At 72.7% G+C, this 111,535-nt stretch carries 104 protein-coding genes and 1 pseudogene (1 of these 105 cut by a window edge); 38 read left to right on the forward strand and 67 right to left on the reverse strand.

Annotated features, from left to right (window positions below; all coding sequences use genetic code 11):
• The 8 genes and pseudogenes from Asi02nite_RS05375 to Asi02nite_RS05410 all read left to right on the forward strand — a co-directional run.
• Positions 1–348: pseudogene (locus Asi02nite_RS05375) on the forward strand (XRE family transcriptional regulator); the annotation flags it as partial.
• A 111-nt stretch (positions 349–459) separates the two neighbouring features.
• Entirely contained in the window at positions 460–1,119 is a 660-nt protein-coding gene (locus Asi02nite_RS05380) for an LPXTG cell wall anchor domain-containing protein (RefSeq protein ID WP_203711021.1), read from the forward strand.
• A complete protein-coding gene (locus Asi02nite_RS05385; RefSeq protein WP_203711022.1) occupies positions 1,116–1,823 on the forward strand; it encodes a cobalt transporter in 708 nt (235 codons plus the stop codon). Before Asi02nite_RS05380 ends, Asi02nite_RS05385 begins: the two co-directional genes overlap by 4 nt.
• Entirely contained in the window at positions 1,820–6,754 is a 4,935-nt protein-coding gene (locus Asi02nite_RS05390; RefSeq protein WP_203711023.1) for a carbohydrate-binding protein, read from the forward strand. Before Asi02nite_RS05385 ends, Asi02nite_RS05390 begins: the two co-directional genes overlap by 4 nt.
• Before the next feature lie 68 nt (positions 6,755–6,822).
• Positions 6,823–7,203 (forward strand): PPOX class F420-dependent oxidoreductase, encoded by a 381-nt coding sequence (locus Asi02nite_RS05395; protein WP_203711024.1) that lies wholly within the window; start codon positions 6,823–6,825, stop codon positions 7,201–7,203.
• Between the two features lie 98 nt (positions 7,204–7,301).
• Positions 7,302–8,192, forward strand: coding sequence for a hypothetical protein (locus Asi02nite_RS05400; protein WP_203711025.1), 891 nt, complete (start codon positions 7,302–7,304; stop codon positions 8,190–8,192).
• Between the two features lie 10 nt (positions 8,193–8,202).
• Positions 8,203–9,693 carry a serine/threonine-protein kinase gene (locus tag Asi02nite_RS05405; protein ID WP_203711026.1) on the forward strand — a complete coding sequence of 497 codons (1,491 nt, stop codon included), beginning with the start codon at positions 8,203–8,205 and terminating at the stop codon, positions 9,691–9,693.
• Complete coding sequence (locus Asi02nite_RS05410) at positions 9,690–10,301, forward strand: FHA domain-containing protein (protein ID WP_203711027.1); 612 nt, start codon at positions 9,690–9,692, stop codon at positions 10,299–10,301. Before Asi02nite_RS05405 ends, Asi02nite_RS05410 begins: the two co-directional genes overlap by 4 nt.
• On the opposite strand, the gene Asi02nite_RS05415 is transcribed toward Asi02nite_RS05410, so the two are convergent.
• Positions 10,255–10,665: a YkvA family protein gene (locus Asi02nite_RS05415; RefSeq protein ID WP_203711028.1), complete on the reverse strand. Its 411-nt coding sequence runs from the start codon at positions 10,663–10,665 to the stop codon at positions 10,255–10,257. The genes Asi02nite_RS05410 and Asi02nite_RS05415 overlap by 47 nt on opposite strands.
• A gap of 113 nt (positions 10,666–10,778) precedes the next feature.
• Here Asi02nite_RS05415 and Asi02nite_RS05420 point away from each other — a divergent pair, with 113 nt between their 5' ends.
• The gene (locus Asi02nite_RS05420) at positions 10,779–11,498 is read left to right on the forward strand and encodes a carbonic anhydrase (protein ID WP_239126498.1); all 720 of its coding nucleotides are present in this window, start codon (positions 10,779–10,781) and stop codon (positions 11,496–11,498) included.
• Between the two features lie 53 nt (positions 11,499–11,551).
• Here the strand turns inward: Asi02nite_RS05420 and Asi02nite_RS05425 are convergent, their stop codons facing one another.
• Positions 11,552–12,796 carry an endonuclease/exonuclease/phosphatase family protein gene (locus Asi02nite_RS05425; protein ID WP_239126499.1) on the reverse strand — a complete coding sequence of 415 codons (1,245 nt, stop codon included), beginning with the start codon at positions 12,794–12,796 and terminating at the stop codon, positions 11,552–11,554.
• A 255-nt stretch (positions 12,797–13,051) separates the two neighbouring features.
• On the opposite strand from Asi02nite_RS05425, the gene Asi02nite_RS05430 reads away from it, so the two are divergent.
• Positions 13,052–13,387, forward strand: a complete 336-nt coding sequence (locus Asi02nite_RS05430) for a hypothetical protein (RefSeq protein WP_203711030.1) — start codon at positions 13,052–13,054, stop codon at positions 13,385–13,387.
• Here Asi02nite_RS05430 and Asi02nite_RS05435 read toward each other — a convergent pair.
• Genes Asi02nite_RS05435 through Asi02nite_RS05455 form a run of 5 tightly spaced genes read right to left on the reverse strand, consistent with a single transcriptional unit; the run spans position 13,377 to position 18,168 of the window.
• Complete coding sequence (locus tag Asi02nite_RS05435; RefSeq protein ID WP_203711031.1) at positions 13,377–13,850, reverse strand: nitroreductase/quinone reductase family protein; 474 nt, start codon at positions 13,848–13,850, stop codon at positions 13,377–13,379. The genes Asi02nite_RS05430 and Asi02nite_RS05435 overlap by 11 nt on opposite strands.
• A 35-nt stretch (positions 13,851–13,885) precedes the next feature.
• A complete protein-coding gene (locus tag Asi02nite_RS05440; RefSeq protein WP_203711032.1) occupies positions 13,886–15,022 on the reverse strand; it encodes a hypothetical protein in 1,137 nt (378 codons plus the stop codon).
• A 9-nt stretch (positions 15,023–15,031) separates the two neighbouring features.
• Positions 15,032–15,250: a hypothetical protein gene (locus tag Asi02nite_RS05445; RefSeq protein ID WP_203711033.1), complete on the reverse strand. Its 219-nt coding sequence runs from the start codon at positions 15,248–15,250 to the stop codon at positions 15,032–15,034.
• Positions 15,208–15,873, reverse strand: a complete 666-nt coding sequence (locus Asi02nite_RS05450; protein WP_203711034.1) for a hypothetical protein — start codon at positions 15,871–15,873, stop codon at positions 15,208–15,210. The genes Asi02nite_RS05445 and Asi02nite_RS05450 overlap by 43 nt, the downstream gene beginning before the upstream one ends.
• 12 nt (positions 15,874–15,885) lie before the next feature.
• Positions 15,886–18,168, reverse strand: a complete 2,283-nt coding sequence (locus Asi02nite_RS05455) for a glycosyl hydrolase family 95 catalytic domain-containing protein (RefSeq protein WP_203711035.1) — start codon at positions 18,166–18,168, stop codon at positions 15,886–15,888.
• 54 nt (positions 18,169–18,222) lie between these two features.
• On the opposite strand from Asi02nite_RS05455, the gene Asi02nite_RS05460 reads away from it, so the two are divergent.
• Positions 18,223–19,899 carry a right-handed parallel beta-helix repeat-containing protein gene (locus tag Asi02nite_RS05460; protein ID WP_203711036.1) on the forward strand — a complete coding sequence of 559 codons (1,677 nt, stop codon included), beginning with the start codon at positions 18,223–18,225 and terminating at the stop codon, positions 19,897–19,899.
• Between the two features lie 48 nt (positions 19,900–19,947).
• On the opposite strand, the gene Asi02nite_RS05465 is transcribed toward Asi02nite_RS05460, so the two are convergent.
• From Asi02nite_RS05465 to Asi02nite_RS05520, 12 genes are all read right to left on the reverse strand, one after another.
• A complete protein-coding gene (locus Asi02nite_RS05465; protein ID WP_203711037.1) occupies positions 19,948–21,291 on the reverse strand; it encodes an ABC transporter substrate-binding protein in 1,344 nt (447 codons plus the stop codon).
• 39 nt (positions 21,292–21,330) lie between these two features.
• Complete coding sequence (locus Asi02nite_RS05470) at positions 21,331–22,227, reverse strand: carbohydrate ABC transporter permease (protein WP_203711038.1); 897 nt, start codon at positions 22,225–22,227, stop codon at positions 21,331–21,333.
• 11 nt (positions 22,228–22,238) lie between these two features.
• On the reverse strand, positions 22,239–23,129 hold the full coding sequence (locus tag Asi02nite_RS05475) for a carbohydrate ABC transporter permease (RefSeq protein ID WP_203711039.1): 891 nt from the start codon (positions 23,127–23,129) through the stop codon (positions 22,239–22,241).
• Positions 23,126–25,804, reverse strand: a complete 2,679-nt coding sequence (locus Asi02nite_RS05480; RefSeq protein WP_203711040.1) for a glycoside hydrolase family 38 N-terminal domain-containing protein — start codon at positions 25,802–25,804, stop codon at positions 23,126–23,128. The genes Asi02nite_RS05475 and Asi02nite_RS05480 overlap by 4 nt, the downstream gene beginning before the upstream one ends.
• A 115-nt stretch (positions 25,805–25,919) precedes the next feature.
• Positions 25,920–27,182, reverse strand: coding sequence for an ROK family transcriptional regulator (locus Asi02nite_RS05485; RefSeq protein WP_203711041.1), 1,263 nt, complete (start codon positions 27,180–27,182; stop codon positions 25,920–25,922).
• 18 nt (positions 27,183–27,200) lie between these two features.
• Positions 27,201–28,691: a CoA-acylating methylmalonate-semialdehyde dehydrogenase gene (locus Asi02nite_RS05490; protein WP_203711042.1), complete on the reverse strand. Its 1,491-nt coding sequence runs from the start codon at positions 28,689–28,691 to the stop codon at positions 27,201–27,203.
• Positions 28,688–30,601 carry a 3D-(3,5/4)-trihydroxycyclohexane-1,2-dione acylhydrolase (decyclizing) gene (gene iolD / locus Asi02nite_RS05495; RefSeq protein WP_239126500.1) on the reverse strand — a complete coding sequence of 638 codons (1,914 nt, stop codon included), beginning with the start codon at positions 30,599–30,601 and terminating at the stop codon, positions 28,688–28,690. The genes Asi02nite_RS05490 and iolD overlap by 4 nt, the downstream gene beginning before the upstream one ends.
• Positions 30,601–31,485 carry a 5-deoxy-glucuronate isomerase gene (gene iolB, locus Asi02nite_RS05500; RefSeq protein WP_203711043.1) on the reverse strand — a complete coding sequence of 295 codons (885 nt, stop codon included), beginning with the start codon at positions 31,483–31,485 and terminating at the stop codon, positions 30,601–30,603. The genes iolD and iolB overlap by 1 nt, the downstream gene beginning before the upstream one ends.
• Positions 31,482–32,354 (reverse strand): Cgl0159 family (beta/alpha)8-fold protein, encoded by an 873-nt coding sequence (locus Asi02nite_RS05505; RefSeq protein ID WP_203711044.1) that lies wholly within the window; start codon positions 32,352–32,354, stop codon positions 31,482–31,484. The genes iolB and Asi02nite_RS05505 overlap by 4 nt, the downstream gene beginning before the upstream one ends.
• On the reverse strand, positions 32,351–33,301 hold the full coding sequence (gene iolC / locus Asi02nite_RS05510) for a 5-dehydro-2-deoxygluconokinase (RefSeq protein ID WP_203711045.1): 951 nt from the start codon (positions 33,299–33,301) through the stop codon (positions 32,351–32,353). The genes Asi02nite_RS05505 and iolC overlap by 4 nt, the downstream gene beginning before the upstream one ends.
• A complete protein-coding gene (locus Asi02nite_RS05515) occupies positions 33,298–34,176 on the reverse strand; it encodes a TIM barrel protein (RefSeq protein ID WP_203711046.1) in 879 nt (292 codons plus the stop codon). Before Asi02nite_RS05515 ends, iolC begins: the two co-directional genes overlap by 4 nt.
• Positions 34,177–35,208: a Gfo/Idh/MocA family protein gene (locus tag Asi02nite_RS05520; RefSeq protein WP_239126501.1), complete on the reverse strand. Its 1,032-nt coding sequence runs from the start codon at positions 35,206–35,208 to the stop codon at positions 34,177–34,179.
• Between the two features lie 223 nt (positions 35,209–35,431).
• On the opposite strand from Asi02nite_RS05520, the gene Asi02nite_RS05525 reads away from it, so the two are divergent.
• Positions 35,432–36,436 carry a hypothetical protein gene (locus Asi02nite_RS05525; protein ID WP_203711047.1) on the forward strand — a complete coding sequence of 335 codons (1,005 nt, stop codon included), beginning with the start codon at positions 35,432–35,434 and terminating at the stop codon, positions 36,434–36,436.
• A 41-nt stretch (positions 36,437–36,477) separates the two neighbouring features.
• Entirely contained in the window at positions 36,478–37,329 is an 852-nt protein-coding gene (locus Asi02nite_RS05530) for a hypothetical protein (RefSeq protein WP_203711048.1), read from the forward strand.
• On the opposite strand, the gene egtD is transcribed toward Asi02nite_RS05530, so the two are convergent.
• Positions 37,326–38,261, reverse strand: coding sequence for an L-histidine N(alpha)-methyltransferase (egtD, locus tag Asi02nite_RS05535; RefSeq protein WP_203711049.1), 936 nt, complete (start codon positions 38,259–38,261; stop codon positions 37,326–37,328). The genes Asi02nite_RS05530 and egtD overlap by 4 nt on opposite strands.
• Complete coding sequence (gene egtB / locus Asi02nite_RS05540; protein WP_203711050.1) at positions 38,258–39,499, reverse strand: ergothioneine biosynthesis protein EgtB; 1,242 nt, start codon at positions 39,497–39,499, stop codon at positions 38,258–38,260. Before egtB ends, egtD begins: the two co-directional genes overlap by 4 nt.
• Before the next feature lie 143 nt (positions 39,500–39,642).
• Here egtB and Asi02nite_RS05545 point away from each other — a divergent pair, with 143 nt between their 5' ends.
• Positions 39,643–41,085 carry an MFS transporter gene (locus tag Asi02nite_RS05545; RefSeq protein ID WP_203711051.1) on the forward strand — a complete coding sequence of 481 codons (1,443 nt, stop codon included), beginning with the start codon at positions 39,643–39,645 and terminating at the stop codon, positions 41,083–41,085.
• A 29-nt stretch (positions 41,086–41,114) separates the two neighbouring features.
• Here the strand turns inward: Asi02nite_RS05545 and Asi02nite_RS05550 are convergent, their stop codons facing one another.
• From Asi02nite_RS05550 to Asi02nite_RS05580, 7 genes are all read right to left on the reverse strand, one after another.
• Positions 41,115–41,306: a BBE domain-containing protein gene (locus Asi02nite_RS05550; RefSeq protein WP_203711052.1), complete on the reverse strand. Its 192-nt coding sequence runs from the start codon at positions 41,304–41,306 to the stop codon at positions 41,115–41,117.
• 82 nt (positions 41,307–41,388) lie between these two features.
• The gene (locus Asi02nite_RS05555) at positions 41,389–41,997 is read right to left on the reverse strand and encodes a DUF3159 domain-containing protein (RefSeq protein ID WP_203711053.1); all 609 of its coding nucleotides are present in this window, start codon (positions 41,995–41,997) and stop codon (positions 41,389–41,391) included.
• A gap of 236 nt (positions 41,998–42,233) precedes the next feature.
• Positions 42,234–43,055 (reverse strand): siderophore-interacting protein, encoded by an 822-nt coding sequence (locus tag Asi02nite_RS05560; protein WP_203711054.1) that lies wholly within the window; start codon positions 43,053–43,055, stop codon positions 42,234–42,236.
• A gap of 3 nt (positions 43,056–43,058) precedes the next feature.
• Positions 43,059–43,607, reverse strand: coding sequence for an ECF transporter S component (locus Asi02nite_RS05565; RefSeq protein WP_203711055.1), 549 nt, complete (start codon positions 43,605–43,607; stop codon positions 43,059–43,061).
• A gap of 5 nt (positions 43,608–43,612) precedes the next feature.
• Positions 43,613–44,380 carry an energy-coupling factor transporter transmembrane component T family protein gene (locus tag Asi02nite_RS05570; RefSeq protein ID WP_203711056.1) on the reverse strand — a complete coding sequence of 256 codons (768 nt, stop codon included), beginning with the start codon at positions 44,378–44,380 and terminating at the stop codon, positions 43,613–43,615.
• The gene (locus tag Asi02nite_RS05575; RefSeq protein WP_239126502.1) at positions 44,377–46,119 is read right to left on the reverse strand and encodes an ABC transporter ATP-binding protein; all 1,743 of its coding nucleotides are present in this window, start codon (positions 46,117–46,119) and stop codon (positions 44,377–44,379) included. Before Asi02nite_RS05575 ends, Asi02nite_RS05570 begins: the two co-directional genes overlap by 4 nt.
• Complete coding sequence (locus Asi02nite_RS05580) at positions 46,116–47,129, reverse strand: iron-siderophore ABC transporter substrate-binding protein (RefSeq protein WP_239126503.1); 1,014 nt, start codon at positions 47,127–47,129, stop codon at positions 46,116–46,118. The genes Asi02nite_RS05575 and Asi02nite_RS05580 overlap by 4 nt, the downstream gene beginning before the upstream one ends.
• Positions 47,130–47,238: 109 nt before the next feature.
• On the opposite strand from Asi02nite_RS05580, the gene Asi02nite_RS05585 reads away from it, so the two are divergent.
• From Asi02nite_RS05585 to Asi02nite_RS05595, 3 genes are read left to right on the forward strand one after another with little or no spacing between them, the layout of a single operon-like run.
• Positions 47,239–48,288 (forward strand): FecCD family ABC transporter permease, encoded by a 1,050-nt coding sequence (locus tag Asi02nite_RS05585; protein WP_239126504.1) that lies wholly within the window; start codon positions 47,239–47,241, stop codon positions 48,286–48,288.
• The gene (locus Asi02nite_RS05590; RefSeq protein ID WP_203711058.1) at positions 48,285–49,325 is read left to right on the forward strand and encodes a FecCD family ABC transporter permease; all 1,041 of its coding nucleotides are present in this window, start codon (positions 48,285–48,287) and stop codon (positions 49,323–49,325) included. The genes Asi02nite_RS05585 and Asi02nite_RS05590 overlap by 4 nt, the downstream gene beginning before the upstream one ends.
• Positions 49,322–50,149 carry an ABC transporter ATP-binding protein gene (locus Asi02nite_RS05595; RefSeq protein WP_203711059.1) on the forward strand — a complete coding sequence of 276 codons (828 nt, stop codon included), beginning with the start codon at positions 49,322–49,324 and terminating at the stop codon, positions 50,147–50,149. The genes Asi02nite_RS05590 and Asi02nite_RS05595 overlap by 4 nt, the downstream gene beginning before the upstream one ends.
• 53 nt (positions 50,150–50,202) lie before the next feature.
• Here the strand turns inward: Asi02nite_RS05595 and Asi02nite_RS05600 are convergent, their stop codons facing one another.
• The 8 genes from Asi02nite_RS05600 to Asi02nite_RS05635 form a co-directional block, all read right to left on the reverse strand.
• Entirely contained in the window at positions 50,203–51,147 is a 945-nt protein-coding gene (locus tag Asi02nite_RS05600) for an arginase family protein (RefSeq protein ID WP_239126505.1), read from the reverse strand.
• 69 nt (positions 51,148–51,216) lie between these two features.
• Positions 51,217–53,289, reverse strand: a complete 2,073-nt coding sequence (locus Asi02nite_RS05605; protein ID WP_203711061.1) for a PQQ-dependent sugar dehydrogenase — start codon at positions 53,287–53,289, stop codon at positions 51,217–51,219.
• A gap of 38 nt (positions 53,290–53,327) precedes the next feature.
• Positions 53,328–54,281 carry a LamG-like jellyroll fold domain-containing protein gene (locus Asi02nite_RS05610; protein WP_239126506.1) on the reverse strand — a complete coding sequence of 318 codons (954 nt, stop codon included), beginning with the start codon at positions 54,279–54,281 and terminating at the stop codon, positions 53,328–53,330.
• Positions 54,282–54,292: 11 nt separating this feature from the next.
• Positions 54,293–55,030 carry an ABC transporter ATP-binding protein gene (locus Asi02nite_RS05615; protein ID WP_203711062.1) on the reverse strand — a complete coding sequence of 246 codons (738 nt, stop codon included), beginning with the start codon at positions 55,028–55,030 and terminating at the stop codon, positions 54,293–54,295.
• Positions 55,020–55,748 (reverse strand): ABC transporter ATP-binding protein, encoded by a 729-nt coding sequence (locus Asi02nite_RS05620; RefSeq protein WP_203711063.1) that lies wholly within the window; start codon positions 55,746–55,748, stop codon positions 55,020–55,022. The genes Asi02nite_RS05615 and Asi02nite_RS05620 overlap by 11 nt, the downstream gene beginning before the upstream one ends.
• Positions 55,726–56,796 (reverse strand): branched-chain amino acid ABC transporter permease, encoded by a 1,071-nt coding sequence (locus Asi02nite_RS05625; RefSeq protein ID WP_239126507.1) that lies wholly within the window; start codon positions 56,794–56,796, stop codon positions 55,726–55,728. The genes Asi02nite_RS05620 and Asi02nite_RS05625 overlap by 23 nt, the downstream gene beginning before the upstream one ends.
• Complete coding sequence (locus Asi02nite_RS05630; RefSeq protein ID WP_203711064.1) at positions 56,780–57,667, reverse strand: branched-chain amino acid ABC transporter permease; 888 nt, start codon at positions 57,665–57,667, stop codon at positions 56,780–56,782. The genes Asi02nite_RS05625 and Asi02nite_RS05630 overlap by 17 nt, the downstream gene beginning before the upstream one ends.
• A 5-nt stretch (positions 57,668–57,672) precedes the next feature.
• Positions 57,673–58,896, reverse strand: coding sequence for an amino acid ABC transporter substrate-binding protein (locus Asi02nite_RS05635; RefSeq protein WP_203711065.1), 1,224 nt, complete (start codon positions 58,894–58,896; stop codon positions 57,673–57,675).
• A 127-nt stretch (positions 58,897–59,023) separates the two neighbouring features.
• Here Asi02nite_RS05635 and Asi02nite_RS05640 point away from each other — a divergent pair, with 127 nt between their 5' ends.
• Positions 59,024–60,055: a LacI family DNA-binding transcriptional regulator gene (locus tag Asi02nite_RS05640; RefSeq protein WP_203711066.1), complete on the forward strand. Its 1,032-nt coding sequence runs from the start codon at positions 59,024–59,026 to the stop codon at positions 60,053–60,055.
• On the opposite strand, the gene Asi02nite_RS05645 is transcribed toward Asi02nite_RS05640, so the two are convergent.
• Positions 60,052–61,791, reverse strand: coding sequence for an Hsp70 family protein (locus tag Asi02nite_RS05645; protein WP_203711067.1), 1,740 nt, complete (start codon positions 61,789–61,791; stop codon positions 60,052–60,054). The genes Asi02nite_RS05640 and Asi02nite_RS05645 overlap by 4 nt on opposite strands.
• Positions 61,792–61,813: 22 nt before the next feature.
• Positions 61,814–62,860: an L-glyceraldehyde 3-phosphate reductase gene (gene mgrA / locus Asi02nite_RS05650; RefSeq protein WP_203711068.1), complete on the reverse strand. Its 1,047-nt coding sequence runs from the start codon at positions 62,858–62,860 to the stop codon at positions 61,814–61,816.
• A gap of 150 nt (positions 62,861–63,010) precedes the next feature.
• Here mgrA and Asi02nite_RS05655 point away from each other — a divergent pair, with 150 nt between their 5' ends.
• A complete protein-coding gene (locus tag Asi02nite_RS05655; RefSeq protein WP_239126518.1) occupies positions 63,011–64,819 on the forward strand; it encodes a sensor domain-containing diguanylate cyclase in 1,809 nt (602 codons plus the stop codon).
• On the opposite strand, the gene Asi02nite_RS05660 is transcribed toward Asi02nite_RS05655, so the two are convergent.
• On the reverse strand, positions 64,816–65,784 hold the full coding sequence (locus Asi02nite_RS05660; protein ID WP_203711070.1) for an LCP family protein: 969 nt from the start codon (positions 65,782–65,784) through the stop codon (positions 64,816–64,818). The two genes, Asi02nite_RS05655 and Asi02nite_RS05660, sit on opposite strands and share 4 nt — an antisense overlap.
• Positions 65,785–65,870: 86 nt before the next feature.
• The gene (locus tag Asi02nite_RS05665) at positions 65,871–66,167 is read right to left on the reverse strand and encodes a zinc-binding dehydrogenase (RefSeq protein ID WP_203711071.1); all 297 of its coding nucleotides are present in this window, start codon (positions 66,165–66,167) and stop codon (positions 65,871–65,873) included.
• Between Asi02nite_RS05665 and Asi02nite_RS05670 the strand changes: the two genes are divergently transcribed.
• The gene (locus Asi02nite_RS05670; protein ID WP_203711072.1) at positions 66,166–66,651 is read left to right on the forward strand and encodes a hypothetical protein; all 486 of its coding nucleotides are present in this window, start codon (positions 66,166–66,168) and stop codon (positions 66,649–66,651) included. The genes Asi02nite_RS05665 and Asi02nite_RS05670 overlap by 2 nt on opposite strands.
• A gap of 6 nt (positions 66,652–66,657) precedes the next feature.
• Here Asi02nite_RS05670 and Asi02nite_RS05675 read toward each other — a convergent pair whose 3' ends face one another.
• On the reverse strand, positions 66,658–67,350 hold the full coding sequence (locus Asi02nite_RS05675) for a DUF4386 domain-containing protein (RefSeq protein WP_203711073.1): 693 nt from the start codon (positions 67,348–67,350) through the stop codon (positions 66,658–66,660).
• Positions 67,351–67,423: 73 nt separating this feature from the next.
• Between Asi02nite_RS05675 and Asi02nite_RS05680 the strand changes: the two genes are divergently transcribed.
• Positions 67,424–68,107, forward strand: a complete 684-nt coding sequence (locus Asi02nite_RS05680; protein WP_203711074.1) for a TetR/AcrR family transcriptional regulator — start codon at positions 67,424–67,426, stop codon at positions 68,105–68,107.
• Between the two features lies 1 nt (position 68,108).
• Here the strand turns inward: Asi02nite_RS05680 and Asi02nite_RS05685 are convergent, their stop codons facing one another.
• The 3 genes from Asi02nite_RS05685 to Asi02nite_RS05695 form a co-directional block, all read right to left on the reverse strand.
• The gene (locus Asi02nite_RS05685) at positions 68,109–69,233 is read right to left on the reverse strand and encodes a hypothetical protein (protein WP_203711075.1); all 1,125 of its coding nucleotides are present in this window, start codon (positions 69,231–69,233) and stop codon (positions 68,109–68,111) included.
• Positions 69,169–69,759 carry a SigE family RNA polymerase sigma factor gene (locus Asi02nite_RS05690; protein ID WP_203711076.1) on the reverse strand — a complete coding sequence of 197 codons (591 nt, stop codon included), beginning with the start codon at positions 69,757–69,759 and terminating at the stop codon, positions 69,169–69,171. The genes Asi02nite_RS05685 and Asi02nite_RS05690 overlap by 65 nt, the downstream gene beginning before the upstream one ends.
• A gap of 81 nt (positions 69,760–69,840) precedes the next feature.
• Complete coding sequence (locus tag Asi02nite_RS05695) at positions 69,841–70,752, reverse strand: AraC family transcriptional regulator (RefSeq protein ID WP_203711077.1); 912 nt, start codon at positions 70,750–70,752, stop codon at positions 69,841–69,843.
• 74 nt (positions 70,753–70,826) lie between these two features.
• Here Asi02nite_RS05695 and Asi02nite_RS05700 point away from each other — a divergent pair, with 74 nt between their 5' ends.
• On the forward strand, positions 70,827–71,753 hold the full coding sequence (locus tag Asi02nite_RS05700) for an SDR family NAD(P)-dependent oxidoreductase (RefSeq protein WP_203711078.1): 927 nt from the start codon (positions 70,827–70,829) through the stop codon (positions 71,751–71,753).
• Between the two features lie 45 nt (positions 71,754–71,798).
• Here Asi02nite_RS05700 and Asi02nite_RS05705 read toward each other — a convergent pair whose 3' ends face one another.
• Positions 71,799–72,818 (reverse strand): LacI family DNA-binding transcriptional regulator, encoded by a 1,020-nt coding sequence (locus Asi02nite_RS05705; RefSeq protein WP_203711079.1) that lies wholly within the window; start codon positions 72,816–72,818, stop codon positions 71,799–71,801.
• A gap of 141 nt (positions 72,819–72,959) precedes the next feature.
• Here Asi02nite_RS05705 and Asi02nite_RS05710 point away from each other — a divergent pair, with 141 nt between their 5' ends.
• The 3 genes from Asi02nite_RS05710 to Asi02nite_RS05720 are packed head-to-tail and all read left to right on the forward strand — an operon-like array spanning position 72,960 to position 76,086.
• Complete coding sequence (locus tag Asi02nite_RS05710) at positions 72,960–74,267, forward strand: ABC transporter substrate-binding protein (RefSeq protein WP_203711080.1); 1,308 nt, start codon at positions 72,960–72,962, stop codon at positions 74,265–74,267.
• Complete coding sequence (locus tag Asi02nite_RS05715) at positions 74,264–75,253, forward strand: carbohydrate ABC transporter permease (protein ID WP_203711081.1); 990 nt, start codon at positions 74,264–74,266, stop codon at positions 75,251–75,253. The genes Asi02nite_RS05710 and Asi02nite_RS05715 overlap by 4 nt, the downstream gene beginning before the upstream one ends.
• Positions 75,253–76,086: a carbohydrate ABC transporter permease gene (locus Asi02nite_RS05720; RefSeq protein ID WP_203711082.1), complete on the forward strand. Its 834-nt coding sequence runs from the start codon at positions 75,253–75,255 to the stop codon at positions 76,084–76,086. Before Asi02nite_RS05715 ends, Asi02nite_RS05720 begins: the two co-directional genes overlap by 1 nt.
• A 13-nt stretch (positions 76,087–76,099) precedes the next feature.
• Here Asi02nite_RS05720 and Asi02nite_RS05725 read toward each other — a convergent pair whose 3' ends face one another.
• Positions 76,100–77,503 (reverse strand): MFS transporter, encoded by a 1,404-nt coding sequence (locus Asi02nite_RS05725; protein ID WP_203711083.1) that lies wholly within the window; start codon positions 77,501–77,503, stop codon positions 76,100–76,102.
• Positions 77,504–77,609: 106 nt separating this feature from the next.
• On the opposite strand from Asi02nite_RS05725, the gene Asi02nite_RS05730 reads away from it, so the two are divergent.
• Complete coding sequence (locus Asi02nite_RS05730) at positions 77,610–78,236, forward strand: TetR/AcrR family transcriptional regulator (protein WP_203711084.1); 627 nt, start codon at positions 77,610–77,612, stop codon at positions 78,234–78,236.
• On the opposite strand, the gene Asi02nite_RS05735 is transcribed toward Asi02nite_RS05730, so the two are convergent.
• Entirely contained in the window at positions 78,217–78,759 is a 543-nt protein-coding gene (locus Asi02nite_RS05735) for a TetR/AcrR family transcriptional regulator (RefSeq protein ID WP_203711085.1), read from the reverse strand. The genes Asi02nite_RS05730 and Asi02nite_RS05735 overlap by 20 nt on opposite strands.
• Before the next feature lie 131 nt (positions 78,760–78,890).
• Here Asi02nite_RS05735 and Asi02nite_RS05740 point away from each other — a divergent pair, with 131 nt between their 5' ends.
• Positions 78,891–79,730 carry an SDR family NAD(P)-dependent oxidoreductase gene (locus Asi02nite_RS05740; protein WP_203711086.1) on the forward strand — a complete coding sequence of 280 codons (840 nt, stop codon included), beginning with the start codon at positions 78,891–78,893 and terminating at the stop codon, positions 79,728–79,730.
• Positions 79,727–81,178 (forward strand): aldehyde dehydrogenase, encoded by a 1,452-nt coding sequence (locus Asi02nite_RS05745; RefSeq protein WP_203711087.1) that lies wholly within the window; start codon positions 79,727–79,729, stop codon positions 81,176–81,178. Before Asi02nite_RS05740 ends, Asi02nite_RS05745 begins: the two co-directional genes overlap by 4 nt.
• Here the strand turns inward: Asi02nite_RS05745 and Asi02nite_RS05750 are convergent.
• From Asi02nite_RS05750 to Asi02nite_RS05760, 3 genes are all read right to left on the reverse strand, one after another.
• Positions 81,159–81,794 (reverse strand): class I SAM-dependent methyltransferase, encoded by a 636-nt coding sequence (locus Asi02nite_RS05750; protein ID WP_203711088.1) that lies wholly within the window; start codon positions 81,792–81,794, stop codon positions 81,159–81,161. The two genes, Asi02nite_RS05745 and Asi02nite_RS05750, sit on opposite strands and share 20 nt — an antisense overlap.
• A gap of 72 nt (positions 81,795–81,866) precedes the next feature.
• Positions 81,867–82,070 (reverse strand): cold-shock protein, encoded by a 204-nt coding sequence (locus Asi02nite_RS05755; RefSeq protein ID WP_203711089.1) that lies wholly within the window; start codon positions 82,068–82,070, stop codon positions 81,867–81,869.
• Positions 82,071–82,261: 191 nt separating this feature from the next.
• Positions 82,262–82,870: a TetR family transcriptional regulator C-terminal domain-containing protein gene (locus tag Asi02nite_RS05760; RefSeq protein WP_203711090.1), complete on the reverse strand. Its 609-nt coding sequence runs from the start codon at positions 82,868–82,870 to the stop codon at positions 82,262–82,264.
• A 78-nt stretch (positions 82,871–82,948) separates the two neighbouring features.
• On the opposite strand from Asi02nite_RS05760, the gene Asi02nite_RS05765 reads away from it, so the two are divergent.
• The 3 genes from Asi02nite_RS05765 to Asi02nite_RS05775 all read left to right on the forward strand — a co-directional run bounded on the left by Asi02nite_RS05765 (position 82,949) and on the right by Asi02nite_RS05775 (position 86,580).
• On the forward strand, positions 82,949–83,659 hold the full coding sequence (locus Asi02nite_RS05765) for an SDR family NAD(P)-dependent oxidoreductase (RefSeq protein WP_203711091.1): 711 nt from the start codon (positions 82,949–82,951) through the stop codon (positions 83,657–83,659).
• Between the two features lie 15 nt (positions 83,660–83,674).
• Positions 83,675–83,905 carry a tautomerase family protein gene (locus Asi02nite_RS05770; protein WP_203711092.1) on the forward strand — a complete coding sequence of 77 codons (231 nt, stop codon included), beginning with the start codon at positions 83,675–83,677 and terminating at the stop codon, positions 83,903–83,905.
• A 110-nt stretch (positions 83,906–84,015) separates the two neighbouring features.
• Positions 84,016–86,580 (forward strand): DUF4062 domain-containing protein, encoded by a 2,565-nt coding sequence (locus tag Asi02nite_RS05775; RefSeq protein WP_203711093.1) that lies wholly within the window; start codon positions 84,016–84,018, stop codon positions 86,578–86,580.
• Here the strand turns inward: Asi02nite_RS05775 and Asi02nite_RS05780 are convergent.
• The gene (locus tag Asi02nite_RS05780) at positions 86,570–87,964 is read right to left on the reverse strand and encodes an aminotransferase-like domain-containing protein (protein WP_203711094.1); all 1,395 of its coding nucleotides are present in this window, start codon (positions 87,962–87,964) and stop codon (positions 86,570–86,572) included. The genes Asi02nite_RS05775 and Asi02nite_RS05780 overlap by 11 nt on opposite strands.
• Between Asi02nite_RS05780 and Asi02nite_RS05785 the strand changes: the two genes are divergently transcribed.
• Complete coding sequence (locus Asi02nite_RS05785) at positions 87,963–88,886, forward strand: DMT family transporter (protein ID WP_203711095.1); 924 nt, start codon at positions 87,963–87,965, stop codon at positions 88,884–88,886. The genes Asi02nite_RS05780 and Asi02nite_RS05785 overlap by 2 nt on opposite strands.
• Here the strand turns inward: Asi02nite_RS05785 and Asi02nite_RS05790 are convergent, their stop codons facing one another.
• Both Asi02nite_RS05790 and Asi02nite_RS05795 read right to left on the reverse strand, forming a co-directional pair.
• Positions 88,887–89,360, reverse strand: coding sequence for a VTT domain-containing protein (locus Asi02nite_RS05790; protein ID WP_203711096.1), 474 nt, complete (start codon positions 89,358–89,360; stop codon positions 88,887–88,889).
• A complete protein-coding gene (locus tag Asi02nite_RS05795) occupies positions 89,357–89,950 on the reverse strand; it encodes a CDP-alcohol phosphatidyltransferase family protein (RefSeq protein ID WP_203711097.1) in 594 nt (197 codons plus the stop codon). The genes Asi02nite_RS05790 and Asi02nite_RS05795 overlap by 4 nt, the downstream gene beginning before the upstream one ends.
• Here Asi02nite_RS05795 and Asi02nite_RS05800 point away from each other — a divergent pair.
• Positions 89,949–91,187 carry a sensor histidine kinase gene (locus Asi02nite_RS05800; RefSeq protein WP_203711098.1) on the forward strand — a complete coding sequence of 413 codons (1,239 nt, stop codon included), beginning with the start codon at positions 89,949–89,951 and terminating at the stop codon, positions 91,185–91,187. The genes Asi02nite_RS05795 and Asi02nite_RS05800 overlap by 2 nt on opposite strands.
• Positions 91,184–91,831: a response regulator transcription factor gene (locus Asi02nite_RS05805; RefSeq protein ID WP_203711099.1), complete on the forward strand. Its 648-nt coding sequence runs from the start codon at positions 91,184–91,186 to the stop codon at positions 91,829–91,831. The genes Asi02nite_RS05800 and Asi02nite_RS05805 overlap by 4 nt, the downstream gene beginning before the upstream one ends.
• Positions 91,832–91,853: 22 nt before the next feature.
• On the opposite strand, the gene Asi02nite_RS05810 is transcribed toward Asi02nite_RS05805, so the two are convergent.
• Positions 91,854–92,393 carry an NAD(P)-dependent oxidoreductase gene (locus Asi02nite_RS05810; RefSeq protein WP_239126508.1) on the reverse strand — a complete coding sequence of 180 codons (540 nt, stop codon included), beginning with the start codon at positions 92,391–92,393 and terminating at the stop codon, positions 91,854–91,856.
• Positions 92,394–92,450: 57 nt separating this feature from the next.
• Between Asi02nite_RS05810 and Asi02nite_RS05815 the strand changes: the two genes are divergently transcribed.
• Positions 92,451–92,672: a winged helix-turn-helix transcriptional regulator gene (locus tag Asi02nite_RS05815; RefSeq protein ID WP_239126519.1), complete on the forward strand. Its 222-nt coding sequence runs from the start codon at positions 92,451–92,453 to the stop codon at positions 92,670–92,672.
• On the opposite strand, the gene Asi02nite_RS05820 is transcribed toward Asi02nite_RS05815, so the two are convergent.
• The 10 genes from Asi02nite_RS05820 to Asi02nite_RS05865 all read right to left on the reverse strand — a co-directional run bounded on the left by Asi02nite_RS05820 (position 92,620) and on the right by Asi02nite_RS05865 (position 103,908).
• Positions 92,620–93,567 (reverse strand): ABC transporter substrate-binding protein, encoded by a 948-nt coding sequence (locus tag Asi02nite_RS05820; protein ID WP_203711102.1) that lies wholly within the window; start codon positions 93,565–93,567, stop codon positions 92,620–92,622. The genes Asi02nite_RS05815 and Asi02nite_RS05820 overlap by 53 nt on opposite strands.
• An 11-nt stretch (positions 93,568–93,578) precedes the next feature.
• The gene (locus Asi02nite_RS05825; RefSeq protein WP_203711103.1) at positions 93,579–94,346 is read right to left on the reverse strand and encodes an ABC transporter ATP-binding protein; all 768 of its coding nucleotides are present in this window, start codon (positions 94,344–94,346) and stop codon (positions 93,579–93,581) included.
• On the reverse strand, positions 94,343–95,359 hold the full coding sequence (locus Asi02nite_RS05830) for a FecCD family ABC transporter permease (RefSeq protein WP_203711104.1): 1,017 nt from the start codon (positions 95,357–95,359) through the stop codon (positions 94,343–94,345). Before Asi02nite_RS05830 ends, Asi02nite_RS05825 begins: the two co-directional genes overlap by 4 nt.
• Positions 95,356–96,345, reverse strand: coding sequence for a FecCD family ABC transporter permease (locus Asi02nite_RS05835; RefSeq protein WP_239126509.1), 990 nt, complete (start codon positions 96,343–96,345; stop codon positions 95,356–95,358). The genes Asi02nite_RS05830 and Asi02nite_RS05835 overlap by 4 nt, the downstream gene beginning before the upstream one ends.
• Positions 96,346–96,422: 77 nt before the next feature.
• Positions 96,423–98,657, reverse strand: coding sequence for a glycoside hydrolase family 31 protein (locus Asi02nite_RS05840; RefSeq protein ID WP_203711105.1), 2,235 nt, complete (start codon positions 98,655–98,657; stop codon positions 96,423–96,425).
• On the reverse strand, positions 98,654–99,733 hold the full coding sequence (locus tag Asi02nite_RS05845; protein ID WP_203711106.1) for a glycoside hydrolase family 15 protein: 1,080 nt from the start codon (positions 99,731–99,733) through the stop codon (positions 98,654–98,656). Before Asi02nite_RS05845 ends, Asi02nite_RS05840 begins: the two co-directional genes overlap by 4 nt.
• 9 nt (positions 99,734–99,742) lie before the next feature.
• The gene (locus tag Asi02nite_RS05850; RefSeq protein ID WP_203711107.1) at positions 99,743–100,999 is read right to left on the reverse strand and encodes an ABC transporter substrate-binding protein; all 1,257 of its coding nucleotides are present in this window, start codon (positions 100,997–100,999) and stop codon (positions 99,743–99,745) included.
• A 26-nt stretch (positions 101,000–101,025) separates the two neighbouring features.
• The gene (locus Asi02nite_RS05855) at positions 101,026–101,832 is read right to left on the reverse strand and encodes a carbohydrate ABC transporter permease (protein ID WP_203711108.1); all 807 of its coding nucleotides are present in this window, start codon (positions 101,830–101,832) and stop codon (positions 101,026–101,028) included.
• Positions 101,825–102,703, reverse strand: a complete 879-nt coding sequence (locus Asi02nite_RS05860; protein WP_203711109.1) for a carbohydrate ABC transporter permease — start codon at positions 102,701–102,703, stop codon at positions 101,825–101,827. Before Asi02nite_RS05860 ends, Asi02nite_RS05855 begins: the two co-directional genes overlap by 8 nt.
• Positions 102,700–103,908 carry an ROK family transcriptional regulator gene (locus tag Asi02nite_RS05865; RefSeq protein WP_203711110.1) on the reverse strand — a complete coding sequence of 403 codons (1,209 nt, stop codon included), beginning with the start codon at positions 103,906–103,908 and terminating at the stop codon, positions 102,700–102,702. The genes Asi02nite_RS05860 and Asi02nite_RS05865 overlap by 4 nt, the downstream gene beginning before the upstream one ends.
• A gap of 192 nt (positions 103,909–104,100) precedes the next feature.
• Here Asi02nite_RS05865 and Asi02nite_RS05870 point away from each other — a divergent pair, with 192 nt between their 5' ends.
• The 3 genes from Asi02nite_RS05870 (at position 104,101) to Asi02nite_RS05880 (ending at position 108,798) form a co-directional block, all read left to right on the forward strand.
• Positions 104,101–105,327, forward strand: coding sequence for a cytochrome P450 family protein (locus tag Asi02nite_RS05870; protein ID WP_203711111.1), 1,227 nt, complete (start codon positions 104,101–104,103; stop codon positions 105,325–105,327).
• A 33-nt stretch (positions 105,328–105,360) separates the two neighbouring features.
• A complete protein-coding gene (locus Asi02nite_RS05875; protein WP_203711112.1) occupies positions 105,361–106,032 on the forward strand; it encodes a TcmI family type II polyketide cyclase in 672 nt (223 codons plus the stop codon).
• 162 nt (positions 106,033–106,194) lie between these two features.
• Entirely contained in the window at positions 106,195–108,798 is a 2,604-nt protein-coding gene (locus Asi02nite_RS05880; protein ID WP_203711113.1) for a DUF4062 domain-containing protein, read from the forward strand.
• On the opposite strand, the gene Asi02nite_RS05885 is transcribed toward Asi02nite_RS05880, so the two are convergent.
• The 3 genes from Asi02nite_RS05885 to Asi02nite_RS05895 all read right to left on the reverse strand — a co-directional run.
• Positions 108,799–109,185, reverse strand: a complete 387-nt coding sequence (locus Asi02nite_RS05885; RefSeq protein WP_203711114.1) for a VOC family protein — start codon at positions 109,183–109,185, stop codon at positions 108,799–108,801.
• Positions 109,186–109,341: 156 nt separating this feature from the next.
• Positions 109,342–109,662: a TcmI family type II polyketide cyclase gene (locus Asi02nite_RS05890; RefSeq protein WP_203711115.1), complete on the reverse strand. Its 321-nt coding sequence runs from the start codon at positions 109,660–109,662 to the stop codon at positions 109,342–109,344.
• Positions 109,659–111,535, reverse strand: partial view of an FAD-dependent oxidoreductase gene (locus Asi02nite_RS05895; RefSeq protein WP_275410273.1) — the 3' portion only. 496 nt of this gene lie beyond the right edge of the window; 1,877 of the gene's 2,373 nt are visible here — the last part of the coding sequence; its start codon lies beyond the right edge, outside the window — the gene reads right to left on this strand; it ends in the stop codon at positions 109,659–109,661. The genes Asi02nite_RS05890 and Asi02nite_RS05895 overlap by 4 nt, the downstream gene beginning before the upstream one ends.

The following is a 111,535-nucleotide window of genomic DNA, read 5'->3' on the forward strand; positions in this document are numbered from 1 at the left end:
AGTTTGGACATGATGGAGCGGCTGTTGAAAGCCTGCGGGTTTCGGATTGTTGTCGTTGATGAGCGTCAGCGGCGGCTTCTGCCGCTTGTTGATAGTGAGAACACGCTTGATGGGGCTTCGCGGCGGTTTCCTGCGCATCTTGATGTCATTCTCGATCCGCAGGTCGGGGAGTGGTGGGGCGATATCTACGGGCTTGCTCGGCCGCCGGAGACCTTTTATCGCGATCGGGAGCGGCGGGATCGGCAGCGGCGGCGGAGTCAGTGGGAGGTTCGGGTCGCGCGGTTTCGGGATGTTCCCCCGCCGTATAGCGAGCCCGCGTTCTATGGGCTGAGGAGTGCTCCGCCATAGAGGTCAACGCACTGTTCATTTTGGCATCACCGGTGTGGGTGCGGGTGTTTCATCGAGGTGGTTGAGATTCGGGCGTTGCCTTGAGATCTGTCCCATCTGGAGTGCTGTCCCGTGCGTTTTCGCGGTCTCGCGTGTGTGGTCGCGTGTGCCGTCGCTGTGTTCTGCGCGCCCGGGGCGGCTCGGGCGCATCCGTTCGGTGATCCGCAGACCGTCGCGATCGAGGGTGATCCCGCGCGGCCCGAGGTCGTGCGGGTGCGGTGGAAGGTGGGCGGGCTCGACGATCTGACCACGCTCGGGGTCGCGCTCGGGGTGCTGCCCGAGGACCGGGTGCTGCTCGACGGTGCGGTGTTCTACCAGGACTCCGACGCCGCCGCGGTGGGGTCTTCGCCGCGGTTCGCCGACTATCTGCTGGAGCAGATCACGGTCCGCAGTGACGGCGATGAGTGTGCCGGCACCGTCGCGAACCCGCGCGACCTGGCGCGGGCCGGGGCCGCCATCGACTATGACTGCCGCGCGCCGGCGAACCAGGTCACCGTCGCCGTGCGGACGCTGACCGACCTGAACCCCGCCTACAAGACGCTCGCGACCGGGCCCGGTGGCGCCCGCGCCGTCTACACGTCGGACGCGCCGTCGCACGACTGGTCGCTCGACGGGCCCGCGCCAAAAACCGGCAGCTCCGCCGCAGGGCAGATCGGCGCCGTGGTCGGTGGTGTCCTGCTCGTCGCGGGGACCGTCACTCTTGTGCTGCGGCGCAGGCGGAAGACGGCATGAGCGCGCTCGCCGAGCAGCTCCAGAGCGCCATCCAGTCGCCCGGGGTGACACCCCTCGCGTTCGGGCTCGCGTTCGCCGCCGGGGCCGGACACGCCGTCGCACCTGGGCATGGCAAGAGCCTCGCCGCCGCGTACCTCGTCGGGTCCCGTGGCCGGGTCCGGGACGCGGCGTTCCTCGGCGGGTCGGTCGCCGTGATGCACACGCTCTCCGTACTCGTGATCGGTCTGGCCTGGACGTTCCTGTCTCTCTCCGACGTGATCGGGATGGCCGACCTCACCCGGTGGCTGCAACTCGCCGCCGGGCTGCTCGTCGTCGGCACCGGGGTCTGGCTGCTCCGCCGACGACGCAACAGCCATCACCACGACCACCATCATCATCACGAGCGCCCCGGCCTGCTGCTGCTCGGTGCCTCCGGCGGGCTCACGCCCTCACCCGCCGCGTTTCTCGTGCTGGTCACCGGGCTCTTCCTCGGCCGCGCCGGCTTCGCGCTGCTGCTGGTGCTGGCCTTCGGCGTCGGGATGGCCGTCGTGCTGTTCGGCGTCGGTCTGCTCGCGGTCGGCGGCAGCACCGTCGTGACCCGCGGCGCCCGCGCGTACGCCTCCGTCCGTCTCGCCGCCCGCGTCGCGCCCGTCGTGGCCGCGGTCGGCATCACCCTGTTCGGCGCCGGACTCACGACCGTCGCCGCGATCCAACTCACCGCATGAGGGAGACACCGTTCATGAAGCGCCGAGTACGCGCGCTCGCCATAGCGCTGGTCACCGTCGCCGCCACCGCGGTCGTCGTGCCGGCCAGTGCCGCGGAGGCCCCGCCGGGCATCGGTGGCGCGCCCACGCTCAATGTCCGCGACGGTCAGGCGCTGGACGGCACCGTCACCGTCAAGGCCGAACCGACCGCCGAGAACGACTCGGTCGCGCGGATCACGGTCGACGGCGAGGCGGTGGACGCGGACCGTACGGCCGGCACCGCGCACTTCGCCTTCGACATGGGCGGCAACGGCACCGAGGCCCGCTACCACAACTACATCACCGTCAACGACCGGACGGTCGACGCCGACCGCGTCTACTTCCCGGACATCCCGGGCGGCAACTCCGGCGTGCTCGACTTCCCCGGTGAGTGGCTGCGCCCGGGCGTCAACACCGTCACCGTGCAGGCCGGCGCCAACTGGGTCGACTCGACCAACACCAACGCCATCGGGTACGAGGTGCTGCCCAACGGCGAGGGCGGGCGCTGCCCGAACTTCGACGACTTTCCGCTGAGCAGCATCAGCCTCAGCCTGCTCGGCGTGGTCGTCGACGGTGAGCAGAACCTGTTCAGTTACAGCTTCGGCGACGGCACCTGTGGCAGTTCCACGCCGCGGCTCAAGCAGCCGCTGACCTTCGTGGTCTCCGGCGAGCCGGGCAGCACCGCCGGCCTGAGCCACGCGCTGGACACCCGGAAGCTGTCCAACGGCGACCACACCATCGAGGCGATCACCGAGTCCGGTGCGAAGACGAGCGTGTCGGTCACGGTGAACAACCCGCCGGCCGGCTCGGCCAAGGTGACGCCCGCCGAGGGCGCGCTGGTGCGCGGCACCCAGCCCATCATCGCGGCCACGCCGAAGGACGGCGACGGTGTCGACGCGATCTCGCTCGACGGCAGGCCGGCCCAGAACGCCGATACGCTGGCCACCGGCACCTCGACGTTCACCTTCACGGTGGCGGCCGGCAACTCGATCGAGGCGCGCTACCACAACTACCTGACGGTCAACGGCAACCGGGTCGACCTCGGCGGCGACTTCGGTGCGACGGCGGCCGAGGCGGTCACCGTCAAGCTGCCCAACCGGTTCCTGCGCCCCGGCGACAACGCCATCCAGGTCGTCACCGGCGACTACAACTCGGGCAGCGGCGCCACCCTGTGCGCGAACCACGACGACTTCCGGATCGACCGCGGTACGGTCGGCCTCGCGCCGAGCACCGGCACGGCCACGCCGGCCGGCGTCTCGTACGTGACCGCCGGTGTCCGCACCCCGACCGCCGACGCGCTGCTCGCCCTCGGCGACGGCACCTGCGGCGCCAACAAGGACGCCGAGTTCGTTTTCACCATCGCCGGCGCCGAGACGACCCGCACGACGGCCACGCTCGCCAGCGGTGAGGACGCCCGGCTGCGGCTGTTCATCGGCGGCAACGGCACCGACGGCGGCTACCAGAACCAGGTGCTGGTCAACGGCATCCCGCTAGACCTGGGCATATGGGAGAAGGAGACCGCGGTCCTCGCGTTCCCGAACGAGTGGCTGGTGCCGGGCATCAACGTGCTCGACTTCGTGGCCGGTATCAACCCGACCACGGTCGCGGCCGATTGCCCGACGGGCAACTTCGACGACTTCACGATGCGCGACTTCGAGCTCCTGCCGGCCGGTGGCACCGCGACCCGGCTGACGAAGATGGTCGCGCAGACCAACGTGACGATCGGCTCGTCGACGTATCCCACGGGTTCACAGGTCACCACGTTCGTCGGTGACGGCACCTGCGGCAGCACCTACAACAACGCGCTGCGCAAGGAGATTCTTTTCGAGGTCGACCTGCCGGCGAAGGGCCTGCGGGCCGATGTGGACACGAAAACGCTCGACGACGGCCGGCACACCGTGACCGCGAAGAGCGGTGACCGGACGGCCACCCGCGGCTTCACCGTGGACAACGCCGCGCCGGTGGTCGAGAGCAGTGTGCCGGCCGAGGGCCAGCGGCTGACGGCGACGGTCGCGCTGGACGTGCGGGTCAAGGACGCCACGGGCGTCGCGGGTACGCCGACCATCATGCTCGACGGCAAGGCGGTCAAGGTCGGTGACCAGATCGGCCACGGCCTGCCGGCCGGCGCGCACACGCTCGCGGTGACCGCCACCGACAAGCTCGGCAACACCGCCACCCGCGAGGTGAGGTTCACCAGCGCCAGCATCCCCGACGTGCCGACGGAGCTGTCGTCGGTGGTCGAGGGCACCAACGGCCCGTCGGCCACGCTCTCGGCCAAGGTGCCGGGCGAGGACGGGATGGCGCTCACCGCCACGTTCACGAAGGCCGACCTGGTCGCGCCGACCGCGGGCTACCAGGGCGTGGCGGCCGCCGTTCCGACCACATTGGACGCCGCGCACGAGGGTGGGGTCGACGTGGCGTCGCTGCACCCGCTGGACGGCCGCAGCATCGACACGTCGTCGAGCCGGGACGTGGTGTTCCAGCGCTACGATCTCGCGCTCGCCGCCGACCAGAAGGCGCCGACGCTGCGCTGGGAGGGCACCATCGACCCGGCCCGCGTCGTCGCGCTGCGGGTCTGGGACCCGGCCGCGAAGAAGTGGGTCGTGCTGACCAGCTCCCGTGGCCAGGCCGGCAAGAGCACCGTGCTCACGGCGCCACTGACCGACGGCCTCCGGGATGGCGCGACTGTGCGCGTCATGGTCACCGGCGAGGACCCGTTCGCCGACGACCTGTCGCCGCGGGACTCCTCGGCGCAGAACGACAAGGACCGGTTCGAGGATCCCGACGCGTACGACTTCGCGCTCGCCCACTTCACCGACACCCAGTACGTGACCGAGGGCGCGGCCGGCGGCACCTACGACGACTTCGACGGCCGGGCCGAGCCCTCCGACGTGCAGGTCGCCGAGGAGCAGGCCGTCTTCGCGGCGGCGTACCGTGAGACGACACAGTGGATCGCCGACAACGCGGCCGGGCGGAAGATCGCCTACACCGCGCACACCGGCGACATCATCGAGAACGACTACTACGACCCGCTGGCCAAGAACCCGGACGGCTCGCTGCTCCGGCCGGGCCTCGACGACCAGGTCAGGCGCGAGTTCGAGCGCGCGTCGGAGTTCCAGCAGGTGCTCGACGACTGGGGCGTGGTCAACCAGGTCATCGCCGGCAACCACGACAACCAGCTCGGCGCCGAGACCGGCCCGGAGTCGCGGTTCAGCCGGACGTTCGGGGCGGATCGCTACTACGGCGTGGCGGACGCCTGGCCGGCCGGCACCGAGTACCACGCGTGGGACGAGGTGACCAACGCCGACGGCACGGTCACGAAGGGCAGGGACAACCAGAACAACTACGTCCTGTTCTCGGCCGGTGGGCTCGACTTCGTCGCGGTGGGCCTGTCGTACGGCGTGACGCCGGAGGAGGCCCGCTGGGCCGACTCGGTCTTCAAGCGCTACAAGGACCGCAACGGCATCCTGCTCTCGCACGACTACCTGCGCCCGTCGTCCAACCCAGACGGTCGGGGTGCGACGTTCTCCGCGCCGGACGGCTCGCCGCTCTACAAGATGGTGGTGGAGACCAACCCCAACGTGTTCCTGGTGCTCGCCGGTCACGAGCACGGCGTCGGCACCAACGTGAAGTCGAAGGTCGGCGTCACGGTCTCGCACGACGTGGTCGAGCTGCTGGCGGACTACCAGTTCTACACGGTGTCCGCGGGCGAGCTGTGGCCCGAGCGGGTCGACCCGGCCGGCAACATCGACCTCAACGGTGACGGCACCGTCGACCACAAGGCCACCGACCGGCTCCAGTTCGGCGCGAGCTTCCTGCGCCTGCTGCAGTTCGACGTGGACCGTTCCGAGATGTCCATCGACACCTACTCGCCGCTGCTCGACAACTTCGGTGCCACCGAATACGACATCCGGGCGGACGGCAGCCAGCCGAGGCCGCGCTACAACGGTGCCGAGGACAACCTGAAGCTGCCGGTCGACCTGAGCACGCGCAAGACGTCGTTCAGCACGGACTCGCTGGCCGCGTACGTCCCGGCCGGCGTGCTCGGCACCGACGAGGTCGCCGCGAACGGCACCGCGAAGGTGAGCTGGCCGAACCTGCTGCCGGGCACCTCGTACGCCTGGGTGGTGGAGGCGAGGAGCACCGACGGCGGTATGGCCGTCGCCCAGCCCGCGGTCTTCCGCACGGCCATGGGCAAACCGACGGTGACCGCCACGACCGCCCCGGTCGCCTGGGGTACGGCGGCGAAGGTGACCGTCAAGGTCGACGCGGCGCCGGCGCCGCTGACGGGGACGGTGACGCTGCGCGAGGGCAGCACGGTGCGGGGCTCGGCCGCGGTGGCGAACGGCGACGTGTCGTTCACGCTGCCGCCGGGCCTGTCCGGTGGCACGCACGAGATGACCGTCGCGTACTCCGGCAGCGCGCACCTCGAGGCGGTCGAGGTGCCGGTCAGGGTCACCGTGAACCTGCCGGCGGAGTGGAACCAGGGCCAGACCTACGACACCGGCGAGCGGGTCACCTACCAGGGCAAGGTCTTCGTGGCCTCCTGGTACGCGAAGGGCAACAAGCCCGGCGACCCGACCGGCCCGTGGCAGGAGCTCGCCATCACCGAGGCGGGTGCCGCGATCTGGACGCCGTCGCGGATCTTCAACGGCGGCGAGCTCGTCGAGCACGCCGGCAAGCGTTGGCGGGCCAGTTACTGGACCCGCAACCAGGAGCCGGGCAACCCGACCGGCCCGTGGGAGGAGATCGCGCCGCCGCCCGCGGACGGCAGCCCGGCCGCGTGGACCCCGAGCCGGATCTACAACGCCGGTGACCGGGTGACCTACCAGGGCAAGCGCTACGAAGCCAGGTGGTACACCCGGAACCAGGCACCCGGTGACCGCAACGGCCCGTGGAAGCAGATCGGCTAGACGGCCGCGAACCCGGGCCCGGTGAGCATCGCTCGCCGGGCCTGTTTCGTCGGCGCTAGGCTTCGCCGATGAGCGTGATCGACGAGATCGGCCGCAGCAAGCACGTCAGCCTCGTCTCCTACCGCAAGGACGGCACCCCCGTCGCGACCCCGGTGTGGCACGTCACCGAGGGCAACGAGCTGCTCGTCGTCACCGAGGCCCGGTCGTGGAAGGTGCGCCGGATCCGCCGTAACCCGACGGTCGAGGTCACGGTCTGCGACCTGCGCGGCCGGATCAAGACCGGCGCACCGACCGCCACGGGCACCGCACGGGTGCTGGACGAGGCGGGCACCGCGGCGGCACGGCAGAAGCTCGCCAAGAAGTACGTCTCGTCGCGGATCGGCAACTGGTTCGCCCGGCTCGTGCGCCTGCGCCGCCCGCCACTGGTCGCCATCGCCGTGACCCTCTGACGCCTTACCTTCCGGTAAGACCGACCTGCCTGATCAGCGGCGGAAGCGTCACCGCGCGGCCATGTCGCCGGCCATCGACCGGACGCCATATTGGTCGCATGAGGAAGCCGTGGCTACTGGCGATGTCGGCCCTGCTGGCCCTGACAGGTTGCACGCCCCGATCCGGTGGTGGCACCGGGCCGGGCGACGCTCCCGCGGGCACGGCGCCGGCCGCCACCACCGAGATCCAGATCAACAAGTCGTACTGGCACGCCGGTTTCAAGGTCACCCTCGGCGCGGCCCGGGTCGTGGACGCGTCGGCCGGTGGCGGCAAGGCCGTGACGATCGAGGGCGTCTTCCAGAACCTGAGCCCCGAGCACGCCGAGTCGCCGACGGAGTCCGCGCTGCTGGTCGTCGGCGGCCGCACCTACGCCGAGATCGACAACCCGCTGCTGGACCTGCCCGAGGTGCCGGCGCAGCGCAGCCAGCCCGGCGTCTACGCGTTCGTCGTCGACGAGCACTTCGTGCTCCCCGAGGCGGAGATGGTGATCGGCAAGGCGGCGGACCGGCAGGCGACGGTGCCGTTCACCGGGCCGGACGGGTTGGTCGCCCTGGAGCCCCGGCCGGTGCCGGTCACCGGCAAGGTGCTGCGCAACGCGAGCGGCGCGGTCTTCATGACCGTCTCGGCGACGGAGGTGCGCGCCGACGAACCGTTGCTGCACGGTCAGGCCCCGAGCGGCCAGGAGTTCCTGCGGTTGACGTTCTCGGCCACCAACAACACGGACGCCGGGTTCGCCTGGGTGTTCGACCGGGACCTGCACCTGCGACTGCCCGACGGTACGGCGGTCGGGACGGCGGACAACTGCAGCCGGGCGCAGATCTACCCGCCGCCGCACGCGACGGCCCAGGGCGGGCTGGCCTGCTTCCTCGTGCCGGCCCCGGCGAACGGCACCTACCTGCTGAGTTGGGACCGCTACGCGAAGGGCGCGCTGCGCGTACCGGTTTCGTAGAATGCGCGCGATGACGCTGGACGCCGGTGACGAGGCGCGGCGGACCGGCGCACCGGCGCCGGTCCTGCATCCGGGCGACCCGCGTCGGGTCGGCGGGATCCGGCTCCTCGGCCGGCTCGGCGAGGGCGGCATGGGCGTCGCGTTCCTCGGCGCGCGCGACGACGGGCGCCGGGTGTGCGTCAAGGTCATCAGGGCCGAGTACGCCCGGGACGCCCGGTTCCGGGCCCGGTTCGCCGCCGAGGCCGCGGCGGCCCGCCGGGTCGCCCGGTTCTGCACGGCCCAGGTCCTCGACGCGGGCACCGACGGTGACCTCGCCTACCTGGTCACCGACTACATCGAGGGGCCGACGCTGTCGGCGGCGGTCGGCCGCGACGGCCCGATGACCGGGTCCACCCTGGACAGTTTGGCGATCGGCATCGCGGCCGCGCTCAACGGCATCCACGCCGCGGGCGTCGTCCACCGCGACCTCAAGCCGAGCAACGTGCTGCTGTCGCGGGTGGGTCCGAAGGTCATCGACTTCGGCATCGCCCGCGCCCTGGACGCGCTGGAGAGCCTCACCGAGTCGGGCCACGTGGTCGGCACACCCGCCTACATGGCGCCGGAGCAGTTCCGCGGCCGCACCGAGACGGCGACCGACGTGTTCAGCTGGGGCGCGGTGGTCACGTTCGCGGCCACGGGCCGCCCACCGTTCGGCACGGGCGCGCCGTACGCCCTGATGCACCGCGTGTTGTCGGACGAGCCCGACCTCGGCGCACTGGAGGAGCCGCTGCGCGACCTCGTCGCCCGCGCACTCGACAAGGATCCCGGCCGCCGCCCGGCGGCCCGCGCGCTGCTGCTCGCCCTGGTCGGCGACGAGGCGGACCCGGTCGACGCGAGCTCCCGGATCCTGTCGACACAGTGGACACCTCCGCCGGTGGCTCCAGGGACGCCGCCGACGGTGCCGGACGACGACGGCGTAGCCGGGCCGTTGCTCGACCGGCCGCTGGTGGAGCGGGCGCCGGCCGGTGCCCGGCGTCGGTGGACGCTGGTGGCGGCGGCCGTCGTGCTGGTCACCGCCGTCGCGGTCGCGCTGGCGACGCGGGAGAGCTGGCGGGCGGGCGACGGCGGCGCCGGGCGCGCCACCACCAGCCCGACCGCCGCCGGCCCGTCAGCCGCCGGCCCGGCCCGCACGTCCACTCCGGACGGTGTGGACGACACCACCGCGCAGGGCATCGCGATCGGCGCCCGGGAGCCCCCGGACGGTGTCCGGACGCTGGGGGTGGGGGAGCGCCGCCACTACCGCCTGCGGCTCGACGCCGACCGCGCCGTGTACGTGACCGGCTACGTCTGTGCCGATCTCGTGCCGTGGCAGCTCTTCCGCGCCGGCGGTGGCCTGATCGCCGGCAACACGCTCGGCTGTCGCCAGCACGGCCCCTACGCCCTCGCGGCCGGCGACTACGACCTCGTCGTCGGCGGCGACGGCGTCGAGGGCAAGTACGCCGTGCGGATCGCCGACCGATGACCGGCTACCTGGAGATGTGGGGCCCGGCCGGCCCGTCGATGATCCGGCTGGACGCCGACCGGCTCAGCCTCGGCAGCGCCGACTCCAACGACCTCGCCGTGCCCGCCGACCGGCTGCTGTCGCGGCTGCACGCGGTCTTCGAGCGCTACCCGGCCGGCTGGTGCGTGCGCGACCTCGGCTCCCGCAACGGCACCTTCGTCAACGGCCGGCGCATCTGGCAGGAGCGCGCCCTCGCCGACGGCGACGAGATCCGCGCGGGCGCCTCCCGTTTCGTGCTGCGCGCGGGCCGCGTACCGGCGGGCCAGGTCACCGAGGCGGGCGCCCCACCGCCGGACCTGACCGCCCGCGAACGCGACGTGCTGATCCAGCTCTGCCGCCCGCTGCTGGCCGGCGAGACCTTCACCGAGCCCGCCTCCAGCCGCGAGATCGCGGCGGCGCTCGTGGTCACGGAGGCGGCGGTGAAGCAGCACCTGCTGCGGCTCTACGCGAAGTTCGGCATCACCGGCGAGGGCGAGCGCCGCCGGGTGCGGCTGGCCAACGAGGCCGTCTCCCGCAACGCGATCACCCGGGCCGACCTCCGCGAGCCGGGTCGCCGAGGAGACGGTTGATCAGGCGCGGCTCGCCGGGCCAGGCCTCCAGCAGGACCTCGCGGGGAACCTGACGGCCCGCGTAGCGCAGGCAGAGGGCCACCACGACGATGTCGTCGAGGGGGCCGATGATCGGGATGAACTCGGGGATCAGGTCGATCGGGCTGGCCACCCAGAGGCCGGCGAACACCACCGCGATCTTCGCCCGGCGCGGGACCCGCGGGTCCTTGCGCAGGCGGCGGGCGGCGGTGACGCAGTCGGGGATGAAGGCCGCGAGGTCGCGCAGGATGCCCGGCGGCAGGCGGCGGGCGAGCACGAAGAGCAGCGCCCACGAGGCCAGCAGGACGCCGAAGGCGATCGCCAGGCGGACGAGCCACTCACGCATCGCCGGCCCCCTGTCCAGTGGGCGTCAATGTAACGCCCGCTACATCGACCTGCCACCCCGGACTGGCAGATGCGCGACACTTTCACGTCACCGTCCGGGGTTACGGTCGAGCCGTGACCAACACATCCACGCATGCACATTCCCTGAGCCGTCGCGGCGTGCTGACCGGCCTCGGTGCCGCCGGTGTCGCCGCCGGCCTGGGCGCCGTCGCCGCACAGGTGCCGGCGGCCGCCTACACCGGCACGCCGGACACCCCGGCCGCCGCGCTGGCCCACGTCCTGGCCGGCAACGCCCGCTTCCGCGCCGGCCGCTCGCGGCACCCGCACCAGACGCTGGCCGACGTACGCCGGCTGGCCGCCGGCCAGGACCCGTTCGTGGTCGTTCTTGGCTGCGCCGACTCCCGCGTCGCCCCCGAGGTGCTCTTCGACCAGGGTCTCGGCGACGTCTTCGACAACCGGGTCGCCGGCAACGTCGTCGACGCGGCGGTCACCGGCAGCATCGAGTACGCGGTGGCCGAGTTCGCCTCGCCGCTGATCGTGGTGCTGGGCCACGAGCGGTGCGGGGCGGTCGTCGCGACCGTCGAGTCGATCGAGCACGGCACGACGCCGCCCGGGTCCATCGGCGCCCTCGTCGACGCCATCCGTCCGGCCGTGGAGCCGGTGCTGCACCACCCGGGCGACACGATCGAGAACGCGGTGCGGGCCAACGTCCGCTACCAGGTCGGGCGGCTGGTCGCGGGCAGCGCGATCATCCGGGACGCGGTCGCGGCCCGCGCGCTGCGGGTGGTGGGCGCCCGGTACGACCTCGAGACGGCCGCGGTCACCGTGTTGTGATGCCGACGCAGGAGGGGCCGTTGCCGACCGGCAACGGCCCCTCCTGCGTGTGTTCAGCGCACGTCGAGCCAGACCAGGCGGTGGTCGGAGCTCGGGAACGGGAACACGCCGGTGAGCCGCGACAGCGGGTCGGCCTGGACCGGCCAGAACACGCCGCCACCGCGGACCTTCAGGCCCGCCTTGGAGGGCAGCACGTAGTCGGCGCGCAGGTTGCCGGGCGCGGTGTCGGCGAAGTCCGCCGTGTCGAACCGGGGGTCGCTGCGGTGCGTCGCGTTGGCGCCGCCCTGCAGCGTCGCAGCCTCGGCCGCGCCCGCGCTCGACGGCGCGAACGCGTCGTCGATCCACCGGTTGTCGAGGAGCTGCTGGGCCGCGCCCGGGATGCTGTCGCCGTCGAGCGGGTCGGAGTTCTGGTCACCCGCGATGACGAACGACGAGCCCGGCCGCAGGCCGCCGCGGTGCCCCTTGTCGTCGTACACGTAGCGGCCCTTGCCCGGCGTCACGTAGTCGGACCAGAAGCCGATCTCGTCGAAGTTGCGCCGCCCGTTGCGGTCCTCGGCGCCGTCGAAGACCGGCGGCGTCGGGTGGGAGACGAGGAAGTGGACGGTGCGCCGGCCGATCTCGATCGGCACGTCCCAGTGGCTCTTCGAGGAGAGCGGCAGCACCCGCAGCTCCTGCTGCGAGTAGAAGTCCGCCGGTGCCGGCGTGGCCGGGTCGTCGGGCAGCAGCGCGCCCGGCATGTCCTTCCACTTGAAGTGCTGGAACGTCCGCACGTCGCGCCGGTCGATCGGGTAGCGCGAGTAGACGACCATGCCGAACTGGCCCGGGAAGGCGCCGAAGCCGAGCGCGTCGTCGCCGTACCCCGGCGCGCCAGGCGTGGTGACGACGGTGCCGTCGTTGTTGAGATCGAGCCCGGACGCGACGCCGGTGTTGCTCGGCGCGATGAAGTGGTACGGGTAGTGCACGGGCCGGGCGCCGTTCTGCCCCACGGCCAGGTAGTTGTCGCGGAACAAGGTGGCCGCCACCGGGTCGTAGTCGAACTCGTTGATCAGCAGGACGTCCGGCCGGGCGCGCTGCACGATCTCCGCGATGACGCGGGCCTGCGCGTTGTCCGGAGTGGACAGGTCGGCGCGCAGCTGCCCGGCGACACCGCGGTTGAGCGACGCGTTGAACGTCGCGAACCGCACGTCGTCACCGGAGCCGTGCTGCCCACCGGCCGCGGCCGCGCCGGCGCTGCTGAGCAGGACGACCGCGGCGATCGCACCACCGGCCGCCACACGCGACAGACGCGAGAAGGTCAACGACACATTTCCTCCCATCGTGATGGTCAAGTGCTGGTCGGCATGCTGACTGTCGTACGGATCAACCGCGGGCACAACCGTTGGCCGGCCGGAAACCGTGAGCCCAACATCTGGGGAGCCATCCACCCGGCCGGCGGTGCCGAATGGTGGGTAGGCGCGACACGACCCGGGGGAGACGGCCATGATCCGACACTTGACGCACTACCTGGCGGCGTTCGCGGTCGCCGCGGGCGTGGCGCTCAGATCGGCCTGCTCGTGCGGTCCCGGTCGACGCGGGGGTCGCGGAGCGACACGTACCCCTTCCAGGACCCGACCGGCCCGGAGGGCCGCGCCTGGCTGTGCGCGCCGACCACCCGCGGGTGCCGCCACTTCTTCACGGCGGTCGCGGCGACGTTCCAGGATCGGCTGGTCGTGGGTGGCGACTTCAATCTCGGCGACCTGTCGACGTGCCTGCCGGCCGGCTACGCGGACGATTCCGACGGCGGCTTGCAGCACGTGGCGGTCACCGGGCCGGGCGGCCGCCTACGGCTCGTCGACATGGCGGGCACGACGGACCATCCGGCGTTGGCGGTGACGTTCGTCAGTCGGTGAGCAGGGTGAAGACGACCACGGCGGTCTCGCGGGAGCGGCGGGCCGCGTACGCGTCGAGGCCCTTGTCGATCGTGCGCCAGCGGTCCCAGAGGCGGGCGCGCTCGTCGCCCGTCGCGGCGTGGGCGCGGACCTGGCGCGCCTGGCCGCCGGGCAGTTCGATGCGGGCGTCCGGGTTGGCGCGCAGGTTGAGCCACCAGGCCGGCTCCGGGTCGCCCCAGCCGTTCATCGCCATCGTGACCAGGTTCGGGCCGTCCTCGAAGTAGCCGAGCATCACGCTGCGGGGCCGGCCGCTGCGGCGGCCCGTCGCGGTCAGGCGCATCAGGCCGTAGTCGTCGCCGCGCGGCGGCTTCAGGCCCAGGCGGCCGCCGGTCGCTCGGAAGAGCCCACGGTGGACCGACCAGAAGCTGCGGATGACCCAGCGGGGTGGCAGCTTGGCTTCCTCGCGTCGCGTGCTGTCCGGCATCGCGTCACCTCCGCGATCCAGCGTGGCGGACCGCGTCAAGCCTCGGCGTCGTCGAAGACGCCCAGCGCTCCGCGGACCAGCACGTGGCCCGCCTTGACCCGGTCGCTGACGCCGGGCGCCTCCAACCAGCCCGGGTTGTGGCGCTCGCCCCACGCGACGATGTCGGCCGCGAGGGCCAGGGCCGCGCCGTCCCGCCCGTGGGCGAGGGCGCGGGCCAGGTCCAGGTAGGAGCCGGGCTGCGTGCCGTCGAGCGGGCCGTCGACCTCGTCGGGGCACGGCCGGTGGAAGAGCGCGGCCAGGCAGGTGAGGGCGAACCGGTTCGCGGCGGGCTCCCTGTCCCAACAGGACAGCAGCGCGGGAAGCCGCGCGCCGACGGTGTGCCGCACCTCGCGGGCCCGGAAGCCCGCGGCGGGCGGCCGCTGCCGGACCACGGCGCGGGCGGCATCGGCGAGCAGGTCGGCGGCCGGCCGGTCGGCGGCGACGAGCAGCCACGCGTAGAGGTCGAGCCGCCGCGCGGCGGGCAGCGCCCCGGACACGACCAGGTCGGTCAGGAACGCCACGGCGGGTGCGGTCGCGGAGAAGCAGGTTCCCTGATGGATCAGGAAGTCTCCGCACAGGTCGTCGAGGGCGTCCGGCCAGTCGCCGTCAGCCGCGAGCGCGCGCAACAGGTCGGGGACGTCGTCGGCCGGGCCGTGGGCGTGTTCCAGGTCGGCCCAGGCGATCCGGTCCACTCCGGACAGGTCGATCGGCCCGTCCGTGACGTGGTCGGGCGTCAGGCGCAGGGTCGCGCGCGGTGGAGCCAGGGCGACGACCACGGTGGGTACGGGCGGCCGGCCGCCCGGGTTCGTGGAGACCACGGGCGTGTCGGCGGGCCGGACCAGCGCGAGCATCGCGTGGTCCGCGCGGCTGCCACCGCTCGGACAGCCGGCGTGCCGGCGAGCCACCAGTGCGGCCCGGCGACCGACCGCGTCGATGGTGCGGTGCCCCGCGAGGTCGGCCGGATAGGGCCCTTCGTCGAGCGCGGTGACGATCCACTCGCCGGCGCGACGCGCGGGTCTGGCGGTGACCAGCGGGAACCCGTACGCGGCCAGCGCCTCCGCCAGAGAACGCGCGTGCGCCTCGCTCGGCACCGTGAAGTCGTGGGTGCCGCACACCGCGGACCAACCGGCCATCGCGCCAGCCTAGGCGGGCAGCACCCCGAGCGCTCCTTCCGCCAGGACATGGCCGGCCTTGACCGTGTCGCCGACACCGGGCGCGTCCAGCCGGCCCGGGTCGTGGTCGTCTTCCCACGCCACGATGTCGGCCGCGACGGCCAGGGCCTGCCCCTCCCGGGCGAGCAGGAGGGCGTGCGCCAGCTTCAGGTACGCCCCGGGTCGCGTACCGTCGAGGTCCTCGAGCATGGCGGCCGCGTGCGCGCCGGCCCCGCCCGCCAGAGCGGGATAGAGCGCCGCGAGACAGACGAGCACGTACCGGATCGCGGGTGGTTCCCGGTCCCAGCGCTCCAGCAGCAGGGGCACCTGCGCACCGACGACGCGGTGGACCCCCGGGCGTCGTCGTCGGCGGCGGGGGACCGGTGCGCGACCGCGGCCCGGTCGGCGTCCGTGAGCAGGTCGTCCGCCTGCCGGCCGGCGGCGGTCAGCAACCACCCGTAGAGGTCGAGCCGCTGTGCCGCCGGCAACGCGCCTGAGACGATCATGCGGGTCAGGAACGGCAGGGCGGGCGCGGTTGCCGGATAGCAGGTCCCCTGGTGCAGCAGGTTGTCGCCGAACAGCTCGTCGAGCGTCTCGTCCCAGTCGCCGTACGGGTCGGTCAGCGCCCGGATCAGGTCCGGCACGTCGTCGGCCGGGCCGTGGGCGTGTTCCAGGTCGGCCCACGGGATCTCGTCCAGACCGGACAGGTCGATCGGGACGTCCGCGGCGTCGTCGGGCGTCAGCGCCAGGGTCGCGGGCGGCGACGCCGTGCCGACGACCCGTCCGGGACGGGCGGGCGCGCGCCGGGGTTGGTGACCGCGACCGCGGACCAACCGGCCATCTCGTCAGACCCTTTCGACCGTGAGTCGTCCCTCGGAGGCGGGGACGATCCGCACGCTACCCGCGGCGAGATCCACGCGCTGGGTCGCGTCCCGCCACCGGACCGCGACCCGGGTGACGGGCCCGGCGGCGGACAGCCGGGCCGCCACCAGGGCTCCCTGGCTGTCCCACTCGACGTCGACGACCACGCCGGGGCGGGCGACCAGGCCGGTGAGGCGGCCGGCCGGCCAGTCCGAAGGGATGGCCGGCAGCAGGTCGACCACGCCCGCGTGGCTCTGCACCGCGAACTCCGCCACCGCGGCCGTGAAACCCAGGTTGCCGTCGATCTGGAACGGCGGATGGGCCGAGAAGCGGTTGGGGTAGAGGCCGCCGTGCTCGCCCGTCGCGTCCGGCGGCACCGGGCGCAGCGCCAGAGCCAGCAACGCGGGGAGGCGGTCTGCCTGCCGCAGCCGGGCGCGCAGCGCCAGCTTCCAGGCGAGCGACCAACCCGTCGAGTCGTCCCCGCGGGCGTCCAGCGAGCGGCTCGCCGCCTCCGCCAGGGCCGGCGACGTGTCCGCGCCCGGGAAGACCGCGTAGAGATGCGACAGGTGCCGGTGGTGCGGCTCCGGCAACGGACGATCGGTCAGCCACTCCTGGACCAGGCCGTCGGCGCCGATCGGCACCCGAGGAAGCCGAGCGAGGGCCGCCGCCGCGCGCCGGGCCAGCGGCGACGCGGAAAGACCGAGCGGGGCGGCCAACTCCGCGACCGAGGCCAGCAGCTCCCGGGTGATGCTCAAGTCCACCGTGGACGTCAGGTCGACCGCGTAGGAGCCGCCGTCAGGCCCCGTGAAGTGGTTCTCCGGCGACGTCGACGGCGACAGCCCCAGAGAGCCGTCCGGCTGCTCGACGAGCCAGTCGAGCAGGAACTCCGCCGCTGACGACACCGCCGGCCAGGCCAGGTCGGGGGCGGCGCCGAAACGGACCCGTTCGACCAGGTGCCGGCACAGCCACGCGCCGGCGAGCGGCCAGAACGCCCACGCCGGGTCCGCCTGCCCGCGGCCCACGGGCGACGTGTACGCCCACGCGTCGGTGTTGTGGTGCGCGCACCAGCCCGCCGCGCCGTACAGGTGCCGCGCCGTCACCGCACCGCGTTCCCGCAGGGCCGCCACGAGGTCGACCAGCGGCTCCGCGCACTCCGCCAGGTTGGCCGTCTCCGCCGCCCAGTAGTTCATCTGCGTGTTGATGTTCACCGTGTAGTTGGCGCTCCACGGTGGACGCATCGAGTCGTTCCACAGGCCCTGCAACGTCGCCGGCAGCCCGCCGGGCCGCGAGGAGCTGATCAGCAGGTACCGTCCGAAGTGGAACAGATAGGCGACGAGTGCCGGCTCCCCACCGGCGAACCGCAGGGACGTGCGGTCGTAGAGCGACCGATGCGCCGCCCTGTGCCGCTCCACCAACCGCGCGGCACCCAGCCCGAGCGCCGCCTCCGCGGTCGCCACCGCGGCGGCCAGCGCCGAGGTCTCGTCGCCCGCGGGCGCCCGCCCGACGGCGGTGAACGTGGTCGCCGTCGCCACGACGACCAAGAGCCGACGCACCCCGGTCGCCCGGAAACCGCCGACGGACACCCCGTCGTGCGCCCACCGGGCCACGATCGCCCCGCGCACCGACGGCCGTTCGTCGTAGACCGGCGCGGCCAGATCGGGCTCGTGCGGCGGCGCCGAGTCGCTCGGCAACCGCACCGTCACGAAACCGTCACCCCGGTCCAGCACCGCCAGCGGGCTGTCGATCCCGAGCGAGACGTCCACGCCCTCGTCGCCGGAGACCTGGAGGCTGAACACCAGCACCTGGTCGGGCGCCGAGACGAAGGCCCGCCGGGTCACCCGCGACCCACCGACCCGATAGGAGACGACCGCCTCGGCGTCGCGCAGGCGAAGCTCCCGGCGGTAGCCGACCGGCGACCCGCGATGCCCGACCTCCAGCGACAGCGCGCCGAACGGCAGGTAACTCTGCGTGTAGTCGCTCTGCAGCCGCCGCACCTGTTGCGTCGCCTCGTCGAACTGCCCGGCCGCCAGCGCCGCCCGGGCGGAGGCCAGCGCGACCGCCGCGTCGTCAGCCGAGATCGCGCGTTGCCGCTCCTCGCTGGAGACGTCTCCGGACCACGCCGAGCCGTCGTTGAGCGTGATCCGTTCGTCGGTGGGCGAGCCGAACACCATCGCCCCCAGCCGGCCGTTCCCGAGCGGGAACGCTTCGAGCCACCGGCCCGCCGGCGTCTCGGAGACATGGACGTGGGCGGGGTCCTCGGTGCTCATGCGCGTTCTCTCGATAGGGTGAATTTGTAAGGACATACTAGGCAGGGGAGAAGCATGCGCGTCCTCGACGTCGTCGACCACGGCGCCGACCCGACCGGGGCCCGCGACTCGGCGGCCGCGTTCGCGGCGGCGTTCCGGGACGCGAGCGGATCCGGCCGGAAGACCGAGATCCTCCTCCCGCCGGGCACCTACGCCCTCTGGCCGGAGCACGCCGAGCGGCGCGACCTCTACGTCTCCAACACCGTCGGCGCCGACCCGCGCTACCGCACCAAGACCATCGCCATGCTGGTCGAGGGCGCGCGGGACCTCGTCGTCCGCGGCACCGACGCCAAGGTGGTCCTGCACGGCCTCCAGACGGCCGTCGCGGTCCTCGACTCCCACAACGTCCGGTTCACCGGCTTCGCCCTCGACCACCACGCCCCGAGCCTGGTCGAGGCCCGCGTCGTCGCCACGGGCCGCACCTGGCGCCAACTCGCCGTGCCCGCCGACGTCACCTTCCGGATCGAGGGCACGACCGTCCGGTGGGAAGGGGAGCGCGGGCGGGACGGCCGGCCCTACTGGACCGGCTCCGACGGGCTCGACTACACCCAGGTCTACGACCCCAAGACCGGTCGGGTACGGCGGTGCGACAACCCGCTGTTCACCGGCGTACGGGCGATCCGGGCGGAGGGCGACCGCCAGATCGTGATCGAGTACGACACCGACCGCGTCGCCGACGACAGCGGCCTCGTCTACCAGATGCGCCCTACGGTCCGGGACCATCCCGGCATGCTGGTCGCCGAGAGCGAGCGCGTCACCTTCGAGGACCTGCGCGTCCACTACCTGCACGGCTTCGGCATCCTCGGCCAGCTCAGCCGCGACCTCGTCATCCGCGACACCCGGTTCCAGGCCGACCCGGCCACCGGCCGGCACACCGCCAGCTACGCCGACTTCGTCAACCTGTCGTCGGTCGGCGGTCAGGTCCGGATCGAGCGCTGCCTGTTCGAGAACGCGCACGACGACGCCATCAACGTCCATGGCACCTACCTTCCGATCGGCGAGCGCCGGGACGACCGCACGGTGACGCTCACCTACCGCCATCCGGAGACCGCCGGCTTCGCCGCGTTCCACCCCGGCGACGAGGTCGAGTTCGTGGAGCGGGCGAGCCTCGCGGCCGACACCGCGTTCCGGGCCCGGGTCGTCACGGTCGACGGGCCGCACGAGACCGATCCGACCACCATGACCGTCACGGTCGACCGCGACCTGCCCGCCGCGCTGGCCGACGACAGCTGGGCCGCCGAGAACGTCACGTACACCGCCGACGTCCGGATCGTCGGCAACGTGTTCGCCGGCATTCCCACCCGCGGCGTCCTGCTGACGACCCGCGGCCGTTGCGTGGTGCAGGCCAACACGTTCGACGACACCGGGATGGCCGGACTGTTCGTCTCCGGCGACGCGGCGCAGTGGTTCGAGTCCGGCCCTGTCCGCGACCTGACCGTCCGCGACAACGCCTTCCTGCGCCTGACCGCGCCGGCCGTCCTGGTCGAGCCGACCAACACGGTGTCCGGCGGCGCGGTGCACAGCGGCATCACGATCGAACGGAACCGCTTCGTCGACTGTGGAACGCCGTTCGTCGACGCGAAGAGCGTGCGCGGCCTCACCGTCACCACCAACGACCTCGAGCCGAGGCGCGCCTGGCCCGCCGACGCGGTACGCACGACGGACTGCACGGACGTCACCGTCGAGCCATGAGAACGGCGGGGCAACCGCCGAACAGCGATTGCCCCGCCGCACAGAGCCTTACTGGTACAGCGCGTTGATCTGCTCGTTCACCTTGGTGAAGCTGTCGGCGCCCGCCTGGCCGTTCAGGAAGGCCTGCATGGCCGGCTGGAAGATGGCCATCGCGTCGGCCCACTGCGGCACCACCGGGGTGGTGTGGGTGGTCGGCGCGAGGAACGGCGCGATGTCGATGCCGCTCTTCTGGAAGGTCGCCTTGGCGTCCTCGGTCGCGCTGGTCATGGCCGGCAGCACCACGCCCGCCTGACCGATGATCGTCTGGCACTCCTTGGAGCCCAGGAAGACGAGGAGCTTCTTCGCCTCCGCGGGGTGCTTCGTCGTGGCCGTGACGGCGTCACCGAGGCTGTTGGCCGTCGACTGGCGGCCGGTCGGCCCGGTCGGCAGCGGCGCGACCGTGGTCTTCACGTCCTTCAGCTCGAAGTACGACTTGGCGCTCCACACGCCGTCGGTCGTCATCGCGTACTTGCCGGCGCCGTAGGTCTGCTGCATGCCGACGCCGCTCGTGGCGATCTTGAGCGACGGCATGAAGCCCTTGTCCGACAGGCCCTTGAACCATGTCAGGGTGTCCTGGAACTTCGGGTCGTCGTAGTTGAAGTGGGGCTTGGCCGCCTCGCCCGAGTAGTAGTCCCACCCGTTCGACAGCGCGTACTGCGCCCAGATCGACTCGCCCGCGCCGTCGCCCGCGCCGTTGAGGCCCAGGCCGTACACCGCGACCTCGCCCTTGTTGAAGCCCGCCTCGCCGCCGCGCTTGCCGGCCTTGTCGACCGTCAGGTGGGCGATGAGCTTCTCGAAGGTGCCGCCGTCGCTGGGGTTCCAGGTCAGGTCGGCCAGGTCCGCGGCCGACTTCCCGGCGTCCTTGAGCAGACCGTCGTTGACGTAGAGCCCGACGACGCCGTTGTCCTTCGGCAGGCCGTAGCGCTTGCCGTCGGTGCCGACCCAGAGTTCGGGCAGGCCCTTCTGGTACGCGGCCAGGTCGACGTTCTCCGACTTCACCTCGTCGTCGATCGGCTGGATCTGGTGCTTCTCGACGAACGTGGGGAAGTACGACGCGTGGTTGGTGAACACGTCCGGCGCGGTCCCGCTGACCAGGCCGGTGGTGATGCTGCTCCAGTAGTCGTCCCAGCCGTACTGCTTGACCGTGACGCTGATGTTCGGGTTCGCGGCCGTGAACGCCTCCGCGCACCTCTGGTAGCCGGGCTGCTGGTTGGCGTCCCAGAGCCAGTAGCTCAGGTCCACCTTCCCGCCCGCAGCCGAGTCCGAGTCGGACCCGGAGGATCCGCAACCGGCCAGCAGGCCGGCGGCGGCCAGCGCCGCCGTCGCCACGACGGCACCTTTACGCCACTTCATCGTTGCGTGGTTCCTTTCGTTGGTAGGGGGGAACAAAGCTCACTTCAACCCGGAGAACTGGATCGAGTTGATGACGCGCTTGCCGAGCAGCGTGAAGAGCACGACGACCGGGAGCGCCGCGATGACGGTCGCGGCCATCAGCCCGGCCCAGTCGGGCCCGCCGTTCGGTGTCTGCGCCTTGAAGATGCCGAGCGCGACGGTCAGCACCCGGACGTTCTCGTCCTGGCCCACGAGCAGCGGCCAGAAGTAGTCGTTCCACGCCGCCACGTAGGTGAGGATCGACAGCGTCGCGATCGGGGCGGCGCTCATCGGCACGATGACGCGGAAGAAGATCCGCAGGTGCCCGGCCCCGTCCAGCCGCGCGGCCTCCTCGATCTCGTGGCTGATGTTGAGGAAGAACTGCCGCAGGAAGAACACCGCGAACGGCGACATCAGCAGGTTCGGCAGCACGATGCCGAGGAACGTGTTGAGCAGCCCGAGATCCCGGATCAGGATGAAGTTCGGCAGCGTCGTGAAGATGGGCGGCACCATCAGCGCGGCGAGGAACAGCGTGAAGACCAGGTTGCGGCCGGGCCAGCGCAGGCGGGCGAACGCGTACGCGGCCAGGGCGGCGAACAGCGTCTGCGCGACCGTGGTGGTGATCGCCACGACGAACGAGTTGCGCAGGTAGAGCCAGAAGTTCACCCGGGCCGTGGACCCGCCCTGTTCCAGGGCCTCGCGGACGCTGGACAGGCCCAGCACCCGCCGGTAGGCGTCCAACGTGGACTCGGCCGGCAGCAGGCTGTTGGCGTGGCCCGCCAGCGCGCCGTTCGTGGAGAACGAGGTGCGCAGCATCCAGTAGAACGGGAAGAGCGTGGCGAGCAGGAACAGCCCGAGCACGATCCAGGCGAGAACCTTGCCGAGGGGTACGCGTCGGCGGGCAGCGGTCGCGGTCATCTGGTCGTTCCTCACGCGAGATCCGACTTGTCAGCACGGGTGAGGCGCAGCTGCACGAGCGTGACGCCGAGCAGGATCACGAACAGGACCAGCGCGATGGCCGACGCGTACCCGAAGTCGTAGCGGTTGAAGGCCAGGTCGTAGATGTAGTAGTAGATGACCCGGGTCGCGTTGACCGGCCCGCCCTTGGTCGTCACCGCGATCGTGTCGAAGATCTGGAACGAGCCGATCAACGAGACGATCAGCACGAGCGCCAGGACCGGCCGCAGCAGCGGGAGGCTCACCCGCCAGAACTGCTTCGCCTCCGAGGCGCCGTCGATCGCCGCGGCCTCGTACACGTCCCTGGGGATGGCCTGGAGGCCCGCGAAGAGCAGCAGGGCCGTGTAGCCCATGCTCTTCCAGACGTTGATGAGCGCGACGGTGACGATCGCCAGCGCCGGGTCGCCGAAGAACGACTGGCGCGGCAGGCCGACGAAGTCGAGCGCGTTGTTGACGATGCCGATCTGGTAGTCCAGCAGCCACTGCCACAGCAGGGCCACGACGACACCGGAGACCATGTACGGCACGAGCAGGATGCCGCGGATGACCACGGACCGGGCCAGCCGCTGCATGAGCACCGCCAGCAGCAGCGCGACGGCCGTCTGGAGGCCGATGTTGACGACGACGTACTCCAGCGTCACCAGGAGCGCGTTCCAGAACACGTGATCGTCGACGATCTTCGCGTAGTTCTCGGCACCGACGAACTCGCCGGCCGAGAACAGGTCGTAGTCGGTGAAGCTGAGCCACACCCCGCGCACCGTCGGCACGAGGTAGAACGCGACGAAGCCGATCGTGGCGGGCAGGACGAACGCGACGGCGTACAGCGACTCGCGTCGTCTCTCCCTGATTCTGGTAAGCGTCATTGCTTCCTCAGTCGGATGGTGCGGATCTCCCACGGGCCGAGCGCGGTGCTGAGCTCGCCCTCGGTGTCGGCGCTGTCCAGGACCTCGCCGAGCAGGGTGGTGGTCTCGACCGTCCGGAAGGGGCCGGTGACGACCGCGCGCACCGGGTCGGGCGCCATCGCGATCAGCCGGACCTCGGTGCCGCCGGGGACGGGCCGGACCGTCGAGACCGCGACGTCCTCGCCCGTCACCCGGACGCCCGTGTCGGCGGCCGGCAGCGGCGTGCCCGCCGGGGCGGCGCCGCGCCGGACCGACGCGTCGTTGCGGAACAGCTCCGCCGCCCGCACGGCCCCGGCGGCACGCCAGCCCCGCCCGGACGGCAGGATCGCCATCCGCGTGACGACCTCGCGGCCCAGCGACTGCGCGCCGGGCGCGGGCAGGTGCAGCGCCGCCGGCTCGTCGCGCAGCGGATGGAGGTTGACGCTGATCGCACCGACCGCCCGCAGCAGCGTGACGGCGAGCTCGTCGCCGACGATCTCGTACTCCGCCGTGTGCTCCAGCAGCACCGTGGCCGGGCCGGCGGAGACGAACGCGGAGGCCGGGAACGTCGGCAGCGGGTACTCGCCCCAGCCGCCCTCGCTGGTCAGCCCGCGCTCGGTGACCGCGAACTGCCCTTCGGCCGCGGAACCGGTGACCGGCCCGGGCAGCGGCACGTGGAAACGCAGCCGGTGGTCGGCCGACGGGTTGACGAAGCGCGTGGTGATCCGGGCGAACGGCTCGCCCGCGTGCAGGCGCACCTCGGTCTCGACCGTGACCGGCCGGGTCTCGGGGGAGCGGCGGTCGACGTCGTCCGCGAGGCGGGCGGGCCAGGCGTAGTCGCGCCGCACGCGGATGCCGCCGCGCACCGGACCGGCCTCGACGACCTCCACCTCGACCCGGATGGGCGCGTCGACCAGCAGGTCGTGCCGCGGCGGCCCGTAGTTGTAGCTGTCGCCCCGGTCGCCGCCGTCCACCAGCCGGCCGACGCCGGTCAGTCGCGTGCCGTCGGCGCCGACCAGGTCGAGCGTGCCGTCGGCAGCGACCGTGACGGTGACCTGGCCGTTGGCGAGCGTGTGCCCGTCGACGCGGACGCCGTCGGCGCCGGCCGCGCCGGGCACGACCCGGATCGCCGTCGACCCCGACGCCGGTGTCGGGACGGCCACCGCGACCGTGACGACCGGTGCGGCGAGCGTGCGGACCACCCACTGTCCGGGATGCCCGGCGGCGGCGTCGGCGACCGCGTCGCGGAGCGCGATCAGGTCGAACTCCGGCGTCGCCGGGACGTCGGCGAGGTGGAACTCGAGCAGGCCGGGTTCGAGCACGACGCGGTCGATCAGCTTGCCGAACAGCTCCCGCCGGTGGATCCGGCGCAGGACCCGGTCGAGCTCCGCGGCCGGCACCTTCTCGTCGCCGAGCACGGTCGGCGCGGACGCCACCGGCTGGGCGGGCAGCAGCAGGCCGTCACCGGTCCGGGCGGCGTACGAATCGGCGGCGAGCTCGGCGGCGACCTCGACGACCGCGACCCGGTCGTAGGGCAGCGGGTTGGCGACCACGAACGCGTCGGCGGGCACTGCCGCCGCGCGCCGGGCCAGCGCACCGTCCCGGACCGCGCGGGCGGCCTGCGCGGCCTCCTCCAGACGGGCGAGCACCTGGTCCGAGGTCTCGTCGGTGCCCGAGCCGACCACCGAGTCGTGCGCCGACGACTCGACGATCTTCCGCCAGGCCAGCTTCAGGAACGGCGCCTCGCCGGCGCCGCCCCACGTCGCGACGAACCGCTCCGCGTGGTCGACGGTCCGCTCGGCCGTGGCCATGGCCGCCTTGAGCTCCGCGCGCACCGAGAGCACGCCCGGCAGGATGTTGCCGCGCACGTGGCCGCGCAGCTCGCCGGTCACGGTCTCGCGGACCTCGGCGCGGGCGTGCGCGGTCACGTACTCCTCGATGGTCGCGACCGTGATGCCGCCGGCCGCGCGCAGCCAGTCGCCGAGCCGCGGGTCGGGCGCGTTGTGGTCGGTGCCGACCATCGCCAGCACCGGGTCGCCGCCCCAACGCCGCGCCGTCATCCGGGTGTAGTCGGCGAGCGCGCGGTCGATGACCGCGGGCACCAGGATCACGTCGAGGCCGTTGTCGTAGCCGTCGAAGAGGAACTCCGTGCGTACGGCCGAACCGTCGGGCGCCGCCCACCGGAACGCGTGGCCGGCGACGCTGCCCGGCACGCCCCGCCAGAGCGCGGCGTGCCCGATGCCGGCCCGGTGCAGGATCTGCGGCATCTGCGCGACGTGGCCGAACATGTCGGGCAGGTAGCCCAGCGGCATGGCACGGCCCAGCGCGGTCGCGTCGGCCCAGCCCATCTCCAGGTTGCGGACGATCGTCTCGCCGGAGCAGAGGAACTCGTCGAGCAGGATGTACCAGGGACCGAGCGCGAGCCGGCCCTCCGCCGCCAGTTGCCGGACGAGTTCGGCGCGCTCCGGGCGGATCTCCAGGTAGTCGAGGATCGCCGCCGTCTGGCCGTCCACGGTGAAGCGGAACTCCGGGTCCCGGCACGCGGTCTCCAGGACCACGTCGAAGGCCTCCACGAGGCGGTGGCGGAACACCTGGAACGGCTCGTACCACTCGCGGTCCCAGTGGAAGTGCGGGACGAAGACGGCGTAGCTCTGCATCGAGGCCGAAGCGCCTTTCGAAGACGGGTCGGAGGGGACCCTGGCAAGATCGGGAATTAGCAAATCATGTTTTCAAACTCGGCGCAACGAAGAGTTTTCCCGTCTGAAACAGGGCTCAGCCTGCGGAGATGAGCAGCGTCGACGCCCTGGGCGAGAACGTGCTGTCGAAGACGAGGGTCGCGGCACCGACCGCGGCGACGTCCACGGGGATCACGGACTCGGTGAACCGCACGTCGTGCGGCGGCACGAGCGCGGGATCGGACCGCACCACACTCGGCAGCACGTCGAGCACGATCGACGCGATGCGCGACCAGAACGGGCCGCCGAAGATGACCCGCTCGATGTCGAGCAGGTTGACGAGCACGACGACCGCGCGGGCGAGCTGGCGGGCGGCGTCGGCGACTACGGCGTACGCGGCGGCGTCGCCGGCCCGGGCCAGCGCGGCCAGCGCGGTGAAGGCCGCGTCGACCTCGGGGATGCCCGCCGCGGCCCCGGGCACGATGCCCTCGCGCTGGGCCCGCTCGACCAGGGCGCGCGGCGTGGTGCTGTAACCGACGCAGCCGCGCCGCCCGCAGACACACTCGGGCCCGTTCGGGTCGACGGTCATGTGGCCCGGGTCGCCGGCGTTGGAACTGACGCCGCGGACGACCTCGCCGCCGACCGCGATGCCGGTGCCGAGGCCCGTGCCGTAGTACATGAACGCGAAGTCGCGGCTGTCCGCCGCGTCGGCGTACCAGAGCTCGGCGACGGCCGCGGCGGTCACGTCCTTCTCCAGCAGCACCGGCAGGCCGGTCGCCGCGCTCAGGGCCGTGCGCAGCGGGACCCGGTGCCAGTGCGGCAGCATCGGCGGGTTGAGCACGATGCCGTCCGCGATGTTGACCGGGCCGGGTGTCGCGATCCCGATGCCGAGCACCCGCGAGCGGTCGACGCCGGACGTCTCGATCAGCGCGTTGATCGAGCGGCCCATCTCGTCGATCACCGACGCCGGGTCCTGGGCGGACGGCGTGCCGCTGCGGGTGTGGTCGCGCACCTCCCCGGCCAGGTCGACGACCACGTACGTGACGACTGCGGGGTCGATGTGCACGCCGATCGAGAACCCGCCGGCCGGGTTCAGCCGCAGGATGCCCGGGGGTTTACCCGGGCCGCTGACCCGAGTGCCGTGCTCCTCGATCAGCCCGCTGGCCAGCAGCCGGCGGCACACGTTGGCGACGGTCATGGAGCTGAGGCCGGTGGCGGTGGCGAGCTTCGAGCGGGTGCTGCCGTCGGGGTGGCGACGGATGGCGTCGAGCACGACGGTCTGGTTGTACTCCCCGACCGCGGGCAGGTTCGAGCCCGTCAACACCACTTCGTCGTCCTCCCGCGCACCGGGCGTCCACACCCGCCCGGGCACAGTACATCAGGTGTTCTGGGGGAAGCCCAGGTTCAGTCCACCGTGGCTCGGGTCGAGCCAGCGCGAGGTGACCACCTTTCCGCGCGTGAAGAAGTGCACGCCCTCGGTGCCGTGGGCGTGGCTGTCGCCGAACAGGCTGTTCTTCCAACCACCGAACGAGTAGTACGAAACAGGCACCGGGATCGGCACGTTGACGCCCACCATCCCGACCTCGACCTCGCGCTGGAAGCGCCGGGCCGCACCGCCGTCGTTGGTGAAGATGGCGGTGCCGTTCCCGTACGGGTTGGCGTTGATCAGATCAAGCCCCTCGTCGTACGACCCGACGCGGACGACCGAGAGCACCGGCCCGAAGATCTCGTCCCGGTAGACGGACATCTCCGGCGTGACGTGGTCGAAAAGGGTGGGGCCGAGCCAGAAGCCGTCGGCGGCGCCGTCGAACTCGCCCGTCCGGCCGTCGACCGCGAGCGTCGCCCCTTCGGCCACGCCGGCGTCGAGGTAGCCGGCGACGCGGTCCCGGTGCGCCCTCGTGACCAGCGGGCCCATGTCGCAGCCGCGGGTGCCGTCGCCGGTGCGCAGCCGGCCGATCCGGTCCTCGATCCGCTTGACCAGGTCGTCGGCCACCGTGTCGACGACGACCAGGGCGGAGATGGCCATGCAGCGCTCGCCCGCCGAGCCGAAGCCCGCGTTGATGGCGGCGTCGGCGGCGAGGTCGAGGTCGGCGTCGGGCAGCACGAGCATGTGGTTCTTCGCGCCGCCGAGGGCCTGTACCCGCTTGCCGTGCGCCGTGCCCGTCTCGTACACATATTTGGCGATTGGTGTGGAGCCGACGAATGACACGGCTTTGACGTCGGGATGCGTGAGGAGCGCGTCGACCGCCTCCTTGTCGCCGTGCACGACGTTCATGACGCCGTCGGGCAGGCCGGCCTCGGTCCAGAGCTTCGCGACCGCGACGGCCGCGGACGGGTCCTTCTCGCTCGGCTTGAGGACGACGGCGTTGCCGCAGGCGATCGCGACCGGCACGAACCAGAGGGGCACCATGGCCGGGAAGTTGAACGGCGCGATCACGGCGACGACGCCGAGCGGCTGGCGGATCGAGTAGACGTCGACGTTCGTCGAGGCGTTCTCCGTGAAGCCGCCCTTGAGCAGGTGTGGGATGCCGCAGGCGAACTCGGCGACCTCCAGGCCGCGCATGACCTCGCCGCGGGCGTCGTCGAGCACCTTGCCGTGCTCGGCGGTGATCAGGGCGGCGATCTCGTCCTTGCGCGCGTTGAGCAGCTCGCGGAACGCGAACAGCACCTGGGTGCGCTTGGCCAGGGACGCGTCGGCCCAGCCGGACCAGGCCTTCCGGGCCGTGGCGACGACGTCGCCGACCAGCTCTGCCGAGGCGAGGTCGACCCGGCCGCTGACAGCGCCGGTCGCCGGGTTGAACACCTCGCCGGTACGCGCGGCGGTGCCCGCCCAGGGCCGGCCGGCGATCAGGTGGGTGACGGTGTTCATCGGGCGTCCTTCCGGTCGGTCGGCGTCAGCAGCGGTCGTTGGGCCTTCTTGTGCGTGACGTAGGCGTCGTAAGCCGCCCTGGTGGTGTCGAGCTCGCTGACCTCGCTGACCGGGACGTCCCACCAGGACTCGCTGTCCGGGGCGTGGATCGTCGGGTCGGTCTCGACGTGGATGACGACGGGGCCGCCGTCTTGCGGAGCCGCTTTGGCGCTCTTGACGGCCTCTTCGAGCTCTTCGGCGCTCCGCGCCTCGATGACGGTGGCGCCGAGGCTGCGGGCGTTGGCGGCCAGGTCGATCGGCAGCTTGCCGCCGTCGAGCCGGCCCGTCTCCGTGTCCCGGTAGCGGTAGGCGGTGCCGAAGCGCTGCGAGCCGAGCGACTCGGAGAGCGAGCCGATCGAGTGGAAGCCGTGGTTCTGCACGATCACCACGATGATCTTCACGCGCTCCTGCACGGCGGTGACGAGCTCGGTCGGGTTCATCAGGTACGAGCCGTCGCCCACCAGCACGAAGACGTCCCGGTCGGGGTCGGCCAGGCGCGCGCCGATGCCGCCGGGGATCTCGTAGCCCATGCAGGAGAAGCCGTACTCGACGTGGTAGGCCTTGCGGTCCCGGACCCGCCACAGCTTGTGCAGGTCGCCCGGCATCGAGCCGGCGGCGCAGACGACGACGTCGCGGGGGTCCGAGAGCTCGTTCACGGTGCCGAGCACCTCGCCCTGGGTGAGCACGCCGTCGGCGGTCCGGCCGGCCGGCGGGTGGTAGGCGTCCTCCACTGTGGAGTCCCAATCCTGCCACAGGGCGGCCTGACGTTCGCGATACGGCTTTTCGACGGTGTGGCCTTCGAGTGCCTCCGTCAGCGCGGTCAGGGCCTCCCGGGCGTCCGCGACCACGGCCAGGCCGGATTCCTTGACGGCGTCGAAGCTCGCGACGTTGACGTTCACGAACCGGACGTCCGGGTGCTGGAACGCCGACCGCGACGCCGTGGTGAAGTCGCTGTAGCGGGTGCCGACGCCGATCACGAGGTCGGCGTCGCGGGCGAGCGCGTTGGCGGCGGTCGTGCCGGTCGAGCCGACCGCGCCCATCGCCTGGGGATGGCCGTGCGGCAGGGATCCCTTGCCCGCCTGGGTCTCCGTGACCGGGATGCCGGTCGCGCCGGCGAACGCGGCCAGCGCGTCCTCGGCCTGTGCATAGTGGACACCGCCGCCGGCCACGACGATCGGCTTCTCCGCCGCCCGGATCAGCGCGGCGGCGTCGGCGATGTCGGCCGCTTCGGGTGCCGGGCGGCGGATCCGCCAGACGCGCTCGGCGAACAGCTCGACGGGCCAGTCGTGAGCCTCCGCCTGCACGTCCTGCGGCAGCGCGATCGTGGCCGCGCCGGTCTCCACCGGGTCGGTGAGCACCCGCATCGCGCCGAGCAGTGCCGCCGGAAGCTGCTCCGGCCGGTTCACCCGGTCGAAGAAGCGCGACAGCGGCCGGAAGGCGTCGTTGACCGTGATGTCGGGCGCCTGCGGCACCTCGAGCTCCTGCAGCACCGGCCCGGCGACGCGGGTCGCGAACGTGCCGGACGGCAGCAGCAGCACGGGGATGCGGTTGACGGTGGCCAGGGCGGCGCCGGTCAGCATGTTGGTCGAGCCCGGGCCGACCGAGGCCGTGCACACCCAGGTCTGCAGGCGGTCCTTCTGGCGGGCGTACGCGACGGCGGTGTGCACCATCGCCTGCTCGTTGCGGGCCAGCACGTAGGGCAGGCCCTCCTCCTGCAGCAGCGCCTGGCCGAGGCCCGCGACGTTGCCGTGGCCGAAGATGCCGAGGCACCCGGCGAACAGGCGCCGGCGCTCGCCGTCGCGCTCGGTCCACTGCGCGCGCAGGAAGCGCACGACGGCCTGGCCGACGGTCAGCCGCACGGTCGCGGTCATCAGCGTCCTCCGATCGGGAGCCGGGGATCGATCTCCTGGCCAGCCCAGGACCCGCGGACCCAGGCGTGGGCCGGGTCGTCGCAGATCAGCCAGGCGCGCTCGGCGCCGGGGCCGGCCATCACGTTGAGGTAGTACAGGTCGTAGCCGGGCGGGGCCATCGCGGGGCCGTGCCAGCCGTGCGGGACGAGCACCACGTCGCCGGAGCGCACCTCGGCCAGGACGTCGATCGGGCGCTCGGTGGTGCCGTACACCCGTTGGTAGCCGACCGGGTCCGTGGCGTCGTCGCTCTCCGCCCGCACCTCGAAGTAGTAGATCTCCTCGAGCCGGGTCTCGACGCCCGCGCGCTCCTCGTCGTGCTTGTGCGGGGGATAGGAGCTCCAGTTGCCGGCCGGGGTGACGACCTCGCAGGCGATGACGGAGTCGGCGTCGAGGACGCCGGGAATGCCGAAGTTGCGCACCTCGCGCGAAGCGGTCCCGGCGCCGCGCAGCTCGACCGGCACGTCCTGCGCCGCCAGGTGGCGGAAGGGGAGCGGCTCGGCCCGCCTGGTCGCCTTGGCGCCGCAGAGCGCGACCGTGATCGGGTCGGTGCCCGGGTTGCGCACGCTCAGCTCGGCGCCCGGCGGCACATACGCGACGTCGGTGGGGCCGGCGAAGACGTCGGCGCGACCGGTGAGCCGGGTGCCGTTGACCTCGGGACCGCCGCGCAACGGCACGACGACGAACTCGCTGTCGCCGGTGGCCAGCTCGACCGCGTCGCCCGGCGCGATCGTCGCCACGCGCAGGCTGGTGTGCTCCCAGCCCTCGACGGAGTCCGATATGGATACCTGGAACGGTCCGTCGGTCGCGGTGCCGTAGGGGCGGACCCAGCGGGCGTTGTCGGTCATCCGTGCACCAGCCCGGCGGCGGTGTCCACGGCCGTGGCCACGTCGCCGTCCGGCGGGAAGAGCAGTGCCCGCCCGACCACGAGGCCGCGCACCGCCGGGAGCCCCAGCGCGCGCCCCCAGGCGGCGTAGGTCTCGTCCGGGTGCCCGCTCGGGTCGCCGCCCAGCAGCAGCGTCGGCAGCGTGGTCGCGGCCATCACCCGCGGCAGGTCGGCGACGACCGGCAGCTTCAGCCAGGTGTGCCGGCTCGTCGCCCCGAGGCCGGCGGCCACGTGGATCGAGGTGATCGTCGAGTCGGGGTCGAGCAGGTTGCGCGCCTTGCCGTCCTCCCGGACCGAGAGGAACGGCTCCACCATCGCCATCAGCCCATGATCCGCCAGCTCCGTGACCGCGCGCCCGCTGGCCTCGAGCGTCGCCGCCGTGGCCGGGTCGCCCAGGCAGATCCGGGTCAGCATCTTGCCGCCCTCGAGACCGCGGGCCACCAGCTCGCGGGTCGTGTAGGCGGTGAACCGGTCGTCGAACTCGAACGCCGCGCCGTGCAGGCCGCCCCGGTTCATCGAGCCGATCGCGACCTTGCCGTCCAGCGCGCCCAGCAGCAGCAGGTCGTCGAGCACGTCGGGGGTGCCGAGCACGCCGTCGACGCCGGGGCGGGACAGCGCGGTCGCCAGGCGGGTCAGCAGGTCGCCGCGGGAGGCCATGGCCATCCGGTCGCCGCGGACGCCGAGGGCGGCGCGGGCCGGGTGGTCGGCTGCGACGATCAGCAGCCGGCCGTCGGCGCCGACCAGGTCGCGGCGCTTGCGGGTCGCCCAGCCGTCGACGATGCGGTGCGGCTCGCGTACCCGGATCTCGGTCAGCTCGTCGACGGTCGTCATCGCCGCTCCTGACCGGCGAGCAGGGCGTCGACCTCGGCGGAGGTGGGCATGGCGCTGGAACACTCCAGTCGGGAGGCGACGATGGCACCGGCCACGTTCGCGAACGTCAGCGTGCGGCGCAGGTCCCAGCCGGCGATCAGGCCGTGCACCAGCGCGCCGCCGAAGGCGTCACCGGCGCCGAGCCCGTTGACCACGTCCACCGGGAACGGCGCCACCTCGATCCGCTCGTCGGCGGTCGCGGCGAGCACGCCCTTGGGGCCCTGCTTGACGATCGCCAGCTCGACCCCGCGCTCCAGCAGGGCGTCGGCCGCGCGCTGGGGATCGGTCTCGCCGACCGCCACCGCGCACTCCTCGCGGTTGCCGACGGCCACGGTCACGTGTTCGAGGGCCCGGCCGACCTGGGTGGCGGCCTGCGCCGGGTCGGGCCAGAACATCGGCCGGTAGTCGAGGTCGAGGATCGTGTGCCGGCGCCGCCCGCGGGCCTGCCAGGCGGCGAAGTGCGCCGACCGCGACGGCTCCTGCGACAGGCCGGTGCCGGTGGCCCAGAAGACCGCCGCGTCGCGGACCGCGTCGACCGGGATCTCGTCGGGCTCGATCATGAGGTCCGGCGCGGTGGGGTAGCGGTAGAAGTAGAGCGGGAAGTCGTCCGGCGGGAAGACCTCGCAGAACGTGACCGGGGTCGGCGGGCCGTCGACCGGGGTGCAGAAGGCGTCGTCGACGCCGAACTCGCGCAGCGCCTTGTTGACGTAGCCGCCGAACGCGTCGCGGCCGGTGCGCGTGATGATGGCGGCGCGCCGGCCGTGCCGGGCCGCGGCCACCGTGACGTTCGTGGCGCTGCCGCCGAGGAACTTCTCGAAGTGCCTGACCTCCGCCAGCCCGACGCCGTGCTCGAGCGGGTAGAGGTCGACCCCGACGCGACCGATGGCCACCAGGTCGTACGCGGTCACCGGGCGGCTCCCGCGCTCGCGTCGAGCAACCAGGCGATGCTCGCCCGGACCGCCTCGACCGGGCCGTCGGTCGGGCCGTCGAGGACCGTGTCCTGCTCGAGGACGTACCAGCCGGTGTAGCCGGCGCCCTCCAGCGCCGACACGATCGCGGTGAGGTCGACGTCGCCCTGGCCGAGCGGGGTGTACATGCCGGCCGCGACCGCGTCGGTGTAGGCGACCTCGCCGGCCCGGACCTTGGCCGCCCAGTCGACGCGGACGTCCTTGAGGTGGACGTGGGCGATCCGGTCGGGGTGCTGGCGCGCGATGGCGACCGGGTCGCCGCCGCCGATGAGCAGGTGACCGGTGTCGAGGCACAGGCCGATCCGGCTGCCGGCGAGCACGCGCTCCGTCTCGGCGCCGCTCTCGACCATCGTGCCGACGTGCGGGTGCAGGGTGGCTTGCAGTCCCCGGTCGGCCGCGGCGTCGGTGATCCGGTCGAGGTTGGCCAGCAGGGTCGACCAGCCGGCGTCGTCGAGCACCGGGCGGTCGTCGTAGCCCTCCTGCCCGGTGGCGGCGGCGATCACGACCGTCGAGGCCTTCGCGGCGACCAGGCCGTCCATCGCGCGCGCGACGTCCGGCAGCGGGTCGTGGCCCGGCTCGTGCAGCACCACGGGCACGAACTGGCCGACCGCGCGCAGCCCGTACGCGGCCAGGGTCGTCGCCTTGACGCCGGGATCGTCGGGCAGGAAGCCGTCGGGGCCGAACTCGGTCGCGGCCAGGCCCAGCTCGCGCATCTGCCGCAGCACGGTGTCCGGCGGGAGTTGGTGGCCCCAGCCGGGCACCTCGCAGACGCCCCAGGAGATGGGCGCGCCGGCGATCCTCGGGGTGATGCTCATCTACAGTCCTTTGATCTCGGTGAGGGCGACCGGCCGGTGCTCGGCCCGGGACAGCTCGCAGGCCTCGGCGACGCGGAAGGCCTCCAGCGCGTCGCGGACGGTGCAGGGCGAGGGGCGCACGCCGCGGGCGACGTCGGCGAAGGCGGTCAACTCGGCCCGGTACGCCGGGAGGAAGCGCTCCATGAACGACCACTTCCGCGGCCCGCGCGGGAAGTCGACCCCATCCTCGGCGGAGTCCATGGCCAGCGAGTGGTCGAGGCCGACGGCGACGGTGCCGCGCTCGCCGTGCACCTCCATGCGCACGTCGTGGCCGCCGCCGTTGTAGCGGGTCGAGGAGACCAGCGCGAGGGTGCCGTCGTCGAGCGTGAGCACGGCCGCGCCCGTGTCGACGTCGCCCGCCGCGGCGAAGAAGTCGGCGCCCTTGTTGCCGCCGGTGGCGTACACGGAGGCGACCTCGCGGCCGGTGACGAACCGCAGGATGTCGAAGTCGTGCACGTTGCAGTCGCGGAAGATCCCACCGGAGGTGGGGATGTACGCGGCGTGCGGCGGCGCCTGGTCGTGGGTGTTGGCCCGGATCGTGTGCACGAACCCGAGATCGCCGGACTCCACGGCCCGCTTCGCCCGCTGGTAGCCGGCGTCGAAGCGGCGCTGGAACCCGATGTGGACCGGCACGTCGGAGGCGGCGACGAGGTCGGCGAGGTCGATGGTCTCCGCCAGCGTGGCGGCGACGGGCTTCTCGCAGAAGGTCGGGACGCCCCGGGCGATGCCCATCCGCAGGAGCGCGGCGTGCCCGGGGGTCGGGGTGGCGATCACGAGCCCGTCGATGCCGGCGTCGAGGAGCCGCTCCGCGTCGGCCGCGGTGCCGGCACCGACCTCGGCGGCGAGGGCCGCGGCGGCCTCCGGGTCGGCGTCCATGAGGACGAGTCCGTCGACGAAGTCGAGCGCGGCCAGGGTCCTGGCGTGGAACGCCCCGATCCGACCGACACCCGCGAGCCCGATGCGCATCCGCTTCCCGTCCAATCCAGGGGCCATGTGCTGCCTGTACGTCGGGCTGCCATGTTTGCCGCCGCGCCATTCTCCTGTCAAGGCTTTGTACTAACATACTGCCATGCCGACAAGTTACTGACGCGTGGACGCGCGCCCGCCTCAGGCGCGCCTAGGATGCGGGGGCACCACGGCGCGCCCGGACGCCTTAAGGTGATCATCCGTCTGTGGCCACGGTGGCGACAGCGTTCGATTCGTTGCCGAGGCGAGCATGACCGGGTGGCCCCCGACCTATCCCTATCCCGCCGGTGTGCCGGGCGGTGGCTACGAGCCGCCGCTGCAGCAGTACGCGGACCCGCTGGTCAGCCCGACCTACGGCGGCTGGTGGAACCGCGGCGTCGACATCGTCCGGCGCGGCTGGCAGCCGCTGGCGGTCGTCCAGGGGCTGGGGGTGGTGCTGGCGCTGCTCCTGCAGGCGCCGCTGGCCGTCTACCTCACGTTCGTCGACCAGCGGTTGACGGACGACGTCCTCGCCGGCGAGACGACCGGTCAGGTCGACTGGACGCCGATCGCCGTGGTGATGGGACTGGGCCTCGTCTCCGCGCTGCTGTCCGTCGTGGTGAGCGCGATCGTGACCACGGCCGTCGTGCACGTCGGTGCCAGCGTCGCCGTCGGCGCGCCGGTGCGGATCGGTGCGGCGCTGCGGCTCGCGGTGCGGCGGGCGTTCCCGCTGATCGGCTGGCAGCTCCTGACGTTCCCGCTCTACTTCGTCGCGTTCTGCCTCTGCGTGCTGCCCGTCTTCTACGTGCTCGCCGTCTTCACGGTGCTGCCGGTCGTCGTGGCGGTCGAGCGGACGAGCGCCATCAGCCGGTCGTTCAGCCTGTTCCACCGGGACCTCGGCGCGTCGGCCGGGCGGGTCGCGACGATCATCGGGCTGAGCATCGGCGTCACGCTGCTCGGCAGCATCGTGGGTGTGGTGGCCGAGACGATGATCGCCGGCGCCGCTCCGGGCACCGGCGGCACGGTCGTCGGCGTCCTGCTGTCCACGCTGATCAGCGCGGTGCTCACCGCCGCGGTGGCGATCCTGATCGCACCGCTGACGCTGGCCGCGTACGCGGACATGCGCGCCCGGGTCGAGCCCGTGAACGCCACCATGATCGCCCAGGAGCTGGGCATCCTGCCCCCGCAGGCGTGGTCGCCCGCCCCGGCCGGCTCCCCGACGCCGCCGCCCGCGACCGGACCGGGAGCCGCCACGAAGCCGCCGTCGCAGGCCTGACGGCCGTCCGGCCCGTATCCTCGGCCCCAGGAGGGACGGGCATGGGCAACGCCGCCGCGGAGTGGGCCGCCGCGCAGGTGGCCGCGGTGCGCGACGAGCCGCGCGAGCGCATCGCGTTGCTGTCGCGTACCTACCGCGGCCCGTTCGGCCGCGCCCCGCGGCACGTGCCGTTCCGGCGGGCCGCGATGTCCTTCATGCACTGGCAGGCCGACCGCGGCGTACTCGACCCCGCGGCGGGCAGCCCGTGGTGGCGGGCGGTCAACGAGCGCCTGCTCCGCGACGGCTGCGAGGCCATGGCCCGCTCGGGCGGCACCCCGGCCGGCGACACGACCGAGCCCGCCGTCAGCCTATGGCTGAGGTTCATCGACGAGCCGACCCCACGGCACTGGTACGCGGCCCACAACGCCAGCATCGTCCGCGGCTATCTCGACCACCGGGGCCTCGCCGACGGCGAGCCCGTGCTCGAACGCTTCTTCCTCAACGTCGCGCTGCTCCGCGTGCTCTACACCCACGCGCTGGTCGCCGCGCCGGGCCTCGCGCTGGGCCGCCTGGCCGTTCTCGGCCGGTTCCTCGGCGACCCGCGGCTCGGCATGGCCGGCGTGTTCCTCGCGCTGCGCCGCGTCCTGCCGGACCACTACCCACCGGCCGGCGAGCTGCGGTCCTATCTGGACCGTGAGAACAGGCTCGGCCACACCCTCGACTACGGCGTCATCCAACCCCGCCTGCAGCGGCTCTACGAGTGGTCCGCCGCCGAGCTGGCGCTGCCAGAACTCTGCGACCTGGTCCGCGACGGCAACCCGGTCTACGCCTGGGACTACGCGGACCGCCACGTCTGGGCCGCCCCGGAGCGGGGCTGGACCCGTGTCCTGGCCCGGGCGACGGCCCCGCGCTAGGTCGCGCGCGCCAGCGTCACGGAGAAGTCGCCGGCCGGGTCGGTCCAGGTGCGCGCCACCGCGAACCCGGCGGCCGCGAGCTCCGCGCCGAGGGCCGGCAGGCGGAACTTCACGCTGATCTCGGTCAGCATCCCGTCGCCCGCGGGCAGCTTCCAGTCGCGGCCCAGCGCGCGGAACCGCGCGGTCACGTCCCGCCGCGCGCGCAGCCACATCTCGACCCGGTGCTGCTCGGCGTTCCAGCGCACGACGTGCTCGAAGTCGTCGACGTAGAGCCCTTCGGCGTCCAGCGTCGCCCGCAACACCTCGATCAGGTTGCGGTTGAACTCGGCGGTGACCCGGGCGCTGTCGTCGTACGCCGCGAGCAACCGCGAGGGCTCCTTCACCAGGTCGGCGCCGAGCAGCAGGTGGTCGCCCACGCCGAGCCCGGCCCGCAGCCGCCCGAGGAACGCCGCCCGCCGCTCGTCGTCGAAGTTCCCGATGGTGCCACCGAGGAACAGCACGAGGCGCCCGCCCGGCTCGCCCGGGAAGGACAGCGGCGAGTCGAAGTCACCCACCACGGGCTCGACCGTCGCGGTGGGATAGTCGCGGGCGATGGCCGCCGCGGCCTCGGTCAGCACGACCTCGCTCACGTCGAGAGGCACGAACCGCAGCGTGCCCCGCGCCGCCACGAACGCGTCCAGCATGATCCGGGTCTTGACCGACATGCCGGCGCCGAGCTCGACCAGCGTGTCCGCCCCGCTGCCCGCCGCGATCTCGGCCGCGTGCGCCCGCAGGATCTCCGCCTCGCGCCGCGTCGGGTAGTACTCCGGCAGTCGGGTGATCTCGTCGAAGAGCCGGCTGCCCCGCTCGTCGTAGAACCAGCGCGCCGGCAGGGACGGCGGCGTCTGCCACAGCCCGGCGAGCGCGTCGCCGGCGAGCCCGCCGGTCGTCACGCCGCGCTCCGGGCCAGCCGCAGCCCGCTGAACGCCCACCGGGACCGCGCGGGGAAGAAGTTCCGGTAGGTGAGCCGTTCGTGCCCCGGCGGCGTCGCGGCGCAGGCGCCGCGCAAAACGTGCTGGTCGGACATGAACTTACCGTTGTACTCACCCACGGCCCCGGCGGCGGGCGCGAACCCCGGATACGGCAGGTACGCCGACGCGGTCCACTCCCACACGTCACCGACCATGGCCGCGCCCGCCCGGCCCGGATGCACCCGGTCGACGTCGAGCAACTGTCCGCGCTCACCCGCCCGGTGCGCAGCGGCGGTCTCCCACTCGAACTCGGTGGGCAGCCGGGCGCCCGCCCACCGGGCGAACGCGTCGGCCTCGTAGAACGAGACGTGACAGACGGGCTCGCCCGGCACCACCGGCCGCCGCCCGGACAGCGTGTAGGTGGTCCACCGCCCGTCGACCAGCTCCCAGTAGCCCGGCGCCACCCAGCCCTCGGCCCGGATCGTGGCCCACCCGTCCGACAGCCACAGGTCGGGCCGCCCGTAGCCGCCGGAGGCCATGAACTCCAGCCAGTCGGCCACCGTCACCGCCCGATCGGCGATCTCGAAGTCCGCCAGCAGCACCTGGTGCCGCGGCCCCTCGTTGTCGTAGGCGAACCCGCGTCCGTCGTGTCCAATGTCGACGATCCCGCCCGGGATCCGCGACCAGCCCTGCGCCGCCGGGGCGCTCAGGTCGTCCGCCGGCCGCTCGACGTACACGGGACCGAACGGGTGGGTCGAGAACAGGTGCTTGACGTCCATCACGAGCAGCTCCTGGTGCTGCTGCTCGTGGTGGCACCCCAGCTCGACGAGCGCGCGGGCCGCGTCGTCCAGCCGCCCCGCGTCCAGCGCCCGCACGACCGCCTCGGTCACGTACTCCCGGTACCGTCCGATGTCGACGACGCCCGGTCGCGTCACGAGCCCGCGGTGCGGGCGCGGATGCCGCGGCCCGACCGCCTCGTAGTACGAGTTGAACAGATAGCGGTAGCTCGGGTCGAACATCGTGTACGACGGGTCGGGTCGCAGCACGAACTCCTCGAAGAACCAGGTCGTGTGGGCCCGGTGCCACTTGGTCGGGCTGGCGTCCGGCATCGACTGCGCGGTCTGGTCCTCGGCGGTCAACCGCGCGGCCAGCGCGTCCGTCGTGGACCGCACGTCGACGAAGCGCGCGACGAGCTGCGGGGTGTCGATGGCGAGCGTCATGCGAGCCCTCCTCGGCTGCCTTCTGTGTCCCGTGACGGTTCGTCACGCGTGTCCGGCGGCTCCGGGACGGGCCGCGATGTCAGGCTAGCCGGGCGAACCCGCTCGAAAAGGAAGAATCCTCAGATCACCCGGGAGCCCACAGGATGACGACCGAAGCCCGCCGGCGCACGGCGGTCCTGGCGCTGCTCGCGTTCGCGATGCTGATCGTCTCGCTGGACCAGTACATCGTGGTCGTCGCGCTGCCCGAGATCGGCCGGGGGCTCGGCTACTCGACCCAGACCCTGCAGGCGGTGATCAGCGCGTACGCCGTGGCGTCGGCGGGTTTCCTGCTGCTCGGCGGCCGCGCCTCGGACCTGCTCGGCCGCCGGCGGGTGCTGGTCGCCGGCCTGACGCTCTACGCGGTCGGGTCGCTGCTCGGCGGCCTGGCCCCGACCCCCGTCGTGCTGCTCGTGGCCCGGGCCGTGCAGGGCCTCGGCGGCGCGCTGGTCTTCCCGAGCACCCTCGCGCTGATCAACACCACCTTCCCGGAGGGACCCGAGCGCAACCGGGCCGTGGCGGTCTGGGGCGGCACCGGAGCGGCCGGACTCGTCGTGGGCGTGCTGCTCGGCGGTGTGCTGACCCAGGGGCTCGGCTGGGAGGCCGTGTTCTTCGTCAACGTGCCGCTGGCCGGTCTGGCGCTGCTGCTGGCGTTCGTGCTGATCCCCGCCGACCGCGGCCGCGAGGCCGGCCGCCGGTTCGACCTGCCCGGCGCCCTCACCGCCGCGCTCGGCATCACGCTGTTCGTGTTCGCCCTCGTGCAGGGCCCGAACCTCGGCTGGGCGTCGCCGGGCGTCGTCGCCAGCCTGGCCGGGGCGGTGGTCGCGCTGGCGGCCTGCGCGGTCATCGAACGGCGAGGCCGCGACCCGCTGGTGCCGCCGCACCTGCTGCGCAACCGCAACCTCGCCACCGCCGTGGCCATGGCGTTCATGTTCTGGGCGACGTTCGGTTCGGTGCTCTACTTCCTGACCCTCTACTTCCAGGACGTACGCGGCTACGACGCGCTCGGCACGGGCGTGGCGTTCCTCGTCCCGACCGTCGTGGTCGTCGCCGGCTCGCTCTTCGCCGGCCGTGCCGCGACCCGCTGGGGCCTGCGGCCCACGCTGGTGGTGGCGCTCGCCGTCGGCGCGGTCGGCGCGCTCGCGCTGGGCCTGGCCATGTCACCCGACGGCTCGTACGCGGCGCTGATCCCGGGGTTGATCCTGATGAGCGTCGGCGACGGCATCTCGTTCACCGTCATCTTCATCGCCGCCGGCGTCGGGGTGGCCGACCGCGAGCAGGGTGTCGCCTCCGGGATCACGTCGACCAGCACGTCGATCGGGGCCGCCGTCGGCCTCGCCCTGCTCGTGCTGGTCGCCGACGCGGGCACCGCGGGCCTGACCGGTGACTCGCTGCGGGTGGCCACGGCGGACGGCTTCCGGACGGCGGTGTTCGTGATCGCCGGCGGGATCGCGGTGACCGCGCTGCTCGCGCTGAACCTGCGCCCGGCGCCGGAACCGGCGCGCCGCGTCCAACCGTCGTGCCCGCGCGGCGTCACGGCGCCTGAGTAATGGCGGTTGACCCCCGACCCGGCGGTCCGTCAGCCCGCCGGCGCGATGTTGTGGTTGAACCGGAACAGGTTCGCCGGGTCGTACGCCCGCTTGATCCGGGCCAGTCGCTCGTAGGTCGCGGGCTCGTAGCCCCGCCGGGCCCCGCCGGCCGCCGCGTCGTAGTGGCCCATGAAGTTGACCATCGCGCTCCCGGCCACCCAGGGCGCCAGCGCCGCCAGCATGGCCTCCGCCGGGACGTCGGACCCTGGCCGCGGCGCCGGGCCGGCGCGGTTGAGGGGTGCGGCCGGCCGTGAGCGCCGAGGGTCAGGCCGCGGCGAGGGCGGGTGTCGCCGCCGGCGCGGGCGTCGACTTGCGACCGAAGTTGAAGGTGACGTCCGGCATCCGGCGCAACGCCCGGATGCCCCACAGGGCGCAGACGCCGACCATCACGACGGTGAGGACGCCGCTCAGCACGCCCCGGGACAGCAGGGCCGCGTCGAGGCCGATGTGCAGGAAGCCGAGGCTCATCCCCGCGTCGACCAGCCGGCCCAGGCCCCACAGGGCGGCCGTCTGCATGAAGACCCGGCGCAGCCCCGGGTGACTGTGCAGGTGCGCCGGCAGGTGGACGAAGTCGCGGGCCAGCCGCATCGTGATGGGCCGGCCGAGCAGGGCGCTGCCGAGGAACAGCGCCGCCATGAAGACCGAGGCGATCACCGGTTGGACGAAGTAGATCAGCGCGCTGGACAGCGCCAGCGAGACCGAGGCCCGCGCGACCATCGCGCCCGTGCAGACGAGCAGCGTGCCGGGGAGGTGGCGGCCGGTGATCCACCGGATCGTCACCGTGCCGACGGACCACCCGATCACCGCGATCAGCGCGGGCAGCAGCCCGGCCGTGTGCAACAGGATGTAGAGAAGGCCCGTCGGTACGAGCACGGTCTCAGCGAACAGGCGAGCGGCGCGGACCAGTGCTGGTCGGATGGCGCCGAGCTCGATGACGTGGGGACCCGCTTCGTCGTGGCTGATGGTGGTTCAACTCCCGGGGGAATCGTCTCGGGCGGAGAGCCCACCGTAGCCAGGCCACCTGAACGCGACTCCCGGTAATCCCGCGTATCCGGCGAAAGAGGGACGAGACCTCACGAAATTCCCCTCGTGAGGCCTGTCACCCGCTGTCACCTGGCCGCGTGGCCGTGCCGCCAGTACCCGACGAAGTCGACGTGCGCCTTGGAAATACTACGCTCAGTAATCAGGTGCTTACGTCCGCCCGTGACGAGCGCCGACTCGCCGACCAGGTAGCCGTACATCACCCCGTCCGGCAGATCGGCGCCGCGCAGCGTCTCCAGCGCGAGCGCACCCGGCACACCGGGCGCCTGCGCCTCGTCCCGGTGCAGCCACACCACCCGCATCCCGTCGGGCGTCCGGAACGCCTGGCGGTCCGCGCCGCTCGGGATCTCGACGATGGCCAGACCGCGCGCCTCGTCCGTCAGCGACTCGCAGATGCCCGCCACCGCCGGCATCCCGGTCTCGTCCGCGACGAGCAGCGTCCAGTCGTGGGCGTGCCGCGGGTTGTAGCCGACCCCCTGGTCCAGCAGGCCGATCTGGTCGCCGGGCCGGGCGGTCGTGGCGAACGCGGCGGCCGGCCCGCTGCTGCCGTCGGCCTCGACGTGCACGACGAAGTCGACGTCGAGCTCCCGCAGGTCGCGGTGGAAGGCCCGCACCGTGTAGTTGCGCACGTGCGGCCGCTTCGCCCGCGGTGTGGCCAGGTACTGCGCGTACCACATGCTCGAGGAGCGGGTCGGCAGGCGCAGTGTCTCCTGGCCCTCGCGCGCCAGGAACAGGCGCATCCACTGGTCGAAGCCGACCGCGGTGAACTGGTCGAGCCCGGCGCCACCGAGCGTCACCCGGATCACGTGCGGGCTGATGTGCTTGGTGCCGACCACGTCCACCATCAGGACGTGCGGGTCGACAGGCTTGCGCCCCTTGTAGCTCGCCATTGCTCAGGCCTCCGGAACGGTACGACGGGGTGCGATGCCGCGGGCGACGCCCGTGGCCTCCAGACGGCGCGCGACGACGAGCCCGAGCGCGGTGAACGCGGCCTGGCTGCCCAGCATCAGCGCGAAGAAGACGACCTGCGCCCACGCGGGCATCGTGGAGATGTCGAAGGCCGCGTAGGCGGACAGTGCATAGAGGACGGTGAAGACCGCGGCGGTGAGGTGGAACAGCCAGGGTGCCCAGACGCGGTACCGCGTGACCAGGAAGCCCAGCTCGATGGCGGTGCCCACCATCAGGCAGGTGACGACGGCACTCGGCCCGGCCGGCGTCGGGATGCTGATGACACCGGCGATGAACGTGGTGAGCACCGCGGACCCGGGCCGGCGCAGCACCGCCAGCGCGACCACCGGGCCGATGATCCAGAGCCCGACCATCGGCGCGTACGCCAGGGGAACGCTCGCCGAGACGCTGAACGCCGCGAAGTTCGTGGGTATCAGCAGCACGCCGGTCGCCGCCCCGATGGCCGCGCAGGCCATCAGGAACCGGGTCGTCATCTTCTTCACCGTGGACCTCCGGACACGAGGGGTAGGAGCAGGGCGCTGGCGACCAGCGCGGTCAGCAGCACGACGTCGCGGAGCCGGAACGGGACGTGCCGGCGCTCGGTGCGGGTGGGGTGGGCGCCGAAGCCACGCGCCTCCATCGACAGCGACACCCGGTCGGCGTGCCGCATGCCGCCGGCCAGCAGCGGGATCGCGTACCCGAGCTGTCGTCCGACCGCCGCGACCGGACCTCGGCCGCCGGCGACCCTGCGGACCCGGTGGGCACTGCGGATCGTCTCCAGCTCCTGGCCGAAGCGCGGCACGAACCGCATGGCGGCGAGGCCGGCGTAGCCGACGCGGTAGGGCAGCCGCAGCTGCGTGATCATCGCCCGGACCAGGTCGGCGCCGTCCGTGGTGAGGCCCGACACCAACGCGAGCAGCACGACGGCGGCCACCCGCAGGCCGGTCGCGAGCCCGTTCTCCAGCGCGCCCGACCAGAGGGTGAGCGGCCCGAGCCGCACGAGCGCGTGGGTGTGGTCGACGAGCGCCGGGTCGGTCCACGCACCGAACGACACGGTCATCACCCCGACCAGCGCGGTCGTCCCGGCGACCACCAGGCCCAGGGTTCGCGCGGGTAGCCGGCCGCCGGCCAGCAGCAGGGCGAGGGCGAGCGCGGCGAACAGGGCGGGGGTGACCGGGTCGCGGGAGCCGATGGCGACCACCATCGCGGGGATCGGCCCGAGGACCTTCACCAACGGGTTGTACGACCGGAGGTCCGTCACGGTCACGGGCGCACCGCCGCGACGGCTCCGGCCGGGACGTCGGCGAGCCGGGTGACCGCGCGCCACTCCGGGTGGTTGACCAGCGCTCCGGTCGCGCGGGCGAGCGGCGGGCGGCGCAGCCCCGCCCGGGCAAGGGTTTCCGCGTCCGCGAAGACGGTGGCCGGCGGTGCGTCGGCGACGACCCGGCCGTCCGCGAGCACCACCACGCGGGTCGCGTGGTCGGCGACGAGCTGCATGTCGTGGGTGACCACCAGCACCGTGGTGCCGGCACGGTGCAGGTCGGCGAGCAGGCCGAGCAGCTCTCCGGCCCGCTGCCGGTCCTGCCCGAACGTGGGTTCGTCGAGGACCAGGATCTGGGGCCGGCAGATGATCGCCGTGGCGACCGAGAGCCGCCGCTTCTGGCCGCCCGAGAGCAGGAACGGGTGCCGGTCGCGCAGCTCCGTGAGCCCGAACCGGTCGAGCACGTCGTCGACCCGCGCCGTCACCTCGGCCGCCGCCACGCCGCGCAGCCGCAGCCCGTGCGCGAGCTCGTCGTCGACGCGGCCGGTGACGAACTGATGCTCGGGGTTCTGGAAGACGAAGCCGACCAGCCCGGAGAGCGTGCGGCCGTCGGACCGGGCCGGGTCGACCCCGGCGATCCGCACCGTGTCCCGGGGTGGGGCGAACACGCCGGCGACCGCCTGGGCCAGCGTGGTCTTGCCGGCGCCGTTCGCACCTACCACGGCCACCAGCTCGCTCGCGGCGACGGTGAGGTCGACGTCGTGCAGGACCGGTACGCCGCCGCGGCGCACGGTCAGCCCGGACACCCGGACTACCGGTTCACGCGGCGGTGGTGGTGCCGGCGGTGCCAAAGGCGGCGGCAGGGCGGGCCGCGCGTCGAGCGCGGCGGCGAGCTCGCCGGGGGTCAGCGGCAGCGGCGCCAGGTCCACGCCGTGGTCGCGCAGCCGCAGTGCGGCCAGTGTGGACTGTGGCAACCAGACACCCAGCTCGGCCACCAGATCGGCGTTGTCGGCCAGGGTCGGCCGGACCGGCCCGTCGAGCACCGGCCGCCCCGCGCCGTCCAGCACGACGACCCGGTCGACCAGCTCCACGGCGGTGTCGAGGTTGTGCTCGACCAGCAGCACCGCGTGCGCGCCGGTGGCGACGAGCCGGCGCAGCAGGGCGTGCACCTCTTCGACCCCCGCCGGGTCCAGGTTGGCGGTGGGCTCGTCCAGCACGAGCAACGGAGCCCGCAGCGCCAGCGCGCAGGCGATCGCGAGCCGCTGCCGCCCGCCGCCGGAGAGCCGGGCCGGGTCGTCGTCGCGCCGGTCCCACAGACCGACGGTGCGCAGGGCGTCCTCCGCCCGCTCGCGCACCTCGGGGGCCGGCACGCACAGGTTCTCGGGGCCGAAGCAGACCTCGTCGAGCACGGTGGCCATCACGACCTGGGCGTCCGGGTCCTGGAACACCATCGCCACGTGCGCGGCGAGCTCCGGGACCGGAGAGTCCACGGTGGACCGGCCGGCGACCCGCACCGCGCCGTCCATCCGGGCGGTGACGACCTGCGGGACGAGGCCGTTGCAGGTCAACGTCAGCGTCGACTTGCCGCACCCGGACGGGCCGAGCAGCAGCACGGCCTCGCCCGGGTGCACGTCGAAGGAGACGCCCGCCGGGGTCGGCCGGCCGTACCGGATCGCGTCGTCGGCGGCGCCGGGCAGCTCGTGCCGCACGGCGACGCCGGCGAACGCGATCAGCGGTGTGGTCACTGCCGCGGGGCCCGCTTCACCTCGGTCGCGGGGTCGCCGTCGATGGCCGTCGCCATCTGCGGCACCAGGTTGTCCAGCAGGTAGGGCAGGCTCAGCGGCGTGATGAAGGAGGTCGCGGCGCCGAGCACCTCGCCGTTCTCGAGGAACACGTCGCGGGCCTCGCTCTTGACCTTCAGGGTGGCGTACAGCGGGTTGGCGTGGATCGACGCCCTGTCCTTGGCGTAGTCGTCGATCAGCCAGACCAGGACGTCGGTGTCGACCAGGTTGGTCTTCTCCGGGCTCAGCGTCACGCCGAACTCGGTGCCGGTCAACGCGTCCAGCCCGTCGGGCAGCCTGAAGCCGAGGTCCTTCAGGAAGCGGCCGCGGGCGTCCTGCGACCCGTACACGTAGATGCCCTGGTAGTAGGTGACCACCGCGGCGACCTTGTCCGCGAACGCGGGGTTGGCCTGCCGGGCCGCGGCGAAGCGCGCCTCGATGTCCGAGATGACCTTCTCGGCCTCGGCCGTCTTCCCGACCGCGGCGCCGACGACCCGGGTCAGCTCCTGCCAGCTCGCGCCGAAGTCGATGACGCCCTTGGGCTCGGGGACGGTGGGTACGCGCGCCGAGAGCTTCTCGTACTCCTCCTTGGTCATTCCGGAGTAGACGCCGAGCACCAGGTCCGGGTCGAGCGCCAGCACCTTCTCGATCTCGATGCCGTCGGTCGGCTTGAGCACCTGGGGGACCGGGTTGCCGCCCAGCTCGTCCTTGGCCCACGGCCAGATCGCGCCGGGCTGCTCGCCCCACCACTCGGTAGTCGCGACCGGGGTGATGCCCAGCGCGAGGAGGGCGTCCTGCTCGACGAGGCCGACGACGACGATGCGCTTCGGCTCGGCGGGGACGGTGGTCGTGCCGTACTTGTGCTCGATGACGGCCGGGAAGGCAGCCGCCGAGCCGGCCGCGGGCGCGGCGTCCGTCGGGTCGTCGGACCCGCAGGCGGAGAGGCCGGCCGCGAGCAGCGCAACGCTGGTCACGGCGGCGATATGACGACCCAGACGCATGGGGTTCCTTCCGGTGGAGCATTGCTGGACTCGACCGGGAGCATAGGTTAGCCTGCCCTAACTGTCTACGAGGGAGGCGGGATTGCTCACCGCGGTCTCTCCGGCGCCGACGGAGACCGCCCCGCCCCGGCGGCCCGCCCCGCGCCGGCGCTCGACCATCGGCGTCGCGAGCGCGCTCGCGCTGCTCTGCGTCGCCGTCGTGCTCAGCGTCGCGATCGGCACGCGCTGGATCGAGCCGGGCACGGTATGGCACCTTTTGTGGCATCCGGACGGTTCCGCGGAGTCGGCCATCGTCCACGACGTACGCCTCCCGCGGACGCTGCTCGCAATCGGGGTCGGCGCCGCCCTGGGCCTGGCCGGCGCGGTCATGCAGGCCCTGACCCGCAACCCGCTCGCCGAGCCCGGCCTGCTGGGCGTCAACACCGGCGCGGCCACCGGGGTCGTCATCGCGATCGCGTTCGTCGGGACCAACTCGCTCGGCGGCTACGTCTGGTTCGCGTTCGCGGGCGCCGGCCTGCTCTCGGTCGCGGTGTTCCTGCTGGGCGGCGCCGGGCGGGTCCCGACGCCCGACCGGCTGGTGCTGGCCGGGGTCGCCGTCGACGCGGTCCTCACGATGCTGATCTGGACCGTGCTGGCGACCCGGCCCGACTCCTTCCTGCGCTACCGGCACTGGGATGTCGGCTCGCTCACCGACCGCGGCTACGACGTGCTCCTCCAGGTGCTGCCGTTCCTGGCGCTCGGGGTGGCGGGCGCGCTGGCCCTCGGTCGCGGCCTGAACGCGCTCGCCCTCGGCGACGAGGCGGCCAAGGCGGTCGGCGCGCGCCCCGGCGTGATCCGGTTCGCCGGCATGGTGGTGGTCACGTTGCTCTGCGGCGCGGGCACTGCGGCGGTCGGCCCGATCGCCTTCCTCGGCCTGGCCGTGCCGTTCGCAGCCCGGCTGCTCGTCGGCACCGACAACCGGGCCGTCCTGGCGATGTCCGCGCTGCTCGGGCCCGTGGTCTTCCTGGTCGCCGACGTCCTGGGCCGGGTGGTCGTCGCTCCCTCCGAGCTCCCGGTCGGCATCATCACCGCGCTGATCGGCGGCCCGGTGTTCATCGCGCTGTGCCGCCGGCGCCGGGTCGGAGTGCTGTGAGCGCCCGCCGGGTCACCGTGCGGGCGGGCGCCTGGTCGCTCCGGGTCCGCCCGCGCAGCGTGGTCGTCAGCGCGGTGCTGGTGCTGGCGGCGCTGGCCCTGGCGCTGGTCAACCTGTCGACCGGTGACTTCCCGGTGCCGTTCGGCGAGGTGCTGCGGTCGCTGTTCGGCACGGCCGGCGACGGCACCGCCTACGTCGTGCGGGAGTTGCGGCTGCCGCGGGTGCTGGTGGCGATGCTCGTCGGCGCCGCGCTGGGCATCAGCGGCGGCATCTTCCAGACCCTGACCCGCAACCCGCTCGGCAGCCCCGACTTCATCGGCCTGACCGCCGGTGCGGCGACGGGCGCGCTCGTCGTCATGCTGCTCCTCGGCGGCGACGGCCTCGCGGTCGCGGCCGGCGCGCTGGTCGGCTGCCTGGCCACGTTCGGCGTCATCTACCTGCTGGCCTTCCGGCGCGGCGCTCAGCCGGTGCGGCTCGTGCTGATGGGCATCGGCGTCTCGGCGATGCTGGTCGCCTTCGACACGCTGCTGATCGTGCGGGCCCGGCTGGAAGAGATGATGGAGGCGCAGCTCTGGCTGATCGGCAGCATCACGAACAGCACGATGTTCGAGGTGGCGCTGATCGGCGGAGCGCTCGTCCTGTTGCTGCCGTTGGTGCTCCGCTACGGCCGCGACCTCGACATGCTCAGCCTGGGCGACGAGACCGCGACGGCGCACGGCATCCGGGCCGAACGGTCCCGGCTGGTCCTGGCGGTGGTCAGCGTCGCCCTGGCCGCGGTGGCGACGGCGGTCTCGGGTCCGATCGCCTTCGTGGCCCTGGCCGCGCCGCAGCTCGCGTCCCGGCTGACCCGCTCGCCGGGCGCCGGCCTGGGTGCGGCCGCCGCGATGGGCGCGTTCCTGCTCACCGTCTCCGACTGGGTGGGCCGGCGGATCCTGCCGCTGGACCTCCCGGTCGGCGTCGTCACCGCCGCCCTCGGCGGCCTCTATCTGGTGTGGCTGCTCGCCGGCGAGTGGCGACGGGGAAGGCAGCTCACATGACTTCGGCTCGGCTGGGTGCGCGCGAACTGACGCTGGCGTACGACGGATCCCCGGTCGTCTCCACCTTGGACCTCGACATCGCCGACGGCTCGTTCACGGTCATCGTGGGCCCGAACGCCTGCGGCAAGTCGACGCTGCTGAAGGCGCTGGCCCGGGTGCTGCGCCCGCGATCGGGTGCGGTGGTGCTGGACGGTGCGGAGATCGCGTCGTACCCGACCAAGGAGGTCGCCCGCCGCCTCGGCCTGCTGCCGCAGTCACCGCTGGTCCCACCGGGCATCGTGGTGGAGGACCTGGTGGCCCGCGGCCGCTTCGCGCACCAACGCCTGCTGCGCCAGTGGTCGGCGCAGGATGCCGACGCGGTGTCGGACGCGATGCGCCTGACGGGGGTGACGGACCTGGCGGACCGCTACGTCGACGAGCTGTCGGGCGGCCAACGCCAACGGGTCTGGCTGGCGATGGTGCTCGCGCAGCAGACCTCGATCATGCTGCTGGACGAGCCGACGACGTTCCTGGACCTGGCCCACCAGATCGACGTCCTGGACATCTGCGCGGAACTGCACGAGGGCGGCCGCACGATCGTCGCGGTGCTGCACGATCTCAATCAGGCGGCCCGCTACGCGACGAACCTGGTGGTCATGGAGGCGGGCAGGATCGTCGCCCAGGGCCCGCCCGCCGAGATCCTCACGGCGGACCTGGTGGCCACGGTCTTCGGCGTACCGTGCCTGGTCATCCCGGCCCCAGCCACCGACACCCCGATGGTCGTCCCGCTGCACCGCTCCCACCGGACGGCCGCGACTCCCGCGGTGCCCGCGAACGCGGGCTGACGGGCGGGTCGCGGTCCGCGATGATGGATCGATGGCCCGGTGACCCGACCGGCTCAAGTCCACAGTGCCTGGTCGAGCAGGGCGACCAACCGGTTGGCGTGCCGGCCGTCCGGGTCCAGGTCCGGGCGGAAGTCGGCGACGCTCACGCCGATCAGCCCGGGCGCGGCCGCGAGCGGCGCGAGCAGGTCCGCGAGGTCGTCGAGATCGGGCCCGCCGGCCTGTGGATAGGTCACCGCGGGCAGGGCGGACGGGTCGAGCACGTCCACGTCCACGTGCAGCCACATCGGCACGCCGAGCCCGGCGGCCCAGGCCGCCGCGCGCCGGCCGGCAGCGCCCGGATCGTCGACGACCGCCCGCGCGTCGATGGTGAGCACGTCGCGGGGAACCCGGGCCAACTCCGCCACCGCGCCGGCGTCGAGGTCCGTCGTGCGATGGCCGATCAGGGCCGCGTGGCGACTCGCCACCATCGGCGCGGTCTCCGCGATCTCATCCGACCGACCCTGCCGCCCTGGGAGCACCTCGTCGTCGGCGACCACGACCTGCCGACCCGCGAGGACCGCGGGTCCGGCGCCGGTGAGTGCCGCGAACTCCATGTCCGCGGTCTCGCCAGTGTCCGACGCCTGCGCGTCGACGTAGTCCGGGTGACCGTCGACCAGCCACAGCCCGACGTCACCGTGCGCGCGCCGCAGATGAGCGAACACCCCCAGCAAAAGGCTGCAGTCGCCACCCACGACCAGTGGTCGCAGCTCCGGATGCGCCCGCATCCCGTGCGCCAAGGCCTCCGCCAGGGCCCGCGTAGCGGCCAGGGTGTCCGGCAAGGCCCGTACACCCGTCGCCGGGTCGCGGGTTTCGCCGCCGATCACGGTCGCCGCGTCGCCCAGGTCCACGGCGACCCGGCCCGCCAGTCCCGCCGCGCGCAGCGCGCCGGGTGCCCGCTCCTCGCCACGCCGCGAGCCCGAGCTGTCCCACGGCGCGCCGAGCAGGAACCAACCGCTCATCACCCGAGCCTAACGGCGGCGGGGCGCGGTGACCTCGTCGTCACCGCGCCCCGCCTTCCCTGCCCCCAGTCAGGTCGCCGGGGTGCCCGTGACCCGGAGGTCGCGCAGGCGGCCGATGTTGTCGAACGAGCCGAAGCCCACCCGGCCCGACGTGAACGTGGTGTCCTTCGCGGTCATCAGCGGATCCCGGGCACCGTCCACATAGACCGCGATCTCGCCGGTGGCCGGCAGGTGCTTGACCCGCACCGTGTGCCACTTCGCGTCGACGATCGCCGGGTTCGCGCCCAGTGAACGGCCGTTCCACTGGTAGTCGATCCGCTCGCGGTCGGCGTTGTTGACCTTGAAGATGCCGTTGTGCGGGAGGATCGTGTTGTCGGTCGAGACGTGCGCGTAGTAGAACTCCGTGTCGGACCGGTAGCCGAACACGATGATCACGTCGCGGTTGGTCACCTCGACCGGTGTGTCCAGCCGGACCTCGCCCGTGACCTCCACCGCGCCGAACACCGGGCCGGCCGTCAGCACCGCGTACTCGAACGGTCGCCGCGGGCCCGGCCGCGCCTCGCCCGCCTCGGCCAGGATGACCTGGCCGTTCCGGAACTGCCACTTCGACGGCGTCACCGGCGCCCAGTTGGTCGGGCGCATCGTGTCGCGCACCGACGTGTTGCCGACGGCGCCGCTCGCGAACTCGCGCGTACCCGTGACCTTCCAGATCTTGCCGTTCGCCTTGGCCAGGATGTAGAGCTCACCCTGCGCGTCGGTGCCGAACCGCAGGTCGACCCGGTTCGGGTCGCCGGGCGCGCCCGGAGCCGACAGGTCCTGCATCCGCACCGACTCACCCGCGGCGTTGAACAGCGCCAGCCGGTGGATCGTCGCCGGCGTGCGGCCCCGGCGCATCTCGGACGCCTCGGTGTAGAGAACCCGGCCGTCGACCAGGTCGCCGAAGACGTACTTGCCGCGCAGCGCCGGCACGTCCCGGCCGCGGTAGACGAACCCGCCGGCCACCGCGACACCCACGTCCGAGGTGCAGTTCCAGCCCGGAGCGGGGTCATGGTCATAGGCCGCCACCGGGTACGTGTATCCCGCGTCATCGGCCGGGAGCGGGAAGATCTTGTCGCACGGGTTGGTGGACGCCTTGTCGAAGACGAACGCACCCTCGCGCTCGCTCCAGCCCATGTTGTCGCCGGCCCGCACCTCGTAGATCGCCTCGATGGCGTGCTCGCCGATGTGGCCGAGGTACATCCTGCCGGTGGCGCGGTCCCACGAGAACCGGTGCGGGTCGCGGTAGCCGTACGAGAAGATCTCGCCGAGCTTGCCCGCCTGGCCGACGAACGGGTTCGACGGCGGGATGCCGTACGCCCCGGACGCCGCGTTGGTGCCGAGCGGGTCGATCCGCAGCAGCTTGCCGTGCGGGAGGGCCAGGTTCTGCGGCTCGGTGTTCCGCACGCCGGTGCCGCCGTCGCCGACCGCCAGGTAGAGGTTGCCGTAGTCGGCGTCGCCGCGCCGCGCGGTCGGGTTGAAGTTGATCTCCTGGATGCCGTGGACCTGGCCGGCGAAGCCGATCCGCAGCACCTCGCGCCGGGTGCCTTCGAACGTGGCGGCGGCCGGGTCGCCGGCCGTCCACTCGTTGATCACACCGTGGAACAGGATAGTGCCGGCCTGCTGCCAGTCGGGCACCTCGGTCGTCAGCGAGGCCTGCTCGGTGTGGATCGTGTAGAACTTGCCGTTGCGCTTGAAGTCGGGGTGGAACGCGACGTAGCCGAAGCCCTGGCCGAGTCCGCGTCCGGAGAAGAACTGCGGCGCGAACGTCCCGGCGACGTCGAGGTAGACGTGCGGCACGCCGCCCTCGACGAAGTAGAGCTTGCCGTTGAGGTCCGGCACCGCGCGGCGCCCGGAGCCGTCCGGCACCTCCATGATCGTGTTGATCCGGGCCTGCCGCATGAGCCGGCCGTCGGTCGGCGCGGGGGTGGGTTCGGACTTGGGGAATGACGTGTATTCCGAGAGCACCAGCCCGAGCCGGCTCTGCACCTGGGCGGTCGGCACGGGGTCGTAGATCGGGTCCGCGGCGTGGGCGGGCGACCCGACGAGCAGGGACAGGGCAAGCGTGCCGGCGGTGAGGCAGGCGGTCGCCAGGGATCTGCGCACGGCGAGTTGACTCCGTTCTCGTGGGACGGAAGGGCGTGTCAGCGCCCGCGGGTCATGTGCCGGTACTGCTTCTCGACGTCGCGCGCCGAGACAACGGTGTCGAGGAACATCAGCGAGTCCATCCGGCAGTCGCACGGGTTCTGCTCGCGGGTGTCCTGCGGGAAGCTGCCACCGATCTTGATGCCGCGCGGGTCCGACGCGGTCGTCACGTGCGGGCCGGGGCCGGCGACGAGCCACGGGTCGTCGGTGCGCGTGTAGAACCCCTCGACGGGCCGGCCGTTGCGGTAGAGCGCCAGCGTGCCGTCGCCGAAGTCGAACGTGGCGGCCAGGTGCACCCACTCACCGCGCGGCAGCAGCGCCTGCCACGGCTGGCTCGCCGCGAACGTCTGCGAGTTGCCGCCGTCGAGCCGCCGACCGAGTGCCACCAGGCGAAGCTCGCCGTTGACGTCGATCAGTTCCAGCAGCGCGCGCACGCCGTGCCCGTCGGAGTCGCCCGTCAGCACGCCCGCGAGCCCGATCGCGTTGAACCGGTCGTCCGGGGCCGGCGTGTTGGAGTTCAGCGCGGGCCCGTCCATGTCCACTTTGAACCAACCCATCACGGTGGTACCCGCGACGGCGTTGAACGGGCGCAGCGTGCGCACACCCGGTTGGGCGTAGATGCCGGCCTTCCAGTCGTCGTTGCCCGTGACAGCCGGATCCACCTGCCGGGTCTGCAGCGCGTTGCCGCTGTGTTTGAAGGCCCGCTCGCGTACGCGCATCGCGGTGCCGCCGTTGACGAGGTCGATCTCGGTGCCGGACCGACCCTGGTCGCGCTCGAGCGCCGCGTCGCCGGAGACCGGGTGGTCGAAGTCGTAGTAGGAGACGAGATCGTCGCGCAGGGACGGGTAGACGTCGCGGGGCCCGTCGTTCGTGGCCGAGGCGGGCATGGCGGCGGTGCCGGCGAACAGGCCGGCGGCGAGGACGGTGGCGGTGGCGAGGACGGCTTTCCGCACTGAATGCCTCCTTACGGGCGGGGTTCGGCGGGCCGGCCGCCGAGGTAGAGATCGGCCAGTTGCGGGTCGGCGAGCAGGTCGGCGGCCGGACCCGAGATGTGGACCCGGCCGAGGTCGAGCACGCAGCCGATGTCGGCGGTCTCCAGCGCGCGGCGGGCGTTCTGCTCGACCAGCAGCACGGCGGTGCCGGCGTCGCGCATCCGCACGACCTGCTCGAACACGGTGCTGGTGGCCTTGGGGTCGAGGCCCATCGACGGCTCGTCGAGCAGCACGACCTTGGGGTCGACCATCAGCGAGCGGGCGAACTCGACCTGCTTCTGCTGGCCGCCGGAGAGGAGCCCGGCCAGCGTGTCCCAGCGCTCCGCGACGACGGGGAACAGGTCGCGGACGAACTCGGTGCGCGCGGCGACCCGCGCCTTGTCCTTGATGGTGTACGCGCCCAGCAGCACATTCTCGGCGACCGTCATCTCGGCGAAGACGCTGTGCCCCTGCAGCACGTGCGCGACGCCGCTGGCGAGCATCCGTTGTGGACCCTGCCCGGTCACCTCGACGCCGCCGACCCTGATCGTGCCGGACCGTGGCGCCAGCAGGCCGCTGGCCACCTTGAGGACGGTCGACTTGCCGGCACCGTTGGGGCCGACGAGGCAGACGATCGTGCCCGCCGGCACCTCGACGGTCAGTCCACGAAGGACCGGTGCGGCCCGGCCGTAGCCGGCCTGGACATCGAGGAGCTCGATCTCAGACGCCAAGGTAGGCTCCCAACACGCGCTCGTCGGTGCGGATGACCGAGGGCGGGCCCTCGGCGATCGGCCGGCCGCGGTCGAACACCACGATGTGGTCGCTGATGCTCATCACCAGGTCCATGTTGTGCTCGACGATGACGAACGTGCGGCCCTCGGCGTTCAGGTCGCGCACGAGCCCGCCGATGCGGTCGAGCAGCGCCGGGTTGACGCCGCCGGCCGGCTCGTCGAGCAGCACGGTCTCGGGCTCGCTCATCAGCACACCGGCCAGCTCCAGCAGTTTCTGCTGGCCCCACGAGAGGTTGCGCGCCTCGGCGCCGGCGAGGTGCTCGATGCCGAGGCGGGTCAGCCAGTCCCGGGCCCGGTCGACCTCGGCCCGCCCGCGCGCCCCGCGGAAGAGGTTGACCCCGTGCGGTCGGGTGGCCGCGAGCACGTTGTCGAGCACGGTCATCCGCGGGAAGACCCGGCAGAGCTGGAACGTGCGGCCGAGCCCCGCGCGGGCGATCACGTGCGGCGTGCGGCGGGTGATGTCGGTGCCGCCGTAGGTGACCCGCCCGCTGTCGGGCCGGATCATCCCGGTGACGCAGTTGAAGAACGTCGTCTTGCCGGACCCGTTGGGCCCGATCAGCGCGTTCACCTTGCCGTGCCGGAAGCTCACCGAGGTCTTGTCGAGCACGACGTTGCCGCCGAACGCCTTGGTCAGCTCAACCGTTTCGAGACTGCGCATGCAGGTCACCTCCGGTGCGCTGGGCGGCCAGCTCCGCGGCCGTGACCTCGCGGATCGAGCTGTCGGTCGTGGGGGAGAAGCGCCGGAACAGCGCGCCGAGCGCGGGCAGCACGCCGTCGGGCATGAAGAGCACGACCAGCGCCAGCAGCACGCCGGTGGCGACGAGGTGCAGGGGCGTGTTGCCGAACTCCACCTTGAAGTACTCGAGCGCCGACCCGACGAGCAGCGCACCGACCAGCGGGCCGAACAGGTTGCGGACGCCCCCGAGCAGCGCCATCAGCACCATGTAGGAGCCGGTCAGGATGCTGAACTGGAAGATCGGGTCGAGGTCGCCGAACCAGAGCGCGTAGAGGCCGCCCGCCAGCCCGGTGAAGAAGGCCGAGACGACGAAAACCACCAGTTTGTACGCGAAGGTCGGCGTGCCCAGTGCCTCGGCCTTGTCCTCGTCCTCGCGGATCGCCTTGAGCCCCAGCCCGAACCGGGACCGGTCAATCAGCCACCAGACGAGCAGCGCGACCGCCAGCAGCGCGAGGAACAGGTAGAAGAACACGCGGTGGTGCTCGGGCCGCAGCAGCCCCGGGAACGGGCGGGGCACGTTGAGGCCGCGCGAGCCGCCGGTGAACGACGCCCAGCTCTGGAAGACCAGCAGCGTGACGAGCACCAGCGCGATGGAGACGATGACGAACGAGGCGCCGCGGACGCGCAGGGCCGCGTACCCGAGCGGCACCGCGAGCACCGCGACCATCACCGCGGCGGCCGCCAGCGCGACGAAGCTGGGCAGGCCTGCCTTGGTGACGAGCAGGCCGGTGCCGTAGGCGCCGAGGCCGGCCAGGGCGCCGTGGCCGAGCGAGATGTAGCCGGTGAACCCGCCGACGAAGTTCCAGCTCGTCGAGAGCACCGCGTAGTTGAGCACCACGATGCCGACCGACAGGAGATAGGGATTCGGGGCGATCGACGGGTACGCGAGCGCGACCGCCGCGAACGCGAGGAGCGCGACACCGCCCGCCGCCCGGGTCGGGGTGAGCAGCCGCTCAGAAGCGCTGGGCAAGGCGACCTCCGAAGAATCCCTGCGGCCGCACCGCGAGCGTGAGGAACAGCGCGATGTAGAACACCGTCTGCGCCCAGGTCGTGCCGAGCTCGATCTGCAGCAGGCTCTGCGCCAGGCCCAGCACCATCGCCGCCGCGGCCGCGCCCGGCACGCTGCCGAGGCCGCCGACCACGATGATGGCCATCAGCGGGCCGATCCAGTGCCAGTGCAGCGACGGGTAGATGGTGGTGTCGAGGGAGAGCGCCGTGCCGCCGACCGCCGCCGTGGCGAGGCCCAGGCCGAAGCCGTAGCCGGCCACCCGGTCGGTGTCGATGCCGACGAGCTTGGCCGCGTCGCGGTGCTGGATGGTCGCGCGCAGCGCCCAGCCGAACGTCGTCTTCTTCATGACGAGATAGAGCGAGGCCAGCGCGACGCCGGCGAGCCCGAACGCGATCAGCTTGACCACCGCGATGCGGGCGCCGAGCAGCTCCAGGCTCGCCGCGCCGTAGCCGAGCTGGATGCGGCGCTGCGTGCCCGAGAAGACGTAACCGAGCAGGCCCTCGATGACGACCGCGATCGCGAACGTCAGCAGGACCGACATCATCGTGAGCGTGACCGCCCGCAGCCGGGCGAGCAGCAGCCGTTGCAGCAGCACCCCGCAGCCGAAGAACAGCGGGACGGTCACCACCATCGACAGCAGCGGGTCGATGCCCAGCTCGGTGTGCGACCACCAGGCCAGGTAGGCGGCCAGGATGAGGAACGCCGAGTGGGCGATCATCACGACCCGCATGATTCCGAAGTAGAGCGTCAGCCCCGCCGCCAGGAGGGCGTAGAGCCCTCCCAGCAGCAGGCCGAGGATGACGCTCTGGAAGAGCAGGGCGCCGGACGGCATTCAGCTCACCAGGCCGGCTTGGGGTAGACGAGGTCGGCTTCCTTGGCGTCGGCCGGAAGCACGATCTTGATCTCGCCGCCCACCCACTGCTGGATCATGTGGGCGCCCTGCGGCTTGCCGGTCTCGTCCCAGGAGAGCGGGCCGACGACGGTGTCCACCTTGTTGGCGCGGACCCAGTCGACCAGCTTCTTCTGGCACTCGCCCTGCTCGGCGCAGCCGGCCGCGGTGATGGCGGCGGCCACGACCTGGCCCGTCGTGTAGGCGTTGGCCTCGTCCTCCTCGGGCGGCGACCCGAACTGCGCCGTGTACTTCTCGACGAACTCCTTGTTCGACTCGTACGGCGCGTCCTGCGTGTAACCCGTGGGGGAGAGGATGCCCGCCGTCTTGTTGCCGATGGCCGCCGCGAACTCGGGGCTGGTCGGCGCCGTCGAGAACGCGGCGAGCTTGGGTTGGTAGTTGAGCTGTTGCAGGGCGACGATCAGGTTGACGCCGTCCTGATATTGCGAGCCGCCCACCACCATGTCGGCCTTCGACGTCGCGATCTTCGCGGCGATGCTGCTGAAGTCGGTGGTGTTCGGCGGGTAGACCTCGTCGACGACCGTCTTGACGCCGCCGGCCTCGAGCTTGGCCTTGAGGCCGTAGGCCGTGCCCTGGGCGAACGGGTCGTCCATGGCCGCGTAGGCGGCCGTGGTCGGACGCTGCCCCGGCGGGAGGGCGAGCAGGTGCTCGGCGAGGTGGTTGTAGTGGTCGTTGGCCACCGCCGGTGCGGCGTAGAACAGGTTCTTGAAGCCCTGCTGGAAGACCTCGGCGGCCGCGCCGGCCGGCTCGACGAAGAGCATGCCGTATTCCTCCGCCACGCGGGCGGCGGGCACGACCAGGCGGGTCGAGAAGGGACCCACCACGATGTCGACCTGGTCGCTGCCGATCAGCTGCTCGTAGTCGGCCACCACCCGGTCGGCGTTGGACTGGTCGTCGAGGACCTTGAGCTCGATCGTGCGGCCGAGCAGGCCGCCCTTGTCGTTGGTGATCTTCGCCCAGGCCTCGTAACCACGTTGGACACCCTTGCCGGGCTCGGAGAAGTCTCCGGTGAGCGGCAAGGAGATCCCGACGACGATGGGCTCGTCGGTGGAGGCCTGCTCTGGTTCGTCGCCGCCGCAGGCGCCGAGCGCGAGTGCGAGGGTCGCGCCGACCGCGGTGGCCCATCTGGTGCGGGTCGTTCGGTTCAACATCTCCGGGCGCTCCTTCGAGCCGGGGACGGAAGCGCTTGCGAAAGCGCTTTCGTAGCCTAGGCTGTGGCATAGGCCACTGGCAATAGTCAAACGTGTCGCTGGATCGATGCCCGCCCGGGAGTCACGCATGCCCAAGCCTGGACCGCGACTGCGGCTCGTCGACGTCGCCGAGCGCGCCGGCGTCTCGCTGGCCACCGCGTCCCGCTCGCTCACCGGCCGCGACGGGGTCAGCGAGGAGGTCGCGAGCCGGGTCCGCCAGGTCGCGGCCGAGCTGGGCTACGTCGCCAACCCCTATGCGCGCACGCTGGCGGGCGGGGCCAGCTCCTCGGTCGGGCTCGTCGTGCACCAGGTCGACGACCCCTACTTCTCCGAGATCGCGGGCGGGGTCATCCAGGTCGCCGGCGAGCAGGGGCTGATGGTCCAGATCTGCCACTCCGGCCGCGACCCGCACTACGAGCTGCGGCAGATCCGGCACCTGATCGCGCAGCGGGTCGGTGTCATCATCATCGCCGGGTCCGGCTACAACGACCCGCGGATCGAGGCGGAGACCAAGGCGGAGCTGACCGCGTTCCAGAGCCTGGGCGGCCGCGTAGCGGTCATCGGCCGGCACGCGCTCGGCGTCGACGCGGTGCTGCCCGACAACGAGGCCGGCGGGCGGGCGCTCGGCGCGCACCTGCTCGACCTGGGCCACCGGCGGATCGCGGTGGCGGCCGGCACCGGCGGCCTGACGACCGTGACCGACCGGATGGCCGGGGTGCTGGGGGCGCTGCGCGACCGCGGGCTGGACCCCGCGGAGATGCCGGTGGTGCACACCGACTTCACCCGCGACGGCGGCTGCCGCGCGACGGAACGGATCCTGCGCGACCACCCCGACACGACGGCCATCATCGCGCTGAACGACGCGATGGCGATGGGCGTGCTGTCAGTCCTTCGTGGACAGAAGATCCCGGTCCCGAAGCGGATGTCGGTCGTCGGTTTCGACGACGTCTCGGTCGCGGCCGACCTGGCACCGTCGCTCACCACCGTCCGGCTGCCGATGACCGACTTGGGCCGGATGGCGCTGGAGCTGGCGCTGAAACCCAAGTCGGCCCGGGCCCGCCGCCGCCCCACCGGCCACAGGCTGGTAGTCCGCGACTCCACCGGTCCGGCGCCGCGCTAGCGGACGCGGGAGAACTCCTCGGATCCGGTGCTGTAGTAGAACGTCAGCTCGTCGCCGATGCAGGTGTAGCGCGACGGTTCCGGGAGGAAGTCCAAGGCACCGGAGCTCCGCCGCTCGCCGTTGCGGTAGAACTGGTACGAGCCCTTGGCCTTGATGTCGCGGGTGTATTCGAGGCCGTCGGCGTGCCGGACGTTCATGGTGCCGACACCGCGGTACACCATCCGCCAGTTCGCCCCGCCGACGGATGCGGTGTACGCGGCGCTGGCCTTGTAGTCGAGGGTGACCGTGCCGTCCGCGCGGTACACCGCGGTCTTGCCCGCGCCGCCACGGAACTGCTGCTCTGCGCCGTTGATGATGTGCTGCTGGGTGCCGGACGTCAGCCGCCAGCTTCCGAGCACGCACGGGTCCACCCTGGACGATGCGGAGGCGGACGGTGACGGTGTGCCGGACGGCGTGCCGGCGGTCGCGGTGCCCGTCACGGCGGCGCGCGGGTCGGCGCCGCCATCGCCGCGACGACCGATCGTGGGAATCGCCGCGAGACCGGCCACCAGGACCACAGCCAACGCCACCCCGGACCATACCGCCACCCGCTTCGGTCGCCGGGTCGGCGGGGGCACGGCCGCGGGCGTCGCCGGAGAGTCGGACGGCGCCGCCGTCGCCGGAGAGTCGGACGGCGCCGCCGTCGCCCGCAGGCTGCCCTCGGCGACGACGAGCTCCGGCTGGTCCACCAGCGTCGGTGCGACACCCAGGGCGCGGTGCAGGGCGGTGCCGACCGCGGGCATCCGGCTCGAACCGCCGGCGAGGTAGACCGCGCCGAGCTCACGGTCCGCGATCCCGGCCGCCGTGAGGACCGCCCGCGTCGCGTCGAGCGTGCGGGCGAGCACCGGTGCGGTCAGCTCGTCGAGCTCCTCGCGGCCGAGCGGCACGTCCGCGTCGATCAGCGGCACGTGGACGAGGGTCGTCGTCGCGCGGGAGAGCATCTCCTTGCCGGCCCGCACGTTGTCCCAGAGCTGGCGGCTGGCCCGGCGGTCGGCGACGTCGCCCGGGTTCGTCAGCCGGCGCCAGGCCACCTGGTCCCGCTGCCCCACCGTGCCGCCGAGATGGTCGACGATCGCCGCGTCGACGTCCAACCCGCCGCAGTCCGCGAGCCCTTCGGTGGCGACCGTCTCGAAGCCGGTCGCGTGGCGGCGCACCACGGACGCGTCGAACGTGCCGCCACCGAAGTCGTAGACCAGTGCGCACTGGCCGACCGGCAGCGCGCGGTCGGCGAAGGAGCTGGCGGCGGCCACCGGCTCCGCGACGAGCGAGACCGTGGGCAGGGTCCGTTCGGCGACCGCGCGGAGCAGGTCCCGGCGTCGGCTGCCCCAGGAGGCGGGGAAGGTCAGGGTCGTGCCGGTGACCGGCCCCAGCGCGACCCGCTTCGCCTCCTCCAGCACCCGGGCGAGGATGGCCTCGATCAGCTCCTCGACCGGCACCTCGCGTTCGCCGAGCAGCACGGTGCCGTCGTCGACCCGGCGTTTGGGCGTCGGCTCGAACCCGGCGGGCATCGACAGAGCGAGGTGCAGCGCGTCCCGGCCGACCACGAGCCGCCCGGACGGGTCGACACACACGGCCGACGGCAGCAACGGCGAGCCGTCGAACAGGATCGCCCGCGGCGGCCGGCCGTGCTCGGCCAGCGCGGCCACGGTGTGCGAGGTGCCGAAGTCGATGCCCAGCCGTGCCCCGTAGCCGTTCACGGTGCAACCGTATCGAAGACCCTCAGCCGGCCTGGGAGGAGCGGGCCCAGATGTTGAGGTCGGACTCCGTGGCGTGGCGGTCGATCTCGGCGAGCTCGTCGGCCGTGAACGCCAGGTTGTCCAGCGCGGACAGGCTGTCGTCGAGCTGCGCCACGCTGCTGGCGCCGATCAGCGTCGAGGTCATCCGCGGGTCGCGCAGGGTCCAGGCGAGCGCCATCTGCGCCAGCGTCTGGCCGCGGCCGCGGGCGAGGTCGTTGAGCGCCCGGACCTTGCCGAGGTTCTCCCCGGTCAGCCAGCCCGCGTCGAACGAGCCTTCGCGGGCGGCCCGGGAACCCGCCGGGATCCCGTCGAGGTAGCGGTCGGTCAGCATGCCCTGCGCCAGCGGCGAGAAGCCGATGCAGCCCACGCCTTCCCGGTCGAGCACGTCGAGCAGCCCGTCCTCGATCCAGCGGTTGAGCATCGAGTACGACGGCTGGTGGATCAGCAACGGCGTGCCCATGTCCCGCAGGATCCGCACCGCCTGCTCGGTCATCGCCGGCGAGTAGGACGAGATGCCGACGTAGAGCGCCTTGCCCTGGCGTACCGCCGCGTCGAGCGCGCCCATCGTCTCCTCGAGCGGCGTCTCGGGGTCGAACCGGTGCGAGTAGAAGATGTCGACGTAGTCGAGGCCCATCCGGGCCAGGCTCTGGTCGAGGCTGGCGAGCAGATATTTCCGGGAACCCCAGATGCCGTACGGCCCCGGCCACATGTCGTACCCGGCCTTCGTGGAGACGACCAGCTCGTCCCGGTACGGCCGGAGGTCGCTCGCCATGATCTGCCCGAACGCCTCCTCGGCCGATCCGTAGGGCGGGCCGTAGTTGTTGGCCAGGTCGAAGTGGGTGACGCCGCGGTCGAAGGCGCGCCGGAGGATCGCCCGCTGGTTCTCCAGCGGCCGCTCGCCGCCGAAGTTCTGCCACAGGCCGAGTGAGATGGCGGGCAGCTTGAGCCCACTACGACCGGAGCGGCGGTAGGGCATCGCGTCGTAGCGGTCGTCGGCGGCGGCGTACACGGAGGTTCCGATAGCGGGCATGGGCTCACCCTAGGCCCGCCCGCGCGGCCGACGATCCGCGTACCCGCCCGTGTGGGATATGCCGCGTGGTCTGATGAAGGTTTGCGGGGCCGGCGAGGGTACGGGAGACGAGCACTGAGACCCCAGAGTTGGCTGTGGGCGCTGTTGGCGATGTTCGTCGCGGCGACGATCGCGATCGCGGTGGGTCCCGCGCCGGCCGTCGCGTCCTGGTCGACCCAGGCGGCCTGCTCGCTGGTGTTCACCGGCCTGTCCTGGCAACTGGCCACGGCGACCGACCGCTCCCCGCTGACCCGCCGGTTCTGGCGGGCCGCGACGGCCAGCGGGGTCCTGTTCACCGTCAGCCCGCTGCTGCGGGCGATCGACGTCATAGTGGAGCCCGGGCGGGAGAGCGCCGCCTGGACCGTCCCGTCGGCACTGCTCACCGTCGGCTCCGCGTTCCTGCTCTGCTTCATGCTCGGCCCGGTGCCGACCGACGGCGACCAGCGGCAGCGCCACGGGCTGTGGCTGGAGGCGAGCACGGTGCTGGTGGCCGCGGCCGTCTTCGTCTGGACGATCGCGCTGAGCGGCGCGGGCCAGGCCGAGAACCCCGCGCAGCGGGTCTGGACGGCGATCGGCGCGATCATCATGTTCGTCTCGGCGTTCGCGGTGACCCGCCTGCTGGTGGTCGGCGCGGCCCCGTTCGTGACCGCCTGCGGTCTCGCGATCGGTGTCGCGTTCGTCCTGCACGGCCTCGAACGCGCCCTCAACCCGCAGGTCGCCGGCGTCGACGACGCCCGCCTGGCGCTGATCGGCCGGCTGGTGCCGCCGCTGCTGCTCGCGGCCGCGCCCTGCCTCGAGCGGCTGGGCCGGCGCACGTCCACCGGGCTGCGCGGCCGGCGCGCCCGGCTCCTCGTGCCGCTGGTCGCGCTCGCCGCCACCCAGTTGCTGCTCGTGGGCCAGCTCGCCGACGAGGGCCTGACCGTGCGGACCTGGGGCGTCGCGATGGGCACCGTCGTCATCGCCGCGTTGATCATCCTGCGTCAGGACCTGCTGCTCGTGGAGAACGCCCGGCTGGTCGCCCAGCTCGACGACTCGGTCGACACGCTGGCCGAGCGCGAGCGGTGGTTCCGGTCGCTGGTCGAGCACTCGTCGGACGTCACGCTGGTGCTCGATCGCGGCGGGGTGGTCACCTACGGCACCCCGGCGCTGCGGCCGGTGCTGGGCCAGGACCCGGCCGCGGCGGTGGGCCGGCGGGCGGGCGAGGTGCTCCGGCCACGCGACCGCGGGCGGTTCGACCGGCTGCTGGCGCCGGTGCTCGGCGGGCGCGCGGCGAACGGCTCCTTCGAGCTGGCCGCCCGGCGCGTCGACGGCGCGACGGTCTGGCTCAACGTGATCGCCACCGGCCGCTTCGATGATCCGGCGGTCGGCGGCGTGGTGCTCAACGTCCGCGACGTCACCGACACGGTCGCCCTGCGCGACCGGCTGCGGCACGACGCGAGCCACGACCCGCTGACCGGGCTGGCCAACCGGGCGCTGTTCAACGAGCGGGCGGAGGCGCTGCACGAGCCCGGCGTCCGCGGCCAGGGCACCGCCGTCCTGCTGCTCGACCTCGACAGGTTCAAGGACGTCAACGACCGCCTGGGTCACCAGGCCGGCGACGAGCTGTTGCGGGTCACCGCCAAGCGGTTGCGCCGCAGCGTCCGGCCCGGGGACACGGTGGCCCGGCTCGGCGGCGACGAGTTCAGCGTCATCCTGGCCGACACGACCGAACGGGCCGCGCTGGCCACCGCCCGGCGGATCGAGGCGGCGCTCGGCCGGCCGCTCTCGATCGGCGGCCACACGGTGCGCCCGCTGGCCAGCGTGGGCGTCGCGGTCAGCGGCGACAAGCCGATCGAGGCGCTGCTCCGGGACGCGGACGAGGCGATGTACGAGGCCAAGCGCCAGGGTTCCGGCACGCGGCTCTTCTCGGAGCGGGCCTAGGTGTTGGCGGCGAGGTACTGCTGGACGGTGTCGTCGGCGACTGCCTGGTAGAGCGCCTTGGCCTTCGTCTTGTCGGAGAGCACGACGCTCTGGCCGTCGCGGTCGCCCGTACCCGTGCTCGGGCTGCCCAGGAAGGTCAGGTCGTCGCTGCGCAGGTCGCGGAGCTGAACCACGGTGTTGACGAGGTCGAAGTCCTGGTCGACCGTCATCGACTTGGTCACGGCCTGCAGGAAACCGTTGAGCTTGACGGGGTTCGCCAGCGTGCCGGCGCCGGCGGCCTTGTCCAGCAACGCCTGCAGGAACTCGCGCTGGTGCCGCTCGCGGCTGAAGTCGCCGTCGGCGAACTGGTAGCGCTGCCGCACGTAGTCGAGCGCCTGCGCGCCGGTGAGGTGCTGGGTGCCCTTCTTGAACGTCCGATATGGAGAGTGGATCGACTTGATGGTCTTCTCGATCTTCAGGTCCACGCCACCGAGCGCGTCGACGACCTGGGCGAACCCGGCGAAGTCGATCAGGGCCACGTGGTCGATGTGCACGCCGGTGAACGTCTCGACGGTCTGCACGGTCAACGGCGTGCCGCCCCACGCGTACGCCGCGTTGATCTTCGCCATCGTGTTGCCGTGCTCGCCGTCGGGCGAGGTGGGCACGAACACCCAGGTGTCGCGGGGGATCGAGATGACCTCGGCCTTCTTGTGGTCGGCGTCGACGTGCAGAACCATGATCGTGTCGGTACGGGAGTCCGAGGTCTTGTCGGGGTCGCGGGAGTCGCTGCCGAGCAGCAGCACGTTGAGCGCACCCTTGACGACGGGCTCGGGCCGGCTCTCCCGCGGCACGTCGGTGAACGCGTCGGTGCGGGCGAGATGCCCGTTGAGCGAGCGGGCGTACGCCCAGCCACCGATCCCGCCGGCCGCGCCCAGCACGAGCAGCGCCGACAGCACGCCGATCAGGATCCGTTTCCGCCGCCGCATGTCACATCCAGCCCATCAGTCCCACCGGTGACCCCACGGCCGCCGAACGTGAAGGACGTTAATGAGCCAACCTGTGAACTCCCTGGTCAGGCGGTCGTGAGCAGGATCCGTCCCCCGACGGCGCCGGCCGCGAGCCGGCGGTGCGCCTCGGCGGCGTCGGCCAGGGGCAGCGTCTCGGTGCGGATGTCGAGCAGTCCCGCGCGGATCGCCCGCAGGGCGTGCTCGGCGGCCGGGCCGGCCTGCTCCGGGTGGTGGGGCAGGTACCAGCCGACGTTGAAGCCGAGCAGGCCGAGGTTGCCGCCCCAGAGCGTGTTGGTGTCCACGCGGTGCGACCAGTCGCCGCTGCCGTTGCCGACCAGCAGCATCCGGGCCATCGGGGCCATGGAGCTGCTCCTCGAACTGGCCGAACGTGGCTGGGGCGAATGGCGCGACTCACTGGCCGCGCGGCTCGCCGGCGCGCACGGCCTGCGCGCCGCCGACCTGGCAGCCGAGGTGGGCGCCTCGATCGCCGCGTTGCCCCTGTTCTGTGACCTGCTCACCCATGTGCCCCTGAGCCTGGAGGGCGAGGTGTCCGTCGACCGGGCGCGCCGCTACAAGACCAACAGCTTCGCGGCGTACGACGAGATCGTCGCGACCCTGACCGGGGCGGGCGCGCTGTCCGCGCCGCAGGTGCGCGATCTGCTCACCGTCACCCTGGCCCTGACCGCCAACCTGTGGCAACTCGCGCACCCGACACCGACGCTGGCGGACCTCTACGCCCAGGAGCCGCGCTGGGGGCACGCGGCGCTCGACTTCGAACCCCGGCTGACCCGCCTCCTCCAGGCCACCGCGACGGGCCTGACCGCCCGGCCCGCCGGGGCGGGCTGACGTCGCCTACAGCGTTGCCGGCTGCGGGGTGGCCGCGGGGGAACGGTCCGGCGCCTGCCGGCGGGCGCCGCGGATCAGGAGGTAGCCGATCATCCAGAGCTCGCCCGCCGTCGCCGGGTAGGCGAGGGTGTCGGCGATCGTCGCCGTGTCGGGGGAGAGGTAGCGGACGAAGGCGCTCAGGACGTAGCCGGCGCCGCCCGCGACGAGGAGCCAACCCAAAGCGCGGGGCATCCAGCCCGAGTCGAGGACGCAGCGGCCCATCGGGATCAGCCACAGGCCGAAGAACAGGCCGCCGACCGACCAGAGGTGGCCGCTCACCGTGTGGAGCAACTGGACCGGCGCGGCGTCGCCGCCGGCGCGGGCCGTTTCCAGGGCCGTGGCCAGCAGGGCGCTGCTCACCAGGACCGCGACCGCGTTGACGAGGCCGAACGCGGCGATCGCGGCGGCGGCGAAGCGGTTGGCCGCGTGGAACAGGCGGTAGAACCAGGCCGCCGCGAGCGCCTGGGTCAGCACCGTGAGCAACTCGAACGCGATGCCCGCGCGGGCCAGGGACTCGTGGTCGAGCAGGTTGGCGAGCGTCGCGGCGGGGTCGTCGGCGACGAACAGGCGCGACCGGATGAGCAGGAAGCTCAGGCCGCCGGCGACGGCGAGGCCCAGGTAGAACAGACCGGTCAGGCGGGCGGTGCGGATCGACGGCATCTCCGGAATCCCTTCGACTTACAATGTAAGGCGCCTTACATGGTAAGGTGACACCACCAGCGTGGGGAAGCAGATGGCAGACAAGACAATTCGGGAGCCGCTCAGCCGGGAGCGGGTGCTCGCGGCCGCCGTGGCACTGGCCGACGCCGAGGGCGTCAAGGCGCTGACGATGCGCCGGCTCGCCACCGACCTGGGTGTCGAGGCGATGTCGCTCTACTTCTACGTTCCGAGCAAGGAGGCGCTGCTCGACGGCGTCCTCGGCACGGTCTTCGCGGAGTTGGCGGCGGCCGCGCCGGAGCCGGCCGAGGGGGAGTGGCGCACCCGGCTGCGGCGGCGCTTCCTCGCCGCCCGCGCGGTCATGCTGCGGCACCCGTGGGCCCCCGGCCTGCTGACCACGCGCGGCACGATCCCGCCCGACGTCTTCGCCTACTTCGACTGGATCGTCGGCACGCTGCTCGACGCCGGGTTCTCGCACCACCTCGCGCACCGGGCGATCCACGCGTTCGGCAGCCTGCCGTTCGGCTTCGCCCAGGAGGTCTTCAGCCCGGCGGCCGCGGGCGGCAGCCTCGACCCCGACACCGCGGAGGCCGACCTGGCGGCGCTGGCCGAAGCCCTCCCCCACATCACCGCGATGGTCGCCCACGAGATGCACGGCGCCGGCGACCCCACGCTCGGCTGGTGCGACAGCCAGGTCGAGTTCGAGTTCACCCTCGACCTGCTCCTCGACGGCCTCGACCGCCTCCGCGCGCGGCGGTGACCTACCTGACCACGGCGGGCGCCCGCGTCCACGTGGACTCGTCGGCCACGTCGGCGAGGGTGATGTCGGAGAGAATCTTCGCCAGCTCGGGCGTCGGCAGCGCACCGGGGCCGCCGCTGGCGACCTGCACGTTCACGGCGCCGTCCGGTGACCACCGGTTGCAGAAGTACGCGCCACAGGTCACGCGCGGCGACGGGCGCTGGTTCGAGTTGCCGGCCGGGACCACGTAGACCACGAAGCTGTTCGGCACGTCGCGGCCCTCGACACCACCGAAGGGCTCGGTGAGCCCGGACGTCGGCTGGCCCGGCCGGCTGAACAGCAGGCCCGCGTGGTCGCCGTCCCGGGCGGACGCGATGCCGTTGAGCCCGGTCATCGCGTGCATCGCGACCTCGTCGAGCCGGTAGCCGTCGGGCACGTGACCCAGCGTGACCGGGACCTTCGCCGGGCGGGGCGCGGTGCCCCGCAGCCCGGCGGCGAGCGCGCGCAACTCCGCCGCGGACGGGTCCTCGGCCTCGCTGGAGTTCGCGTCGATCACGGCCCACGCGCCGTCGGCGTACTCCCAGGCCAGGGTGCGGACGATCGCCATGCCGCCCGGGTTCGGCGCGGTGGCCTCCAGGCCGCGGCGGCCGCCGACGTCCACCGTCGTCGCGCCGGGGAGCCTGGACGGGTCGTACGCGCCGGGTCGGTAGACGGTGAGGTAGGCGTAGAGGCTGGGGGACGAGACCGCCGGCTCGTCGGGGTCGACGGCCCGGTCGTTGGTGACGAGATCGTCCGAGTAGACGGGCGAGAGCTGGTAGGACCGGGACACGTCGATCGGCCGGGCCACCCGCAACCGGCCCACCTGATAGCCGTCGACGGTGAACGTGAACGGCGGCGCGTCGACCGGGACCGGCACGAGCGGCCCGGCCGAGGCGGCGGCTACCTCCGCCGGCGCCCGTTCGGTGCCGGCCTGCACCGCGGCTGCCACGACGCCGAGCACCGCCAGCGCGGCCGCGCCGGAGGTCGCCCAGGTCCGGGTGCGCCGCCGGCGCTGCTCGCCGCGCCCCCGGGCGACGATCTCGTCAACGTCGTAGCGCGGGGGTGGTGCCTCGGAGGTCGCCAGATCCACGATGTCCTTGAGCCGCATCTATCCACGCTCCTGGTTCCGGGTTTTCGTCGAGGTCCACGCCGCTGGCGGCCAGTGCTTCGCGGAGGTTGGCCAGGCCGCGGCTCGTCTGGCTGCGGATCGTCGGGGTGCGCACGCCGAGCACGTCCGCGGCCTCCTCGACGGTCATGTCCAGGTAGAAGCGCAGCACCAGCACCGCCCGCTGCCGGGCGGGCACCGCGCGCAACGCCGCGCGTACCCGCAGGCCTTCGTCCGTGATCCCACTGGGGTCGGAGCCGGCCACGTCGGGCAGCTCGTGGCCCGCGGACCGTTCGCGGCGCCACCAGGGCCGACGCGTCTCGTCGATGGCGGCGCGCACCACCATCGTCCGCGCGTACAGGTCCGGGCGGTCCAGGCCGGCCCACCGCGGGTAGAGCTTCGCGAGGGTGTTGGCCACCGCGTCCTCGGCGGCGTGCCAGTTGCCGCACGTGACGTACGCGAGCTTGCGCAGCGTCGCCATCTCGGACGCCACGAACTCGCGGAACCCGTCCTCGTCAGCTGGTTTCAAACCGGCCGCTCCCTCCGCCACTGCCGTAGAACGGCCCGGAGCCCCCGCGGCGATGCACGTGACCCGGAACTTTCTCGGCCGTCAGGATGCCTCGGACCGGTATCGGCTGGGTGACGTGCCGGTGACCCGCTTGAACGCCACGCTCAGCGCGCTTTCGGAACCGTAACCGACGTCACGGGCGATGGCGGCCAGGGTGCCGTCGCCCCGACGGATCCGGGCGGCGGCGAGCTCGATGCGCCAGCCGGTGAGGTAGTCGAGCGGAGCCTTGCCGATGAGGTCGCGGAACCGGGCCGCCAGCGTCGACCGGGACACGGCCGCCGCGCCGGCCAGCGACTCGACCGTCCACCGGGCGGCGGGGTCGGCGTGCATCGCCCGCAGGGTCGGCCCGACCACCGGGTCCGCCAGACCCGCCAGCCAGCCGGACCCGGGGGTGGCCGCCGTGGCCAGGTGGAAGCGGAGCACCTGGATCAGCATCACGACCGCCAGGTGCTCCGCCACGAGCGTCGAGCCGATCCGCGTGTGCCGCACCTCGTCGGCGATCCGGTCGATCGCCCAGTGCACCGCGCCCGCCTCCGCGGTCGCGGCCGGGACGTGGATGACCGGGGGCAGGCCGTCGAGCAGCAGCGCCCGGGCCCGCTGGTGGAAGCTGAACCTGCCGCCGATCAGGGCGACCTCGTCGCCCGTGCCGGCCCGCGCGACGCCGTCGGGGCCCGCGGCGGCGAAGACCGGGTCGGCGGGTTCGAGTGCTGTGTCGGCGTCGCTGGCCAGGACGAACGGCACCGGCCGGGTGAGCAGGAAGCAGTCGCCCGTGGCCAGCTCGATCGGCGCGGCCAGGCCCTCGACGGTGAGCAGGCAGCGGCCACGGCGCAGGGCGTTGAACTTCACCCCGTCGAGCGGGTTGAAGCGCAGGCCCCAGCGCCCGCCCGCGGCCATGCTGGCAGACAGGTGGCCGTTGACGCCGATCAACGTCAGGACGTCTTCCAAAGGATCCATGGTTGGACGCTCGCTAAAGAAGGCTGCACTCTCAACTATTCATCGTCCGGCTTTCGCTTCGTAGCGTAGCCGCCATGACAGATTTCGATGCACGTACCACGGGACCTGAGATCCTCGCCGGCGTCGACCTGACCGGCCGCCGGATGATCGTCACGGGCGGCGCCTCGGGGATCGGCGCCGAGACCGTCCGGGCCCTCGCCGGCGCCGGCGCCGAGGTCACCGTCGCCACCCGCGAGCCCGCCGACGCCAAGCCGCTGATCGACGAGGCGGCACCCGGCCGTGTCCTGGCCCGCCGGCTCGACCTCGCCGACCTGGCGTCGGTGCGGGCGTTCGTCGCCGACTGGGACGGGCCGTTGCACGCCCTCGTCGCCAACGCCGGGATCATGGCGCTGCCCGACCGGCAGACCAGCCCCGAGGGCTGGGAGCTCCAACTGGCGGTCAACTACCTCGGTCACTTCGCGCTCGCGTACGGGCTGCACGGCGCGCTCGCCGACGCCGGTGGCCGGGTCGTCGCGGTCAGCTCCGGGGCCCACCTCGCGCACCCGGTCGACTTCGCCGACCCGCAGTTCGCCGTCCGGCCCTACGAGGGCTGGGCCGCGTACGGGCAGTCGAAGACGGCCGACGTGCTGCTCGCGGTGGGCCTCGCCCGGCGCTGGGCGGCCGACGGCATCGTGGCCAACGCGCTGGGCCCGGGCACGATCCACACCAAGCTGCAGCGGCACATCGACCGGGAGACCATGGTCCGGTTCGGTGCGATGGACGAGTCGGGCCGGCTCGTGGTGCCGGCGCACTACAAGACGCCCGCCGAGGGCGCGTCGACGACGGTGCTGCTGGCCGGGTCGCCGACGGTGGCGGGGGTGACCGGGCGCTACTTCGAGGACAACCGCGAGGCGCCGGTCGTGGCCGGCGGCCCGGACGCCAGCAGTGGTGTGGCCGCGCACGCAATGGACGAGGACGCCGCCGACCGCCTCTGGGAGCTGGGCCTGCCCCTGGTGCGGTGAACGACGGTCCCGGTTCGCAGGCGTCCGGTGTCGTGCCCTCCTCCGTCAGCTCGGGGCCGACGGGGGACAGGGCGCGCAGGACGCGCGGACCACCAGCTCGGTGGGCAGCCGGATGTGGATGTCGCGCTCGACGTCGGCAATGAGGTCGACCAGCAGCCGCAACGCCGACGCGCCCATCTGCTGCAGCGGTTGCATGATGGTCGTCAGCGGCGGGTTGACCGAGGCCGACTCCGGCACGTTGTCGAACCCCATCACCGACAGGTCGTCGGGCACCGACAGGCCCATGCCCCGGGCAACCTCCATCGTGGAGATGGCCGAGAGGTCGTTGCCGGCGAACACCGCGGTCGGCCGGTCGGGGAGCGCGAGCAGCTCCGCGGCCGCGCCGGCCGCGCTCTCGGCGCGGAACCCACCGATCCGCACCAGGCTCTCGTCGACCGCGAGGCCCGCGTCCGCCATCGCCTTGCGGAAGCCGGCCTCGCGCAGCCGGGCCGACTCGAGGTCGGGGCGGCCGCTGAGGTGCGCGATCCGCCGGTGGCCCAGCGAGAGCAGGTAGTTGGTGGCGAGCACCGCGCCCGCGAAGTTGTCGGAGTCGATCGTCGGCAGGCCCGACGGGCCCGTGTGCGGGTCGACGGCCACCACGTGGAAGTCCTGTTTGGTCTCGACCACCGTCGGGGTCACGATCACGGCGCCGTCGATCAGCGTGCCGGACAGCCGGGCCAGTGACCGCCGCTCCCAGCCGATGGCCGTGCCACCGCCGTCGCCGCTCGAGTAGGCCAGCAGCTGGTAGCCCGTACCCGCGACCTCTTTGGACGCGCCCTTGAGCAGCTCCGTCGAGAACGGCTCGAACTCGGCGACCAGGATGCCGAGCACGTTGGTGCGGTGGCTGCGCAAGCTCTGCGCGCCCAGGCTCGCCTCGTAGCCGAGCTGGTGGATCACCTGCTGGACGCGCTCCACGGTCGCCTGCGCCACCCCGTACCGGCCGTTGACGACCTTGGACACGGTGGCCACCGAGACGCCGGCCGTGCGGGCCACGTCCGACATCTTCACACGCTGCGGGAACGCCACGCGGATGAGGATAGCTGCCCGCCGTCGCGGTTAACGCAGCGTTTCGAAACCGATATCGATAACGATTGACACTGGCGAGAAATGACTGGAACACTCGCCGTCAATGCCGAGCACCGCGACTGACCGGTCGAGGAGACATCGATGGCGATCAAGCACCGAGCTAGGGCATTTCTCGCGATTTTTCTGACCAGCGCGCTCGCGCTGTCCGCCTGCGGCGGTGGTGGCGAGGACGAGGAACCCGCCAGCGACCTGTACGCGAACCCGGTGACGCTGACCTGGTGGCACAACGCCTCACAGGACGGTCCCGGCAAGACCTACTGGGAGAAGGTCGCCAAGGACTTCTCCGCCGCCCACCCGAGCGTCACGATCCAGATCGAGGCGATCGAGACCAACCAACTCCAGCGCACCCGGCTCCCCGCCGCCCTGCTGACCAGCGACCCGCCGGACATCTTCCAGGCCTGGGGCGGTGGCGAGATCCGCGAGCAGGTGGAGGCCGACTACCTGAAGGACATCACGGACCAGGTCAAGACCGAGGTCGGCAACATCGGCAGCGCGGCGGAGATCTGGCAGGTCGACGGCAAGCAGTACGGGCTGCCGTTCCGGATGGGCATCGAGGGCATCTGGTACAACAAGGACATGTTCGCGCGGGCGGGCATCGCCGCGCCGCCGACCACGTTCCAGGAGCTCAACGACGCGGTCACCAAGCTCAAGGCGATCAACGTCGTGCCGATCGCGGTCGGCGCCGGTGACAAGTGGCCGGCGGCGCACTGGTGGTACAACATGGCGCTGCGGTCCTGTTCCGTGGACACGCTGAAGAAGGCCTCGGTCGACCTCACCTTCGACGACCCGTGCTTCGTCAAGGCGGGCGAGGACCTCAAGGCCTTCATCGACACCAAGCCGTTCCAGAACAACTTCATCGCGACGCCGGGCCAGAACGATCCGACGAGCGCGAACGGCCTGCTCGCCAACGGCAAGGCCGCGATGGAGCTGATGGGCGACTGGAACAGAGGCACGCTCGAGACGGTCGCGGAGGACCCGGCCGCGGTGACCAAGTTCCTCGGCTGGTTCCCGGTGCCGGCGCTGTCCGGCGCGGCGGGCGACCCGAAGGCGGCCCTCGGCGGCGGCGACGGCTTCTCCTGCGCCAAGAACGCGCCGGCCGAGTGCGTCGAGTTCCTCAAGTACATCGTCAGCCCCGAGGTGCAGAAGGGCTACGCCGAGACCGGCACCGGCCTCCCTGTCGCCAAGGGTGCCGAGAGCGGCGTGCAGGACCCGGCGCTCAAGTCCATCTTGGAGGCGACCTCCAGCGCCACCTACGTGCAGCTCTGGCTGGACACCGCGTTCGGCAGCACCGTCGGCAACGCGATGAACGACGCGATCGTCGCGATCTTCGCCGGCAACGGCACGCCGCAACAGGTCGTCGACGCGATGAAGTCGGCTGCCAAGAAGTGACCCGCACCCTCGACCTCGCCGGCGGCGCGTCCGCGCCGCCGGCGGGTCCCCGCCGCGTCCGGCGCTCGTCGACCCGGGCCGCCGAGACCAGACGCAAGTGGTACGAGATCATCGGGCTGACCACGCCCGCGATCGCCGTGTACGTCATGTTCGTGCTCGTGCCGATGGGCTTCGCGGTCTACTACAGCCTCTACCGCTGGCGCGGGGTCGGGCCGCCCACGGACTTCGTCGGCTTCGACAACTATGTGCTGGCGTTCCAGGACCCCATCTTCCTCGACGCGCTGCGCAACAACGCCGTCATCGTGGTCGGCTCGCTGCTGGTGCAGGGCCCGATCGCGCTGGCCGTCGCGCTGCTGCTGAACCGGCGCTTCCGCGGCCGCACGGTGTTCCGGCTGCTGGTCTTCGTGCCGTACGTGCTGGCCGAGGTGACCGTCGGCATCATGTGGAAGCTGATCCTCACCGACGGCGGCACGATGGACGCCCTGCTGCGCTCGATCGGCCTCGGCGGGCTGGTGCAGGCCTGGCTGGCCGACCTCGACGTGGTGATCTGGACCCTGCTCTTCGTGCTCACGTGGAAATATGTGGGCTTCGCCATCATCCTGCTGCTCGCCGGACTGTCCAATGTGCCGCACGAGCTGACCGAGGCAGCCGCGATCGACGGCGCCGGCTGGTGGCAGATCCAGCGCCACGTCACGCTTCCGCTGCTCGGCCCGACGATCAGAATCTGGATGTTCCTGTCGATGATCGGGTCGCTGCAGGTCTTCGACGTGATCTGGGTGACCTCGGTGCCCGCGGTGCGATCGCTGGGCGCCTCGGCCACCATGGCGACGTACATGGTGGACAACGGCTTCTTCGCGCGCCTGTGGGGCTACGGCAACGCGGTGGCCGTGATCCTGTTCGTCATCTCGTTCGTGGCCGCGCTGCTGTTCCAGCGATTCCTGCTGCGCCGCGACATCCAGGGCGCGCTCACCGGAAGGGCGAACTGATGACCTCCTCCCGCCCCTTCTCGTGGGGCAACCCGCTGATGTACGCGCTGGCGCTCGCCGTGGCCGCCGTCTCGATCGCCCCGGTGGTCTACGTCATCGTGGGCGGCTTCCGCACGACGCCGCAGATCGTCGCCGACCCGGCCGGCCTGCCGGACCCGTGGGTCTGGGACAACTACCAGCGGGTGCTGACCCAGAGCGACTTCTGGTCGCAGGCGTGGAACAGCGCGGTGGTCGCGCTCGGCACGACGCTCGGCGTGGTCGTCCTCGGCCTGTGCGCGGCGTACGTGCTGGCCCGCTACACCTTCCGCGGCCGCGAGGCCCTCTACACCTTCTTCACGCTGGGCCTGCTCTTCCCCGCGGGCGCGGCGATCCTGCCGCTCTATCTCATGCTGCGCGACCTCGACCTGACCAACTCGTACTATGCCGTGATCCTGCCCCAGGTGGCGTTCTCACTGCCCATCACGATCGTGATCCTGCGCCCGTTCCTCACGGCCATACCCCGCGAACTCGAGGACGCGGCGGCGATCGACGGCACGGGCCGCCTGGGCTTCCTCTGGCGCATCACGCTGCCGCTGTCGAAACCGGCGCTGGTCACGGTCGGCGTGCTGGCCTTCGTGGCGAGCTGGAACGCGTTCCTGCTCCCACTCCTGGTCCTCAGCGACGTCGACCTGCACACGCTGCCACTGGGCGTGCAGAACTTCTCGAGCCAGTACACGAGCGACACGGCGGGCATCCTCGCCTTCACCTCCCTGGCGATGGTCCCGGCGCTGCTCTTCTTCACGCTGACGGAAAAACAGATCGTCGGCGGCCTCCAGGGGGCGGTCAAGGGTTGACCGTCGCGGCCGGTCAGGTGCGACCCCGGGCGGTCGGGATCAGCAGGGAGAGCACCACGCCCAGGGCGGCGATGGCCGCCAGGGTTGCGAAGGCCGTCGTGTAGCCCGTGGCGGTCGGTGTGCCGGTTTCGCCCGCCGAGCCTGTGATGATCGCGCTTACCAGGGCCGTGCCGATCGCGCCGCCGATCGTGCGGATGTTCGTGTTCATGCCTGTCGCCGCGCCTGTCATCGCCGGGGCTACCGTGTGCACGATGACGCTCGTCATCGCCGCGTAGGCCAATCCGAGCCCCAGGCCGAAGACCACGCCGCCGAGGGCCACCTGCCACGCCGTGTCGTGCCAGAACGCGAAGCCCAGGCAGCCCACCAGCAGCAACGCCGAACCGTACGCGAGTTGCGCCCGGAAGCCGACCACGTGGTGGATCGGTCCGCTGGCCATGCCCCCCACCGCCATCGCCGCGAGCGTCGGGAGCACCAGGAGGCCGGCGACCGTCACGCTCGAACCGAAGCCGTACCCGGCGCTCGGCGGTGTCTGGATGAACTGCGGCAGGAAGGTGATGACCGCGAACATCGCGGCGCCGAACAGCAGCGCGACGAGGTTCGTCGTCCACACCGCCCGCTGGCGCATCATCCGCATGTCGATCAGTGGGTTCGCCGAGCGCGTCTCCAGCGTGACCCAGGCGGCGAAGCTCACCGCCGCCAGTGCGAACGCGCCGAGCGTACGCCCGGACAGCCAACCCCAACTCGACCCGAGGCTCAACGGCAGCAGCAGCGCGACGAGCCACACGGCTAGCAGCGCACCCGCGGCCCAGTTGATCCGGCCGCCGCTGCGCACCGGTGAGGTCGGCACGAACCGCGCGGCCAGCGCGCCGATGGCCAGCACCAGCAGCAGCGGGATACCGAACAGCCAGCGCCAGCCGAGGCCGTCGCTGATCGGGCCGGCGAGGACCGTGCCGATGCCGCCGCCGACCGCGATGACGCTCGACATCGCGCCGACGGCCCGGGGCACGCGGTGCGCCGGGTACTCGTCGCGGATGATGCCGAACGAGATCGGGTAGATCGCGCCGCCGAGGCCCTGGATGATCCGGCCGACGACCATGACGCCGATGGACGGCGCGAGCGCCGCGACCAGGCTGCCCACCGCGATGGCGCCCAGCACCACCAGCAGGGCGCGGTGCTTGCCGATCATGTCGCCGACCCGGCCGAGGATCGGGGTGGCGACCGACGCCGAGAGCAGCCAGGCGATCAGCACCCAGGACACGCCGGCCTGGGTGGTGCCCAGGTCGTGCTGCAGGGTCGGCAGCACCGGGCTGAGCAGCGACTGCAACATCGCGAACGTCCCGGCGCCGAGGCCGAGCAGCGTGAAGACGAGCGAGGTGGTGCGGGGCCGGACCACCGGTGGAGCTGAGGTCAGAGTCATCGAAGGAGTCCTGTGCGAGAGAGGTAAGCTGATAACCGGACTCCGGAAAAGCGGAGCCGCGTTATCGGATTACTGATAACCGTACTCCGGTTCGAGGGTGGTGGCCATGACGGGGGTCGACCTGACCGCGGTCGGGGTGCACCGGCCGCACCGCGCCGACGCCGCGCGCAACTTCGACGCGCTGCTGGCGGCGGCCAACGAGGTGTTCACGGAGTTCGGCGCCGACGCCCCGCTGGACGAGGTCGCCCGCCGGGCCGGTGTCGGCATCGCCACGCTCTACCGCAACTTCCCGACCCGGGGCCAGATGATCCAGGCGGTCTACCTGACCGAGGTCGACGCGGTCTGCCGCGCCGCGCGGGACGCCGCCGCGCTGGGTCCGTGGGAGGGGATCACGACCTGGCTGCGCCGCTTCATCGAGTACGTCGCGACGAAGCGCGCGGTCGCCACGGGGCTGGAACGCGGCTCGCCCGCCCACCAGGCCGCGACGGAAGCCCTCTACGCGGCCGGTGGGCCGTTGCTCGCCCGGGCGCAGGACGCCGGCGTGTTCCGCCGCGACGTCGACATCGACGACGTGATGCGCTTCGCCATGGCGTACACCACCGTGAACTTCGCCTCCGCCGCGCAGCGCGACCGCATGCTCGCCGTCGCGTTCGACGGGCTCAGCGGCCCCAGGCCGGTCGACGGGCTCGGCGGCCCCAGGCCGGTCGACGGGCTCAGCGGCCCAGGCCGTTGAGCAACGTGTCGACCACGAGGTCGGCGGCCTGCGGTGGGGTCATGTCGGGGAACCGGTAGGTCGCGGTGCTGACGAGTTGGTCGAGGACCGCGCGGGCCCAGGCCGGGGACGTGTCGGCACGCAGGAAACCCTCGTCGGCCGCCCGCCGGACGAACGCGTCGATCCGCGCGCTCTGCTCCGTGGCGCGGCGCTCGGCCGCGGGGTCGGCCCGCATCATCCGCCGCGTGTCGCCCGGCCACGCGCGGCTGACCGGGATGATCCCCTCGACGTAGCGGTGCAGCGCCACCGGCACCGGCGCCTCGGTGAGCCGGGCCTCGTCGATGACCCGCTCGGCATCGTCGAGCTTGGCCTCGAAGACGGCGCTGAGCAGCGCCTCGCGGGTGGCGAAGCGGCGGTGGACGGTGCTGCGGTCGACGCCCGCGGCGCTGGCGATCGCCGACAGCGGTGTGCTCGGGTCCTCGGCCAGCAGGCGCGCGCCGGCCCGCAGCACCTCGGCCAGGTTGCGGGCGGCATCAGCTCTCATGGTGCGTCGATCATACCCGCGTGCCGCGCTTGACCAGTCAGATGCATCACAGCGGGGGTGTGGGAAATATTTAATGCCACGCTAGTGTCTTACTTAGCGACCAAGCTTCGACACGAAACAGGAGTTTCGCTATGACACGCACGTGGCTGATCACCGGTGGCTCCCAGGGCCTCGGCCGGGCGCTCGCCCGCACCGCGCTGGAGCAGGGCGACCGGGTGGCCGTGACCTCCCGCGGCGCCGACGCGCTGCCCGACCTACGGGCCGCGTACCCGGACCGGCTGCTCACGCTCGCCGTCGACCTGACCTCCGCCGCGGAGACCCGCGCCGCCGTCGCGACCGTGGTGGACCGGTTCGGCTCGCTCGACGTCGTGGTCAACAACGCCGGCTACGCGACCAGCGGCACGGTCGAGGACTTCCCCGAGGACGAGTTCCGGGCGCAGATCGAGACCAACCTGTTCGGGGTGGTCAACGTGACCCGGGCGGCGCTGCCCGTCCTGCGCGCGCAGCGGTCCGGCCACGTCGTCCAGGTCTCGTCGATCGGCGGCCGGGTCGGCGGCACACCCGGGCTCGGCCCGTACCAGACCGCGAAGTTCGGTGTCGCCGGGTTCTCGGAGGTGCTGGCCAGCGAGGTGGCACCGCTCGGCATCAAGGTGACCGTGGTGGAGCCCGGCGGGATGCGCACCGGCTGGGCGGCCGGCGCCGCCCGGACGTCCGGCCCGACCCGCGACGACTACGCCTCGACGGTCGGGGAGTGGCAGAGCCGGTTCGTGGCCTACAGCGGCAGCGAGCCCGGCGACCCGGCTCGGATGGCGCGGGTGATCGCCGACCTGGTCGACGGTCCGGACGCACCGCGTCGCCTGCTGCTCGGCAACGACGCCCTCGACATCGCCCTCGCCCACGAGGAGGAGCGCCTCGCGGAGATGCGGAAGTGGGCTCCCGTCAGCCGCTCCACCGACCTGGAGACCAAATGATCACGCGCGACAAGCTCTACGTCGGCGGCCGCTGGGTCACCCCCGCCGACCCGCACCTCCTCGAGATCCGTTCGCCGCACGACCGGTCCGTGCTCGGCCGGGTCGCCCAGGCCACGCCGTCCGATGTGGATGACGCGGTGGCGGCGGCCCGGACGGCCTTCGACGACGGACCGTGGCCGCACACCGACCCGAAGGAGCGGCAGGACGTCGTCCGGCGGCTCAACCGGCTGCGCGAGCGGCGGGCCGACGAGATCGCCGCGGTCATCTCCGCCGAGAACGGCTCCGCGGCCTGGTTCACCCGGCTCGGCCAGCCGTTCCTGACCCGGCAGGTCAACGCCTATCTCCAGGCGGCCGAGGAGCTCGCCTGGGAGGAGGTCGTCGCGCCGTCGGACCCGTCGGTCACGTTCGACACCGTCGTCCGGCGCGAGCCGATCGGCGTGGTCGCGGCCGTCATCCCGTGGAACTCGCCGTTCTCCGCGGCGACCGCCAAGCTGACCCCGGCGCTGCTGGCCGGCAACACCGTGGTGCTCAAGGTCTCCCCGGAGAACTCGCTGAGCATGATGCTGCTGGCCGACCTGTGGCACGAGGCCGGGCTGCCGGAGGGGGTGCTGAGCATCCTGCCGGCGGACCGGGAGACGAGCGAGCACCTCGTCGCCCACCCCGGCGTCGACAAGATCGCGTTCACCGGGTCGACCCGGGCGGGGCGGCGGATCGCCTCCATCGCCGGGGAACAGCTCAAGCGGGTCAGCCTGGAGCTGGGCGGGAAGTCCGCGGCCGTGATCCTGCCCGACGCCGACCTGGCGGCCGCCGTACCCGGCCTGCGGTTCGGGTCCTTCGCCAACAACGGTGAGGCCTGCATCCTGCAGACCCGCGTCCTCGCGCCGCGCTCGCGCTACGCCGAGGTGGTCGCCGCGCTCACGGAGATGGTCGAGTCGCTCAAGGTCGGTGACCCGGCCGACCCCGAGACGTTCATCGGCCCGATGATCCGGCCCGACCAGCAGCAGCGGGTGATCGACTACATCAACGTGGGAATCGCCGAAGGCGCCCGCCTGGTGACCGGCGGCCCGCGGGTGCCGCGCGGCCTGGAGGCGGGCAACTACGTCACGCCGACGCTCTTCGCCGACGTCGACAACGGCATGCGGATCGCCCGCGAGGAGATCTTCGGCCCGGTCCTGGTCGTCATTCCCTACGACGACGAGGACGACGCGGTACGCATCGCGAACGACTCCGAGTACGGCCTGTCGGGCGGCGTCTGGTCGGCGAGCCCGGAGCGCGCGCTGGCGGTCGCCCGCCGGTTGCGCACCGGCACGGTCACCGTCAACGGCGCCCCGATGAGCTTCGACGGCCCGTTCGGCGGCTACAAGGCGAGCGGCATCGGCCGGGAGTACGGCCGGGCCGGGCTCGCGGGCTACCTGGAGCTGAAGACGGTCACACGTTCCGCGGCGTGAGCACGTTGGCGACCGTGAGCTTGGAGTCCTCGCCGGTCATCGGCGTCACCGGATAGGTCTTCACGACCTGCCAGTTGTCGTCGGGGATCCGGCCGCGGCCCGGGTCGCCCACGAGCACGAGGGCGTCGCGCCGGGCGGCGGCCAGCAGAAAGGGGAGCGCCCGTGCGGCGAGGTCGTCGTCGTAGAACGCGTCGCCGGCCAGCAGCACGTCGGCGTGGTTGTCGAGGACGTCCCGGGGCGCGAGCTCCAGCAGGTCGGTGGCGAGGGTTCCGACGCTCACGCCGTTGACCTTGGCGTTGGCGCGGATGGCGGCCAGCGCGTACGGGTCGATGTCGTTGGCGACGACGACGGAGGCGCCGGCCATGGCGGCCGCTATCGCGACGAGGCCCGAGCCGGAGCCCAGGTCGAGCACCCGGCGGCCGGCGACGGTCTCGGGCGCGTCCAGCACGTAGCGCGCGACGGCCTCGCCGCCGCCCCATGCCGTGGCCCAGTAGGGCGCGGAGATGCGGTGGCCCGCGTCGGCCTCGAGCCTGGCCCAGAGGATCGTCGGATCCTCGGCGAGGAAGAGGCGCACTTCGGGAACGAGTCGCGCCGAGGTGAGTCGGAGACCGTCCATGTCAATCCCCGTCCTCGGGCGACGACCGTGCCCCGCGACACCGACAGTGTCGCGGGGACACGGTCGGCACGGTCAGATAACGCGGATGTTGGCCGCCTGCGGGCCCTTCTGGCCCTGCTGGATGTCGAACTCCACGCGCTGGTTCTCCTCGAGCGACCGGAAGCCGCTCGAGTCGATGGCCGAGTAGTGGGCGAACACGTCGGGGCCACCACCGTCCTGCGCGATGAAGCCGAAGCCCTTTTCGGCGTTGAACCACTTGACGGTGCCTACTGCCATTTTCTTTCTAACCTTCCGGAATGGTGCCCCGCACCGTGCGGGGCGCCGCGATTGCCGCATGCATCCATCCCGGCCGGGCGAACCGGCACAAACACAAAACGCCCGTGGCAATATACCCGGGCGTATGCGAGGTATGGGGAACATGAAACCGCAATACTCGCATCCTAACAGGCCCCACCTGGGCCGTCCGGCTAGTGGGTCACCTGTGTCGCCTGCAGCATGTCGAGGCTGTTGCGCCAGAGCGTGTCGAGCGCGGTCGGGTCGTTGAGCAGCTTCGCCAGCAGCACCCGCCCCTCGATCTGGGCGACGATCGAGCGCGCGGCCTCCCGGGTGTCGACACCGGCGCCGGCCAGCCCGGCCTCCTTCGCCTCGACGACGACCCGCTCGATCAGGTCGATCTGGGCCTCGAAGATCTCCTGGAGCCGCGTGCGGATCTCCTCGGCCTGGTTGCTCAACTCCAGCGCGAGGTTGCCGAACAGGCAACCCACCACCACGCCGGAGCGGCGCTGGCCGGCCCGCTGCACCTCTTCGGTCGCCTCGAACAGCGTGCGCAACCGTCGCAGGGGGTCGCCGGGGCCGTCCAGGGCGGCGAGCCACTGGGCGCGCTGGGCGGCCCAGTGCTCGTCGATCACGGTCAGCGCCAGCGCCTGCTTGGATTCGAAGAAGTAGTAGAAGCTGCCCTTGGGCACGCCGGCCGTCGCGCAGATCTCCGCGACGCCCAGCGCCGAGTAGCCACGCTGCTCGATGAGCACCTTCGCGGCCTCGAGGATCTTGTCTCGCGCGTCACTGGTCCGTCCCACGCCTTGGAGAATACATGACCGGTCGTCTAGCGTCATAGGCGACCGGTCGTCTAGCGACCCATTCACGGAGGAGGAGCAATGTCTGAGGGACAGAAGGTAGCGGTGATCACGGGCGCCTCGCAGGGCATCGGCGCCGGGCTCGTCGAGGCGTACCGGAAGCTCGGGTACGGCGTCGTGGCCACGTCGCGCTCGATCGCACCGTCGAACGACCCCGAGGTCGTCACCGTCCAGGGCGACATCGCCGAGGCCGCGACCGCGCAACGGGTGGTCGCCGCCGCGGTCGAGCGGTTCGGCCGCATCGACACGCTGGTGAACAACGCCGGCGTGTTCGTCGCCAAGCCGTTCACCGACTACACCGACGAGGACTTCGACCTGGTGGTCGGCATCAACGTCGCCGGGTTCTTCCAGATGACCCGCCGGGTGATGCCGCACCTGGTGGCCGCGGGCGGCGGGCACGTCGTGAGCATCACCACGAGCTTCGTCGACCAGCCGAACTCGAACGTGCCCTCGGTGCTCGCCTCGCTGACCAAGGGCGGCCTCGCGGCGTCGACCAAGTCACTGGCCATCGAGTACGCGAACCGCGGCGTGCGCGTCAACGCGGTCTCACCCGGGATCATCAAGACCCCGATGCACCCGGCCGAGTACCACCCGACGTACGACGCGCTGCACCCGGTGGGCCGGATGGGCGAGGTCAGCGACATCGTCGACGCGGTCGCCTACCTGGAGACGGCGCCGTTCGTCACGGGCACGATCCTGCACGTCGACGGCGGCCAGAACGCCGGACACTGAGCGAGGAGGCGGAGCATGCCGTTCGTCACGATCCAGATCACCCGCGAGGGCAGCACGCCCGGCGCCGACGCGGCCACCGCGGACGAGAAGGCGCAGCTCATCCACGGCGTGAGTAAGCTGCTGCTCGACGTGCTGGGCAAGCCGATGGACGCGACGTTCGTGGTCATCGACGAGGTCGAGACCGAGAACTGGGGCTGGGGCGGGTTGCCCGTCGAGCAGTTCCGGGCCCGCCGCCGCGCGGGCTGAACGCCAGGCAGCAAGGGCCCGGGTCCCGGCACCCGGGCCCCGCCGTCAGTGGGCGCGGCCCCCGGTCAGGAGGTAATTTCAGTCCTGACGGGGGGATGTGATGATTTTTCATGGCAAGCTGGGGTGAGCCGCCGGATCGCCGACTGCGCATCTTCATCTCATCGGCCATCGACGAGCTCGAGGACGAGCCGCTCGCCGTCCGGGACACCATCGCCCGGATGCGGCTGGTCCCGGTGATGTTCGAGCTCGGTGCCAGGCCGCGCGGCAACAGCGACGTGTACGGCGACTACATCGGGCAGAGCCAGCTCTTCATCGGCATCTACGGCGACAGCTACGGCTTCGTCCCGCCCGACTCCGACCACTCCGGTCTGGAGGACGAGTTCGTCGCCGCGGGCGACATGCCCAAGCTGATCTACGTCAAGTCGCCGGCGCGCGACCGCGACCCGCGCCTCGCCGCCCTGCTCGACCGGATCCGGCACGACGCGCAGGTCAGCTACCGGCACTTCCGCTCGGCCGACGAGCTGCGCCGCGTCGTCGGTGACGACGTCGCCCTGCTGCTCACCGAGCGGTTCAACCCGGGCGGCCCGGCGCGCCCGGAGAGCGTCACCCGACCGGCGCTGCCGGTGCCGCCCAACCAGCTCCTCGGGCGCGAGGACGAGCAGGCCGCCCTGACCGACCTGCTCAGCCGCGACGACGTGCGGCTCGTCACGCTCACCGGCCCCGGCGGTGTCGGCAAGACCCGGCTGGCCCTGCAGCTCGGCGCGACGCTGGGCCCGGCGTTCAGTGACGGGGTCGCGTTCGCCGACCTGTCCGCGGTCACCGACGCCGAGTCGGTCGGCATGGCGATCGCCAGCAGCCTGAACCTGTGGACCATGCCCAACCAGTCGGCGCTGGACAGCGCGGTCACCTACCTGCGGGACCGCTCGCTGCTGCTGGTGATAGACAACATGGAGCACCTCGCCGAGTCCGCGACCATGGTCAGCACGCTGCTGGACGCCTGCCCGCGGGTGCGCGTCCTCGTCACCAGCCGCATCCCTCTGCGGCTGACCGGCGAGCACGTGTTCGACGTGCCGCCGCTGCGAATCCCCGGCACGGGCCAGGATCCCCTGGCCGCGATCCACCGCGACGGCGCCGCCGAGCTGTTCGTCGAGCGCGCCCGGGCCGTCCGCTCCGACTTCCGGGTCGACGCCGACGGCGCGGCCGCCGTGGCCGAGATCGTCCGCCGCCTCGACGGGTTGCCGCTGGCCATAGAGCTCGCGGCCGCCAAGGTGCGGGTCCTCCCACTGTGGACGCTCGCCGACCGGCTCGACCGCGGGCTCGGCACGCTGACCGGCGGCGCCCGCGACCTGCCGGCCCGGCAGCGCACGCTGCGCGACACGATAGCCTGGAGCTACCAGCTCCTGCGACCGGCGGAGCAGCGTACCTTCGCCCGCATCGGGGTGTTCTCCGGCGGTTTCGACCTGGAGGCGGGCAGCGCGCTGGTCGACGTCTCCGACCGCTACGCCGTGCTCGAGGCGTTCACCTCGCTGATCGAGAGCAGCCTGGTGACCCAGGACGTCCGCGGGCCCGAGCCGCGGATGGCGATGCTCAGCACCATCCGCGAGTTCGCGCTCGACCGGCTCCGCGAGGACTTCGACTGGGCCGAGACCCACGAGCGGCACGCGCGCTACTACCTCGCGTTCGCCGAGGCCACCGCGCCGCCGGTCGGCCAGACCTCCACCGATCCCGCGGCCGTCGACCTGCTGGCGGCCGAGCACGACAACCTGCGCGCCGCGATCAACTGGTTCATCGACCACGAGCAGATGGACGAGGCCGTCCGGCTCGGCTGGATGCTCTGGCCACTGTGGTGGTTGCGCGGCCACATCGACGAGGGCGCCCGCACGGTGCGGCGGATGCTGGAGCACGAACCCGTGATGTCGCGGCGGGCGTTCGCCCACGCGCTGTTCGGCGACGGCGCGATCGCCTTCCTCGGCGGCGACCGCGAGCGCGGGCGCAGGCAGTTGGAACGGGTGCTGCCGATGCTGCGCGATCTCGGCGACCAGGACGTGAACGCCCGAGCCGCCGGGATGCTGGGCCAGTTGGCGCTCGGGCGGGGTGACTACGCGGAGGCCCGTGCGCTGCTGGGCGAGACCAAGCAGATCAGCGAGCGGATCGGCGAGCTCTGGATGGCCGCGCTCTACCACACCCGGCTCGCCCTGGTGCCGCTCAACGAGGGCGACTACGCGGCGGCGGCCGAGCAGTACACGGACGGCCTGCGGACCGCCCGCAAGACCGAGGACCACCTGGGCGAGGTGGTCGCGCTCTACAGCCTCGCGGTCACGGCGACGTCGGCCGGCGACGAGCAGGCGGCGCTCGGCTATCTGGCGAACGGGCTGCGGCTCTCGGCCGGCGCGAGCGACCAGGCCGGCAGCGCGACCTATCTGGAGGCGCTGGCCGATCTCGCGGGGCGCGCCGGCGACCTGGAACGGGCGGTGCGGTTGACCGCGGCGGCCCGCAAGCTGCGGCGGTTCGCGGGCACGGCGTGGATGCAGGCGTACGTGCCGCCGTGGCCACCCGGGTCGCAGGACGTGGAGGTGGCGGCGGGGCAGTACGCCGACGCCTGGAACGCGGGTTCCGCCGACACGTTGACCTCCGCGGTGGCGTACGCCCTCGAAGGTCTCGAACCTACGCCCTGATCGCGCGGGCGAGGCGGCGGACCGCCTCGTCCATCAGATCCGGCGGTGCCGCGGCGTAGGTGAGCCGCAGGTGCGGCGCCGGCGGCTCGGTCGCGTGCCACGGCCGGCCCGGGAAGACGATGACGCCCTGCGCGGCGGCCGCGGTCGCGAGCGCGACATCGTCGGTGCCCGCCGGCAGCCGGACCCAGAGGTGCAGGCCACCGCGCGGCACGTGCTGCGGCCCGAGATCCGGAAGATGCCGGCGGAGTGCCGCGAGCAGCGCGTCGCGGCGGTCGCGCAGCGCGGTGCGCAGCGCCCGGCGGTGCCGGGCCCAGGCGGGCGCGCTGACGAACTCGAGCGCGGCCTGCTGGAGCGGGCCCGCCACGAAGAAGTCGTCGAGCAGCCGGGCGGCCCGCAACCGCGCGCCGGCCGGGCCGCGGGCGCCGATCGCGGCCACCCGCAGGGCGGGCGCGGCCGACTTCGTCAGCGAACGCAGGTAGACGACGTGCCCGTCGGGGTCGTCGGCCGCGAGGGGCGCCGGCGCCGGGCCGTCGATGGTGAGGTCGCGGGCGTAGTCGTCCTCGACGAGGAAGGCGCCGGCTCTCGCCACGGCGCGGGCGACCTCCGCGCGGCGGTGGGCGGCCAGGGTGGCGCCGTGCGGGTTGGCGTACAACGGCTGGCAGTAGAAGAGGCGGGCGCCGGTGCGCTCGAAGGCGGCGCCGAGCTGGTCGGGCCGCACCCCGTCCGCGTCGACCGGCACGGGCACCACCCGCAGGCCGGCCGCCTGGGCGGCGGCGAGGGCGCCGAGGTAGGTCGGCGACTCGACGAGCACGGTGTCGCCCGGCGAAGCGAGGGCGCGCAGGGCGGTCGAGAGCGCGGCCTGGCCGCCGGGGCAGATCACCAGGTCGTCAGGGCGCAGCCCGGTGCCGGCCTCCCGGGCGAACCAGGCCCGCAGGTCCGGGTGCCCCTCGGCCGGGCCGCGCTGCCAGGCGGTGGGCTGCCGGGCGGCGCGGGCGAGCGCGGCACCGAGGGCGGCGGCCGGTTGCAGGTCGGGGTCGAGGTAACCGCCGGAGAGCGGGATCGCGCCCGCCGGGGGCAACGCCAGCAGCGCCTGCATCTCGGCCTCGCCGGCGCGCCGCGGCCCGAGCGCGACGGTCTGCCAGGCGAGATCCGGGGAGGGCCGGCGGGTGGCGCCCTTCGGCGCGACGAAGGTGCCCCGCCCGGGCCGGGTCTCGACGACGCCCTGCGCCACGAGGTGCCGCACGGCCTCCGCGACGGTGACGGGGGAGGCCTGATGGAGGGCGGTCAGCTCGCGCACGGACGGCAGCCTGGTGCCGGTGTCGGCCGCGGCGGCCCGTCGCCGGAGATCTTGGATAACGCGATCGGCTGCGTTACCGTCATTCATGAGTAGTAAGAGTAGCGCTACTGCGGTGGCGCCGATAACGGCGGCCGGCCGCGACCACCGGTCGGCGGGGCTGGCCCTCGGCGCGCTGGGCGTGCTCGCGTTCAGCATGTCGTTGCCGGCGACGCGGGTCGCGGTGCAGCACCTCGACCCGTGGTTCGTCGCCTTCGGCCGCGCGGTCGGCGCGGCGCTGCTCGCCTGGGCCTACCTGCGATGGTCGCGGGCACCGCGCCCGACCCGCGCCCAGTGGCGCCGCCTCGCGGTCGTCGCGCTGGGCGTCGTGGCCGGCTTCCCCCTCTTCACCTCGCTCGCGCTGACCACGCAGCCCTCCGCACACGGCGCGGTCGTCGTCGCGATCCTCCCGGCGATGACGGCGGCGTTCGCGGTGCTCCGCGCGGGCGAACGCCCGCCACCGGCGTTCTGGCTGTCGAGCGCCGCGGGCCTGGTCGCGGTCCTCGTCTTCCTGGCGGCCAGCGGCACGGTCGGCGGCTCCGCCTCGCTGGCGGACCTCTGGCTCCTCACGGCGGTGACGCTCTGCGGCCTGGGCTACGCGGAGGGCGGCGCCCTGGCCCGCGACCTGGGCGGCGCGCGCACGATCTGCTGGGCCCTGCTGCTGGCGCTCCCGGTCACGATCCCGATCACGGTGGTCACGGCGATCGCCCACCCGCCGCACGCGACCGCGCACGCCTGGCTGAGCTTCGCGTACCTGACGCTGGTCTCGATGTTCCTGGGCTTCTTCGCCTGGTACGCGGGCCTGGCCCGCGGCGGCATCGCCCGGGTGGGCCAGATCCAACTGACCCAGCCGATCCTGACCCTGCTCTGGTCGGCCCTCCTCCTGTCGGAGACCGTCACGCCGGCCTCCCTCGCGGCCGCCGCCGTCGTCCTGACCTGCGTGGTCCTGACCCAACGCACCCGCGCCCGCTGATCAGAAGGCGAGCATCGCCGGCAGGGCCAGGACGGCGAAGCGGATGCCCCGCCCGGCCAGGCACGCGCCGGCGAACTCCCAACGGCGCAGGCCCGCGGTGCCGGCGGCGAAGCTGACCACAGCCAGCGGCGGGATCCCGACGGCGGCGGAGACGAACACGGTCGGTAGCCCGGTGCGGCGGCGGGACAGCCAGCGCCGGATCGGTCCCGCCCAGCGCGCGGCCCGGGCCGCCGCCCGCCCCGACCGGCTCCTGCGCGGGAACCAGCGGCCCAGCCAGCCGGTCCCGCGCCGCGCGGACTCGAACAGCAGCAGCTTGCCGGCGGTCTGGCCGAGCGCCAGGGCGAGCACGACGACCAGGGCGTGGCCGCCGTGCCGGCCGGCGATCACGGCGTAGGCCTCGGCGTTGACGACGGGAACGAGCGCCGAGGCGAGGCCGTACCCGAGCCCGGCGGTGGCCTCGGCGAGGCCGTTCACGCCCGGCCGTCGCGGGCGAGCAGCCCGACCACCACGGCGGCCGACCACAGCTTCACCGCGACGACGGCGAGGGCGATGCCCAGGGCGAGCGGGTACTGCCCCAGGACGACCGCGACGACGACCCCCGCGGTGTTGACGGCCTTGGCCGGCGGCGACCAGTTCCAGGCCCATACCCGCCGGTCGACCTCGTGGAAGTAGTTGGGGCTGACGATCGGCCAGCACAGGAACGCGAGCGACAGCATGGTGTCGAGCACCATGAACGAGAGCAGGAACACCACGGCCACGACCGCGATGCCCGGGACCAGCGCGACCAGGCCCACGCACAGCACGGCGGTGCACGCGCGGTCGCTCACGATGTCGAGGACCGCTCCGGCCCGGGTCTCCTGACCGAGCCGGCGGGCGGCCCAGCCGTCGAGCATGTCGCCGAGCCAGTAGACGCCGTACGCCACCGCGATCAGCGGCACCGAGCCGGCGACGAGGGCGGCGACACCGATGGCGACGGCCACGACCGTACGGACGGCGGTGATGGAGTTGGGAACCGTACGGAAGGGGCCCACGCTGACGGCGGCGCGTGGCTCGGCGAGAGTCATGTCACGAAGCGTCGTGCGCGGGGGTGTTCCGGCGGAACGGGCCACGGTGCCGATCCGGGCGCGGCGGCGGCACCCGGGTGCCGTGGCGATCCGGTACCCGGGTACCTGGTCGCAGGTCGGTCCGCTGCCGGAGAATGTGCAGGTGGCGACGGAAATACAAGATGTGTTGCGCGACCCCGAGCGGGTACGGCGGGCCGCCCGGGTGGTGGTCGGCCTGATCGTCATCCTGGTGGTCACGACCGTTGACGGGGGCATGACGCTGCCGCCGGGGTGGGTGTTGCTGGTGCTCCCGGTCGGCCTCGCAGCCATGGCGCTGCCGCCCCGCTACCGGGTCCCGGTCTTCGCGGTCTGCGCGGGATTCGTGGTCGCGGTGAGCACCCAGGAATCGGTGCAGCTCGGTGTCGCCGGCGCGGGCTTCGTGTTCCTCTCGACCAGCGAGGACCCGGCCCGCCGCCCGTGGCTGGGCTGGCTCGGCGGCCTGACCGGCGCGGCTGTGGCCGTCGGCCACTCGCTCTCCGCGTACGAGCAGCCGTTCGTGTTCGTGACGGTCGGCTACCTCCTGGCCGTCCTCTGGCGATCATGGTCCCGCGGCCGGGCCCTCACCCGGGAGACCCGCGCGCTGCGCGGCCAGGCGGCCTGGCTCGAACAACGCACCCACCTGGCCCGTAAGCTGCACGACGTGGTCGGCCACCACGTCACCGCGATGGTCGTGCAGGCCGAGGCGGGCCAGCTCGGCGACGACCCGGCGGCGGCCTTGCGGGCGATCGCCGCCACCGGCCGCAACGCCCTCGGCGAGCTCGACACGCTCGTCGTGCACCTGCGTGACCCGGACGCGGCGATCGCGGTGAGCGCGCCGCCGCGCCTGGCGGACATCGACGAGCTGCTCGCCCAGCCACTGCGCCAGCAGGGCCTGACCGTACGGGTGCACCTCGACCCCGAGCCCGGCCTGGACGAGCACGGCGTGCTGACCGTCTACCGCATCGTGCAGGAGGCCGTCACCAACATCGCCCGCCACGCGAAAGCCACCACCGCCTGGGTCGAGTTGGTCCGCGTCGGCGATCGCGCGCGCCTGCGGGTCAGCGACGACGGGATCGGCCCGGCGCGGGCACCCGTGCGGGGCTCGGGCCTGATCGGCATCGGCGAGCGGGTGCGCGCGTGCGGTGGCGGCTGGGAGCTCGTCGAACGCGCCGGCGGCGGCACCGTGCTGCAGGCCGACCTGCCCGTGGTCGCGCCGTGATCCGGGTCGCGATCGCCGACGACCAGCAGCTCGTCCGCGACGGGTTCGGCCTGATCCTGCGCTCCCAGCCCGACATGCACGTGGCCGCCGCGGTGGCCGACGGCCGCCAGTTCCTCGACGCCGTGCGCCGCGACCCCCGCATCGACGTCGCCCTCGTCGACATCCGGATGCCCGTGCTCGACGGCCTGCGAGCCACCCGCGAACTGGCCGCCCTTCCCGACCCGCCGGCGGTGATCATCGTGACCACCTTCGACGACGACGCGTACGTGCTGGACGCCATCGCCGCCGGCGCCCGTGGGTTCCTGCTCAAGAGGTGCGGCGCCGCCGACCTGATCGCCGCGGTGCGCACCGTGGCGGCCGGCGAGGCGATCCTGTCGGCCGAGGTGACCGGCGCCGTCCTCGACCGGGTCCGGGCCACCGGGCCGGCCTCCCGGGTGGACCTCACGGCGTACGCGCTGACCGGCCGGGAGGGCGACGTGCTCGCCCTGATCGGGGCCGGGCTCAACAACAACGAGATAGCCGAGCGCCTGTATCTGTCGATGAGCACGGTCAAGACCCACGTCACCAACGTGCTCGCCAAGACCGGCAGCCGCGACCGCGTAGGCGCGGCGATCCTGGCCATCCAGGCCGGCCTGGCACCCTGAACCGGCGCGGGGCGCTCCGTGTCTATGCGTTGTTGAACACGGTGGCGCGGGTGCGGTGCAGCGTCGGGTTGTCGATCTCGTCGAGGACGGCGACGGCCAGGTCCGCGTACGACAGGATTCCGGACGCCGCGGCCTCGGCGGTCTCGGTACCGAGGCGGTATTGGCCCAGGCGTGGGCTGTCCACGAGCAGCGTCGCCGGCGGGGTGAGCATCGCCCAGTCGGTGCCGGACTCCCGCAGCCGGTCCAACCCGGCGGCGTGCGCCGCGGCGAACGCCCGGAACGGCGCGGGTGGCAGCTCAGCGCCGTCGAGGTTGCTGAACAGGCCGATCGCCACGATTCTCGGCACCCCGGAGCCGATCAGCGCGTCGGACGCCCGGACGAAGAACGCGGGATCGAGATCGAGACGGGCCAGCTCGGCCGGCCCGGAGGCGGGGCTCACGGCGTTGACCGCGGCGTCGTGACCGCGGACGATCGCGGCCACCTCCCGTGCCTCGGTGACGTCGCCGCGGACGGCGGTCGGGAGGTCGCGATGGCGGGCGAGATCGCGGACGACGGGGGTCACGGCGTGTCCGCGACGCAGTGCCTCGGCGGTGACGGCGCGACCGACAAATGGACCGCCATGCTGGTCCTGTGCCTCGAGCACGGGCCGCGCCGGTTCAACGAGCTGCGGGTGCCGTTGCGGTCGATCAGCCCGAAGGTGTTGTCGGAGACGCAACGCGCGATGGAACGTGACGGGCTGGTGATCCGGGACGCCTACGACGAGCAGCCGCCCCGGGCCGGGGTCAGGGTCAGGAACCCAGGTGGCTCTCCAGGTCGTCGAGGATCTTGCTGGCCGCCGTGACGCCGATGCCGGTCATCCACGTCTCCGGGTCCACGTCCCAGGACTTGCCGGCCTTGACCGCGCCCAGGTCCTTCCAGAGCTGGCCGTCCGTGACCTTCTTCTGCTGCGCCTGGGCCGTCGGGCCCTGGGCCGTCACGAACATGACGTCACCGTCCAGGTCGGAGATGCGCTCCGGGCTCACCTTGTCGAAGCGCTTGTCCTCCTTGTTCGCCAGGAGCTGGCGCTCCGGGCGGCCCAGGCCCACGTCGCCCAGGACGATGCCCGAGAAGCCCTCCGGGCCGTACACCCGGATCTCGGCCGGCATGAAGCGCACGATCGAGACCTTCACGGCCGCGGCGTTCGGGATCTTCGTGCCTAGGTCCTTCGCGCGCTTCTCGTACGCCGCCAGCAGGTCCTTGGCCTTCTGCTCCTCGCCCAGCGCCTTGCCGTCCAGCAGGAAGTTCTCCTTCCAGGTGATGCCCACCCGGTCGGTGAAGACCGTCGGCGCGATCGCGGACAGCTCGTCGTAGAACTTCTCCTGGCGGAACTTGCTGCCGAGGATCAGGTCCGGCTGCAGGGCGGCGATCGCCTCCAGGTCGGGCTCGGAGATCTCGCCGACGTCCTTCACCGACGACAGGTCACCGAGGTAGGCGGGCGGCTTGTCGTACTCGGGGAGCTGCGTCGCGCCGATCGGGGTGATGCCCAGGCTGACCGCCGTGTCGATCTTGTCCGTGTCGAGGACGACGACCTTCTTCGGGTGCGCCGGGACGGTGGTCGTGCCCATCGCGTGGGTGATCTGCCGCGTGCCCGCCTCGTCGGCGGCCGGGGCCACCGGGTCGGAGGAGCAGGCGGTCAGCGCCGCCGCGGCCAGCGCGAGGCCGGCGAGCAGCGAAGCTGCGGTTCTACGGGTGGACATCACGAGATCCTTCAGGTGTGTAGGACGAGCGGTGCGCCGCTCACGGGACAGGGCACGACCACGCAGTCGAGCCCGAAGACGTCGTGGACCAGGTCGGCGGTGACCACCTCGCGGGGTGGGCCGGCGGCGACCACCCGGCCGTCGCGCATCGCGACGAGGTGGTCCGCGAAGCGGGCCGCCTGGTTGAGGTCGTGCAGGACCGCGACGACGGTGCGGCCGCCGTCGCGCATCCGGCTGAGCAGGTTGAGCACCTCGACCTGGTGCGCCAGGTCCAGGAACGTCGTGGGCTCGTCGAGCAGCAGCGTGCCGGTCTGCTGGGCCAGCGCCATCGCGATCCAGACCCGCTGCCGCTGCCCGCCGGAGAGCTGGTCGACCGGGCGGGCCGCCAGCTCGGCGACGCCGGCCTGCGCCATCGCCTCGGCGACCGCGGCCGTGTCGGACGGCGACCACTGCTGAAACCACCGCTGGTGCGGCTGGCGCCCACGACCGACCAGGTCCGAGACGGTGACGCCCTCGGGCACCAGCGGGCTCTGCGGCAGCACCCCGAGGCGCCGGGCCACCTCGCGGGTCGGCAGCGAGGTGATGTCGGCCCCGTCCAGCAGCACCGTGCCGGCGCGGGCGGGCAGCAGCCGGGCCAGCGCCCGCAGCAGCGTCGATTTGCCGCACGCGTTCGGGCCCACGATCACCGTGAACTCGCCGTCGGGCAACGAAAGGTCGAGCCCGGCGAAGACCGCGCGGTCGTGGTAGCCCGCGGCGAGATCCTGTGCGGTCAGCTTCACGACTTCCTCCGGACGAGCAGGAACAGCAGGTACGGGCCACCGATCGCGGCCGTGACCACGCCGGCCGGCAGCTGCGTCGGCGCGAACAGCAGCCGGCCGATCAGGTCGGCGAGCACCACCAGCAGGGCGCCCGCGAGGCCGGCGGCGACCAGCGGCGGGCGTTCGGCGCGGACCAGCCGGCGGGCCACCTGCGGCGCGACCAGCGCGACGAAGTCGACGGCGCCGACCTGCGCCGTGACCATCGCGGCGAGCAGCACACCGGCGGCGGCCAGGCCGACGCGGCGGGCGACCGGCCGGGTGCCGAGCCCGCGGGCGGTGTCGTCGTCGAGGGAGCTCGTCCGCAGCGACCAGCCGGCCCAGAGCAGCGCCGGCAGCAGCACCACCAGCGTGCCGGTCAGCCAGGCCGTCTCCGTCCAGCCGCGGCCGGCGAGCGTGCCGACGAGCCAGATGTGCGCGCGCTGGCCGTCGATCGGCTCCGCGGTGAGCATGACGATCTCGGTCAGCGCCCGCAGCGCGATGGCGACCGCGACACCGGCGAGCACGAACCGTTTCGCGGCCAGCCCGTGCCGCGCGCCGAGCAGCAGCACGAGCGCCGCGGCGGCGAGACCACCGGCCAGCGCCGAGGGCGCGATCACGGCCGCGGCCGCGCCGCTGGTCAGCGCGATCGTCGCGGCCAGGCCCGCGCCCTGGGTGATGCCGATGATGTCGGGGCTGGCCAGCGAGTTGCGGGCCACGCTCTGGATGAGCGCGCCGGCCACGCCGAACAGCACGCCGACCGCCACCGCCAGCACCGCGCGGGGCAGGCGGAGCCGTTGCACCACCACGTCGTACGGCGTCCCCGCGCCGGACAGCGACCGCAGCACGTCGACCGGCGCGACATAGGGCCTGCCCAGCCAGAGCGCGAACACCAGCGCGACGACCACCAGCGCGGCCAGGACGAGCGACACGACCACGGCCCGGCGCCGCACGAGCAGCGAGACACGACCGACCCGCACCGACGAGACGGCGCTCATGCCGACACCACCTTGGCCCGGGTGACCAGAGCGGCCAGCAGCGGTGCGCCGATCAGCGCCGTGACGATCCCGGCGGAGACCTCGCCGGGCAGCGCCACCACCCGGCCGATCACGTCGGCGGCGAGCAGCAGCGACGGACCGATCAGCACCGAGACGGCGAGCACCCAGCGCTGGTCGCTGCCGACGAGATAGCGCGCGAGGTGCGGCACGGCGAGCCCGACGAACGCGATCGGGCCGGCGGCCGCGACGCCCGTGCCGGTCAGCAGCACCGCGGCCACGCCACCGCCGATGCGGGTGAGCCCGACCCGGGTGCCCAGGCCGCGGGCGACGTCGTCGCCGAGCGCGAGCGAGTCGAGGCCGCGGGCCACGACGGCGGCGAGCACCAGGCCGGTCAGCAGGAACGGCAGCACCTGCAGCGCCACCGCCGAGTCGCGCCCGGTCAGCCCGCCGACGACCCAGAACCGGAACTCCTCGAACGTACGCGCGTCGGCGCTGAGCAGGCCGGCGGTGATCGCGCCGAGGCTGGCGTCCAGCGCGGCGCCGACCAGCGCCAGCGTCACCGGCGACGCACCGTCCCGGGTCCGCGCCGCCACGCCGAAGACGAGCAGGCCCGCTCCGAGCGCCCCGAGGATGCCGAACCAGACGTACCCGGTCAGCGAGCCGATGCCGAACAGCGTGATCGCGACGACCACGCCCAGCGAGGCGCCCGCGCTGATGCCGAGGATCCGCGGCTCCGCGAGCGGGTTGCGGGTCAGCGCCTGCAGCAGCACGCCGGCCGCGGCGAGTGCGGCGCCGACGACGAGGCCGAGCAGCGTGCGCGGCACCCGCAGGTCCCAGACGATGCTGGCCGCCTCGCCGCCGTCGGGGGAGAACAGCGCGTGCCAGACCCGGCCCACGCTCAGCGGGTTGCTGCCCACCGCGAGGCTGGCCAGCACCGCCAGCAGGAGCAACGCCGCCCCCGCCAGCACAACCAGTCGTCGACGCACCCGAGTCCTTAGCTAAGCCTGCCCTAACGCGAAGGGCAGATTAATGGCCGGACCCGCGTCGTGTCTCGACTGGTGATCTAGCGCACGTCGAACACCCCGTCGAACGAGGGCCACGCCGACGCCCGGCAATAGACCGGGATCAGGTCGATCGGCACGTCCCGCCGCCGCTCCTGCCCGCCCGCGACGCGCGCGCCGGTCCACACGTCGACCCAGTCGCCCGCCGGCAGATAGCTCACCCAGTCCACGGCACCCGGCGCCGTGACGGGGTCGACGAGCAGGTCGGCGCCGAGCATCCACTGCCGCGGCCGGCGCCACACGTGCGGATCGGCGGGGTGGTCGAAGAAGAGCGGTCGCATCAGCGGCCGGTCGGTGGCGATGGTGGTGGCGGCCTCCCGCGCCAGATAGCCGACCAGGCGCTCGCGCAGGTGGGCGAACCTCCGGAAGACCGGCACGACCCGCTCGTCGCCGGAGGTCTCCGCGACGTGCCAGGGCGTACGGTCGCGCAGCGGGCGCTGATGGTGGTTGAACTCCGAGTGGTACTGCATGATCGGCATGAAGGTGGCCGCGGCGGCGGCGCGCAGGTACAGCTCCGGGTCGGGCACCGGCCCCGAGAACCCGGCGAGGTCCCAGCCCCAGTAGACGATGCCGCAGGCGGCCGCGGTCAGCCCGGCGGTCACCGAGTTCCGGAACGCCTCCCACGTCGAGTCCTCGTCGCCCGCCCAGAACACGCCGTGCGCCTGCGACCCCGTGAAGCCGCTGCGGGAGAACGTGACCGGCGCCTTGCCGTGCGCGCGGAGCAGGTCACCGAAGGCCCGGGCGTAGTGCACCGGGTAGCGGTTGTTGCCCTCGTCGCCGCGGCTGCCGTCGCCGTACACCAGGTCGTGCCCCCAGGCGTGCTCGCCGCCGTCGGTCTTGAACCCGTCGACGTCCCAGTCGCGCACCAGGTAGTCGCGCTTCGCCGTCCACCACGCGCGGGTCTCCGGCGTCGACAGGTCGGGCATCAGCGACTTCGGGAACCACCAACCGCGATTGAGGTACGGCGAACCGTCCGCCTCCCGCACCGCGTGCCCGCCGGCGACCAGCGCCGCGCCCTCGGCGAGCACCTGCGCGTGCAACCCCGGCTCGGACGCCGCGGTCTTCAGCAGCGGGATCTGCCACAGCAGCACCTTGATGCCGCGCGCGTGCAGCTCCGCGACCAGCCCGGCGGGGTCGGGCCACGCCCCGTCGGCGGGATAGCTGAAGTCGGCGTCCCGGAACGGCGAGCCGTCGGTGCGCGGCGCGTAGACCGCGTCCCGGGGGATCATGATGCCCTCTTCGTCGCTCCACGCCTCGATCACCACCGCGCCGACCGGGATGTCCAGCTCGCGGTGCCTGTCCATCCGGTCCAGCACGATCCGCTGCGTGTTCCACTCGTTGCCCGACGCCCAGAGCCGGAACACCCAGGCCGGCAGCTCCTCGGCGCGACCGGCTTCGTCCAGGAACGCGCCGAGCACCTCGGTCGGGCTGCCGGCGTACACACCGAGGTCGACCTTCTCGGCCGTGCCGCCCCCGAGCGCGACCTCGACGACCAACCGGTCGGCGCCGACGTCGTACCAGGTGCGCCGGCTGGTCCGCACGTGGAAGCCCCAGCCGGCGCCGTCGGGCCCGATCACATGGGCGAAGGGCATCGGCAGGTACGTGCGACCGTGCGCGCCCTGCGCCTTGTACTGCTCGAAGACCACCGCGTCGAGCCGCCGCCCGGCCTGGTCGAGGTGGTCGAACCGCTCGCCGAACCCGACGACGTGGTCGCCGGGCCGCAGGGCCAGCGCGAACCGCGCCCGGTGCACGCCGGCTCCGGTCACCAGCCACTCGACCGACCCGTCGACGACCCGCTCGCCGCCGCCGACGAGCGTCGCGTCGAGCCCGACGGGCGGCGTCGTGGTCCACCGCGCCGGCGCGACGTGGAACCAGGCCGTGGTCTCCACCCGCCCGTCGGCGGTGGTCGCGGTGAACCGGTAGTCGTAGCCGGCCACGTCGGTCAGGGGTGGCGACTCGACCGCCCAGCCGCCCTCGCCACCCAGCGACGCCGCCTGCGCGCCCGCGAGATGGCCTTCGCCCCCGGCGAGCGCGGCGGCGTCGGCGGCATCGGCGACCCGTGGCGTGAGCGGCAGTTCGGCCCCGGCCCACTCGCAGCGCACGGAGGTCACCGACGGATCGGCCCACACGCCGAGCAGCACGCGCTCGCCGACCGACGGCAGCACCGGCACCCGTTGGTCGAGCGAGGTGGCGTACGGGTGCTCGATCCCGTGTGGACGGTGCGTCACCAGGTTCATGCCAGGACTCCCAGCTCGTCGGCGAGGATCAGGTACATGCCGTGCGACCAGAGCAGCGGCGTGGCCACCGGCCCCCAGCGGTCGAGCCATTCCTGCCGGCTCGCGGGGTGCAGCAGGTGGTCCGGCACCTGCTCGGGCAGCTCCCCGTCCGCGGTCGCGTGGTCGGCGATCCAGGCGAGATGCCGCCGCGCGCCCGCGGTGTCGCCGGCCCGGGCGAGGTTCCAGCCGAGCAGCGCCGACAGCAGCAGCCACTGCCCGCCGCCGTAGAACACGTCGGCACGGAACCGGTGCACACCGCCGTCGACGTCGAGATCGGCCGCGACCGTGGCCAGCGTGGCCGCGGCGACCGGATCGGCGACGTCGACGAGCCCGAACGGCACCACGCACGCGGGCAGCGAGCCGTCGACAGCGGTCGAGCCGAGCCATTTGACCAGGTGCCCGTCGCGTACGCCCTCGGTCAGCGCGAGGTGACGGGCGGCGTCGGCGGCGCCCGCCGCGTCGGTCGCGCGCCGGCCGCCGAGGTAAGGAAGGACCGCCCGCAGTCCGCCGTGGATCGCGCCGAGCGTGGACACGTGCCGCTGCTCGACGTGCTCCTCCCACCAGTCGTAGCAGGGCAGGTCCCAGAAAGCGGTGAGGTAGTCGACGGCGACCTCGATCCCCGCCCGCCAGCGCGACAGGTCCAGCCCGTGCCGCTCCGCGTGGGTCACCACCGCCCACAGCCAGATGCCGTACCCGTCGGTCTGGAAGTCCCACCACGGGTCCGAGCCGTTGTCGCCGGCGAAGGTGAAGCGGGTGGGCAGCATGCGTTCGACCGGCACCGCGCCGCCGGCCGACCGCAGCTCGTCGACCTGCCCACGCCGGGCGACCAGCACCCGGTCGACCCAGTCGTGGAACCGGTCCGCCGAGGCGGTGTCGCCGTACCGCGACACCCCTTCGGCGGTGAAACCACCGTCGCGCAGCCACGCGTAGCCGCGGTACGCCGAGAAGGTCGGCGAGGCCGGATAGGCGCCTCCCGCGTCCTGGTGCGACGTGATGACGGCGTGGCTACGGGCGGCCAGCGCGACGGTGGTCGGCAACGGAACCTCCTAGGAGAGCAGGGCGTCGACGGCCTTGGCCGCGTCGGCGAGGGCGGTGGCGACGTCCTTGCGGCCGGCCGCGGCGGCGGACAGCTCCTTGGTCACGGCGTCCTGCATCTCCTGCTGCCGCTCGACGACCGGCGGCAGCACGGTGGCGTCCAGCGAGTCGAAGACGGCCTGCCGGTTGGCCGGCTTGCCGGCGGTCAGGTAGCCGGCGACCTTGCCGGTGTCGGCGACGGGCGGCAGCTCCCAGCTCGTGTCGAGCCGCGCCTTCACCATCGCGTCCGACGAGGTGAGGAACGTGACCCACTTCTGCGCGGCCTCCTTGTGCTTGCTCGCCGCCGAGACCACCGCGCCGTTGGTGAACATCGCCGACGCCTTGGTGGTGTCACCGGGCTCGACGACGATGTCCCAGTCGAACGTCGCGTCGGCCAGGCTCGAGAACATCCAGATCCCGCTGTGCCACATGGCCAGCTTGCCGTCCTTGAACAGCTTGGAGTCGAAGTCGGGCGTGCCGGCGCCCTGTGCCTCGGTCGGCATCGTCGTGCCGGCCTTGGACACCAGGAACTCGGCGGCCTTGCGGCCGGCGTCGGAGTCGAACGTCGCCGACTTCTTGTCAGGCGCCAGGAACGTGCCGCCGGCCTGGGCGAGGGTCTTGTAGAACTCGAAGAACGAGATCGGCTGGTAGTCGCCCCAGACGCCCTTGCCCTTGTCGGTCAGCTTCGCCGCGGCGGCCTGCTCGTCGGCCCACGTCCAGCTCGCCGTCGGTGGGTCCACCTCGGCCGCGGCGAACAGGTCCTTGTTGTAGAAGAGCACGACGTTGCTGAAGGAGGCGGGCAGCCCGTACTGCCTGCCGTCGGCCTTGAACGCGTCGAGCAGCGACGGCTTGTAGGGCGCCGCGTCGACGCCGGTCAGCTCGGCCAGCGAGCCGTTGGCCGTGTAGGTCACGAAGTTCTCGTAGTTGAGCTCGAACGCGTCGCCCGCCGTGCCACCGGCGACCGCCGTCTGGAGCTTGGTGAAGTAGTCGGCGTACGGGATGGTCTCGATCTGGACCGTGACGTCGGGGTTGGCGGACTCGAACGCCGCCTTGATCGCGTCGAGGTCCTTCTCGTGGCCGTCGTTCGCGGAGAAGTTCATGTAGCGGACGGTGGTCTTGCCGCCCGCGGCTTCCTCCGTGCGGGTGGCCGACCCCTGCGAGCAGGCGGCCAGCGCCAGCACCAGTCCGGCGACCAGGGGTGCGGCGCCGCGTCTGACGAGACTCCTCATGTCGTTCCTTTCGAGGGGATGGACTGCTACTTGATGCCGGTGTGCGCGATCCCGGCGATGATGTGGCGCTGCGCGAGCAGGTAGACGACGGCGATCGGCAGCACGGAGAAGACGGAGCCGGCCATCACCACGGCCCAGTCGGTGGTGAACTGGCCCTGCAGGGTGGACAGGCCCAGCGGCAGCGTCATCAGCTCCGGCGACCGGATCACGACCAGCGGCCAGAGGAACGAGTTCCAGCTGCCCATGAACGCGAAGACCGCGACGGTGGCCAGGGTGGGCCGGATCAGCGGGAGCACGATCGTGGTGAAGACCCGCAGGTGCCCCGCCCCGTCGATGGTGGCCGCCTCGTCGAGCTCACGGGGCACCGACTCGACCGCCTGGCGGAGCAGGAACACGCCGAAGGCGGAGGCGATCGACGGTGCCAGCAGCGACAGGTAGGTGTCCTGCAGGTTGAGCGTTTTCATCTCGATGAACAGGGGCACGACCAGCACCTGCATCGGGACCATCAGCGTCGCCAGGTAGAGCCCGAAGACCAGGCCCTTGCCGCGGAAGGCGAGGCGGGCGAAGCCGTACGCGGCCATCGAGCCGGTGACGAGCTGGAACAGCGTCGAGGCCGCCGCGATCCAGAACGAGTTGAACGCGATCCGCCACATCGGCAGGGCGTCGAGCAGCTCCCGGTACGCGGCCAGGGTCGGATCCTCGACGATCAGCGTCGGGCCGCCCGCCAGGCTGCCGTCCGGGGTGATCGAGGTGACCACGGTCCACAGGAACGGCGCGAGCATGACGGCCGCGCCGGCGGCGACGCCGACGACCCGCACGATTGTGCTACGCATGGTGCACCCACCGGCGCTGGCCGCGCACCTGCAGCGCGGTGATGACGAGGATGACGGCGAACAGGATCCAGGACAGCGCGCTCGCCTCGCCGGCCCGGCCGTACCGGAAGGTGAGGTCGTAGATCTGGCCGACGACGACCTGGCTGGCGCCCGACGGACCGCCGCCGGTCATCACGTACACCTGGTCGAAGACCTGGAAGCCGTTGATCAGTGAGATCACCACGACGAAGAACGTCGACGGCGACAGCAGCGGCAGCGTCACCCGCCAGAACCGCTGCCACGCGTCGGCGCCGTCCGTGCGGGCGGCCTCGACGACGTCCTGCGGGATCGCCTGCAGCCCGGCCAGCATGATCACCATGACGAAGCCGAGGTCCTTCCAGGCCGAGGCGAGGATGACCGCCGGCAGCGCCCAGGCCGGGTCGGTCCACCAGCCCGGTTGCGGTGCCCCGAGCGCGCCGAGCAGCGAGTTGACCAGGCCGCTGGTCGGGTTGAGCAGCCACTTCCAGACCAGGGCGACGACCACCCAGCTCGTCACGACCGGCAGGAAGTACGCGGCGCGGAAGAAGGCACGGCCCGGCATCCGCTGGTTGAGCAGCAGCGCGAGCCCGAGCCCGCCGGCGAACACGAGCGGGAGATAGCCCGCGCAGTAGGCCAGCGTGTGCAGGAAGACGTCGCGGGTGCCGGGGTCGCTCAGCAGGTGCGTGTAGTTGTCGAGGCCTACCCACTCCATCGGCGAGATGAGGTTCCAGCGGTGCAGGCTCACCCACAGGGACGAGACCATCGGCACGGCGGTGAAGAGCAGCAGGGGTACGGCGCTCGGCGCGAGGAAGAACAGCGCCCAGCCCGCGGTATGCCGCTTCCGCTTCCTCATCGGGCGGCCTCCGGCGTCTGCAACCGGGCCCGGACGAGCTCGCCCTGCGCGCCGGCGGCCACGGCGTCGAACGGGGACGCCAGCACCAGGCTCGCCGCGCCGACCGCCCACTGGTCCTCGGACCACGACTCGGCGAGCACCCGGATCCCACGCCGGGCGGGCATGAGCTGTCTTCGGAACGACTCCTCGAACCCGGTCTCCCAGAGCGCCCAGTCCCGGATGCCCTCGCCCATCAGCACGATCAGGTCGGGGTCGACGGTGTGCACGACGCCGGCGAGGGTGCGCCCGAACAGCCGGCCCGCGTCGCGGTAGATCGCGGCGGCGGCGGGCTTGCCGGCCCGGGCGGCGCGGGCCAGGGTGGCGATGGTGCCGCGCGGCCCGATCGCGCCCGCCTCGACGGCGGCGGCCAGGAGGCCGGCCTCGCCGACGTAGGCCTCCAGGCACCCGGTGTTGCCGCACCCGCACGACGGCCCGTCGTCGGTGACCGGGATGTGCCCGATCTCGCCGGCCCCGCCGTGCGCGCCGCGGCTCACCGAGCCCTGGAAGACGGTGCCGCAGCCGATGCCGAGCCCGATCGTGACCACCATGAACGACGCGTACTCGCGCCCGTGGCCGTAGACGATCTGCGCCGCGGCCAGGGTGTTGACGTCGTTGTCGACGAGCACCGGCACACCGAGCGCGTCGCGCAGCCGGCGGCCGACCGGCGACCGGCTCCAGCCCAGGGTCGGCGCGTCGACGAGGCCGCTCGTCTGGGAGTCGACCGCGCCCGGCAGGCCGACGCCGACGCCGAGCAGCTGACCGTCGTGGGCGGCGACAGCGTCGCGGAGGATGCCGGCAAGCGCCTCGAGCGCCGCCGGCCGCGACGGGTCGAAGGGGACGGACCGCGACGTGCGGACGGTGCCGTCGAGGTCGACGGAGACGATCGCGACGTGGTCGGCGGTCACCTTGGCGCCGATGGCGCCGCCCGCGGCGCGGACCAGCCCGAGCAGCGTGGCCGGCCGGCCGCCGTTGCTGGGCACCGACCGCAGCTCGGTGATCAGCTCGCGCTGCAGGAGCTCCTTCGTGGTCTGGGTGACGGTCGCGGGGCTGATGCCGAGCACGCGGGCGATGTCGGCGCGGGACGAGGCACCGCGGGTGCCGAGCAGGCCGAGCACGGCGGCGCGGACGAGATCGCCGCGCGGTGATACCTGCCCGCTCCGTGCCATCGACCCGCCTTTGTTCGAGGCTAAATTTAGTGAGCAATCTAGGGGCGGCCCGGCGCGTCGTCAAGAGGGCGTTGCTTCCACCGAAACGGCATAAAGATATGAAACTGCCGAAAACCTCGTGAAGCGGAGCTAATGTCCGGTTTGACGCGGTTCGCCGCACGGGCGGCGCCGCCGTGAGCTGGAGGAGGCACGATGACGGACCAGGCCGTACCGGCGGCGGATCTCTACACCGACGAGTTCGCGGTGGATCCCTATCCCGCCTTCGCCAAGATGCGCACGGACAGTCCAGTGTGTCCGGTCACGTCGCCGCGGTTCGACTCGTTCCTGATCACGCGGTTCGACGACGCCAAGGCCGCGCTGACGGACCCGCGGCTGTCCAAGGACCTGTACGGGCCGGGACAGCACTTCCTGCGCATCTTCGGGCCGAACTCCGAGGGCCTGAACAAGAACATGCTCAACTCCGACCCGCCCGAGCACAGCCGGCTGCGGCAGATCACCTCACGGGCGTTCGCGCCGCGCCGGCTCGAAGCGCTGCGGCCCCGGGTCGCGCAGATCGTCGCCGAGCTGGTCGACCGGATCGTGCCGCGGGGCGAGGCCGACCTGATGCGCGATTTCGCGATCCCGCTGCCGATGATGGTGATCGGCGAGCTGCTCGGCATCCCGACGCGCGACCGCGAGCGCGTGCTCGACTGGACGCAGGTGATCCGGGAGTCCGGGTCGTCCGGCCGCCCACCGGCGGTGGAGAAGGCGGCCGTGCAGGAGGCGCAGGCCTGGCTGCACGGCTACCTGACCGACCTGGTCACGGCCAAGCGCGCGGAGCCTGGCGACGACATGGTCAGCATGCTGATCGCGGCCTGCGACGAGGAGGGCGTGCTCAGCGAGCGGGAGCTGGTCAGCACCACCTTCCTGCTGCTGTTCGCGGGCCACCAGACGACCGCGGACTTCATGGGCAACGCGATGGTCGCGCTGCTGACCAACCCGGACCAGCTCGACCTGCTGCGCAAGACACCGGAGCTGCTCCCGCACGCGATCGAGGAGCTGCTCCGGTTCGACGGCCCGCTGCCGGTGGCCAGCCCGCGGATCGCCACCGAGGACCTGGAGTACCAGGGCGTCCGGATCCCCGAGGGATCGATCGTCGGGGTGGTCATCAACTCGGCCAACCACGATCCCGAGCACTTCGAGGACCCGGACCGGCTCGACCTGCGCCGCGACCGGGGACCACACCTCGGTTTCGGGCACGGCGTGCACTACTGCCTCGGCGTCTCGCTGGCCCGCATGGAGGCGCAGCTCGGCATCGGCGCCCTGCTGCGCCGCCTGCCCGGCCTGCGGCTCGCCAAGCCGGCCGAGGAGCTGCGCCGGCTGCCGGCGGCGTCGCCGTTCCGCGGCCTGATCGAGCTTCCCGTCCGTTTCTCCGCCTGACCCGACATTGTCCAACCTTTGTGAGGAGCAGCCGTGGTATACCGCAACGTGATCGTCTGCCGCATCGTCCCGGGCAGTGAGCAGAAGGTCGCCGACGTGTTCGGCCACTACGACAAGGTCACGCGGCCGCAGGACGTCGGCGTGACCGGGCGCATCCTGCTGTCGCTGCAGGACCTCTACATCCACGTCGTCGAGCGGGCGCAGGACCCGGCGGTGACCGGCAACAACCGCGGCCTGCCGGCGTTCAAGGAGATCGCGGAGGCCATCGCGCCGTACGTGACGCCGTACCCGCGGGACTGGGAGAACCCGTCCCACTCGGTGGCCAAGGAGTTCTACAGCTGGGTGTCGCCGCAGCGGTCGTCGGCGGGCGGCGGTGCGAACCCGTTGCTCATCGTGCAGCGCATCAAGCCCGGCTCCGAGCCCGAGGTGGCCCGGATCTTCCGCGAGTCCGACGAGGGACCGCTGCCGACCCAGATGGGCGTCGGCGGCCGCTGGCTCTACTCGATCGACGACGTGTACGTGCACCTGATGGAGCGTTCCGACGCCGCGGTGGCGGAGGGCCTCGGCGGGAACCACCACGCGCCGGCGTTCACGAAGATCATCGAGGACCTGGCACCGTACGTGGCGCCGTACGACCCGGCGAGCTGGCGTGGCCCGCAGGACTCCGTCGCCAAGCCGTTCTACAGCTGGCAGGCCAGCGACTGAGTCGGGTGTGCCGGATGGGGGGTGTGCGCGATCCCGCGTACGCCCCTCGGCCTGTTCGGCGCCCCGGTGACGCGGGTCACCCGGGCGGGGCCGGGTTCTCCGTTGGATTTCGGCCCGCGCCCCCCTAGCGTTGTGCGGCCCGGCTCCGAGGAGGAGAACCTCATGCCCGACCTGGACGGCGGCGAGCGGGTCATCCTCACCCCGGACCAGCGGCTCCGGGTGTTCGTCAGCTCGACGCTCGCGGAGCTCGCGACCGAGCGGGCGGCGGTCCGCGAGGCGGTGACGGCGCTGCGCCTCCAGCCGGTCATGTTCGAGGCTGGCGCGCGGCCCCACCCGCCGCGCGAGGTCTACCGGTCGTACCTGGCGCAGAGCCAGATCTTCATCGGCGTGTACGACGCGAGCTACGGCTGGGTCGGTCCGGGGATGACGATCTCGGGGCTGGAGGACGAGTACCGGCTCGCCGACGGGATGCCCCGGCTGATCTACGTGCGCGAGCCCGCCCCGGCGCGGGACCCGCGGCTGGCCGCGCTGCTCGACTCGATCCGGCGGGCGGGCGACCTCTCGTACCGCCGCTTCGGCTCGGCCGAGGAGCTGCGCGGTCTCGTGCAGCAGGACATCGCGGTGCTGCTCTCGGAGCGCTTCCAGCGTGTCGGCCGCCCGGAGCCGGGCGGACCGGAGCCCGAGCCGGCCGACCCGCGCCGGCTCCCGGTGCCGCGCACCCAGCTGCTCGGCCGGGAGATCGACCTGGAGATGGTCTCCACGATGGTGACCGACGAGCAGGTGCCGCTGGTCACGCTGGCCGGGCCGGGCGGCGTCGGCAAGACCCGGCTGGCCGCCGCGGTCGCGGAACGGGTCGCCGCGGGCTACCCCGACGGCGTCCGGTACGTCGACCTGTCGGCCGCGACCAGTCCCGAGGCCGTCGGGGAGGCGTTCGCCCGGTCGCTGCGGCTGCGTACCTCCGGCGGCGTGCGCTCCCTGGACGACACCACCTCGTTCCTGCGCGCCAAGCGCCTTCTCCTCGTCGTCGACAACTTCGAGCAGGTCGCCGGCAGCGCGCCGCACCTGGCCACGCTGCTGAGCGCGGCGCCCGGCGTGACCGCGCTGGTGACCAGCCGCGCGCCGCTGCGGCTGACCGCCGAACGGGTCTTCGCGGTCCAGCCGCTGCGCACCCCGCCGCCGTCGACGCGGACCGTCTCCGCGGCCGTCGCGCAGCGGTTCAGCGCCGTCCAGCTCTTCGTCGACCGCGCCCGCGCCGCCGACCGGCGGTTCACGCTGACCGACGAGAACGCCGGCCCGGTCCTCGAGATAACCCGGCGGCTGCACGGCCTGCCGCTGGCCATCGAGCTGGCCGCCGCCCGTGTGCCGATCCTGCCGCCGGTGGCGATCGCCGCCCGCCTCGACGACCAGCTCAGCCTGCTCACCGGCGGGCCCCGCGACCGACCGGCCCGGCAGCGGACCCTGCGCGACACGCTCGCCTGGAGCTACGACCTCCTGCCGCCGGAGGCGCAGCGGCTCTTCGCGCGGATCGGGGCGTTCTCCGGCGGCTTCGACCTCGCCGCGGTGGAGGCGGTGGCGGGCGAGGACGACCCGGACGTGCTGGCCGCGCTGGAGTCCCTGGTGGACGCCGCCCTGGTCAGCCGGGACGAGGCCGACGAGCCGATCCGGTTCCAGGTGATCGACAGCGTGCGCGACTTCGCCCGCGAGCGGCTGGGCGACGACCACGACGCCACCCGGGAGCGGCACGCCGCGCACTACCTGGCCGTGGCGGCGGCCGCCGAGCCGTACCTCAACACCGGGGCGTCGTCGGAGTGGCTGGAACGCCTGGACCGCGAGCACGGCAACTTCGACGCCGCGCTGGACTGGTTCCTGGAGCGTCGCCGGCCCGGCGACGCGGTTCGGATCGGCTGGTCGATCTGGCAGCTCTGGTGGCGTCGCGGCTACCTCGACGAGGGCGTGCGCTACCTGCGCCGCGTGCTCGACCAGCGGGCGCTGCTGGACCCGTTCCTGCTCGGCCGGGCGCTGGTGGCGGCCGGCGCGATGGAGCTCGTCTCCCACCGGCACGACCGGGCGCGCGCCTTCTTCGAGGAGGCCCGGGCGCTGGCCCGCGAGTCGGGCGACAAGGTCGCCGAGGCCCGGGCGCTGGGCCCGCTGGCGTCCTACGCGGCCCAGGACGGCGACATCGACCGGGCCCGCGAGCTGCTCGGGCTGGCGTACGACCTGGCCGTGCGGACCGACGAGCACTGGCTGGTCAGCCTGTTCCACAGCCGGCTGGGCATGCTCGCGCTGCGCACCGGCGACCCGGACACGGCGGCACTGCACCTCGAGGAGGCGATGCGGATCTCCGTCCGCGTCGATGACGACCTCGGCCTCGTGGTGGCCCGCTACACGGCGGCGGTGGTCGCGGTCGCCCGGGCCGACTTCGGGGGCGCGCACGACAGCCTGCGGATCGGCCTGCGGTCGTCGGCGGCCAGCGGGGACGTCTCCAGCGTCGGCCTGTTCCTCGCCGCGCTCGCGGACCTGGAGAGCGCCCGCGGCCGGCACGTCCGCGCGGTCCGGCTGACCGCGGCGGCGGGCACGTTCCAGACGCCGTCGAGCGTGCTGTGGATGCAGGCGTACGTGCCGCCGTGGCCGTCCACCGGCGTGGACCTGGCCGCGCTGCGCGCACACCTCGGCGAGGCCCGCTTCGACCGCTCCTGGCGCGAGGGCGAACGCCTGGGCCTGCGCGGCGCGGTCGAGGAGGCCGACCGCGAGGACGACGTCGGCTGATCAGGCGGCCTGCGCCGGCTGCCGCGCGCAGAACTCGTTGCCCTCGGGGTCGGCCAGGACCCGCCAGCCGTCGTGCTCCGAGACCACCGTGGCGCCCAGCCGCAGCAGGTGCGCCAGATGAGCCTCGTCCCGGAGCCGGACGTCGACGTGCATGCGGTTCTTGGCGGTCCTCGGCTCGGGGACCTCCTGCAGGAAGAAGACCAGCGAACCGTCCGGCGCGTCGATGGCCACGGTCGGATCGGTCTCCGGTGTCAGGCCCAGCGCGGCGAGCCGCGCGATCTCGGACTCGTCGTAGGGCCGGATCCGCCAGCCGAGGGCGACCTCCCAGAACCGCGCCAGCTCGGCCGTGTGCCGGCAGTCCAGCACGATCTCCAGCAGGTTGCTCATCCGCCGGACGCTACCGAGGCCGCTCAGTCATCCCACAGGCGGCCCGGCAGGCGCAGGGTGATCTCCTGCGGGACGAACTCGGAGCCGCGGACCACCCAGTCCCTGAACGCCGAGCGGAGGGCCCCCGCAACGGGGCCCCTCCGCGGCGTCGGACGGTCAGCCCCGCCAGTGGTAGAACTCGCGGGCCACCGCGTCCTGCGGCGACTTCCAGGTCGCCGGGTCGTACGGCTTGATGTAGGCCCGCAGGTCGTCGCTGATCTGCCGGAACCCGGGCAGCTCCGGACCCTTGCGCAGCGCCGCCGTCGGGTCGTCGGCGAACTCGATGACGTGCAGGTAGAGGTCGTTGAGCGAGTAGAGCGAGCGCGCCCGGACCCCCAGGTCGTGGGGGAGCGAGGTGGCGTCGGAGGCCGCGAAGATCTGGGCCACCGACTGCTGCGCGTCGGGCTGGATCTTGGCGACGATCACGGTGCGGTTCATGCGGTTCCCCCTAGCGCGAAGATGCCGGCGAGGTGCGCGTCCAGCGCCGCCGGGTCGACCGGTGCGGTGCGGAACCCGACGTGCCCGTCGGGGCGGATCAGGTACGCGGCGGTGCCGCGCAGGCCGTACGCGGAGCGGAAGCCGCCGTGCGTGTCCCGCAGCATCGGCAGGTCGAGCCCGTCCGGCACGGTGGCGTCCGGCGCGGCCAGGACGTAGACGTTGACGAACCCGCGGACCTTCTCGGCCAGCTTCTCGAAGCCCGCGAAGTCCGCCTCCGTGGTGCCGCCGTCCGCGTACGCGAGCAGGGTGTGCCCGGTGCCGCGGGTCAGCTCGAACAGCCGCACCCCGTGACCCACCCCGAAGCGCCGCAGGTCGTGCACGTCGGGCGCCCGGTCGCCCGGCCGCGGCCCGCCGTCGAACTGCTCGCCGTGCTCGCCGACCAGCGCGCTGCCCGCGTAGCTCAGCGTCATCTGCATCTCGAGCAGGAACTGCTCGCGCTCGTCGTCCATGTCCATCTCGTCGGTGAACGCGATCTTCACCGCGCGGTCGACGATCGCCTTGCCGGCCGGGCGCCGCTCGGCCTCGTAGCTCTCCAGCAGGGCGGGCGCCGCGTCGCCGCGGACCGCGAGGGCCAGCTTCCAGCCCAAGTTCCAGGCGTCCTGGATGCCGGTGTTCATGCCCTGGCCGCCGGCCGGCGGGTGCAGGTGGGCGGCGTCGCCGGCGACGAACACCCGGCCGTCGCGGTAACGGTCGACGATGCCGTGCTTGATCCGGAAGATCGACGCCCAGCGCAGGTTGGTCGCCGTCGTTCCCGACGGGGCGAGCTGGTCCAGCACGACCTGGACGTCGGCCAGCGAGGGCGGGTCGTACTCGGCGGAGAAGCCCGGCGGGATCGGGTTCGAGCCGATCTCGGCCTGCAGGCGCGGCGACGCGAGCGTGGCCACCCGCCAGCGGTTGCGACCCTTGAGCGGCACGCAGACGAGCATGCCCTTCATCTCGTCGTCCTCGACCTCGATGAAGCGCAGCAGGTGCCCTTCCGGCATCGTCCAGTCGAGGTCGACGTCGGCCAGCATGAACAGCTGCGGGAACATGCCCATGCCGCCCTCGAAGGTCAGCCCGAGCTTCTGCCGCACGGTGCTGTGCGCGCCGTCGGCGCCCACGAGGTACTGCGCCCGCACGGTCTCCGCGCGGCCGTCGGCGCCCAGCAGGTAGGCGGTCACGCCGTCGGCGTCCTGCGTGAACTCCTTGAGCTCGACGCCGCGCTCGACCCGCACCCCGTGCCCGGCGAGGCACTTGGTCAGGATCGCCTCGGTCTCGTACTGGGGGAGACCGACGTGCGCGTACGGCAGGTCGGGCAGGTCCCAGTCGACCTGGTGGGTCTGCCGGCCGTTGACGAACACGGTCTGGCCGTGCAGCCAGATGCCCGCGTCCATCGCCTCCCGGGCGACGCCGATGTTCTCCCAGATCTCCATCGTCCGGCACTGCACGCCGATCGCCTTGTCGGCGGTGCCGTTGTCGTCGGGCCGCTTCTCGACCAGCCGGCAGGCGACGCCGCGCCGGGCCAGCTCGATCGCCGCCGTCAGGCCGGCCGGGCCCGCGCCCACGACGAGCACGTCGGTTGAACTGTCCACAGCAGACCTCTCGTTGGGCACGGCCGCCGGCGCCGGCTTCGGCGCCTGCTCCCGCGACGGCTCCGGCTGGCGCGAAGGCTGGGGTTGCGGCCGCGGTGCCTGAACCACGACCCCCGGCTGGGGGCTCTCCTCCGGCCGGGCCACGATGTGGTACGTCGCCCGCTCGAAGTTCTCGCAGATGTACTGGATGAGCGGCGCGGTCTGGTCCAGATGGGACTGGTCGTCCGTCCAGGCGTTGAACG

The organism is Asanoa siamensis (assembly GCF_016862555.1).
Taxonomy (GTDB): Bacteria; Actinomycetota; Actinomycetes; order Mycobacteriales; family Micromonosporaceae; genus Asanoa; species Asanoa siamensis.

What these genes read in the sequence shown, in the direction of transcription:
- Asi02nite_RS05385 (WP_203711022.1), top strand. Translation starts at nt 1,116, where the DNA reads ATGAGCGCGCTCGCCGAGCAGCTCCAGAGCGCCATCCAGTCGCCCGGG.
- Asi02nite_RS05390 (WP_203711023.1), top strand. Translation starts at nt 1,820, where the DNA reads ATGAGGGAGACACCGTTCATGAAGCGCCGAGTACGCGCGCTCGCCATA.
- Asi02nite_RS05395 (WP_203711024.1), top strand. Translation starts at nt 6,823, where the DNA reads ATGAGCGTGATCGACGAGATCGGCCGCAGCAAGCACGTCAGCCTCGTC.
- Asi02nite_RS05400 (WP_203711025.1), top strand. Translation starts at nt 7,302, where the DNA reads ATGAGGAAGCCGTGGCTACTGGCGATGTCGGCCCTGCTGGCCCTGACA.
- Asi02nite_RS05405 (WP_203711026.1), top strand. Translation starts at nt 8,203, where the DNA reads ATGACGCTGGACGCCGGTGACGAGGCGCGGCGGACCGGCGCACCGGCG.
- Asi02nite_RS05410 (WP_203711027.1), top strand. Translation starts at nt 9,690, where the DNA reads ATGACCGGCTACCTGGAGATGTGGGGCCCGGCCGGCCCGTCGATGATC.
- Asi02nite_RS05415 (WP_203711028.1), bottom strand. Translation starts at nt 10,665, where the DNA reads ATGCGTGAGTGGCTCGTCCGCCTGGCGATCGCCTTCGGCGTCCTGCTG.
- Asi02nite_RS05435 (WP_203711031.1), bottom strand. Translation starts at nt 13,850, where the DNA reads ATGCCGGACAGCACGCGACGCGAGGAAGCCAAGCTGCCACCCCGCTGG.
- Asi02nite_RS05440 (WP_203711032.1), bottom strand. Translation starts at nt 15,022, where the DNA reads ATGGCCGGTTGGTCCGCGGTGTGCGGCACCCACGACTTCACGGTGCCG.
- Asi02nite_RS05445 (WP_203711033.1), bottom strand. Translation starts at nt 15,250, where the DNA reads ATGCTCGAGGACCTCGACGGTACGCGACCCGGGGCGTACCTGAAGCTG.
- Asi02nite_RS05455 (WP_203711035.1), bottom strand. Translation starts at nt 18,168, where the DNA reads ATGAGCACCGAGGACCCCGCCCACGTCCATGTCTCCGAGACGCCGGCG.
- Asi02nite_RS05460 (WP_203711036.1), top strand. Translation starts at nt 18,223, where the DNA reads ATGCGCGTCCTCGACGTCGTCGACCACGGCGCCGACCCGACCGGGGCC.
- Asi02nite_RS05465 (WP_203711037.1), bottom strand. Translation starts at nt 21,291, where the DNA reads ATGAAGTGGCGTAAAGGTGCCGTCGTGGCGACGGCGGCGCTGGCCGCC.
- Asi02nite_RS05470 (WP_203711038.1), bottom strand. Translation starts at nt 22,227, where the DNA reads ATGACCGCGACCGCTGCCCGCCGACGCGTACCCCTCGGCAAGGTTCTC.
- Asi02nite_RS05475 (WP_203711039.1), bottom strand. Translation starts at nt 23,129, where the DNA reads ATGACGCTTACCAGAATCAGGGAGAGACGACGCGAGTCGCTGTACGCC.
- Asi02nite_RS05480 (WP_203711040.1), bottom strand. Translation starts at nt 25,804, where the DNA reads ATGCAGAGCTACGCCGTCTTCGTCCCGCACTTCCACTGGGACCGCGAG.
- Asi02nite_RS05490 (WP_203711042.1), bottom strand. Translation starts at nt 28,691, where the DNA reads ATGAACACCGTCACCCACCTGATCGCCGGCCGGCCCTGGGCGGGCACC.
- iolD (WP_239126500.1), bottom strand. Translation starts at nt 30,601, where the DNA reads ATGACCGCGACCGTGCGGCTGACCGTCGGCCAGGCCGTCGTGCGCTTC.
- iolB (WP_203711043.1), bottom strand. Translation starts at nt 31,485, where the DNA reads ATGACCGACAACGCCCGCTGGGTCCGCCCCTACGGCACCGCGACCGAC.
- Asi02nite_RS05505 (WP_203711044.1), bottom strand. Translation starts at nt 32,354, where the DNA reads ATGACGACCGTCGACGAGCTGACCGAGATCCGGGTACGCGAGCCGCAC.
- Asi02nite_RS05515 (WP_203711046.1), bottom strand. Translation starts at nt 34,176, where the DNA reads ATGAGCATCACCCCGAGGATCGCCGGCGCGCCCATCTCCTGGGGCGTC.
- Asi02nite_RS05520 (WP_239126501.1), bottom strand. Translation starts at nt 35,208, where the DNA reads ATGGCCCCTGGATTGGACGGGAAGCGGATGCGCATCGGGCTCGCGGGT.
- Asi02nite_RS05525 (WP_203711047.1), top strand. Translation starts at nt 35,432, where the DNA reads ATGACCGGGTGGCCCCCGACCTATCCCTATCCCGCCGGTGTGCCGGGC.
- Asi02nite_RS05530 (WP_203711048.1), top strand. Translation starts at nt 36,478, where the DNA reads ATGGGCAACGCCGCCGCGGAGTGGGCCGCCGCGCAGGTGGCCGCGGTG.
- egtB (WP_203711050.1), bottom strand. Translation starts at nt 39,499, where the DNA reads ATGACGCTCGCCATCGACACCCCGCAGCTCGTCGCGCGCTTCGTCGAC.
- Asi02nite_RS05545 (WP_203711051.1), top strand. Translation starts at nt 39,643, where the DNA reads ATGACGACCGAAGCCCGCCGGCGCACGGCGGTCCTGGCGCTGCTCGCG.
- Asi02nite_RS05550 (WP_203711052.1), bottom strand. Translation starts at nt 41,306, where the DNA reads ATGCTGGCGGCGCTGGCGCCCTGGGTGGCCGGGAGCGCGATGGTCAAC.
- Asi02nite_RS05560 (WP_203711054.1), bottom strand. Translation starts at nt 43,055, where the DNA reads ATGGCGAGCTACAAGGGGCGCAAGCCTGTCGACCCGCACGTCCTGATG.
- Asi02nite_RS05565 (WP_203711055.1), bottom strand. Translation starts at nt 43,607, where the DNA reads ATGACGACCCGGTTCCTGATGGCCTGCGCGGCCATCGGGGCGGCGACC.
- Asi02nite_RS05595 (WP_203711059.1), top strand. Translation starts at nt 49,322, where the DNA reads ATGACTTCGGCTCGGCTGGGTGCGCGCGAACTGACGCTGGCGTACGAC.
- Asi02nite_RS05600 (WP_239126505.1), bottom strand. Translation starts at nt 51,147, where the DNA reads ATGAGCGGTTGGTTCCTGCTCGGCGCGCCGTGGGACAGCTCGGGCTCG.
- Asi02nite_RS05620 (WP_203711063.1), bottom strand. Translation starts at nt 55,748, where the DNA reads ATGCGCAGTCTCGAAACGGTTGAGCTGACCAAGGCGTTCGGCGGCAAC.
- Asi02nite_RS05630 (WP_203711064.1), bottom strand. Translation starts at nt 57,667, where the DNA reads ATGCCGTCCGGCGCCCTGCTCTTCCAGAGCGTCATCCTCGGCCTGCTG.
- Asi02nite_RS05635 (WP_203711065.1), bottom strand. Translation starts at nt 58,896, where the DNA reads ATGTTGAACCGAACGACCCGCACCAGATGGGCCACCGCGGTCGGCGCG.
- Asi02nite_RS05640 (WP_203711066.1), top strand. Translation starts at nt 59,024, where the DNA reads ATGCCCAAGCCTGGACCGCGACTGCGGCTCGTCGACGTCGCCGAGCGC.
- mgrA (WP_203711068.1), bottom strand. Translation starts at nt 62,860, where the DNA reads ATGCCCGCTATCGGAACCTCCGTGTACGCCGCCGCCGACGACCGCTAC.
- Asi02nite_RS05655 (WP_239126518.1), top strand. Translation starts at nt 63,011, where the DNA reads ATGTTCGTCGCGGCGACGATCGCGATCGCGGTGGGTCCCGCGCCGGCC.
- Asi02nite_RS05660 (WP_203711070.1), bottom strand. Translation starts at nt 65,784, where the DNA reads ATGCGGCGGCGGAAACGGATCCTGATCGGCGTGCTGTCGGCGCTGCTC.
- Asi02nite_RS05670 (WP_203711072.1), top strand. Translation starts at nt 66,166, where the DNA reads ATGGAGCTGCTCCTCGAACTGGCCGAACGTGGCTGGGGCGAATGGCGC.
- Asi02nite_RS05665 (WP_203711071.1), bottom strand. Translation starts at nt 66,167, where the DNA reads ATGGCCCCGATGGCCCGGATGCTGCTGGTCGGCAACGGCAGCGGCGAC.
- Asi02nite_RS05675 (WP_203711073.1), bottom strand. Translation starts at nt 67,350, where the DNA reads ATGCCGTCGATCCGCACCGCCCGCCTGACCGGTCTGTTCTACCTGGGC.
- Asi02nite_RS05680 (WP_203711074.1), top strand. Translation starts at nt 67,424, where the DNA reads ATGGCAGACAAGACAATTCGGGAGCCGCTCAGCCGGGAGCGGGTGCTC.
- Asi02nite_RS05685 (WP_203711075.1), bottom strand. Translation starts at nt 69,233, where the DNA reads ATGCGGCTCAAGGACATCGTGGATCTGGCGACCTCCGAGGCACCACCC.
- Asi02nite_RS05695 (WP_203711077.1), bottom strand. Translation starts at nt 70,752, where the DNA reads ATGGATCCTTTGGAAGACGTCCTGACGTTGATCGGCGTCAACGGCCAC.
- Asi02nite_RS05700 (WP_203711078.1), top strand. Translation starts at nt 70,827, where the DNA reads ATGACAGATTTCGATGCACGTACCACGGGACCTGAGATCCTCGCCGGC.
- Asi02nite_RS05710 (WP_203711080.1), top strand. Translation starts at nt 72,960, where the DNA reads ATGGCGATCAAGCACCGAGCTAGGGCATTTCTCGCGATTTTTCTGACC.
- Asi02nite_RS05720 (WP_203711082.1), top strand. Translation starts at nt 75,253, where the DNA reads ATGACCTCCTCCCGCCCCTTCTCGTGGGGCAACCCGCTGATGTACGCG.
- Asi02nite_RS05725 (WP_203711083.1), bottom strand. Translation starts at nt 77,503, where the DNA reads ATGACTCTGACCTCAGCTCCACCGGTGGTCCGGCCCCGCACCACCTCG.
- Asi02nite_RS05730 (WP_203711084.1), top strand. Translation starts at nt 77,610, where the DNA reads ATGACGGGGGTCGACCTGACCGCGGTCGGGGTGCACCGGCCGCACCGC.
- Asi02nite_RS05735 (WP_203711085.1), bottom strand. Translation starts at nt 78,759, where the DNA reads ATGAGAGCTGATGCCGCCCGCAACCTGGCCGAGGTGCTGCGGGCCGGC.
- Asi02nite_RS05740 (WP_203711086.1), top strand. Translation starts at nt 78,891, where the DNA reads ATGACACGCACGTGGCTGATCACCGGTGGCTCCCAGGGCCTCGGCCGG.
- Asi02nite_RS05745 (WP_203711087.1), top strand. Translation starts at nt 79,727, where the DNA reads ATGATCACGCGCGACAAGCTCTACGTCGGCGGCCGCTGGGTCACCCCC.
- Asi02nite_RS05750 (WP_203711088.1), bottom strand. Translation starts at nt 81,794, where the DNA reads ATGGACGGTCTCCGACTCACCTCGGCGCGACTCGTTCCCGAAGTGCGC.
- Asi02nite_RS05755 (WP_203711089.1), bottom strand. Translation starts at nt 82,070, where the DNA reads ATGGCAGTAGGCACCGTCAAGTGGTTCAACGCCGAAAAGGGCTTCGGC.
- Asi02nite_RS05765 (WP_203711091.1), top strand. Translation starts at nt 82,949, where the DNA reads ATGTCTGAGGGACAGAAGGTAGCGGTGATCACGGGCGCCTCGCAGGGC.
- Asi02nite_RS05770 (WP_203711092.1), top strand. Translation starts at nt 83,675, where the DNA reads ATGCCGTTCGTCACGATCCAGATCACCCGCGAGGGCAGCACGCCCGGC.
- Asi02nite_RS05775 (WP_203711093.1), top strand. Translation starts at nt 84,016, where the DNA reads ATGGCAAGCTGGGGTGAGCCGCCGGATCGCCGACTGCGCATCTTCATC.
- Asi02nite_RS05785 (WP_203711095.1), top strand. Translation starts at nt 87,963, where the DNA reads ATGAGTAGTAAGAGTAGCGCTACTGCGGTGGCGCCGATAACGGCGGCC.
- Asi02nite_RS05780 (WP_203711094.1), bottom strand. Translation starts at nt 87,964, where the DNA reads ATGAATGACGGTAACGCAGCCGATCGCGTTATCCAAGATCTCCGGCGA.
- Asi02nite_RS05800 (WP_203711098.1), top strand. Translation starts at nt 89,949, where the DNA reads ATGTCACGAAGCGTCGTGCGCGGGGGTGTTCCGGCGGAACGGGCCACG.
- Asi02nite_RS05795 (WP_203711097.1), bottom strand. Translation starts at nt 89,950, where the DNA reads ATGACTCTCGCCGAGCCACGCGCCGCCGTCAGCGTGGGCCCCTTCCGT.
- Asi02nite_RS05815 (WP_239126519.1), top strand. Translation starts at nt 92,451, where the DNA reads ATGCTGGTCCTGTGCCTCGAGCACGGGCCGCGCCGGTTCAACGAGCTG.
- Asi02nite_RS05820 (WP_203711102.1), bottom strand. Translation starts at nt 93,567, where the DNA reads ATGTCCACCCGTAGAACCGCAGCTTCGCTGCTCGCCGGCCTCGCGCTG.
- Asi02nite_RS05830 (WP_203711104.1), bottom strand. Translation starts at nt 95,359, where the DNA reads ATGAGCGCCGTCTCGTCGGTGCGGGTCGGTCGTGTCTCGCTGCTCGTG.
- Asi02nite_RS05840 (WP_203711105.1), bottom strand. Translation starts at nt 98,657, where the DNA reads ATGAACCTGGTGACGCACCGTCCACACGGGATCGAGCACCCGTACGCC.
- Asi02nite_RS05850 (WP_203711107.1), bottom strand. Translation starts at nt 100,999, where the DNA reads ATGAGGAGTCTCGTCAGACGCGGCGCCGCACCCCTGGTCGCCGGACTG.
- Asi02nite_RS05855 (WP_203711108.1), bottom strand. Translation starts at nt 101,832, where the DNA reads ATGCGTAGCACAATCGTGCGGGTCGTCGGCGTCGCCGCCGGCGCGGCC.
- Asi02nite_RS05860 (WP_203711109.1), bottom strand. Translation starts at nt 102,703, where the DNA reads ATGAGGAAGCGGAAGCGGCATACCGCGGGCTGGGCGCTGTTCTTCCTC.
- Asi02nite_RS05865 (WP_203711110.1), bottom strand. Translation starts at nt 103,908, where the DNA reads ATGGCACGGAGCGGGCAGGTATCACCGCGCGGCGATCTCGTCCGCGCC.
- Asi02nite_RS05870 (WP_203711111.1), top strand. Translation starts at nt 104,101, where the DNA reads ATGACGGACCAGGCCGTACCGGCGGCGGATCTCTACACCGACGAGTTC.
- Asi02nite_RS05880 (WP_203711113.1), top strand. Translation starts at nt 106,195, where the DNA reads ATGCCCGACCTGGACGGCGGCGAGCGGGTCATCCTCACCCCGGACCAG.
- Asi02nite_RS05885 (WP_203711114.1), bottom strand. Translation starts at nt 109,185, where the DNA reads ATGAGCAACCTGCTGGAGATCGTGCTGGACTGCCGGCACACGGCCGAG.
- Asi02nite_RS05890 (WP_203711115.1), bottom strand. Translation starts at nt 109,662, where the DNA reads ATGAACCGCACCGTGATCGTCGCCAAGATCCAGCCCGACGCGCAGCAG.